The 115,343-nt window shown below is 70.8% G+C and carries 81 protein-coding genes, 3 tRNA genes, 1 pseudogene and 1 riboswitch (2 of these 86 only partly in view); of the genes and pseudogenes, 62 read left to right on the top strand and 23 right to left on the bottom strand.

The window, feature by feature from the left end; genetic code table 11:
• The 17 genes from hrcA to BJ969_RS05200 all read left to right on the top strand — a co-directional run.
• Positions 1-896, top strand: the 3' portion of a protein-coding gene (gene hrcA, locus BJ969_RS05120) for a heat-inducible transcriptional repressor HrcA (protein WP_184477711.1). Its footprint begins 130 nt before the window's first position; 896 of the gene's 1,026 nt are visible here — the last part of the coding sequence; the start codon falls outside the window, past its left edge; its stop codon occupies positions 894-896.
• A gap of 63 nt (positions 897-959) precedes the next feature.
• Entirely contained in the window at positions 960-2,138 is a 1,179-nt protein-coding gene (gene dnaJ, locus BJ969_RS05125) for a molecular chaperone DnaJ (RefSeq protein ID WP_184477712.1), read from the top strand.
• A gap of 432 nt (positions 2,139-2,570) precedes the next feature.
• Positions 2,571-2,942, top strand: coding sequence for a histidine triad nucleotide-binding protein (locus BJ969_RS05130; RefSeq protein WP_184477713.1), 372 nt, complete (start codon positions 2,571-2,573; stop codon positions 2,940-2,942).
• 257 nt (positions 2,943-3,199) lie between these two features.
• Positions 3,200-4,246 (top strand): PhoH family protein, encoded by a 1,047-nt coding sequence (locus tag BJ969_RS05135; protein ID WP_184484826.1) that lies wholly within the window; start codon positions 3,200-3,202, stop codon positions 4,244-4,246.
• Positions 4,243-4,800, top strand: a complete 558-nt coding sequence (ybeY, locus tag BJ969_RS05140) for an rRNA maturation RNase YbeY (RefSeq protein WP_184477714.1) — start codon at positions 4,243-4,245, stop codon at positions 4,798-4,800. The genes BJ969_RS05135 and ybeY overlap by 4 nt, the downstream gene beginning before the upstream one ends.
• 105 nt (positions 4,801-4,905) lie before the next feature.
• Complete coding sequence (locus BJ969_RS05145; RefSeq protein WP_184477715.1) at positions 4,906-6,231, top strand: hemolysin family protein; 1,326 nt, start codon at positions 4,906-4,908, stop codon at positions 6,229-6,231.
• Positions 6,224-6,589 carry a cytidine deaminase gene (locus BJ969_RS05150; protein WP_184477716.1) on the top strand — a complete coding sequence of 122 codons (366 nt, stop codon included), beginning with the start codon at positions 6,224-6,226 and terminating at the stop codon, positions 6,587-6,589. Before BJ969_RS05145 ends, BJ969_RS05150 begins: the two co-directional genes overlap by 8 nt.
• A gap of 47 nt (positions 6,590-6,636) precedes the next feature.
• Positions 6,637-7,560 (top strand): GTPase Era, encoded by a 924-nt coding sequence (era, locus tag BJ969_RS05155; RefSeq protein WP_184477717.1) that lies wholly within the window; start codon positions 6,637-6,639, stop codon positions 7,558-7,560.
• Positions 7,561-7,689: 129 nt separating this feature from the next.
• Positions 7,690-8,154, top strand: coding sequence for a CD225/dispanin family protein (locus BJ969_RS30475; protein ID WP_184477718.1), 465 nt, complete (start codon positions 7,690-7,692; stop codon positions 8,152-8,154).
• A 67-nt stretch (positions 8,155-8,221) separates the two neighbouring features.
• Positions 8,222-8,698 carry a CD225/dispanin family protein gene (locus BJ969_RS30755; RefSeq protein WP_343071237.1) on the top strand — a complete coding sequence of 159 codons (477 nt, stop codon included), beginning with the start codon at positions 8,222-8,224 and terminating at the stop codon, positions 8,696-8,698.
• Positions 8,695-9,114: a DUF2752 domain-containing protein gene (locus BJ969_RS05170; RefSeq protein ID WP_184477719.1), complete on the top strand. Its 420-nt coding sequence runs from the start codon at positions 8,695-8,697 to the stop codon at positions 9,112-9,114. Before BJ969_RS30755 ends, BJ969_RS05170 begins: the two co-directional genes overlap by 4 nt.
• A gap of 103 nt (positions 9,115-9,217) precedes the next feature.
• Positions 9,218-10,039 (top strand): DNA repair protein RecO, encoded by an 822-nt coding sequence (recO, locus tag BJ969_RS05175; protein WP_184477720.1) that lies wholly within the window; start codon positions 9,218-9,220, stop codon positions 10,037-10,039.
• 2 nt (positions 10,040-10,041) lie between these two features.
• Positions 10,042-10,641 (top strand): GNAT family N-acetyltransferase, encoded by a 600-nt coding sequence (locus BJ969_RS05180; RefSeq protein WP_343071687.1) that lies wholly within the window; start codon positions 10,042-10,044, stop codon positions 10,639-10,641.
• A 54-nt stretch (positions 10,642-10,695) separates the two neighbouring features.
• Positions 10,696-11,541: an isoprenyl transferase gene (locus BJ969_RS05185; protein ID WP_184477721.1), complete on the top strand. Its 846-nt coding sequence runs from the start codon at positions 10,696-10,698 to the stop codon at positions 11,539-11,541.
• Positions 11,541-11,975, top strand: coding sequence for a hypothetical protein (locus tag BJ969_RS05190; RefSeq protein ID WP_184477722.1), 435 nt, complete (start codon positions 11,541-11,543; stop codon positions 11,973-11,975). The genes BJ969_RS05185 and BJ969_RS05190 overlap by 1 nt, the downstream gene beginning before the upstream one ends.
• Positions 11,976-12,269: 294 nt before the next feature.
• Positions 12,270-13,295, top strand: coding sequence for a permease (locus BJ969_RS05195; protein WP_184477723.1), 1,026 nt, complete (start codon positions 12,270-12,272; stop codon positions 13,293-13,295).
• Positions 13,295-14,074, top strand: coding sequence for a TIGR03943 family putative permease subunit (locus BJ969_RS05200; RefSeq protein ID WP_184477724.1), 780 nt, complete (start codon positions 13,295-13,297; stop codon positions 14,072-14,074). Before BJ969_RS05195 ends, BJ969_RS05200 begins: the two co-directional genes overlap by 1 nt.
• Positions 14,075-14,140: 66 nt before the next feature.
• Here the strand turns inward: BJ969_RS05200 and BJ969_RS05205 are convergent, their stop codons facing one another.
• Both BJ969_RS05205 and BJ969_RS05210 read right to left on the bottom strand, forming a co-directional pair.
• Positions 14,141-14,563 carry a Fur family transcriptional regulator gene (locus tag BJ969_RS05205; RefSeq protein ID WP_184477725.1) on the bottom strand — a complete coding sequence of 141 codons (423 nt, stop codon included), beginning with the start codon at positions 14,561-14,563 and terminating at the stop codon, positions 14,141-14,143.
• On the bottom strand, positions 14,560-15,069 hold the full coding sequence (locus BJ969_RS05210) for an ArsR/SmtB family transcription factor (RefSeq protein WP_246456685.1): 510 nt from the start codon (positions 15,067-15,069) through the stop codon (positions 14,560-14,562). Before BJ969_RS05210 ends, BJ969_RS05205 begins: the two co-directional genes overlap by 4 nt.
• Before the next feature lie 545 nt (positions 15,070-15,614).
• Between BJ969_RS05210 and BJ969_RS05215 the strand changes: the two genes are divergently transcribed.
• The 6 genes from BJ969_RS05215 (at position 15,615) to BJ969_RS05240 (ending at position 21,489) form a co-directional block, all read left to right on the top strand.
• Positions 15,615-17,000, top strand: a complete 1,386-nt coding sequence (locus BJ969_RS05215; RefSeq protein ID WP_184477726.1) for a glycine--tRNA ligase — start codon at positions 15,615-15,617, stop codon at positions 16,998-17,000.
• 248 nt (positions 17,001-17,248) lie between these two features.
• Positions 17,249-17,905 (top strand): YdcF family protein, encoded by a 657-nt coding sequence (locus BJ969_RS05220; RefSeq protein WP_184477727.1) that lies wholly within the window; start codon positions 17,249-17,251, stop codon positions 17,903-17,905.
• Between the two features lie 91 nt (positions 17,906-17,996).
• Complete coding sequence (locus tag BJ969_RS05225; protein WP_184484834.1) at positions 17,997-19,268, top strand: deoxyguanosinetriphosphate triphosphohydrolase; 1,272 nt, start codon at positions 17,997-17,999, stop codon at positions 19,266-19,268.
• 150 nt (positions 19,269-19,418) lie between these two features.
• A complete protein-coding gene (locus BJ969_RS05230) occupies positions 19,419-19,604 on the top strand; it encodes a hypothetical protein (protein WP_184477728.1) in 186 nt (61 codons plus the stop codon).
• A gap of 137 nt (positions 19,605-19,741) precedes the next feature.
• Positions 19,742-20,839, top strand: coding sequence for a serpin family protein (locus BJ969_RS05235; protein WP_184477729.1), 1,098 nt, complete (start codon positions 19,742-19,744; stop codon positions 20,837-20,839).
• Between the two features lie 83 nt (positions 20,840-20,922).
• On the top strand, positions 20,923-21,489 hold the full coding sequence (locus tag BJ969_RS05240) for a carboxymuconolactone decarboxylase family protein (RefSeq protein WP_184477730.1): 567 nt from the start codon (positions 20,923-20,925) through the stop codon (positions 21,487-21,489).
• 244 nt (positions 21,490-21,733) lie between these two features.
• Here BJ969_RS05240 and sigJ read toward each other — a convergent pair whose 3' ends face one another.
• Positions 21,734-22,636, bottom strand: a complete 903-nt coding sequence (sigJ, locus tag BJ969_RS05245) for an RNA polymerase sigma factor SigJ (protein ID WP_184477731.1) — start codon at positions 22,634-22,636, stop codon at positions 21,734-21,736.
• 65 nt (positions 22,637-22,701) lie between these two features.
• Here sigJ and dnaG point away from each other — a divergent pair, with 65 nt between their 5' ends.
• From dnaG to BJ969_RS05270, 5 genes are all read left to right on the top strand, one after another.
• A complete protein-coding gene (gene dnaG, locus BJ969_RS05250; RefSeq protein WP_184477732.1) occupies positions 22,702-24,597 on the top strand; it encodes a DNA primase in 1,896 nt (631 codons plus the stop codon).
• Positions 24,597-25,121, top strand: a complete 525-nt coding sequence (locus BJ969_RS05255; RefSeq protein WP_184477733.1) for a hypothetical protein — start codon at positions 24,597-24,599, stop codon at positions 25,119-25,121. Before dnaG ends, BJ969_RS05255 begins: the two co-directional genes overlap by 1 nt.
• A 40-nt stretch (positions 25,122-25,161) precedes the next feature.
• Positions 25,162-25,914, top strand: a complete 753-nt coding sequence (locus BJ969_RS05260) for a trans-aconitate 2-methyltransferase (RefSeq protein WP_184477734.1) — start codon at positions 25,162-25,164, stop codon at positions 25,912-25,914.
• 116 nt (positions 25,915-26,030) lie between these two features.
• Positions 26,031-26,103, top strand: a tRNA-Asn gene (locus BJ969_RS05265).
• A gap of 163 nt (positions 26,104-26,266) precedes the next feature.
• Complete coding sequence (locus BJ969_RS05270) at positions 26,267-26,905, top strand: HD domain-containing protein (protein ID WP_184477735.1); 639 nt, start codon at positions 26,267-26,269, stop codon at positions 26,903-26,905.
• Between the two features lie 82 nt (positions 26,906-26,987).
• On the opposite strand, the gene argG is transcribed toward BJ969_RS05270, so the two are convergent.
• On the bottom strand, positions 26,988-28,409 hold the full coding sequence (argG, locus tag BJ969_RS05275; RefSeq protein WP_184477736.1) for an argininosuccinate synthase: 1,422 nt from the start codon (positions 28,407-28,409) through the stop codon (positions 26,988-26,990).
• A 261-nt stretch (positions 28,410-28,670) separates the two neighbouring features.
• Between argG and BJ969_RS05280 the strand changes: the two genes are divergently transcribed.
• Entirely contained in the window at positions 28,671-30,953 is a 2,283-nt protein-coding gene (locus BJ969_RS05280) for a S9 family peptidase (protein WP_184477737.1), read from the top strand.
• 52 nt (positions 30,954-31,005) lie between these two features.
• Here BJ969_RS05280 and BJ969_RS05285 read toward each other — a convergent pair whose 3' ends face one another.
• Together BJ969_RS05285 and BJ969_RS05290 are read right to left on the bottom strand one after the other, a co-directional pair.
• Positions 31,006-31,611, bottom strand: a complete 606-nt coding sequence (locus BJ969_RS05285; protein ID WP_184477738.1) for a TetR/AcrR family transcriptional regulator — start codon at positions 31,609-31,611, stop codon at positions 31,006-31,008.
• Between the two features lie 25 nt (positions 31,612-31,636).
• Positions 31,637-32,653 carry an extracellular catalytic domain type 1 short-chain-length polyhydroxyalkanoate depolymerase gene (locus tag BJ969_RS05290; protein WP_184477739.1) on the bottom strand — a complete coding sequence of 339 codons (1,017 nt, stop codon included), beginning with the start codon at positions 32,651-32,653 and terminating at the stop codon, positions 31,637-31,639.
• Positions 32,654-33,363: 710 nt separating this feature from the next.
• Here BJ969_RS05290 and BJ969_RS05295 point away from each other — a divergent pair.
• Both BJ969_RS05295 and BJ969_RS05300 read left to right on the top strand, forming a co-directional pair.
• Positions 33,364-33,567 (top strand): hypothetical protein, encoded by a 204-nt coding sequence (locus tag BJ969_RS05295; protein ID WP_184477740.1) that lies wholly within the window; start codon positions 33,364-33,366, stop codon positions 33,565-33,567.
• A 189-nt stretch (positions 33,568-33,756) separates the two neighbouring features.
• A tRNA-Ile gene (locus BJ969_RS05300) sits at positions 33,757-33,833 on the top strand.
• A 394-nt stretch (positions 33,834-34,227) separates the two neighbouring features.
• Here the strand turns inward: BJ969_RS05300 and BJ969_RS05305 are convergent.
• Positions 34,228-34,554, bottom strand: coding sequence for an FKBP-type peptidyl-prolyl cis-trans isomerase (locus tag BJ969_RS05305; RefSeq protein WP_343071238.1), 327 nt, complete (start codon positions 34,552-34,554; stop codon positions 34,228-34,230).
• A 238-nt stretch (positions 34,555-34,792) separates the two neighbouring features.
• On the opposite strand from BJ969_RS05305, the gene BJ969_RS05310 reads away from it, so the two are divergent.
• A complete protein-coding gene (locus tag BJ969_RS05310) occupies positions 34,793-35,425 on the top strand; it encodes a pyridoxamine 5'-phosphate oxidase family protein (protein ID WP_184477741.1) in 633 nt (210 codons plus the stop codon).
• Positions 35,426-35,488: 63 nt separating this feature from the next.
• Here BJ969_RS05310 and BJ969_RS05315 read toward each other — a convergent pair.
• The 5 genes and pseudogenes from BJ969_RS05315 to BJ969_RS05335 form a co-directional block, all read right to left on the bottom strand.
• Positions 35,489-35,956 (bottom strand): annotated as a pseudogene (locus tag BJ969_RS05315) (VOC family protein).
• Between the two features lie 109 nt (positions 35,957-36,065).
• On the bottom strand, positions 36,066-36,926 hold the full coding sequence (locus BJ969_RS05320; protein ID WP_184477742.1) for a DUF3592 domain-containing protein: 861 nt from the start codon (positions 36,924-36,926) through the stop codon (positions 36,066-36,068).
• A gap of 108 nt (positions 36,927-37,034) precedes the next feature.
• Positions 37,035-37,259 carry a YbdD/YjiX family protein gene (locus tag BJ969_RS05325; protein ID WP_343071239.1) on the bottom strand — a complete coding sequence of 75 codons (225 nt, stop codon included), beginning with the start codon at positions 37,257-37,259 and terminating at the stop codon, positions 37,035-37,037.
• Entirely contained in the window at positions 37,256-39,394 is a 2,139-nt protein-coding gene (locus BJ969_RS05330) for a carbon starvation CstA family protein (protein ID WP_343071688.1), read from the bottom strand. The genes BJ969_RS05325 and BJ969_RS05330 overlap by 4 nt, the downstream gene beginning before the upstream one ends.
• A 245-nt stretch (positions 39,395-39,639) precedes the next feature.
• A complete protein-coding gene (locus tag BJ969_RS05335; protein ID WP_184477744.1) occupies positions 39,640-40,461 on the bottom strand; it encodes an LLM class F420-dependent oxidoreductase in 822 nt (273 codons plus the stop codon).
• Between the two features lie 507 nt (positions 40,462-40,968).
• Between BJ969_RS05335 and BJ969_RS05340 the strand changes: the two genes are divergently transcribed.
• Positions 40,969-41,493, top strand: a complete 525-nt coding sequence (locus BJ969_RS05340; protein ID WP_343071240.1) for a SigE family RNA polymerase sigma factor — start codon at positions 40,969-40,971, stop codon at positions 41,491-41,493.
• Complete coding sequence (locus BJ969_RS05345; RefSeq protein ID WP_184477745.1) at positions 41,490-42,524, top strand: hypothetical protein; 1,035 nt, start codon at positions 41,490-41,492, stop codon at positions 42,522-42,524. Before BJ969_RS05340 ends, BJ969_RS05345 begins: the two co-directional genes overlap by 4 nt.
• Before the next feature lie 57 nt (positions 42,525-42,581).
• Here BJ969_RS05345 and BJ969_RS05350 read toward each other — a convergent pair whose 3' ends face one another.
• A complete protein-coding gene (locus BJ969_RS05350) occupies positions 42,582-43,847 on the bottom strand; it encodes a hypothetical protein (RefSeq protein WP_184477746.1) in 1,266 nt (421 codons plus the stop codon).
• 406 nt (positions 43,848-44,253) lie between these two features.
• Here BJ969_RS05350 and BJ969_RS05355 point away from each other — a divergent pair, with 406 nt between their 5' ends.
• Both BJ969_RS05355 and BJ969_RS05360 read left to right on the top strand, forming a co-directional pair.
• Positions 44,254-44,757, top strand: a complete 504-nt coding sequence (locus BJ969_RS05355; RefSeq protein WP_184477747.1) for a DUF3145 family protein — start codon at positions 44,254-44,256, stop codon at positions 44,755-44,757.
• Positions 44,758-45,103: 346 nt separating this feature from the next.
• On the top strand, positions 45,104-45,688 hold the full coding sequence (locus tag BJ969_RS05360) for a hypothetical protein (protein ID WP_184477748.1): 585 nt from the start codon (positions 45,104-45,106) through the stop codon (positions 45,686-45,688).
• A 298-nt stretch (positions 45,689-45,986) separates the two neighbouring features.
• Here the strand turns inward: BJ969_RS05360 and BJ969_RS05365 are convergent, their stop codons facing one another.
• The 5 genes from BJ969_RS05365 to BJ969_RS05385 form a co-directional block, all read right to left on the bottom strand.
• Positions 45,987-47,234, bottom strand: a complete 1,248-nt coding sequence (locus BJ969_RS05365) for a beta-ketoacyl-[acyl-carrier-protein] synthase family protein (RefSeq protein WP_184477749.1) — start codon at positions 47,232-47,234, stop codon at positions 45,987-45,989.
• Positions 47,231-47,470: an acyl carrier protein gene (locus tag BJ969_RS05370; protein WP_184477750.1), complete on the bottom strand. Its 240-nt coding sequence runs from the start codon at positions 47,468-47,470 to the stop codon at positions 47,231-47,233. The genes BJ969_RS05365 and BJ969_RS05370 overlap by 4 nt, the downstream gene beginning before the upstream one ends.
• 70 nt (positions 47,471-47,540) lie before the next feature.
• Positions 47,541-48,521, bottom strand: coding sequence for a beta-ketoacyl-ACP synthase 3 (locus BJ969_RS05375; RefSeq protein WP_184477751.1), 981 nt, complete (start codon positions 48,519-48,521; stop codon positions 47,541-47,543).
• The gene (locus BJ969_RS05380) at positions 48,518-49,495 is read right to left on the bottom strand and encodes an ACP S-malonyltransferase (RefSeq protein ID WP_221315711.1); all 978 of its coding nucleotides are present in this window, start codon (positions 49,493-49,495) and stop codon (positions 48,518-48,520) included. Before BJ969_RS05380 ends, BJ969_RS05375 begins: the two co-directional genes overlap by 4 nt.
• Positions 49,496-49,682: 187 nt before the next feature.
• A complete protein-coding gene (locus BJ969_RS05385) occupies positions 49,683-50,885 on the bottom strand; it encodes a PucR family transcriptional regulator (protein ID WP_184477753.1) in 1,203 nt (400 codons plus the stop codon).
• Positions 50,886-51,180: 295 nt separating this feature from the next.
• On the opposite strand from BJ969_RS05385, the gene BJ969_RS05390 reads away from it, so the two are divergent.
• Complete coding sequence (locus BJ969_RS05390) at positions 51,181-52,110, top strand: peptidoglycan recognition protein family protein (protein ID WP_184477754.1); 930 nt, start codon at positions 51,181-51,183, stop codon at positions 52,108-52,110.
• Positions 52,111-52,146: 36 nt separating this feature from the next.
• On the opposite strand, the gene BJ969_RS05395 is transcribed toward BJ969_RS05390, so the two are convergent.
• Entirely contained in the window at positions 52,147-52,383 is a 237-nt protein-coding gene (locus BJ969_RS05395; protein ID WP_184477755.1) for a DUF3263 domain-containing protein, read from the bottom strand.
• Between the two features lie 192 nt (positions 52,384-52,575).
• Positions 52,576-52,719, top strand: a riboswitch (FMN riboswitch).
• A 96-nt stretch (positions 52,720-52,815) separates the two neighbouring features.
• Here BJ969_RS05395 and BJ969_RS05400 point away from each other — a divergent pair.
• A complete protein-coding gene (locus BJ969_RS05400) occupies positions 52,816-53,454 on the top strand; it encodes a nicotinamide mononucleotide transporter (protein WP_184477756.1) in 639 nt (212 codons plus the stop codon).
• A 58-nt stretch (positions 53,455-53,512) separates the two neighbouring features.
• On the opposite strand, the gene aceE is transcribed toward BJ969_RS05400, so the two are convergent.
• Complete coding sequence (gene aceE / locus BJ969_RS05405; RefSeq protein ID WP_246456686.1) at positions 53,513-56,281, bottom strand: pyruvate dehydrogenase (acetyl-transferring), homodimeric type; 2,769 nt, start codon at positions 56,279-56,281, stop codon at positions 53,513-53,515.
• Between the two features lie 292 nt (positions 56,282-56,573).
• Here aceE and BJ969_RS05410 point away from each other — a divergent pair, with 292 nt between their 5' ends.
• The 10 genes from BJ969_RS05410 (at position 56,574) to BJ969_RS05455 (ending at position 66,916) form a co-directional block, all read left to right on the top strand.
• Positions 56,574-57,008, top strand: coding sequence for a DUF3052 domain-containing protein (locus BJ969_RS05410; RefSeq protein ID WP_184477758.1), 435 nt, complete (start codon positions 56,574-56,576; stop codon positions 57,006-57,008).
• Positions 57,009-57,147: 139 nt separating this feature from the next.
• Complete coding sequence (locus tag BJ969_RS05415) at positions 57,148-57,612, top strand: peroxiredoxin (protein WP_184477759.1); 465 nt, start codon at positions 57,148-57,150, stop codon at positions 57,610-57,612.
• Positions 57,613-57,682: 70 nt separating this feature from the next.
• Positions 57,683-57,754: transfer RNA gene (locus tag BJ969_RS05420), tRNA-Val, on the top strand.
• Positions 57,755-58,625: 871 nt separating this feature from the next.
• A complete protein-coding gene (locus BJ969_RS05425) occupies positions 58,626-59,393 on the top strand; it encodes an SDR family NAD(P)-dependent oxidoreductase (RefSeq protein ID WP_184477760.1) in 768 nt (255 codons plus the stop codon).
• A 756-nt stretch (positions 59,394-60,149) separates the two neighbouring features.
• The gene (locus BJ969_RS05430) at positions 60,150-62,036 is read left to right on the top strand and encodes an FAD-dependent oxidoreductase (RefSeq protein WP_221315713.1); all 1,887 of its coding nucleotides are present in this window, start codon (positions 60,150-60,152) and stop codon (positions 62,034-62,036) included.
• 237 nt (positions 62,037-62,273) lie between these two features.
• On the top strand, positions 62,274-63,260 hold the full coding sequence (locus BJ969_RS05435) for a DMT family transporter (protein ID WP_184477761.1): 987 nt from the start codon (positions 62,274-62,276) through the stop codon (positions 63,258-63,260).
• A 137-nt stretch (positions 63,261-63,397) separates the two neighbouring features.
• Entirely contained in the window at positions 63,398-64,213 is an 816-nt protein-coding gene (locus BJ969_RS05440; RefSeq protein ID WP_221315714.1) for a class II glutamine amidotransferase domain-containing protein, read from the top strand.
• A 185-nt stretch (positions 64,214-64,398) separates the two neighbouring features.
• The gene (locus BJ969_RS05445; RefSeq protein WP_184477763.1) at positions 64,399-65,022 is read left to right on the top strand and encodes a GNAT family N-acetyltransferase; all 624 of its coding nucleotides are present in this window, start codon (positions 64,399-64,401) and stop codon (positions 65,020-65,022) included.
• A 545-nt stretch (positions 65,023-65,567) separates the two neighbouring features.
• Positions 65,568-65,918 (top strand): hypothetical protein, encoded by a 351-nt coding sequence (locus BJ969_RS05450; RefSeq protein WP_184477764.1) that lies wholly within the window; start codon positions 65,568-65,570, stop codon positions 65,916-65,918.
• A 314-nt stretch (positions 65,919-66,232) separates the two neighbouring features.
• The gene (locus tag BJ969_RS05455) at positions 66,233-66,916 is read left to right on the top strand and encodes a LuxR C-terminal-related transcriptional regulator (protein WP_184477765.1); all 684 of its coding nucleotides are present in this window, start codon (positions 66,233-66,235) and stop codon (positions 66,914-66,916) included.
• A gap of 123 nt (positions 66,917-67,039) precedes the next feature.
• On the opposite strand, the gene BJ969_RS05460 is transcribed toward BJ969_RS05455, so the two are convergent.
• Positions 67,040-69,739, bottom strand: a complete 2,700-nt coding sequence (locus BJ969_RS05460) for an AAA family ATPase (protein WP_184477766.1) — start codon at positions 69,737-69,739, stop codon at positions 67,040-67,042.
• Between the two features lie 224 nt (positions 69,740-69,963).
• Here BJ969_RS05460 and BJ969_RS05465 point away from each other — a divergent pair, with 224 nt between their 5' ends.
• Complete coding sequence (locus BJ969_RS05465; protein WP_184477767.1) at positions 69,964-71,319, top strand: helix-turn-helix transcriptional regulator; 1,356 nt, start codon at positions 69,964-69,966, stop codon at positions 71,317-71,319.
• Positions 71,320-71,443: 124 nt separating this feature from the next.
• Here the strand turns inward: BJ969_RS05465 and BJ969_RS05470 are convergent, their stop codons facing one another.
• Entirely contained in the window at positions 71,444-72,193 is a 750-nt protein-coding gene (locus BJ969_RS05470) for a response regulator transcription factor (protein ID WP_184477768.1), read from the bottom strand.
• A 1,036-nt stretch (positions 72,194-73,229) separates the two neighbouring features.
• On the opposite strand from BJ969_RS05470, the gene BJ969_RS05475 reads away from it, so the two are divergent.
• Positions 73,230-73,970 carry a hypothetical protein gene (locus tag BJ969_RS05475; protein ID WP_184477769.1) on the top strand — a complete coding sequence of 247 codons (741 nt, stop codon included), beginning with the start codon at positions 73,230-73,232 and terminating at the stop codon, positions 73,968-73,970.
• Positions 73,971-73,983: 13 nt separating this feature from the next.
• Here the strand turns inward: BJ969_RS05475 and BJ969_RS05480 are convergent, their stop codons facing one another.
• Positions 73,984-74,391 (bottom strand): CAP domain-containing protein, encoded by a 408-nt coding sequence (locus tag BJ969_RS05480; protein ID WP_184477770.1) that lies wholly within the window; start codon positions 74,389-74,391, stop codon positions 73,984-73,986.
• A 254-nt stretch (positions 74,392-74,645) separates the two neighbouring features.
• Here BJ969_RS05480 and BJ969_RS05485 point away from each other — a divergent pair, with 254 nt between their 5' ends.
• The 12 genes from BJ969_RS05485 to BJ969_RS05540 all read left to right on the top strand — a co-directional run.
• Positions 74,646-74,969: a WXG100 family type VII secretion target gene (locus BJ969_RS05485; RefSeq protein ID WP_184477771.1), complete on the top strand. Its 324-nt coding sequence runs from the start codon at positions 74,646-74,648 to the stop codon at positions 74,967-74,969.
• Between the two features lie 61 nt (positions 74,970-75,030).
• Positions 75,031-75,330 carry a WXG100 family type VII secretion target gene (locus BJ969_RS05490; RefSeq protein WP_184477772.1) on the top strand — a complete coding sequence of 100 codons (300 nt, stop codon included), beginning with the start codon at positions 75,031-75,033 and terminating at the stop codon, positions 75,328-75,330.
• A 115-nt stretch (positions 75,331-75,445) separates the two neighbouring features.
• Positions 75,446-76,240: a hypothetical protein gene (locus BJ969_RS05495; RefSeq protein WP_184477773.1), complete on the top strand. Its 795-nt coding sequence runs from the start codon at positions 75,446-75,448 to the stop codon at positions 76,238-76,240.
• A 134-nt stretch (positions 76,241-76,374) separates the two neighbouring features.
• Positions 76,375-79,398 carry a hypothetical protein gene (locus tag BJ969_RS05500; protein WP_184477774.1) on the top strand — a complete coding sequence of 1,008 codons (3,024 nt, stop codon included), beginning with the start codon at positions 76,375-76,377 and terminating at the stop codon, positions 79,396-79,398.
• 40 nt (positions 79,399-79,438) lie between these two features.
• A complete protein-coding gene (gene eccCa, locus BJ969_RS05505; RefSeq protein WP_184477775.1) occupies positions 79,439-83,449 on the top strand; it encodes a type VII secretion protein EccCa in 4,011 nt (1,336 codons plus the stop codon).
• Entirely contained in the window at positions 83,446-84,843 is a 1,398-nt protein-coding gene (gene eccD, locus BJ969_RS05510; protein ID WP_184477776.1) for a type VII secretion integral membrane protein EccD, read from the top strand. The genes eccCa and eccD overlap by 4 nt, the downstream gene beginning before the upstream one ends.
• Before the next feature lie 4 nt (positions 84,844-84,847).
• Positions 84,848-86,197, top strand: a complete 1,350-nt coding sequence (eccB, locus tag BJ969_RS05515; RefSeq protein WP_184477777.1) for a type VII secretion protein EccB — start codon at positions 84,848-84,850, stop codon at positions 86,195-86,197.
• Between the two features lie 7 nt (positions 86,198-86,204).
• Positions 86,205-89,027 (top strand): hypothetical protein, encoded by a 2,823-nt coding sequence (locus BJ969_RS05520; protein ID WP_184477778.1) that lies wholly within the window; start codon positions 86,205-86,207, stop codon positions 89,025-89,027.
• Between the two features lie 82 nt (positions 89,028-89,109).
• Positions 89,110-92,424, top strand: coding sequence for a right-handed parallel beta-helix repeat-containing protein (locus BJ969_RS05525; RefSeq protein WP_184477779.1), 3,315 nt, complete (start codon positions 89,110-89,112; stop codon positions 92,422-92,424).
• A 113-nt stretch (positions 92,425-92,537) separates the two neighbouring features.
• On the top strand, positions 92,538-92,975 hold the full coding sequence (locus BJ969_RS05530) for a YbaB/EbfC family nucleoid-associated protein (RefSeq protein WP_184477780.1): 438 nt from the start codon (positions 92,538-92,540) through the stop codon (positions 92,973-92,975).
• The gene (locus BJ969_RS05535; RefSeq protein ID WP_184477781.1) at positions 92,972-93,667 is read left to right on the top strand and encodes a hypothetical protein; all 696 of its coding nucleotides are present in this window, start codon (positions 92,972-92,974) and stop codon (positions 93,665-93,667) included. The genes BJ969_RS05530 and BJ969_RS05535 overlap by 4 nt, the downstream gene beginning before the upstream one ends.
• Before the next feature lie 194 nt (positions 93,668-93,861).
• A protein-coding gene (locus BJ969_RS05540) for a scabin-related ADP-ribosyltransferase (RefSeq protein ID WP_184477782.1) crosses the window boundary here: on the top strand, positions 93,862-115,343 show its 5' portion. 2,965 nt of this gene lie beyond the right edge of the window; the window shows 21,482 of its 24,447 coding nt (coding positions 1-21,482); its start codon is at positions 93,862-93,864; its stop codon lies beyond the right edge, outside the window.

The raw sequence follows: 115,343 nt of genomic DNA on the forward strand, positions 1-115,343 counted from the left end.
TGCGCAACGACATGGCCGCGCTCGAAGAGGAAGGGTTCATCGTCCAGCCGCACACCAGTGCCGGACGGGTGCCCACCGACGCGGGCTACCGGCTGTTCGTGGATCGGCTGCACGAGATCAAACCGCTCACCGCCGCCGAACGCCGAGCCATCGACGCCTTCCTGGAAGGCGCTCTGGACCTCGACGACGTGATGCGCCGCAGCGTGCGGCTGCTGGCGCAGCTGACCCAGCAGGTCGCGGTGGTGCAGTACCCGACGCTGACGCGGTCGACGGTGCGCCACGTCGAGGTGGTCACGATCACCCCGGCGCGGCTGATGCTGGTGCTCATCACCGACACCGGCCGGGTGGACCAGCGGATGGTCGACCTCGGCGACGTGATCACCGACGATGACGTGGCCCGGCTGCGCAACGTGCTGAACTCGGCGATGACCGAGAAGCGGCTCGCGGACGCCTCGGCGGCCGTGGCGGAACTGCCGGACCAGGCGCCGCCGGAGTTGCGCGACGCCATGACCCGCGTCGCGAGCGTGCTCATCGAATCCCTCGTGGAACATCCCGAGGAACGCATGGTGCTCGGCGGCACGCCCAACCTCACCCGCAACGTCACCGACTTCCCCAACTCGCTGCGCCAAGTGCTCGAAGCGCTCGAAGAGCAGGTCGTGGTGCTGAAGCTGCTCGCGGCGGCTCGCGATTCGCGGACCGTCACCGTGCGCATCGGGATGGAGAACGAGGCCGAGGAGATGCAGACGACGTCGGTGGTGTCCACCGGCTACGGCACGCATGGGATGGTGCTGGGTGGCATGGGTGTCGTCGGCCCCACCCGGATGGACTATCCGGGAACGATGGCGGCGGTCCGCGCCGTTGCCGCTTATGTGGGTGAGATCCTGGCAGGCCGTTGACGCCTAGCCGGACGACTACTCGTCCACGTGAACTCGCAGACCTAGCAGAGGAAGATCGCACAGGTGGCCAGGGACTATTACGGGACCCTCGGGGTGGCCAAGGACGCTACGCCGGAGCAGATCAAGCGCGCTTACCGCAAGCTCGCCAGGGAATTGCACCCCGACGTGAACCAGGAGGCCAACGCCCAGGAGCGGTTCCGTGAGGTGACGACCGCCTACGAGGTGCTGTCCGATCCGAAGAAGCGCCAGGTCGTGGATCTCGGCGGTGACCCGCTGTCCCAGGGCGGCGGCGACGGTGGCATGGGCGGTGGTGACCCGTTCGCCGGTTTCGGCGGCCTCGGCGACATCATGGACGCCTTCTTCGGCGGCTCCGGTGGCGGCGGAGGTGGCGGGCGCGGCCCGCGCAGCCGCGTGCAGCCGGGCTCCGACGCGCTGCTGCGGCTGGAGCTGACGCTGGAGGAGTGCGCCAGCGGCGTCAACCGGGACATCACCGTGGACACCGCGGTGCTCTGCGACTCCTGCGACGGCGGTGGCTCGCGCGCGGGCAGCGCCCCGTCGACCTGCGACACCTGCGGGGGTCGCGGCGAGGTGCAGTCGGTGCAGCGCTCCTTCCTGGGCCAGGTCATGACTTCGCGCCCGTGCCCGGTGTGCCGCGGCTTCGGCGAGGTCATCACCGACCCGTGCCAGCAGTGCAGCGGCGACGGCCGGGTGCGCGAGCGCCGGACGATCACCGTCAAGATCCCCGCGGGGGTCGGCGACGGCATGCGGGTGCGGCTGGCCGGTGAGGGCGAGGTCGGACCGGGCGGTGGCCCGGCGGGCGACCTGTTCGTCGAGGTCGAGGAGCAGCCGCACGACCGGTTCATCCGGGACGGCGCGGACCTGCACTGCAACGTCGCGGTGCCGATGACGGCCGCCGCGCTGGGCACGGTGCTGACGCTGGAGACCCTCGACGACACCGAGGAGCTCACCGTGGAGCCGGGCACCCAGCCGGGCACCGAGCACGTGCTCACCGGTCGCGGTCTGCCGAAGCTGCGCTCCAACGGGCGGGTCAGCGGGCACGGCGATCTGCACGTGCACCTCGACGTGCAGGTGCCGACGCGGCTCGACGAGGAGCAGATCGAGCTGCTGCGCCAGCTGGCGACGCTGCGCGGCGAGGAGCAGCCGGAGCCGACGGTGACCGCGAACGGGAACGGCCAGCGGCAGGGGCTCTTCTCCCGGTTCAAGTCCTTCGGGCAGCGCTGAGTCCCGATCGTGATCTCGCCGCCGGCCCTGGTCCGCTCTCGCCTCGACGAGGCACCTGACCAGGCCCGGCGGCGACCGCCGTTCGGGTACTTTCGGCGACAATCGCTTCACTGGATTGGAGTAATGGCCACGCGTTCGTGCGTTTTCTAGCGCGCGGGGATGACGCGGGGTTACGGTGGCTCGGATGCCTGAGGATCACGGGATTCACCGCCTCAGGTAGCTCGCACAGCGAGCCCAACCGGGCGCTCGCCGGACACTCCCCCCTCGGTCCGGCGAGGCCGCGCCGTAGCCGGGCCACCCCCAGCCCCACTACGGCGCGGCACCCGGCTCGGGGGAATTCCTCCAGGCACGGCGCCGATCACGCGCGTCGCGCGAAGACCCGTCCGGCGGGCGGAAGTCCGGGACGCGGGGTGCGCGGATAGCCTTCCCGGCATGACCGACAGCGACCTGGATTCCCTGTTCCTGCGCATCATCGCCGGGGAGATCCCCGCGGACGTCGTGCACGACGGCGAGCGGGTGCTCGCGATCCGCGACATCAACCCGCAGGCGCCGACCCACGTGCTGGTCGTGCCGAAGACGCGCTACCGCAACGCGGCCGAGCTCGCCGCCGCCGACCCCGGCCTGCTCGCCGAGCTCGTCAGCGTCGCCGGCGACATCGCCGAGCGCGAAGGCATCGCCGAGTCCGGGTACCGGCTGCTGTTCAACACCAACGCCGACGCCGGCCAGACCATCTTCCACGTGCACCTGCACCTGCTCGGCGGCGAACCGCTCGGCGGGCTCACCGGCGGCCCGCTGAAGGGCTGACCGGTCGAGGAGGGCGGGAACGGCGACGCGTCCGCGTTGCCGGTTGCTCTACCATCGAGAGCAGGAAGAAACGACCGACTTCGCGCGCCGAGCGCAGAAAGCAGGCCCGAACACACGTGGCCGGAATCGCAGCGGGTGGATCCGCCCAGTCCGGACAACAGCAGTCCAGGGACGTTGAGAACCAGCAGGGCAGCGCAGCGCCGGACGGGACCGCGCGCAACGGCACGGCGCCGGAGCAGGACCTCTCCGCCCAGCGCCTGTCCGCGCAGCAGAACCGGCCGCAGGACCGGCCCGTCCAATCGAAGGTCACCGTTCCGGACAGCGCCGTGCTCGCGCTCGTGGGCACCCGCGACGCGAACCTCCGCGAGGTCGAAGACCTCCTCGTCGCCGACGTGCACGTGCGCGGCAACGAGGTCACGTTGACCGGTGACCCCGGCGACGTCGCCTTCGGGGAACGGGTGTTCGCCGAGCTCATCGCGATGGTGGACAAGGGCGGCCAGCCCGGACCGGACGCGGTGCGGCGCGTGGTGGACATGCTCTCCGCCGACGACGGCGAATCGCCCGCCGACGTGCTCAGCCTGGACATCCTGTCCCGGCGCGGTCGCATCATCCGCCCGAAGACGCTGAACCAGAAGCACTACGTCGACGCGATCGACCAGAACACCGTGGTGTTCGGCATCGGTCCGGCGGGGACCGGCAAGACCTACCTGGCGATGGCGAAAGCCGTGCAGGCCTTGCAGTCCAAGCAGGTCAACCGGATCATCCTCACCCGGCCCGCCGTCGAAGCGGGGGAGCGGCTCGGGTACCTGCCGGGCACGCTCTACGAGAAGATCGACCCGTACCTGCGGCCGCTGTACGACGCGCTGCACGACATGATCGACCCCGAGTCGGTGCCGCGCCTCACGCAGGCGGGCACGATCGAGGTGGCGCCGCTGGCCTACATGCGCGGACGCACCCTCAACGACGCGTTCATCATCCTCGACGAGGCGCAGAACACCACGCCGGAGCAGATGAAGATGTTCCTGACCCGGCTCGGGTTCGGGTCCCGCGTCGTGGTCACCGGCGACGTCACCCAGGTCGACCTGCCCGGCGGGCAGCGCAGCGGCCTGAAGGTCGTGCGCGAGATCCTCGACGGGGTCGACGACGTGCACTTCGCCGTGCTCGACAGCGGGGACGTGGTACGTCACCGGCTGGTCACCGACATTGTCAACGCCTACGACCGCTGGCAGGCCGAGCAGGACGCGGACTCCGAGCAGTTCACGCGCCGCTCCGGTCGCGGCGGTCAGTTCCGGGAACACGCATGAGCATTGAGATCGCCAACGAATCCGGGGTCGAGGTCGACGAGGGCACCATCGTCGCCGTGGCCCGCTACGCGCTGGACCGGATGAGCGTGAGCCAGCTCGCCGAGCTGTCCATCGTCCTGGTCGAGCTGAACGTGATGTCCGACCTGCACGAGCGCTGGATGGACCTGCCCGGTCCGACCGACGTGATGGCCTTCCCGATGGACGAGTACGACTCGTCGCGCCGCCCGGACGCCGCCGGGTCCGGCCCGGCGCTGCTCGGCGACATCGTGCTGTGCCCGGCGTTCGCGAAGGACCAGGCGCGCAAGGCCGGTCACGAGCTGATCGACGAGCTGCACCTGCTCACCGTGCACGGCGTGCTGCACCTGCTCGGCTACGACCACGCCGAGCCGGAGGAGGAGCGCGAGATGTTCGGGCTGCAGAACCGGATCCTCGCCGACTACCGGACGGCTCGGGACGAGGCGGAGCGCGCCGCCGCGCAGCGAGACGCGGACAACCGGGTGCTGGGGGCCGTGGGACTGGACCAGGGCGCCGAGCCCGACGTCCCGCGCGACTGACGGTGGTGGCCGCACGAGTGGTGCCGCCGGTGAGCGGAACAGGACGACGACGGGCGGGCCGGCCGGGGGCGGGCTTCGCGGGGTGAAAAGGCGGAGATCGTGTTCATGAGTTCGGCCGCACTGGTCGTGTGGGCTGTGCTGTTGGTCCTGGGGGCCGGGGTGTTCGCGGCGGCCGATTCGGCCGTGGGCACCGCTTCGAGGGCGCGGGTCGAGGAGCTGGTGCGGGAGAACCGCGGCGGCGCCAGGCAGCTGGCGCTCGTGCTCGACGACCGGCCGCGGCACGTCAACCTGCTCATCCTGCTGCGCCTGGCGTGCGAGCTGGGGGCCACGGTGCTGGTCGCCGTGGTCGTGCAGCGCGGGGTCGAGTCGGACGCGCTGGCGGCGCTGTTCGCGATCCTGATCATGCTCGTCGTGTCGTACGTGCTGGTCGGAGTGGGGCCGCGGACCATCGGCAGGCAGCACCCGTACGGGGTGGGCCTGCTGGTCGCGGCACCGGTGCGGGTGCTGGCGAGGGTGCTCAACCCGCTCACCCGGCTGCTGATCCTCATCGGCAACGGGCTCACCCCCGGCCGCGGGTTCCGGGAGGGGCCGTTCTCGTCGGAGGTGGAGCTGCGGGAACTCGTCGACCTGGCCGGTGAGCGCGGCGTGGTCGCCGCCGGTGAGCGCGAGATGATCCACTCGGTGTTCGAGTTCGGCGACACCATCGCCCGCGAGGTCATGGTGCCCCGGACCGAGATCATCTGGATCGAGCAGACCAAGTCCGCCCGCCAGGCCCTGGCGCTGTGCCTGCGGTCCGGTTTCTCCCGCGTGCCGGTGATCGGGGAGAGCGTCGACGACATCGTCGGCGTGGTGACGCTGCGCGAACTGACCCAGGCCCTCGCCGAGCAGGGCGACCTGAACCAGGCGGGGCCGGACCTCGGCGAGCTGATGCGTCCGGCGAGCTTCGTGCCCGATACGAAGCGGCTCGACGAGCTGCTCAAGGAGATGCAGCTGTCCCGCAGCCACCTGGCCATCGCCGTCGACGAGTACGGCGGCACCGCCGGTCTGCTCACCATCGAAGACGTCATCGAGGAGATCGTCGGCGAGATCACCGACGAGTCCGACCTCGAAGAGCACCGGCCGATCGAGCACCTCGACGACGGCACGGTCCGGGTGTCGTCCCGGCTTCCGGTGGAGGACCTGGGCGCGCTCTACGACGTGGAGCTGGACGGCTCCGAGGTGGAGACCGTCGGCGGGCTGCTCGCCCAGCGCCTCGGCCGGGTCCCGCTGCCCGGTGCCGAAGCCGAGATCGAAGGCCTGCGGCTGCGCGCCGAAGGCGGCAAGGACCACCGCGGCCGGATCCGCATCAACGCGCTGCTCGTGCGCCGCGCGAACGGCGAATCCGCATCGCACCGCGGTGCCGACCAGGAAGGAAGCAGCACCCGTGGCTGAGCAAGTGCAGGAATCCGCGGCCCCGCAGGAACTGGACCCGGAGGACGCCAAGATCGTGACGCTGGCCCGGTCGGCCCGCGCGCGCATCGGCGCCGCCGAAGGAGCCGCCGTGCGCGACACCGACGGCCGGACCTACGCGGGCTGCACGGTGGAACTGGCCTCGCTGCGGCTGACCGCGCTGCAGGTGGCGGTGGCCACCGCGGTCGCCAGCGGTGCCGAAGGGCTGGAGGCCGCCGCGGTGGTCACCGACGCGCCGGAGGTCTCCGCCGACTCCGCCGCCGCCGTGCGCGATCTCGCCCCGTCCGCTCCGGTGCTGCGCGCCGACGCGAGCGGTGCGGTCGCCGGAGTGCTGCGCTGAGCAGGGCCGGTTCGTCCGCGGGCGTGCCCGGCGGTGACAATGGGCGGGTGAGCAGCACTTCAGACGCAGGTTCCGCCGATGAGCACCGTTCCGGGTTCGCCTGCTTCGTCGGCCGCCCCAACGCGGGCAAATCCACGCTGACCAACAGCCTCGTCGGCTCGAAGGTGGCGATCACCTCCAGCAAGCCGCAGACCACCCGGCACGCGATCCGGGGCATCGTGCACCGGCCCGACGCGCAGCTGATCATCGTGGACACGCCGGGACTGCACCGGCCGCGCACGCTGCTCGGGCAGCGGCTCAACGACCTGGTCTACGAGACCTGGTCCGAAGTGGACGTCGTCGGTTTCTGCGTGCCCGCGGACCAGAAGGTCGGCCCCGGCGACAAGTTCATCGCCGAGCAGCTCGCCAAGGTCGCCCGCCGCACCCCGGTGCTCGGCGTGATCACCAAGACCGACCTGGCCACCAAGCAGCAGGTCGCCGAGCAGCTGCTCGCGCTGCAGCAGCTGATGGAATTCGCTGACCTGGTACCGGTTTCCGCGGTCGACTCCTACCAGATGGACACCCTGGGCGACCTGCTCGTGGGGCACCTGCCGGAGGGCCCGCAGCTGTACCCGGACGGCGAGCTCACCGATGAGCCGGAGGAGACGCTGATCGCGGAGATGATCCGCGAAGCCGCCCTGGAAGGCGTCCGCGACGAACTCCCGCACTCGCTCGCGGTGAGCATCGAGGAGATGAACCAGCGCGAAGGCCGCGACGACCTGGTCGACGTGCACGCGATCGTCTACGTGGAACGGCAGAGCCAGAAGTCGATCGTGATCGGCCGCAAGGGCGAGCGGTTGCGCGAGGTCGGTTCGCAGGCGCGCCAGCACATCCAGCGGCTGCTGGGCAGCAAGATCTACCTGGACCTGCACGTCAAGGTGGCCAAGGACTGGCAGCGCGACCCGCGACAACTGCGCAAGCTGGGGTTCTGATCACAAGTTCGCCGCGGATTTTCCGGAAACGCCCTCGGCGAACGTTCCACTCGATTACTTTCCTGCTCAGGTCGACGCGCCAGCCGCGCGACCGACATGACTTTCTGGGAATCGATCTAAGGAACCACCGTGACGAATCCGTACGGCGGCCCGCCCTCGGGGCCGAACCCGCAGCAGCCCCACGGCCAGCAGCCCTATGGTCAGCAGCCCTACGGACAGCCGGGCGGGCAGTACCCGCAGTCCGGTCCGCAGCCGGCTCAGCCCTACGGGCAGGCGCCGTACGGTCAGCAGCAGCCCTACGGGCAGCCCGGTTATGGCGCGGGCGGCCCGCCGAACAACAACATCGGCTGGGGCATCGGCTCCATCTTCCTGTGCTGGCCGTTCGCGATCCCGTCGCTGATCAAGGCCACCTCGGTCCAGCAGCTGTGGCAGTCGGGGCAGGCCCAGCAGGCGCAGGAAGCCGCCGACGAGGCGAAGAAGTGGGGCAAGATCGGCATCATCGCCGGTGCCAGCCTGTGGGCCGCGCTGATCCTGTTCTACATCATCATTTTCGTCGTGATCATCGGTGCCGGGGCCAGCTCGTCCAGCTACTGAGGTCGTACGGCCTGCCGTCCTCGGACGGCAGGCCGTTGTTCCTGCTCCACCCCGTGAAAGGACCGCTGTGACCAACCCCGACCCCGGAGCCTCGGGCCCGATCGGTGATCCCGGGCAGACCGGGCAGCCCGGGGCCGATCCTTACGGTTCCTACCCGTCGCAATCCGATCCGGCGCAGGCGGCCCAGTTCCAACCGGTGCCGTACCAGCCGGCGGTCTACGGCCAGCCGAATCCCGCTTCGCTGCAAGCGCAGGCCGGGCTGGCACCCGGCGTGCCGATCAACAACAACCTCGGCTGGGCGATCGGCGCGATCATCGCCTGCTGGCCGTTCGGCATCCCCGCGCTGATCAAAGCGCTGAACGTGAACACCCAGTGGATGCAGGGCCGCCCCGACCTCGCGCAGCAGAGCGCGGACGAGGCGAAGAAGTGGGGCAAGATCGGCGTGTTCGTCGCGGCCGGATTCCTCGGCCTCTACGTCCTGTCCTTCATCGGGTACTTCATCTTCCTGTTCGCCGTCCTGGGCGTGGGACTCGCCGGATCATGATCAGCGCGCGGGGGCGGGCGATGGTGCTGCCCGCCGCCACCGTGCTCATCGGTGGCGCGGGCCTCGCAGCCGTGTGGTTCGCCGATCCGACCTCGGACGCGGGGTTCCCGCTGCCGCCGTGCCCGGTCAAGTGGCTGTTCGGACTCGACTGCCCCGGCTGCGGCTGCGCCCGCATGATCTACAGCCTGCTGCACGCCGACCTGCTGCCCGCGTTGCAGTACAACGCGCTCGCGCTGCTGTTCATCCCGTTCTTCGCGTGGTCCTGGACCGGCTGGGCCCTCGGCAGGTGGCGGGGCCGCGAAGTCAGGACCTGGGAGAACTGGCGGTGGTCGCCGTTGGCGGCCCTCGTCCTGCTCGGGATCTGGTCCGTCGTGCGCAACCTCCCGTTCGCGCCGTTCACGTCGCTGTACGTCTGACGCACCGAGCCCGGCCGCGGTCGGACGTCGGTGAACACCCTGCGTTCGCAGGAAGCGACTCACCCGGAGCAGTCGGGTAGCCCGGTAGTGGGACGATGGCGGGGTGAGCCTCTACCGGGATACCGGCGTCGTGCTTCGGGTGCACAAGCTGGGTGAGGCCGATCGGATCATCACCCTGCTCACCCGCCGCTACGGGAAGGTGCGCGCCGTCGCCAAGGGCGTGCGCCGCACCACCTCGCGCTTCGGTGCCCGCGTCGAACCGTTCTGCCACGTCGACGTGCAGCTGCACACCGGGCGCACCCTCGACGTGATCACCCAGGTGCAGACACTGGACGCGTTCGGCGTGCACATCGTCGACGACTACCAGCGCTACACCGCGGGCTGCGCCGTGCTGGAGACCGTCGACCGCCTCGCCGCCGAAGAAGGCGAACCCGTGCTCCGGCTGTACCTGCTGGTCACCGGCGCGCTGCGGGCGCTGTCCGGCCGGGAGCGGGATCCGTCGCTGGTGCTCGACGCGTTCCTGCTGCGGGCGATGTACTACGCGGGCTGGGCGCCCGCGCTCAGCGAGTGCGCCCGCTGCGGCAGCGCCGGGCCGCACGCCGCGTTCAACGTGCAGGGCGGCGGCACGATGTGCGTCGACTGCAGGCCCACCGGCTCCGCCCGCCCCGCGGTGCAGACGCTGCCGCTGCTGGAAGCGCTGCTGCACGGCGACTGGGACGGCGCCGAGCAGAGCACCGAGGCGGTGCGCCGCGAGGGCAGCGGACTCGTCGCCGCGCACCTGCAGTGGCACATGGAGCGGCAGCTGCGCTCGTTGCCGCTGGTGGAACGCCAGGAGCACCGCCCGGCCGTGCCCGAGATCATCCGGGAGCGCGCGGCGGTCGTCGACACCGCGACCGCGGAGTCGGCGGACGGAGCCACCGGTTGATCGTGCGCAGCTGGCGTCCGCGCGACGCCGAGGCGGTGCACCGGATCTGCGTGGCCACCGGCGACGGCGGTGAACCCGTGCACCACATCCTGCGCGACCCGGACCTGGTCGCCTACGTCTTCGCCGACCCGTACCTGTTGCTGCACCCCGAACTGGCCTTCGTCGTCGAAGGCCGCGGCGCGGTGCTCGGGTACGTCGTCGCGGCGCTGCACACCGAGGAGTTCTACGCCCGCTGGCAGCTGGAATGGGCGCCGCGCTTCGCCGCCAGCCACCCGTCGGCGCGCGTCGTCGACGGCCGCAACGGCGACAGCCAGCTGCGGGCGTTCCTGCACCGCCCGCGGCTCATGCTGCCCGCGAACCTCGACCGCTACCCCTCGCACCTGCACATCAACCTGGTCGCGAGCGCCCGCGGGCAGGGGATGGGAAAGCGGTTGCTGCACGCGGTGTTCCAGCAGCTCGCCAACGCGGGCTCACCGGGCGTGCAGCTCGGCGTGAATCCGGGGAACACCAGGGCACAGGCGCTCTACCAGCGAACCGGGATGGTCCGGCTGCCGTCGGACACCCGGCTCGAAGTCCGCTACGGGACACCACTGAACGGGTGACATGCGGGTCCGGGAGAATGGACGACCGGCCGCGAACGAAGGAGAAGGCACACCATGCTGCGACGCCGTGGACGCGGGAGCGACGACCCGAGCGTGAAGGCGCCCGCGCCGCACGCCGAGGGAGCCACGCCGCCGGATCTGCCGGCCGAACTGGTCCCGAAGCACGTGGCCATCGTGATGGACGGCAACGGGCGCTGGGCCAACGAGCGCGGCCTGCCCAGGGTCGAAGGCCACAAGCGCGGTGAGCAGGTGGTGCTCGAACTCGCCAGGGGCGCCATCGAGATCGGCGTGAAGTGGCTGTCGCTGTACGCCTTCTCCACCGAGAACTGGAAGCGCAGCCCGGACGAGGTGAAATTCCTCATGGGCTTCAACCGGGACGTCATCGCGCGGCGCGTCGACGAGCTCGACGAGCTCGGCGTGCGCGTGCGCTGGGCGGGCCGCAAACCGCGGCTGTGGCGCAGCGTGGTGAACACGTTGCAGGCGGCCGAGGAGCGCACCAGTCGCAACGAAGTCATGAACCTGACCATGTGCGTGAACTATGGTGGCCGGGCCGAGGTGGGAGACGCCGCGCGGGAAATCGCCCGGCTCGCCGCCGCAGGCAAGATCAATCCAGAGAAGGTGGACGAGCGGACCGTGGCCCGGCATCTCTACCAATCGGAGATGCCCGACGTCGACCTGTTCATCCGGCCGTCCGGGGAGCAACGCACCTCCAACTTCCTGCTCTGGCAGTCCGCATACGCCGAGTTGGTGTTCCAAGACACCCTGTTCCCCGACGTGGATCGTCGTCACCTGTGGCGCGCGTGCGAGCAGTACGCACGCCGGGATCGGCGCTTCGGCGGCGCCGTCGATCGTGCCGCGCAGGACGAGAGCACCACCGAAACCGCCCAGGAGGGCATCTGATGACCCAGGAGGCCGCAACGACCGCGGAGCTTTTGACCGCGGCGAAAGAGGCGCTGGAGACCTATCACGAGGTGAACGTCGACGACGATGGCGCGTTGACCTTGCGGCACGGTGACGTGCCGTGCGCGGTGCAGGCGATGCAGCTCGCCGAAGGGCTCACCGTGCTCAGCTTGACCTGCGTCGTGGCGTGGGACCTGCCGTTGGACGACAAGCTCGCGCAGTCCACCGCGGAGCGGGCCGGGCAGGGCCTGTTCGGCACGCTCGGCGTGGTGCGCACCGAACGCGGCATGGACGTGACCTTGCGCTACGCGTTCCCGGCCGAGGGCATGGAGCCGCAGCCGCTGGGCACGTTGCTGATGCTGGTGGTGTCCACCGCATCGCAGCTGCGCGGGGAACTGCTGGCCGAAGTGGAAGAGGACACTCCGGTCGACTGATCGACAGGGGCGACGGGCCTTCTCCGGATTCCGGGGGAGGCTTTTTGCCTTCTCAGGGCAGGTTTCTTCGACGGTCTCCCGTCCTGGCGGACACGCGTCGGCGTGTCGGATCAGCGGGGTTCGAGATCGCCGGATACGGGCGGGGTGCGGGAACTCCGGGTGAACGCGTCGCCGACGTGATCACGGGACGTGCCGAGCCGCTGGGCGGAACGGGCGACCGGTCCTCGGACGGATGGTGCGCGGCGGTTCGGAGACCGGGGTAGCTGCGAACGATTGTCAGTTGCTGCTGGCACGATGAGGCCCGTGACCACGACCTTGCGCCGCTCCGGCCGTGATCCGGTGCGGCGCCGCCGGGTCACCTCGATGGAAGTGCTGTGCGCGCTGCTACTGGCGGCGCTGCTGTTCCAAGCGCCGATCAGCGCCCTGCTGGACGCGCCGGGCCTGCGCACCGGGTCGACGGTGTTCGTCGCGGTGTGCGTGCAGGCGCTGCCGTTCCTGGTCCTCGGCGTGCTGATCAGCGGTGCCATCGCGGCGTTCGTGCCCCCGAGCGCGCTGCGGCGGTTGCTGCCCGGCCGCCCCGGAGCCGCGGTGCCCGTCGCCGGTCTCGCCGGAGTGGCGTTGCCGGGGTGCGAGTGCGCCTCGGTACCGGTGGCCCGCCGCTTGATGCAGCAGGGCGTGGCGCCCGCTGCGGCGCTGGCGTTCCTGCTGGCCGCGCCCGCCGTCAACCCGATCGTGCTGGTCTCGACCGCGGTGGCGTTCCCCGGTGACCCGCTGATGGTGCTCGCCCGGTTCCTCGGCTCGTTGCTGACCGCCTGCGCCATGGGCTGGTTGTGGCTGCGCGTCGGCAAGGCCGACTGGATCGCGGAGCGCGCGCTGCGGCGCGTCGAGCAGCGCTCCGCGCCGGGCGCGGGCCGCTGGGCGCTGTTCACCGAGACCGCCCGGCACGACCTGGTCGAAGCCGGCGGGTTCCTCGTCCTGGGCGGGCTCACCTCGGCGGTGTTCAACGTCCTGGTGCCCGCGGAGTGGATGAGCTCGCTCGGCGGTCAGCTGGTGCTCGGGGTGCTGGTGATGGCGGTGCTCGCGGTGGTGCTCGCGCTGTGCAGCGAAGCGGACGCGTTCGTGGCGGCCTCCATGGCCGGGCTGCCGCTGATCCCGAAGCTGGTGTTCCTGGTGGTCGGGCCCGCCGTGGACCTCAAGCTCATCGCCTTGCAGGCGGGCACCTTCGGGCGCTCGTTCGCGCTCCGGTTCGCACCGCTGACGTTCATCGTCGCCATCGCCTGCTCGGTGCTGGTCGGCCTGTTGCTGCTGGGAGGCGCGTGATGCGGAGAGAAACGCAGAACCTGCTGCTGGTGCTGCTCGGCGGCGCCCTGCTCAAGATCGCGTTCACCGGGACCTACCTGCGCTACGTCAAACCTGCGCTGTTCCCGTGGCTGGTGGGCGCGGGATCGGTGATGGTGCTGCTGGCCGCCGTCGCCATCGTGCGCGACATCCGGGTGGCGCGGGAGCAGGCGCGCGCGGAGGACCCGTTCGCGCCACCTCCGTCGACCGGGCACGCCGAGCACGAGCACGGGCACGAGCACCGCACCCGGAGTCCGTGGATGCTGCTGCTGCCGGTGTTCGCGATCTTCCTGATCGCCCCGCCCGCGCTCGGCGCCGATTCGATCGGCCGCGGCGGCCAGCAGGCCGCCGCCCCGGAACGGCCGGGCGACGACGCGCTGTTCGACGCGCTGCCACCGGGACCCGCTCCGCTGCTGACGGTCTCCGAGTTCATCACCCGCGTGGTCTGGGACGGCAGCGGTTCGCTGGACCGGCGAGCGATCCGGTTGCGAGGTTTCGTGGTGCACCCCGAGGACGATCCGGCGCGCACCCAGCTGGCCCGGATGCGGATCAGCTGCTGCGCGGCGGACGCCGCACCGGTGCTGATCGACCTCGCGGGCCCCGCCGCCGGAGCGTTGACGGCGACACCGCCGGACACCTGGATCGAGGTGACCGGGACGTTGCGCGCGGGCACCGCGACCCCGGCTAACGGCCAGGTGCCGACCTTCGACATCACCGCGGTGCACGGCATCCCGGCACCTGATGATCCCTACGAGTATTAATCGACGATCATGCTCGCCGCGGGCGCTCGCGGGAACGCGCGCACCGGCGGCCGGGTCAGGCGGCGCTCACTCGGCGGCGGCGCACTCCGGGCAGACGCCGATGATCTCCACCGTGTGCCCGACGTTGGAGAAGCCGTGCTCGCTGGCGATCCGCTCCGCCCACTGCTCGACCGGCGGATCGGCCACCTCCACGGTCCGTCCGCAGTGCCGGCACACCAGGTGGTGGTGGTGCTCGGTGGAGCAGCGCCGGTAGATGGCCTCGCCGGATTCGGTGCGCAGCACGTCGATCTCGCCCGCGTCGGCCAGCGTCTGCAGGGTGCGGTAGACGGTGGTCAGGCCGATGCCCTCGCCGCGGCGGCGCAGCTGCTCGTGCAGGTCCTGCGCCGATCGGAAGTCGTCGACCTCGCTGAGCAGGCGGGACACCGCCGCCCGTTGCTTGGTCGCCCGCAGCCCTGGCACGCCGGCCGCGGAACGCTCACCGGTGGTCACGCTGTCTCCGTTTCCTCTGCAGTGTCCTGGGCCGAACGCGCGCCGCGTCCGCGCGGGCGCGTGCCCGACAGTTCCTCCGCGTGCGTGGCGGCATCGACGACGATGTGCGCGAGGTGCTCGTCGACGAGCCGGTACATCACTTCCCGCCCGTGCCGCTGCCCGTACACGACCCCAGCCGACTTCAGCACCCGCAGGTGCTGGCTGATCAACGGCTGGGTGACGCCGAGCGCGTCGACCAGCTCGTGCACGCACCGCTCGGCCGTGCGCAGCTGCAGCACGATCGCGATGCGCACCGGCGCGGCCAGCGCGCGCAGCAGTTCACCGGCCTCGACCAAGGTCTGCTGATCGTGCACGGGCACCAGTCGCGGCGCCCCCCGCTCCGGGGAGTGCACGTGTTCTTCGGCTCGGTCCGGGTGACCGTTGCCCGCCTCGGCCACCGGCGACGCGGCCTCGGCCGGGTCGGTACCGGCCGGTTCGCCGAGCGGGTCGGGGCTGACGGCGGGCATGGTGTCCTTTCCGGCGGGCCTGGAGACGTCGGGAGCCGCCTTCGAGTGAGGCGGTGGCGCTCCACCGTCCATCCTACGGGTCGGGCGAAACGCGCAAGCACCTCGCGGGGGCCGCCCGATCCATCGCGGAACCGATCATGGCAGCGCACATTCCCGCACCGCACGGCGGGCACCACCGGCCGGCCGGTGGGACACCGCCCGCGGCGCGGCGGAGATCGCCTGCGAGATGGGTGGGGCCACCGATGCGGCAGACCTCATCGGTACGCTGGGAAACCCCAGGACGGAACGCGTGCGATGGCATAGCCTGCGCAGCATCGGAGATCGTCGAACCGCCGGACTCCGAGCCTGGACGGCCTTCCGCTCGGGGACCGCCGAGGCGGCGAAGGCCACCGGGAGCACCCGCCCGACACAACCCGGCACCGGGAACCGACGAGCGCAGTCGGGCCCCGACCGCAGACAACCCCCGTCGAGCACCCGACCACCGCGGTCGAGCCTCGGCCCGAAGCAGATCGTCGAGTCCCTCGACCTGAGATTCCGGAGTGACCGTGCCCGCCGATCAGATCGACACGATCGTCAACCTTTGCAAGCGCCGTGGCTTCGTCTTCCCGTCCGGGGAGATCTACGGCGGTACGAAGTCGGCGTGGGACTACGGGCCGCTGGGCGTCGAGCTCAAGGACAACATCAAGCGCCAGTGGTGGAAGTCGATGGTGCAGGGCCGCGACGACGTCGTCGGCCTCGACTCCTCGGTGATCCTGCCGCGCGACGTGTGGGTCGCCTCCGGCCACGTCGGCGCCTTCCACGACCCGCTGGTCGAGTGCATCTCCTGCCACCACCGGTTCCGCGGTGACCACTTGGTCGAGGAGTTCGCCGAGCGCACCGGCAAGGAGGTCGCCGAGGGCGACCTGTCGCAGATCCCCTGCCCGAACTGCGGGAACCGCGGCCAGTTCACCGAGCCGCGCGAATTCAACATGATGCTCAAGACGTTCCTCGGCCCGGTCGAGAGCGAAGAGGGCATGCACTACCTGCGCCCCGAGACCGCGCAGGGCATCTTCGTGAACTTCGCGAACGTCATGACCACCGCGCGCAAGAAGCCGCCGTTCGGCATCGGCCAGATCGGCAAGTCCTTCCGCAACGAGATCACGCCCGGCAACTTCGTGTTCCGCACCCGTGAGTTCGAGCAGATGGAGATGGAGTTCTTCGTCGAGCCGGGCGAGGACGAGCAGTGGCACCAGTACTGGATCGACGCCCGCACCGAGTGGTACACGAGCCTCGGCATCGACCGGGACAACCTGCGGCTCTACGAGCACCCCAAGGACAAGCTCTCGCACTACTCGAAGCGCACCGTCGACATCGAGTACCGGTTCCGCTTCGCGGGCAGCGAGTGGGGTGAGCTGGAGGGCGTCGCCAACCGCACGGACTTCGACCTCACCACGCACTCCAACCACTCGGGCGTGGACCTGTCGTACTTCGACCAGGCCAGCAACTCCCGCTACCGCCCGTACGTGATCGAACCCGCCGCGGGCGTGGGCCGGCCGATGATGGCGTTCCTGGTGGACGCCTACCACGAGGACGAGGCCCCGAACGCCAAGGGCGGCGTCGACAAGCGCACCGTGCTGAAGCTGGACCGCCGGTTGTCACCGGTGAAGGCCGCGGTGCTGCCGCTGTCGCGCAACTCCGAGCTGTCGCCGAAGGCGCGGGACCTGGCGGCGCAGCTGCGCCGGAACTGGAACATCGAGTTCGACGACGCGGGCGCCATCGGCCGCCGCTACCGCAGGCACGACGAGATCGGCACCCCGTTCTGCGTGACGGTCGACTTCGATTCGCTCTCCGACCACGCGGTCACCGTGCGCGAACGCGACACGATGTCCCAGGAGCGGGTGGCGATGGACAAGTTGGAGGAGTACCTCGCCGTCCGGCTCATCGGCTGCTGACGGATTCGACGAGCACTTGCGGACGGGCCGCGCGGTGAGTCGCTCAGCGCAACCTCGGTGGCTTCCTCGCCGCGGGATCGATTTCCCGGGCAGCTCGCTACCCGGCGGAATCGCCGTCCTCGCGAGGAAGCCGCCGAGAGCCCGCCGGTGGCCGGCCCGCTGCGGTGGTCGCCGTGCACCGGATTCGCCGCTGACCAGGTCGAAGATCATTCCGCAAGAACTCCTCACTCTTTTGGAACGCGTGCCCCATGTCTGAAGTCGGTTCCGCCCACCGCGGCTCTCGGAGCGGCCGGGTGCTGCGCCGCACCGCGCTCGGTGCGGTCCTGATGGTGCTGCTGCTGGTGGGCGGCACCGGATTCCGCGTGTGGCAGGTGGCGCGCACCGACGACCGCCGCCCGGTGGACATGATCGTGGTGCTGGGCGCGGCCCAGTACCACGGCAAGCCGACCCCGGTGCTGCGCGCGCGGCTGGAACAGGCCCTGGAGCTCTACGAGCAGGGCCTCGCCGAGCACGTGGTGACCGTCGGCGGCAGCCAGGAGGGCGACGAGTACACCGAAGCCGAAGCGGGCAAGTTGTGGCTGGCCAAGAAGGGCGTGCCCGACTCGAAGATCAGCATCGAGCCAACCGGCAGCGACACCCTCGGCAGCTTGCGGGCCGTGGGCGCGATGGCGAAGGAGAACCACTGGAACTCCGCGCTGATCGTCAGCGACCCGTGGCACTCGCTGCGGGCGCGGACGATGGCGGGCGACTTCGGCCTCGACGCGTGGGCCTCGCCGACCCGGTCGGGGCCGATGGTGCAGACGCGGTCGACCCAGCTGCACTACATCATCCGGGAGACCGGTGGGCTGCTGTTCTACCGGTTGACCCACGCCCCGGCGGAGGTCGTCGGCGACGGCTTGGGCTGAGCATTCCCCTCCGGTGCGCGTTCAACGCGTGTTGGCGGGCGTTTCAGCTGGCGGGGCGTGCCGAGGCCGTAGGCTGGGCGCGGTGAACGCCTTGCCGCCCGGGTACGGAGAGCATGACCTCGCCCGGTTGTCCGCCGAACCGCCGAAGGCCGCCGCGCTGCCGGGAGCGCACCAGGAGGCCCGCACCCCGTTCGCGCGGGACCGGGCTCGGGTGCTGCATTCCGCGGCGCTGCGCCGCCTGGCGGGCAAGACCCAGGTAATGGGTCCCGAAGAGGGCGACGTCCCGCGCACCCGGCTGACGCATTCGCTAGAGGTGGCGCAGATCGGCCGCGGGATCGCCGTGACGCTGGGCGCGGACGCCGACCTCGTGGACACCGCCGGACTGGCCCACGACATCGGGCATCCGCCGTTCGGCCACAACGGTGAGCAGGCGCTCAACGAGCTCGCCGATTCCTGCGGCGGCTTCGAGGGCAACGCGCAGACCCTGCGGATCTTGACGCGCCTGGAGCCGAAGCTGCCGGACGAACCGGGTGCCGGCAGCGGCCTGAACCTGACCCGCGCCTGCCTGGACGCGGCGACGAAGTACCCGTGGCCGCGCCGCCCCGGCGAGGTGAAGTTCGGCGCCTACCCGGACGACCTCGCGGTGTTCACCTGGATGCGCCAGGGCGCGGTGGGCGATCGCCGCTGCTTGGAGGCGCAGATCATGGACTGGGCCGACGACGTGGCGTACTCGGTGCACGACGTGGAGGACGGGGTGCACTCGGGCCGCATCTCGTTGCGGGAGCTCTCCCGGCCGGGGGAGCGCTCGGAGATCGTGCGGTTGGCGGCGAAGCACTTCTGGGCCGACGGCGATGCCGGTGAGCTGGACGTCGCGGCGGGCGAGCTGGCGGTGCTGCCCGCGGTCGCGGCGGTGGCCGACTACGACGGCGCGCTCGGCGCGCAGGTGGCGTTGAAGCGGTTGACCAGCGAACTCGTCGGCCGGTTCACCTCGGCGGCGGTGTCGGGCACCGCCGAGGCGCACGGGCCGGGCCCGTTGACCAGGTACGCGGCGGACGTCGTGGTGCCGCGCCGGGTGGCGGCGGAGGTCGCGGTGCTCAAGGCGGTGGCGGTGCACTTCGTGCTCAGCGATCCGCGTCGGCTGCGGATGCAGGAGCGGCAGCGGGAGCTGCTGGCGGAACTGGTCGAGGTGCTGGTGCGGCGGGCGCCGGAGGCGCTGGACCCCGCGTTCCGGCCGGACTGGTCGGCGGCGGCGGACGACGCGCGGCGGTTGCGGGTCGTGCTGGACCAGGTCGCGTCCCTCACGGATGCGCAGGCGGTGTCCTGGCATGCACGCCATGTACGCAGCGGAGCCAAGTCGGTGTGAAATACGTCTGATCGGGGGGTGTTGAGCCCGGGTCGTCCGGCATAGTGTTCACCCAGCGTGTCGGCCGTTCGGGACCCCCGACCTGAACGGCCGACTGCTGTGCGTGCGGCGCGATCCCCGACCCGTCCCCGTGCCGCAAGGAGATCCTCGATGCCGAACCGGCACTACATCCAGAAGCTCGTCGCCGACGGCGAGCCGTACGTCAACACCGACAACCTCGCCGACTGGGTGACCGACCTGCGCTGGCGCGACCCCGAAGCCCGGCGCGCGGCCGAGTACATCGCCCAGGAACTGCGGCTGATGGGCTTGTCCGACATCGAGGAGTCCCTGCGCTGATCGTCGCGGCGCACGGCTCGCGGGCTGTGCTGATCGGATTCCGAACGTTCGGGCGGCCCCGCCGGGGCGGTCCGGGTGGCAGACTCGGTCGCAGTCCTGAGTGAGCAGCCGACGCGCTGAACGGAGTCCACGCGGCCGTGACCGAGCATCTCGATTTCAGCCTGGCCCTGCACCACCGGCTCGCCCCGGAGGCGAACCGCCCGTTCACCTGGTCGCCGTACTCGGTGGCCGGCGCACTCGGGCTGGCCGCCGCGGCGGCGGGCGGCGACACCAGCGGTGAACTGCTGTCCGCGCTGCGCGCCGACAGCCCTGACGCGGTGCGCGGCTCGTTGTCCCCGGCGGCGGAGCTCTCCGGCACCGGCTCGGCCGAGCCGCCGGAGCTGGCGGTCGCGAACACGCTGTGGGCGCACGACGAACTCCCGGTGCACGACGCGTTCCTGCGGTCGCTGAAGGAGTGGCCGGGCAGCGCCGTGCGCACCGCGCCGTTCCGCAGCGCTCCGGACGACGCCCGCCGGTTGATCAACTCCGATGTCGCGGAGACGACGCGCGACCTGATCCCCGAGCTGCTGGAACCCGGCACGGTCGACGCCGACACGGTGGCGGCCCTGGTCAACGCCCTCTACCTCAAGGTGTCCTGGCGCGAGGCCTTCGACGCCCACAAGACGGCGGACCAGCCGTTCCGCGCCCCGGCGGGGGAGCGGTCGGTGCCGACGATGACCGCGACCCGCCGCTTCGGTTACGCGGCGACCGGTGGCTGGCAGGCGGTGACCTTGCCTGCGGCCGGCGGAGTGGAAGCCGTGGTCCTGCTGCCCGACGAGGACCTCGCCACCGCGGAACCGGCGCTGGGCGCCGCCGAACTCGGCACCCTGCTCGCCTCGGTGCGCGACGAGCGGGTGGAGCTGTTCCTGCCGCGCTTCGACGTCGACTCGGACGCCGAGCTCAACGCCCCGCTCGGCCACCTCGGAGTGCACAAGCTGTTCACGCCCGGTGCCGACTTCAGCCCGCTCACCGACGCGCCGCTGAAGATCTCCACGATCGTGCACCAGGCGGTGCTGCGGGTCGACGAGTCCGGCTTGGAGGGCGCGGCGGCTACGGCGGCGATGATGCGGCTCACCGCGATCGTGCGCGAACCCGACCCGATCCGGGTGCGGATCGACCGGCCGTTCCTGTTCCTGGTGCGGCACCGGGAGTCCGGCGCGGTGTACTTCCTGGCTCGCGTCGTCGACCCGTCCTGACCCGCGTTGTCACGTTCCCGGGCGCCGTCTCGTCCCGGTGGTGAGTCCCCGCACCCGGCGGGGAACGGCACCTGGGAGTGACCATGCCGCGCATCGACCCCGTTCCGGCGCACCGAGCGGGCCCGCTGACCAAGTTCCTCTACCGGTACCTCCGGCGTCGTTTCGGCGCGGTGCCGGAGCCGATGGCGGTGACCGCGCAGCACCCGAAGCTGCTGCTGGCCGCCGGTGTCGGGGAGCTGGCGGTGGAGCGCGCCGTCCGCGTCCTGCCCGCGAGCGTCCGCGAGCTCGCCGTGTTCCGGACGGCGACCCGGATCGGCTGCTCGTGGTGCGTGGACTTCGGCACCATGCTGCAGCGCGACGAAGGACTCGACGTCGAACGGCTCAAGGAGATCGACGACTACCGGACGTCGCCGCGGTTCACCGAACTGGACCGGCTGGTGATCGACTACACCGACGCGATGACCGACCTGCCGATGACGGTGACCGACGAGCAGGTCGCGGAGCTGGACCGCAGGCTGGGCCACCAGGGCGCGGTCGAGCTGACCTACATGATCGCGCTGGAGAACCAGCGCACCCGGTTCAACCACGCCCTCGGCATCACCGCCCAGGGCTTCACCTCGGGAGAAGCCTGCCGAGTCCCGATGCCCTGACCCACCGGACTCCGCTCCGTCACCACCCCGCCGAGCGTCAGCCCCGCCCCCTTGCAATTTCGCGAGGAATTGAATTCGGCGCCCCGCAGGAAAGTGCGTTCGGGAGAGAGGGTTCGCAGCTCACCGGGGTTCCGCGAGTGTTCGTTCGTGAGCGGAGGGGAATTGATCTCGCGAGAAATTTCGGGAGGGGTTTCCCGGGTGGCCACGGGCGGGGGTCGCTTGTGCGGGTGGCGGGGCGGTCCGGTCAGAGGGCGAGGCGGGTCAGCTTGTCCGGGTTGACCAGGTCGTGCAGCTCCGCGATGCGGTCGTCGTCGACGGTGAACACGAGCACGCGCTGCGGCGAGGTGCGGCCGGTGGCATCGGTGGGATCGCCCGGCACGAACATCCCGAGGTCACCGTTGACCAGCACCGGACGCACCCCTTCCAGCGCGGCCGTGCCGTACTTGGTGACCAGGCCGAGCATGAACCGGGCGATCTTGCCGCCGCCGCGGATCGGGCGCCGCGCCGTGGACGCCTTGCCGCCGCTGTCGCCGAAGAACGCGGCCTCCGGGTGCAGCAGCCGGGTCAGCTCGGTCAGGTCGCCCGCGTGAACGGCGGTCAAGAACCGCTCCACCACCTCCTGCTGGCGCGGCAGCGGAGCGCGGGGCGGTGCGTCCGCGGCCAGCGCCCTGCGAGCTCGGGACGCGTGCTGGCGCGCGGTGGCGGCGGGGCAGCCGAGCAGCTCGGCGATCTCGGCGAACGGCACCTGGAAACCGTCGTGCAGCACGAACGCGAACCGCTGCTCAGCGGGCAGCTCGTGCAGCATCCGCAGCGCGGCCATCCGCAGGTCGTCGCGTCCGACCACGGCCTCCAGCGGATCCCGAGCGTCGAGCGGCGTCACCACGGGTTCCGGCAGCCACGGCCCCACGTACCGCTCCCGCCGGTGCGCCGCCGACCGCGTCCTGTCCAGGCAGATCCGACCGACCACGGTGCTCAGCCAGGCCCCGAGATCGCGGATCTCCGCCGACTCGCGGGCCAGCCGCAGCCACGCCTCCTGCACGGCGTCCTCGGCGTCGGCGAACCGGCCGGTGAGCCGGTAGGCGAGCGCGGTCAGCCGCGGGCGGTGCGCGTCGAACTCGGCGGCTCGCGCCGGACCGGCATTGGTCATGCGCCGATTGTGCTCCCCGCGGGGACACCCGTCGGTGTGTTGTGCGCGACGCCTAGACTGGCGGTGTGGCTGGGAGGATCCGAGATAGCGACGTCGCCGAGGTACGTGATCGCATCCGGATCGACGAGATCGTCGGCGAGTACGTGGCGCTGCGCAACGCCGGCGGGGGCGCGATGAAGGGGCTGTGCCCCTTCCACGACGAGAAGACGCCGTCGTTCAACGTGCGCCCGAGCCACGGCACCTTCCACTGCTTCGGCTGCGGTGAGGGCGGTGACGTCATCGCGTTCCTCATGAAGTCCGAGCACCTCGGTTTCGTCGAATCCGTGGAGCGGCTGGCCGACCGCGCGGGCGTCCAGCTGCACTACGAGGGCGGGGTGCCGAGTGAGAAGCGCGATCGGGGGACCCGCGCGCGGATGGTGGAGGCGCACCGCGTCGCCGCCGAGTTCTACGCCGAGCACCTGCGTTCGCCGGAGGCGTTGCAGGGCCGCGAGTACCTCGCGGAGCGGGGCTTCGACGAGGCCGCCGCGACCCGGTTCGGTTGCGGATTCGCCCCGTCCGGGTGGGACAAGCTGACCAAGCACCTGCTGGGCAAGGGCTTCGAGCTCGACGAGCTCTACAAGTGCGGCCTGTCGAAGGAAGGTCGCCGCGGCCCGCTGGACCGGTTCCACCGCAGGCTGCTGTGGCCGTTGAAGGACCTGGCGGGCGACGTCGTCGGCTTCGGCGCGCGCCGGATCTTCGACGACGACCCGATCGAGGCGAAGTACGTCAACACCTCGGCGACGCCGATCTTCAACAAGTCGCAGGTGCTGTTCGGCATCGACCTGGCCAAGCGGGACATCGCGAAGCGGCATCAGGCGGTGGTCGTCGAGGGCTACACCGACGTCATGGCGATGCACTTGGCCGGTGTCCCGACGGCCATCGCGTCGTGCGGGACGGCGTTCGGCGACGACCACATCTCGGTGCTGCGGCGGCTGATGATGGACGACAACGCGTTCCGCGGCGAGGTCATCTTCACCTTCGACGGCGACGCCGCCGGGCAGAAGGCGGCGTTGAAGGCCTTCGACGGCGAGCAGCAGTTCGCGACGCAGACCTACGTGGCGATCACGCCGGACGGCATGGACCCGTGCGAGCTGCGCCAGGCCAGCGGGGACACCGCGGTGCGGGACCTGGTGGCGCGGCGGAAACCGCTGTTCGAGTTCGCCATCCGCAGCCTGCTCACCGAGTACGACCTGGATTCGGTGGACGGCCGGGTGGACGCGCTCCAGCGCACGGTGCCGCTGGTCGCGCAGATCAAGGATTTGGAACGTCGCGACGGCTACGCGGTGCAGCTGGCCGGTTGGGTCGGCTGGAACGACGAGAACCAGGTGGTGCGCCGAGTCCGCGAGTCGGCGGGCGCCCCGGTGAAGCAGCAGCCGCGACGTCGCCAGCAGCGCAATCCGGATCAGGATTCGCTGGGCGTGGACGTGGAGTTGCCGAAGCGGCCACGCCGGGACGACCCCCGCTGGTGCCAGCGGGAGACGTTGAAGCTCGCGCTGCAGGTGCCCGCGCTGGCGGGCCCCGTCTACGACTCGCTGCCGGACGAGGCGTTCACCGAGCCGTCCTACTCGCGGCTGCACCAGGCGATCGTCGCGGCGGGCGGCACGATGTCCGGCCTGTCCGGTGCCGGTCTGGTGGACGCGGTGGGGCGGGAATGCCCGGACGAGGTGACGCGGCGCCTGCTCACGCTGCTGGCAGTGGAGGCCCTGGACACGAAGTCCGAGGAGGATCCGCGCTACGTGGCCGGGGTGATCGCCCGCTTGCAGGAGATCATGGTCGGCCGCGAGATCGCGGACATCAAGTCGCGGGTGCAGCGGATGTCCCCGACGGAGCAGCCGGAGGAGTACAACTCGCTGTTCGGGGACATGCTGGCGTTGGAGCAGTACCGCCATTCGCTGCTGCACCAGGCCTCGGGAGCGTTGTGATGGCGTGGTTGCGCGGTTTCGTCGCCCGCTTGTCCGGCACGGCGGAGCTGCCCGCGGACTTCGCGGGTGAGCTCACCGGCGACGAGCGGGTGCTGGCGGTGGCGCGCTCGGCCGAGGGCCCGCTGGTCGCCACGCACCTGGGCTTGTGGTTGCCGTCGGGGCGCCGCCTCGGCTGGCACCTGGTGAGCAAGGCGACCTGGAACGACGGCGCGCTGACCTTGATCGAGTCCGCGGAGTCCGGTCCGGCGGGCGAGGCGGTCCTGCTGCGGGACCTGCCGCCGCAGCGCGTCGCGCTCACCGAGCCTGGCAGGTTGCCGGAGGTCGTGCACGAGCGCGTGACCGGCTCCATCCGCAGCACGCAGCACCGGGAGTTCCCGGCGGGCGGCGCGCGGTTCGTGCAGCGCAAGGTGCCGGGCCGCAACGGCCTGGTGCTGCAGGTCCGCGCCGACCCGGGCACGGACGAGGACGCGCTCGCGCCGGTGGCCGCCGAGGTGGCGCAGCGGCTGCGCGGCGCGGCGCGATGACGGCTGGACAACCCAACAGTACGGTCGTACTGTTTTTCGGGTGTGGGATCCGCAGAAGTACCTGTCGTTCAGCGAGCACCGCGACCGCCCCGCGCACGACCTGATGGCCCGCGTCCCGGCGCGCCGAGCCCGCCGGATCGTCGACCTCGGCTGCGGCGCCGGCAACCTCACGCGGCTGCTCGTCGACCGCTGGCCGGGAGCCGAGGTCGAGGCCACCGACTCCTCGCCGGAGATGGTCGAGGCCGCGCGGGCCAACGGGATCGACGCGCACCGGCAGGACGTCCGCGACTGGGAGCCGCGGCCCGATTCCGACGTCGTGCTGTGCAACGCGGTGCTGCAATGGGTTCCCGAGCACGTCGACCTGCTGCGCTCCTGGCTCCCGGCGCTGCCCGCGGGCGCCGCGTTCGCCTTCCAGGTGCCCGGCAACTTCGATTCCCCGTCGCACCGCGAGATCCGCGACCTGCTCGGCGAGCAGGGGTGGGAGGTGCCGGGGCTGCTGGGCGCCGACGCCGTGCGCTCACCCGCGGAGTACGCCGAGGTCGTCGCCGACCTGGGCCTGTCGGTCGACGCGTGGGAGACGACCTACGTGCACCGGCTCAACGGCCCGGACCCGGTCCTGGAGTGGATCAGCGGCACCGCGCTGCGGCCGGTGCGGGCCGCGCTGGACGCCGAGCAGTGGACGGCGTTCCGCGCCGAACTCGGCGCCCGGCTGCGCGCGGCGTACCCGGCTCGGCCGGACGGCACGACGTGGCTGCCCTTCCGGCGGATCTTCGTCATCGCCCACCGCCGCTGAGCATGGCGCCGTGACCTGCGGTGTTCGTGGGTCCAGGGGGGGTGTGAGAAGGGCTTGGCGGATGGGTTAAAGTAGTACACGTCAGCGAGCAAGGGGCTGGCGAGCACAACCGACATTCCTCCATAGCTCAATTGGCAGAGCATTCGGCTGTTAACCGGAGGGTTACTGGTTCGAGTCCAGTTGGAGGAGCACTTCACGAAACCCCAGGTCAATGACCTGGGGTTTCGTGCGTTCAAGGGTGCTTTCGCGGAGGTCGGCGCAGCCCCGGCGAGCGCGCGACCGCCGTGGCGACGCGGCGGCCCGCGCGCGACCCTGGTCCCGGTCAGCAGAACCGAGACGAGGGGCGGCACCGATGAGTTCGACCATCGCGGGCGTGGAGATCCCGGACAGCGCGCTGGCCCGGGAAGCCACCGAGCTGGTGCGCGACGTCGCCTCGCCGCTGCTGTACGACCACTCCCGGCGGGTGTTCCTGTGGGGTGCGCTGCGCGGACGCGACGAGGGCGTGCGGTTCGACGCGGAACTGCTCTACGTCGGGGCGATGTTCCACGACCTCGGCTTGACCCGGCGGTACCGCCGCGCCGACCAGCGATTCGAGCTCGACGGGGCCGACGAGGCCCGCGCTTTCCTGCGCGGGCACGGCATCGACGAGCCGCGGGCCGAGCGGGTGTGGACGGCGATCGCGCTGCACACCACTCCTGAGATCCCGCTGCACATGGCCGCCGAGATCGCCCTGGTCACGCGGGGAGTGGAGCTGGACGTGCTGGGCATCGGTCACGACGCGGTCACCGCCGAGCAGCGCGCCGCCGTGGTCGAGGCGCATCCGCGCCCGGACTTCAAGAACGGCATCCTCGCCGCGTTCACCGCGGGCGTCGAGCACCGCCCGGCGACGACGTTCGGCAACGTCAAGGCGGACGTGCTGGCGCACTGCGTCCCCGGATTCGTGCGCGGCGACTTCGTCGAGGTCATCAAGAACTCGCCGTGGCCGGAATGAGCCCCGGCCGAACTCCGCCACGACGCACGCGGGGCCGGCGCGACGCTGCGGTCGCACCGGCCCCGGTGTGTTCGGCGGCGGGTCAGTCCGTGCCCACCTCGATGGCGGCGTGGTCGAGCGCCTCGGACTCGACGCCGTCCTCGCCGGTGCGCGCCGCGATCGCGGAGGCTCCGCCCGGAGCCAGCTCGCCGACGAGTTCGCCCCACGCGGTGAGCGAACCGTGGCCGCCGCCCTCGTAGAGCTCCAGCATGCTGCGGGAGTCGGCGATGTCCAGGTTGCGCATGGACAGCTGGCCGATGCGGTCGTTCGGGACGAACGCCTGGTCCTTGCTGCGCTCCATGGACAGCTTGTCCGGGTGGTAGCTCAGGCGCGGGCCGTCGGTGTTGAGGACCGTGTAGTCCCAGCCGCGGCGCAGCCGCACCGTGACGCTGCCGGTGATCGGGTAGCCGATCCAGCGCTGCAGGGACTCCCGCAGCATCAGGGCCTGCGGGTCGAACCAGCGGCCCTCGTAGAGCAACCGGCCGAGGCGGCGGCCCTCGGAGTGGTACATCGCCACGGTGTCCTCGTTGTGGACCGCGTTGAGCAGCCGCTCGTAGGTGATGTGCAGCAGCGCCATGCCCGGCGCCTCGTACACGCCGCGGCTCTTCGCCTCGATGATCCGGTTCTCGATCTGGTCCGACATGCCGAGGCCGTGCCTGCCGCCGATGGTGTTGGCGGCGTGGACGAGGTCGACGTCGGAGTCGAAGGACTTCCCGTTGATCCGCACCGGGCGGCCGTGCTCGAACTCGACGGTGACGTCCTCGGCCGGGATGTCGACGGCGGAGTCCCAGAAGGGCACGCCCATGATCGGGTCGACGATCTCGAGCGGGGTGTCGAGGTATTCGAGCTTCTTGGCCTCGTGGGTGGCGCCCCAGATGTTGGCGTCGGTGGAGTACGCCTTCTCCGCGGAGTCGCGGTAGGGCAGTTCCCGCTCGACCAGCCAGGCGGACATCTCGTCGCGCCCGCCGAGCTCGTTGACGAAGTCCTCGTCCAACCAGGGCTTGTAGATGCGCAGGTCCGGGTTGGCCAGCAGGCCGTACCGGTAGAAGCGCTCGATGTCGTTGCCCTTGTAGGTGGAGCCGTCGCCCCAGATGGACACGTCGTCCTCGCGCATGGCGCGCACCAGCAGCGTGCCCACCACCGCGCGACCGAGCGGCGTGGTGTTGAAGTACGCCTGCCCGCCGGAGCGGATGTGGAAGGCGCCGCAGGCCAGGGCGGCGAGGCCTTCCTCGACCAGCGCGGCGCGGCAGTCGATCAGCCGCGCGCGCTCGGCACCGTAGACGCGCCCGCGTTCGGGCACGTCGGACAGGTCCGGCTCGTCGTACTGGCCGATGTCGGCTGTGTAGGTGTACGGCAGGGCGCCGCGTTCGCGCATCCAGGCCACCGCGACCGAGGTGTCCAGCCCGCCGGAGAAGGCGATGCCGACCCGCTCACCCACTGGAAGATTATTCAGGACCTTCGACATGTATTCATGGTAACAAGCCCCGCCGGGCTTCTCGAGAAGTGTCCTCGTATCTGGTGCAAGGTGCGTGCGGTCCGGCGCCGGAGCCGCCGGTTTCGTCGGAGATCATCACGTATAAATATGCAAATCCGAGGTGATGGCTGCATACGAACGGAGCAGTCCCGAGTCCGGCACGGGCGTTCCGGCTGGTCGGGGCGGGAGTGACCTGGATCATCCGCCCGGAGGCTTGAGCCTGCCGCGACGGCCGGGTGTTCGCTCGGAGCCATGACCCCGAACCACGGAACCGAGCCGGCGATCCGGCTGACGAACGCGGACTACGCCCGCGCGGAGATCATGCAAGACCCGTACCGGGCGCGGCGCGTGCCCGGCGGCTCGGTGCGGCCGCGGTGGCTGTCCGGCGGACGCCGCTTCTGGTACCGGGCGGGCGCCCGCCACGTCGTGGTGGACCCGGCCGAAGGCACCCGCCGCGACGCGTTCGACCACGACCGGCTGGCCGCGGCGCTGTCGGTGGCGGCGGGCCGCGCGGTCGCCGCGGACGACCTGCCGATCACCTCGGTCGACCTCGACGTCCCGGAGCACGAGGACTGGACGGTGCGGTTCTCGGCGTTCGAGTCCCGCTGGGAGTGGTCCGACGGCGCAGGCACCTGCACCCGCGTCGAGGACGCCGAGCCGCTGCCCGGCGAGGTCGTGTCGCCGGACAAGGCGTGGATCGCCTTCCGCCGCGACGGCGACATCGTGGTCCGCTCCCGCGACGGCGAGCAGGAGTTCGCGCTCACCGACGACGCCGAGCCGCACTTCGACTACGGCGGACTTCCCGAAGCGCTGGGCATGCGCGCGCTGATGCGCAACCTCGGCCTGCCGGCGCCGCTGGCGGTGTCCTGGTCGCCGGACTCGACCCGCCTCCTGGTGCACCGGCTCGACCAGCGCGACCTGCCCGAGCAGGTGCTCGTGGAGTCCGCGCCCCGCGACGGCGGCAGGCCCGTGGAACACCGGTCCCGCTACCCGATGCCCGGCGACGCGGCGCAGGCGACGATGCAGTGGGCCGTGCTGGACGTCGCCACGCGCGGTGTCGTGCGACAGCAGGACGAGCCGTACGTGATCGTGCATCCGGCGAGCATCGCCTACCAGTGGTGGTCGGGGGAGAAGGGCGACGCGGTGCACTTCCTGCGTCACTCCCGCGACGCCCGCACCTTGGAGCTGCGCCGCCTCGACCCGGCCGCCGGCGCGGTGACCACGCTGATCAGCGAGAGCGGTGAGACGCGGGTCGACCCGACCCCGCAGCTCGGGGAACCGGCGATGGTGCACGTGCTGGATTCCGGCGAGATCCTCTGGTGGTCGCAGCGCGACGGCTGGGGGCACCTCTACCTGCACTCCGCCGACGGCGAGCGCGTCGCGCAGGTGACCTCCGGGCAGTGGCCGGTGCGCAAGGTCCTGTGGGTGGACCAGGACGCGCGGCAGGTGTGGTTCCTGGCCGCCGGGCTCGTCGACCACGATCCCTACGTCCGCCAGATCTGCCGGATCGCTTTCGACGGCACCGGTTTCACCCGCCTCACCGACGACGACCTCGATCACGACGCGGTGAGCCCGGCGGAGGGCGGTTACCTCGTCGACCGGGCCTCCACCGTGAGTTCCCCGCCCCGCTCGGCGGTGCTGGGCGGGGACGGGCAGGTCCTGGTCGAGCTCGAAGCACCGGACGCGGGAGGGCTCGAAGCCCTCGGCTGGCGCCCGCCGGAGCGGTTCCGCACGACCGCCGCCGACGGGAAGACCTCCATCCACGGACTGCTGTGGCGCCCGCACGGCTTCGACCCCGGCCGCCGCTACCCGGTGATCGACTGCATCTACCCCGGCCCGCAGGTCCACCGGGCCGGACCCGCGTTCGACAGCGCCGTACCGGGCGAAGCGGAAGCGCTGGCAGCACTGGGATTCGCGGTCGTCGCCGTCGACGGGCGGGGCACCGCGGGCCGCGGCAAGGCGTTCCACGACCACTCCTACGGCGCACTCGACGACGCCGGTTCGCTCGTCGACCACATCGCCGCGATCCGCGAACTCGGCCACCGGCACCCGTGGCTCGACACCGAGCGGGTCGGCATCACCGGACACTCCGGCGGCGGGTTCGCCACCGCGCGCGCCATGCTCGCCCACCCCGAGTTCTACTCGGTCGGAGTCGCCCTGGCCGGGAACCACGACATGGGCGTCTACGTCCCCATGTGGCCCGAGCAGTACCACGGCGAGATCGACGACGAGAGCAAGCGCGCGTTGTCGAACCCGGCGCTGGCCGCGAACCTGCAGGGCAAGCTGCTGCTGATCCACGGCGAGCTCGACGACAACGTGCTCCCCGCGCACACCCTGCGTCTGGTGGACGCGCTCATCGAGGCCGACAAGGACGTCGACGTGCTGCTGATCCCCGGCGACGAGCACGCGCTGCTGCGCCGCAAGCACTACGTCACGCGCCGCACGTGGGACTACTTCGTGCGCCACCTGCACGGCACCGAACCGCCCGCCCACCGCCTCGCCCCGCACCCGCTTCCGCTCGGCGAAGGTTCCTGACCCGAGGTCGGTGCGCCGCCCGACCGGACGGGCGGCGCACCGACCCGGTGGTTCACGGCAGGGCCAGGCCGGCCGTGATGAAGTCGCGGTAGTGCGCCACGACGCGCGCCCTCGGCACCTCGGGGTGGGCGAGCCACCAGCGGCCGAGCTGTTCGCCGACGCCGCTGATCGCGTAGGCGAAGGCGGTGGCGCGCTCCTCGTCGAAGGACGCGAAGTGGCCGACCATCTCGGCGATCCGGGTGATGGTTCCCAGCCGCATGGCGGCGATTCCCGCGGCCAGTTCCGCGGAGAGCGCGGTGCTGGGGGTGAACAGGATCTTCCAGCGCTGGGGGTCGTGTTCGAGGATCTCGAAGAAGATGTCCCCGGCCCGCCCGATGACCGCTCCGGCACCCGCCCCCGACTCGATCATGATCTCAGGTTCGCGGATCCGGCTCTCCAGCTCGGAGCGAGCTCGTCGCACGCAGCCGAGGAACACCTCGTCCTTGGTCGCGTAGTGCGAGTACACCATCGGCCGGGTCACCCCGGCGCTGCGAGCGATGTCCTCCATCGAAGTGCCCTCGATCCCGCGTTCCGCGAACAGCCCCTCGGCGATGTCGAGCAGCTGGGCGGCACGCGCTTCGCGGGACAGGCGGGTTCGACGCGGCGCGGGGCCGGTCATGCGCGGACCTCCGCTGGGGACGACGTCATCGTGCTCCTCCTCGCATCGGGTGGGCGGCGGCGAATTCCCAGATGACGCGCGCCATGTCCGGCCCGGCCCGGTCGGTGAACAGACCGCTGGCCGCGGGCCCGGACCAGGCGTGCGCCATGCCCGAGACCAGGTAGTGCTCGATCAACGGGGCTCCGGACGCGGTGTAGGTCGAGTGGACGTACGGGTGGCGCCCCGGTGGATTCTGCCGCTGCACCGCATCCGGTACGGCGTCGACGTCCCCGTCGAGCCGGCCGTCGTCGACGAGGTCGTTGACCGCGGCCCAATGCTCGACCAACCGCGTGGCCACGAACGGCGGGACTGCCTCATCGCGGTCGCCTTGGAACACGAGCAGCGGGACCCGGCGGGCGCGCGGCCCCATCTGGGCGTGGGCTTGCCCGGCCGTGTAGGTGGGCGGTACCCGGCCGGGATCTTCCGCGTCGACCTGGTCCAGGGCGTATTCGCCTCCGGCCACCGACGTGGCGGTGGCGAACACGTCGGGATAGGTGGCGCCCAGGATCACCGCCGTGCCCGCGCCCGACGACGCCCCCGCCACGTGCACCCGAGCGGGATCGGCGTTGAACTCCGAGACGACGCGCCGGGCGACCCCGGCGAGCAGTTCGGGCTCGCCGCGGCCTCGGTGCTGGTGCCGGGAGTCGTTGGAGTTCCAGCAGTTCAGCTTGTCCGCGAACGGGGTCTGCGTCGGGTAGACGACGATGAATCCCGCTTCGTCGGAGAGCCGGTCGAACCGCGTCGTGCCCTTCATCGAGTTCCACCCGAAGCCGGTCATCCCGCACCCGTGCAGCGCCATCACGACCGGTGGACGGAGGTCGTCGCGGTAGTTCGCCGGTAAGTGGACCTGGTAGAGCACGCGGCCTTGGTCGCTGGAGTACGTCCCCAACCGGTCGCGGTCACCGGAGGAACCGGGCAGCCCGAACTGGAACCCCAGCGACAGGAGCACGACGAGCGCGAGCGCCACACCGCTCGACACCAGGAACTTGCGAGATCTGAGCAAGGGAGGAACTCCGGTTCAGGAGGGCGTTTCCGGTGGTATACGGCTTGTCCAGTAGAACTATACACACTGTCAAGTTGTGAGTGATCGTTCCGCGTTGCCGGACGAGAGATAGCGGCGCCCGAAAAATCCGCTCTAGTGCGAAATTTCCTGTTGTGTCAGGAGAAGTGGAGGCCCGCGCGACCGTCCGCGGCGTCCCGGAGGGCGGTGGTGGCCGAAGCGGGGCTTCGGCGGGCGGCTGGTATGCTGATCGCAGAGTCTGAAGCCGGTTGAACCAGGCAGAATCAGGGTTCGCGAAGGCACGAAGAGGTGTCGACATCCCTGGATCGGCCTTCGTCGAACGGCGCTCAGATCAGTCGGCTAACCAAGGGTTGACGAACCGCGAAGGGGTGCCAATTCGGCACCTTTTTTGATGTTCATGGAACCAGTTCCACTCTTTCGGGCGATTCAGTCTCGGGTTGATCAGGGTCGGGTAACGATTCTGATGAGCTCGCCGATCTGATTCGTGCAGCTCGACGACACCCCGCTTCCCCCTGAGGTTTTCCCGCAGGTCACAGCGGGCATGGATGATCAGGATCGGCCCGTGGTCCCAGCCGCGTGGCATGAACCAAATCGATTCATGATGCATGAGAACCAACGAAACTCCCACTGCTCTCCGTCCTCGGAGCAGTGGTGCACAAACGGGGACGACAAGAAGGACGGGGGAAGTCGGGATGTCCGCTCCAGGAATCGGCAAGGAAAACCACTTCGCACTGCCCGATCTGGCCACGGTGGCGCAGCTGCCGAAGCCGATCAGGGCTCTGGTCTATTTGGTCATGCTGTCGCTGCTGACGGTGGCGGGGATCAGCGCCCTGCTGGCCACCATCGTGATCATCGGTCAGCTGACCGGTGCCTTCAGCATCACGGCGTTCATGTGACGCTGCGACGAGAACGGGCCGGCACCCACGGGTGCCGGCCCTTTTTGCTGCCACGAACGGATTCCCCGCCACCGCCCCGCATCACGGCCCAGGTCTAGCGGTTTCGCCCGGTCGAGCGGGCAACCCAACGAGCTTCTCGCCGCCCAGCCTCGCTACGATCACCCAGAGGAGCGTTTCATCACGCCATCGGGGGCAGTAGCTCAGTTGGTCAGAGCAGCGGACTCATAATCCGTCAGCCGTGGGTTCAAGTCCCACCTGCCCCACCATCTGACCTGCGGCGAAGATCGCAGCAAGATCGAATTTCGTGGGATTCGGTTCGGGTTCGGGTTCGTGCGGTGCCGGATGCTGACGAGGCCGAATCGGGAAGCACTGCAGGACACTCCGCGTGAGCGTTTATTCCGCAGTGGCGTTGGCTTCCGGCAAGCGGACGTACTCGCGCGATGCGGTGAGGGGGCAGGCGAGGCCGACCGGAAGCGGGCCGAGCGCCTGCTGAACAAGTTGCTGTCGCAGGCCTATGGGAGGCATTCGTCGGCGATGTTGTCCTGCACCCTTGGCGAGTGGCTGCGGACGAACGAGATCGAGCAGTGCACCCGCGAAACGTACGAGGGTTCCGGTTCCCGCCCGGGTGTCGGCCGGGGCGGGGCCCCGGCCGACTTCGGGTCACTTGACCTCGAGGAGTTCCACGTCGAAGTGCAGGGTGGCGTTCGGCGGGATGATCGGCGGGACGCCGCGCTCGCCGTAGGCCATGGAGGGCGGGATCACCAGGGTGCGGGTGCCGCCGACGCGCATGCCGGTGACGCCGCGGTCCCAGCCCTCGATGACCTGGCCGGAACCCAGGGTGAAGTTCAGGCCTTCGCCCCGGTCGTGGGACGAGTCGAACTTCGAGCCGTCGCTGAGCGTGCCCGTGTAGTGCAGGGTCACGTCGTTGCCCGGCTGGGCCTCGGTGCCGTCGCCGACCTTGGTGTCCTCGACCTGAAGATCGCTCACATCATCCTCCTCGGTTTGCGGACCGCTCAGTCTGCCTTGCAGGGAACGCCGGTGAGGGGGCGGGTCCGCGGTCTCGCGAGGGGAAAAGCGGGGCCGAGTTGTTCGAGTCGGAAATGGCCGGCTGCTTTTCGCACTTCTGGATCGGTGGTGTGGGGTGGTTCATTCTGCTCCCGCGTTGTGCCGGCCCCGGCCGCGTGGTCATCGTGAACGGGGCTTTCGTTTTCCGGGGAGATGGGCGATGAGCAGGTACGCGCGGCTGGCGTTCACCGACGCGGTGCGGAACATGCAGGTGGAGCAGGGGAGCCGGCCGGTGCACCGGAAGGAGCTGGGTGCGGCGGTAGGGCTCGAAGCCGATCCGCTGGGGGATCGGGAGCGCGATTTCATCGCGGCGCGCGACGGTTGTTATCTCGCTTCCGTCGGGGAGACCGGGTGGCCTTACGTGCAATTCCGCGGTGGTCCCGCCGGATTCGTGCACGTCCTGGATTCCGGCACTCTCGGATACGCCGATGTGCGGGGGAACCGCCAGTACATCACCGATGGGAACGTGCGCGGTGACGATCGGGTGGCGCTGTTCTTCATGGACTACGCGACGCGCACCCGGCTGAAGCTGTTCGGGCACGCCGAGGTGCGCGACGTCGCCGAGGAACCGGAGCTCGCGGCTCGGTTGGACGAACCACGTACCGAGGGCCGGGTCGAGCGGCTCGTGCTGATCCGAATCGAGGGCTACGACTGGAACTGCCCGAAGCACATCCCGCACCGCTATTCGGAGGCCGACCTGGCCGCGGTGCACGTTCGCCTGAATCGCGCCGAGAACGAGAACGCCGCTCTCCGCGCCCGCCTCGCCGCCCTCGGTGAGTCCCTGCCGGAGTGAGTGAACGGACCGTTCGTCCGATCTCGTTGGACGAACGGTCCGTTCACTCCGAAGCCACGTCGGCTACGCGTAGGCGCGGCGGAGGGCGGCGAGGTCGAGCTTGTGCATGGTGAGCATTTCCCGCATGACGCGGTTGGAACGCTCGGGGTCGGGGTCGCGCAGCATGTCGGTGAGCTCGGTGGGGACGATCTGCCAGGACAGGCCGTAGCGGTCCTTGACCCAGCCGCACGGTCCCTGTTCGCCGCCCGCGACGAGCCGCTCGGTCATCCGGTCCACTTCTTCCTGCGAGTTGCAGTCCACGTGCAGCGAGATCGCTTCGGTGAACGAGAACTCGGGGCCGCCGTTGAGGCCGAGGAACTGCTGACCGGCCAGTTCGAACGTCACCAGCAGCACCGTGCCGGGGGCACCGGGGCCCGCTTCGCCGTAGTGCTAAATCTCGGTGATCCGCGAATTCGCGAAGATCGACGTGTAGAACCGCGCCGCCTCTTCCGCCTGGCCGTCGAACCACAGGCACGTGGTGATCTTCTGCATGACGTCCTCCCCGCTCGCACCGCGCCGAACGCGCCGCACCTGACAGGAAGACCGTGCTCGCCCGCAGGACTCATCGCAGGCCGAGGGCGAGGCCGCAGCTGTCCGAACGTCAGAGATACGTGGGGATCATCGTGAGGAGGAACAGCAAGAGCAGCACGGCGGGCACGTTCGCCCGAAGCACGGGTGCCCACGACGCGTTCTCAGCCTGCTGCGGCCGATCACGGTGGTAGACGACGGGAATTCGGGCGCCGGCGCGCTTGGGAACGCGCCGACTCGCGAACTGGATTCGTCGTCCGTCGTGATCTTCGAAGTCGACGAGCCAGGCCGCCGACTGCGAAGCGTCGGTCCTGCGGACCACCACGCCCTCCGTGTGGATCCCGGTCCGGTGCAGTAGCGCGAAGCTGGTGATCCGCAGAACCGGAAGGGTCAGCGCGAGAAGCAGGATGCCCGCGCAGACGGCGGTGGTGAACATGGACGTGGACGCCGAGCTCGAGTCGGCGGGAGCTTGCGGGGCGGGAGCCTGCGGGGCGGGGGGAGCCAGCGGGGCGGGATCCGAAAGCAGGGTGACCGCGAACGCGACGGCCCCGAAGCAAAGAAGTGCGCCTAGCATGAACGCGAAGGGCGCGATCTTCCACGGTGTGCCTTCGGTCGCCGCCAACCTCGAAGTCCCAGGATCCTCCGGCAGGTAGAGCACGTCCGCTTGGTCCCCGACAGGGGTGAAGGTGTCGTGGGAATCGGTCGGCGTCAAGGTGAACTGGCCGCCCTGCTGATCGCTGTAGCCGTACAGCGGCTGATCGATCGTGTGTCCTCGCTCATGACCGATTACGGTCGCCGTCGTCCGAACGCCGTGGTCCCGCAATCGTCGGGTGACTCGCACTTCGCGCCCGCCGTGCCACAGGACGGCGATGCCTACGGCGAGCAGGAACACGCAGACGATCAACCCGGGTACGTGATCCTCAGTGATCGTCACGAAGCACCCCGCAGATCGTGTCGACGCGTACGTCGCGATCTCACCAGAGGATTCGCCGCGGCCGCCAGGAACCGTGCCCGAACGGCCGCAGGGCGCTGCCCGCCCGGCTCAGCAGCAGCGGGAGCCGGGGTGGGTGTCGCCGCGGTCGACGTGGCGCCGCCAGAACTCGCGCTCGCCCAGCGGCGTGCTGCTCGCGTGGTGGTGGCGGTGGTGCTCCAGGTACCGCTCGTAGGCGGTTTCGCCGACGATGCCGCGGGCGATCTGCCAGGCCTCGCGGGCGGAGCGTCCCAGCCGGGACAGCACCGCCCGCGAGGAAGGCGTCCGGGAACTCACGTGCCCGCGCCCACTTCCTGGCGGTCCTCCGGTTCGCGGCGTTCCCGCTGGATGCGCCGCTCTTCAGCGGTGGGGATGAGACCGGCCGGTGCCCACAGCTGCGACTCGGTGTGCGGCGTTTCGGTGTCCTTCAGCGGCTGAGTGCTGCGCAGCGCCTGAATCCACACCCGGATCGCGTCGACCAGCACGATGAGGATCAGCACCGCGAACAGCACGCTGAGCACGCCGCACACGGTGGAGTTCGTGACCACCTGGCGCATCTCCTCGACGGAGCCCGCCGAGCCCTTGCTGGTCTGCCCGGCGTCGATCGCCGCCTGGTACGCGGCGCGCTGGGAGAAGAAGCCCAGCTTCGGGTCGGCGGAGAACACCTTCTGCCAGCTCGCCGTCAGCGTCACGACCGCGTCCCAGGCCAGCGGGACGATCGTCACCCAGGCGTACTTCGCGCGCCCGGACTTGATCAGGACCGTGGTGGCCACCGCCAGCGCCACCGCCGCGAGCAGCTGGTTGGCGATGCCGAACAGCGGGAACAGCTGGTTGATGCCGCCCAGCGGGTCGTTCACGCCGGTCCACAGGAAGTAGCCCCAGCCGCCGACGATGGCGGCGCTGGAGATCCAGATGCCGGGCTTCCAGGTCACGTCGCCGAAGCGCTTCCACACGTTGCCGACGGTGTCCTGGAGCATGAACCGCCCGACGCGGGTCCCGGCGTCGACGGTGGTGAGGATGAACAGCGCCTCGAACATGACCGCGAAGTGGTACCAGAACGCCCGCATCGCGTCCCCGCCGAGGACCTGCGAGAACACCTCCGAGAGCCCGAGCGCGAGCGTCGGGGCGCCGCCGCTGCGGCCCACCAGCGTCTCCTCGTCCACGGCGGCGGCCGCGGCGGCGAGCTGTTCGGGGGTGATCTGGAAGCCCACTCCGGCGACGGCTTGCGACGCGGACTGCAACGTGTCGCCGAGCGCTGCACTGGGCATGTTCATCGCGTAGTACATGCCGGGGTCGATGATGCAGGCCGCGGCCAGCGCCATGATCGCCACGAACGACTCGGTGAGCATCCCGCCGTAGCCGATGACGCGGACCTGCGACTCCTTCTCGATCAGCTTCGGCGTGGTCCCCGAGGACACCAGCGCGTGGAAGCCGGAGAGCGCACCGCAGGCGATCTGGATGAACACGAACGGGAACAGCGTGCCCGCGAAGACCGGGCCCTGGCCGTTCCAGGCGAACTCGGTGATCGCCTCGGTCTTCATCACCGGCATCGCGATCAGGATCGACACCGCCAGCATCACGATGACGCCGACCTTCATGAACGTGCTCAGGTAGTCCCGCGGCGCCAGCAGCATCCACACCGGCAGCACCGAGGCGATGAAGCCGTACACCACCAGCGCGAGCACGACCTGGTTGCCGGAGAGCGTGAACGTCTCGGCCAGTGCGGAATCGGCGACCCAGCTGCCGCCGATGATGCTCAGCAGCAGCAGGACGATGCCGATGATCGAGGTCTCGATGATCCGGCCGGGCCGCAGGTAGCGCAGGTAGATGCCCATGAACAGGGCGATGGGGATGGTCATCCCGATGGAGAAGGTGCCCCACGGCGAGTCCTTCAGCGCGCCGACCACGACCAGCGCCAGCACCGCCAGCAGGATGATCATGATCGCGAGCACGGCGATCAGCGCCGCGATGCCGCCGACCGGGCCGATCTCCTCGCGGGCCATCTGGCCGAGGCTGCGGCCGTCGCGGCGGGTGGAGAAGAACAGCACCACCATGTCCTGCACGGCGCCGGCGAACACGACGCCGACGATGATCCAGATCGTGCCGGGCAGGTACCCCATCTGCGCGGCCAGCACCGGGCCGACGAGCGGGCCCGCGCCCGCGATGGCGGCGAAGTGGTGCCCGAACAGGACTCTGCGGTCCGTGGGCTGGAAGTCGGTGGCGTTGTTCAGCCGCTCCGCCGGTGTCGCGCGGGTGTCGTCCACCCGCAGCACCCGGTAGGCGATGAACCGCGCGTAGAACCGGTATCCGATCGCGTAGGAGGCGAGCGCGGCGAACACCAGCCAGGCGGCGGAGATCTCCTCGCCGCGGCCGAGCGCGATGACTCCCCAGGAGATGGCGCCGATCACGGCCACCAGCACCCACACGACGATCTGCTTCGGACTCCACTTGCGTTGCGGCGACGCCTCGTCCGTCGGCGCCGTCGTCGTCGTGTTCCCCACCGTCCCCGGTCTCCGTTCCGCGATCAAAGCAGTTGTGCATGCAACTTGCCGTTGTGATCGCACCGATCTGCAAAGCAGTCGCAAGGATCTGCCTGCGATGTCCCCCATGTCCAGTGCAAGACCGGGAAGTAACCAGGATGTAAGGGGCCGTCGCCGCACCGGCGGCCCCTCACGGCTCAGCTGTGCTCGGTCACCACACCGGCCAGCAGGTCGAGCCGCTCCAGCGACTCGTCCCGCGGCTTGGTCGGCAGGTAGAACAAGATCCGATCCACCCCGGCCTCCGCGTACTCCTCGACCACCGAGTCCTTCGGCGCCGCGTACAGCGACACCGGGACCCGCCAGCCCGCGTGCTCGCGCACCTTCGCGATCAGGTCGCCGAGGTTCTCGGTGCCCGCGCGGGGCAGCCAGCCCCCGCCGTACTCGGCGACCCGGTCGAAGGAGCGCTTGCTCTCGCCGCCGATGTAGATCGGCGGATGCGGTTGCTGCACCGGCTTCGGCCACGAGTAGATCGGGTCGAAGTCCACGTGCTCGCCGTGGAACTCGGCGAGCTCCTTCGTCCAGATCTCCCGCATGGCCCGGATCCGCTCGTCCATCAGCGCGCCGCGCCTGCCCGGATCGGTGCCGTGGTTGCGCATCTCGTCGCGGCTCCACCCCGCGCCGATGCCGAAGATCGCCCTGCCTCGGGAGACGAGGTCGAGGCTGGCGACCTCCTTCGCGGTGGTGATCGGATCGCGCTGGATCATGAGCGCGATCCCGGTGCCCAGCAACAGGTTCTCGGTCACCGCGGCCGCCGCGGTGAGGCTCACGAACGGGTCGAGCGTGCGGTAGTAGATCCGCGGCAGGTCACCGCCGCCGGGATACGGGGTGTCGCGGCTCGCGGGAACGTGGGTGTGCTCGGCGAGGAAGAGCGAGTCGAAACCGCGGTCCTCCAGCGCGCGCCCGAGTTCCGCTGGGCCGATGCCCTCATCGGTGTTGAACGTCGAGATGCCGAACTTCATGGCCGGTTGAGGCGGCCGGGAGGCCGCCTATCCTCCCATCGCGTGCCGGGTGTGGAACCGTGCTGTCCCGCTGCCGAACGGTAGTCGAACGAAGACCCGGCGGCATCGGCTGCCAAACGGGCGAGTGAGGGTGCCGATGATCGGCTGACCAGCGACGACGTCAAACGGGTGATCTTGTGGTGTGGTGATTCTTACCCGCTGTCGAGGCCCGGGGGAGCGGCCCGCGGGACCGTTGCGGTCCTTTGTGGAGCAACGCGCCGCCGGGACGGCGAGCGAGCCCGTGCGCGGGCGAATCGGCCACCCGGACGAGGCACCCGCGCGCTCGGGGCCGCCGCGGTCGGCGGCCGATCCGGACGATCACTCCGCGACCGCACTCGTGGCGGACGGTAAGCTGCGCCTCTCCGCCGGTCGGAGCTTCGATCGGGAAATCTGGTCCGCGTCGGCTGCCAACCGCGAAGGGGGTCTCGGGCGTCATGCAGAGATGTGACGGTTTCGATCGCATTGCCCGTGACCGCCTGGCCGGGCGACGGGCTGGCGGCCATGGATGAACTGACGACCAAACTCACCGAGCTCTACCAGGACAACTACCGGCAACTGCTGCGGATCGCGGTGCTGCTCGTCGATGACCGGGCTTCGGCCGAGGACATCGTGCAGGACGCGTACGTGCGGGTCTTCGACTCCAGGACGCGGCTGCGCGACCCGGACAAGGCGCTGGCGTTCCTGCGGCAGGCGGTGCTCAACCGGGCTCGGTCGGTGCTGCGCCGCCGCATGGTCGCCAAGCGCTACCAACCCCGGATCGCCACCGAGGACTCGCGCCCGGACGACACCGGACGCGGCCTGGACCGCGCAGTGCTCGCGGACGCCCTCACCCACCTGCCGCGCAGGCAGCGGGAAGCGGTGGTGCTGCGGTACTACGCCGACTTCAGCGAGGCGCGGACCGCGCAGCTGATGGGCGTGAGTCAGGGTGCGGTCAAGTCGTACTGCTCGCGGGGAGTGGCTCGGCTTTCGGATTTGCTGCGGGAGCGGGTGTGAGGGATCCAGACGACACGCAGGCCGTCGACGAGCTGCGCAGCGGGCTGCGCGCGCTGGTGGACGACGTCGAGCCGCGCGGCGACACGCTGCCGCGGCTGCTCGCGGCCCGCCAGCGCCGATCGCGGCGACCGTCCCGGCGCCCGCTGATCGCCGCGGGAGGGGTGGCGGTGGCCGCCTCCGCGGTGTTCCTGGTCGCGCTGGCGGTGGTGCCCGGCACCAGTCCGCGCCAGGCGGAGCCGGTCAGCATCGCGCCGAACAGCTACGTCGCGGCGCCGGAACCGGGCACGCTCGCCTCGTTCGACGTGCTCACCGGCAAGCAGCACGAGGTGCTCGCCGACGTCGGAGGACCGGTGCAGGGCGGCCTCGCCGCCGACGGCGACCGCGTCTACGCGACCGTCCCGGCCGCGGGCGGCAGCGACATAGTCGTGCTCGGGCCCGATCGGATCATCAGGCCGGTCGCGCACCGCACCGGCACGGACACCGCGCTGGCGGCCGGCGGTGGGCGGCTCGCCTACGCGGAGGGCGACGACGTGGTGGTCGACGGAACCGGCGGGCCGCAGCGGATCGGGTTGCCCGCGGGCGAGCAGGCGCTCGACCTGGCGGTGGACCGCGAGGGACGGCTCGCGGTGCTCACGTCCCGGTCCGAGATCCACGTGGTGGCTCCCGGCGCCACCGAACTGGGCGCTCCGATGCCGACGCCTCCCGCCGGGGCGTGCGCCCCGCAGGCGGTGGCCTGGTCCGACAGCGACGTCGCGGTGCTCACCCCGGCCGAATGCGGCAACCCGCCCGCCGAGCGGATGCGGATCAGCACGCTCGACCGGGACAGCGGCGCCGCGGTCGGTGGCGGCGTCCCGTTCGACACCGGCGGCGCGCTCGCCGCGGAGCAGGTGCAGCTGTCCGTGGACCGGGTCGGGCGGTACCTGGTGTCGGTCGCGGACGGCAGGCAGTGGCTGGTGGACGGTGCGGACGTGCGCCCGGTGGCACCGGCGTGCGCCGACGCCGGGTGCGTTCCCGCGACCTTCTGGGGCTGATCACGTGCGACCGGTGGAATCCGCGCTCGGCGGGTTCCACCGGTGCCGCGCGGCGGCCTACTCGGGCGCGCGCAACCGCAATCCGCGTTCGGCGAGCACGCGCAGCGAGACGTCGTCCGGATCGGACTTCCCGGAGGCCCAGGCCGCCTGCACGATCCGCACCTGGGAGCCGGTCTGCTGCACCGCCTGCGCCGCGCCGTCGAACTCGGCGGGCGGACCGGGTTCGGCGGCCGGGTCGGAGAGACCGCCGGAACCCGGAGTGTTCAGCAGTTCCCGCAGGTTCCGCGCCGGTGTCGCGTCACCGAGGTCCACCACCGCGAGGGACGTGGTGGCCGCCCGGCCCGCGGCTTCGCTGTCGAAGACCTGCCTGGACAGCGACTCGCACGGATGCCGCTGGAACCAGGCCCGCACGTCGCCGAACGAGGCTTCGGCGCAGTCGCCGCCGAGGTCGGCCGCGGTGCGCTCGAACGAGACCCCGTCCACCTGCTGCGCGGTCATGTCCCGGGTCGAGCCCGAAGCACCCGCCCACACCGAGGACAGCACCGCCCCGGCGAGCACGGCGGCGGCCGCGCCGAGCGCGGTCAGCACCGTGCGCCGCGACAGGCCGCCCAGCCGAGCGCGCAGCCCGGCCGGTGCCGCGGCCGGAACCGGCGCCGGTTCCTCGTCGCGCACCTTCGGGATCAGCAGCGTGTTCGCCGACGCGAGGTCGGGGGTCACCGAATCGGGGAAGCCCTCCGCGGTCAGCTCCGCGACGGAGAGCCGGCCCGCGCGTTCGTCGAGGATGCGCAGCACCTTCCGCGCCGGCTCGACGCCGCAGGCGCGTTCGTAGGTGGCGAGTTCGCGGACGGCGGCGAGCATGCTCGTCGTGGACGGGTACAGCACCCGCACGCCGCGGTGCAGGTCGTTCGTCGGCTGGGTGATCCGGACGACGTAGGGGCCGAGCGCGACGATGGCGGCGACGGGCATCGGCTCCGCGTCGCGGGACTGCAACGCGCGGGCCAGCGCGGCGGCCGATTCCAGCGCTTCCAGCGCCGGGTTCATCGCGGCGGTCTGGCGCAGCAGCGGCCAGCCGTCGACCGTCCACGGGGTCTGCACCGGCGCCTCCACGGCGAGCGCGGACTCCGGGAGATCGGTGCCGACGACGACCACGATGCCGCGCGGCAGCACCAGGACCGCGTCCAGCGTGCGCGGCGCGCCCGGCGGTTCGGCGCCGAAGACGGCGACCCCGCCGAAGACACCGCTGCCGGGACCCCACGCCGCGATGGCCGCCCGGATGTCCGCGCCGATCTTGGTCGGCTCCTTGCCGAGCCGCACCACCCGCATGGTCGTCTCCGTTCCCGCGATCGAGCTCCACTCGCCCGGTCGGTCTACGGCCGCCGGGTCCGGCAGGCATTGTCGCCTACTGCGCGTGCTCCCCCATTCGAGTGGTATCCGACACTCGTCCGCACCTGCGGGACTGGGCCGTCCGGGGCACCGGTTCGTCCGCTCGGGCGGCCCTGGAACTGCGAGGACCTCGCTCCGGCAGGAACGGGGGAGTCCCGCGAACGGTATCGGAACGACGTGCCCCGGTCGGGCAGTTCATCAACTTCATGTGGCGGGCGTGGTCAACGCCCGTGCAGAATGACGCCGCACACCACCGATCCACCGCGACGCGGGTGATCGGCGGCCGGGCCACCGCCGGACGAGGTCGTAGGGGAAGACGTCCCTCGTCGAACAGCGGAGGTCAGCAGTGAGCACCCGTGGCAGCACCAGTGGCGTGGTCTACGTCCACTCGTCGCCGTCTGCGGTCTGTCCGCACATCGAGTGGGCCGTCGCCGGCGCACTCGGCATGCGGACCGAACTCCGCTGGACGGCGCAACCCGCGGCGCCTGGGCAGTTGCGCGCCGAACTCACCTGGACCGGGGAACCTGGAACGGGGTCCCGCTTGGTCACCGCGTTGCGCGCGTGGCCGATGCTCCGGTTCGAGATCACCGAGGACCCCAGTCCGGGCATCGACGGGCAGCGGTTCTGCCACGTCCCCGGACTCGGCCTGTGGAACGCACGCACCAGCGCCAACGGCGACATCGTGGTGAGCGAAGACCAGCTGCGCACCCTCGCCGCCAACAGCCGGGGCTCCGAATCGTTCACCCACCGCGTCGACCAGCTGCTCGGCGCGGCGTGGGACCAGGAACTGGAACTCTTCCGCCACGCCGGAGACGGAGCCCCAGTCAGCTGGCTCCACCGAGTCGGCTAACCCCACCAAACCAAGCAAAACCCATGCCCCGGGCAGCGAAGCCAAGCCTGCCTCGCGGCCAAAGGCCGTGCCTTTGCGGCGAAGCCGTGCTTTGGGCTGCGAAGCAAGCCTGCTTTGCGGCCGTAGGCCGTGCCTGTATGTGCGGAGCACATAGCCCACGTCGAGAAGTCGACCACCCGCGGGTTCTCAGTCGGTCTCTCGCGAGGACAGCTTTTTCCCTCGTGGCGGAGCCACTCGGGAAAAAGATCCCGCAGCGAGAGACCGACTGAGGTTCCGCCACCCGGACACCAAGGCAGAACGAGCCCGGAGAACCTCGAACAAGCCCCGCTGTGGGAAGCTGATCGGTGTGCAGTCGACTTCTCCGGTAGGCCGTTCGCGCAACTCCTGGCTGAAATGGGGCGTGCCGATCGCCGTCATCGTGCTGCTCGCGGCGGGTGCCGGGGGGATCGTGGCGCAGCGCTACTACTCGGAGCCGTCGGGGACGACCGGTGTGATGGGCGAGGCGCAGGATCAGGGCGGTCAGTACGCGAACATCGAGTTGAGCCCGGACGCCGAAGCTCACCCGGACAGCGCCGACATCCGCTGGACGCTGCAGATGCACTTCAACGCGATCAACATGCGCCGGTACGAGACCTGGAAGGCCACCGTCGTCGCGGAGAAGCAGCGCCAGCTCCCCGAGGACAAGTGGCAGCAGGAGTACGCGACGACGCGGGACGCGGCGGTCAGGGTGCACCGCGTCGAGCCGGGGCCGAAGGATTCGCTGCGCATCCTGATGACCTTCGTGAGCACCCAGGATCCGCACGACGCCCCGCCGGGGCTGGAATCGCCGTGCCTGCGCTGGTCGGTGGTGTATCCGATGGTGGTCGACGCCGGTGGTTTCCGGCTCGACACGAACAGCCTGCCCGGTAGCGCTCTCGCCGTCCGCTGCTGATCTCCGCGGTCCGGGTGACGGCACGATGATCCGCCCGCGGCGCGTTCCGGTGATGGCCGGGTCACTGCTCGGATGCCGCTGCGACAGCTGAACTTCCCGCCGATCGGGTGATCATCTCCGCGGACGGGTGGCGCGCGCGGCGCCGAGTCGATCGGGCGCGCTGCGCTGGGGAGAGGTCGCCGGGAGCGGTCCCGAGGACAGCCCCGAAGCGAGGTGCGCTCGGGGCTGTCGATCAGGTCCTGGCACGCGCCGCCTGAGGTCCCGGCCCCCCGCTCGGGGTTGGCCGCGAACGGACTCGTCAGGCCTTGGCGAACGCGAGCGCCACGTTGTGCCCGCCGAAACCGAAGGAGTTGTTCACCGCGGCCGACAGCTCGACTTGCCGCGGCTTGTCCGTCACCACGTCCAGTTCGACCTTCGGGTCGAGCTCGTCGAGGTTGCGGGTGGGCGGGATCTGCCCGTGGTAGATCGACAGCAGCGTCACGATGCTCTCGACCGCGCCCGCGCCGCCGACGAGGTGCCCGAGCGCGCTCTTCGGCGCGGTCAGCGCGACTCCGTCGCCGAACGTCTTGCGGATGGCCGCCGCCTCGCCCACGTCGCCCACCACGGTGGACGTGGCGTGCGCGTTGACGTGCTCGACATCCGAAGTGGACAGATCCGCGGTGCGCACGGCCTGGGTCATGGCGTTGACCTGGCCGACGCCGTCCGGGTGGCTCCCGGTGATGTGGTACGCGTCCGAGGTGATGCCCACCCCGGCGAGCCGACCGTAGATCCGCGCTCCGCGGGCCTTGGCGTGCTCGGCGCTCTCCAGGATCACCACGCCCGCGCCTTCGCCGAGCACGAACCCGTCCCGGCCCGTGTCGAACGGGCGTGAGGCCAGCTCCGGCTCGTCGTTGCGCGTGCTCAACGTCCGGGCCTGGCAGAACCCGGCGACGGTGATCTGGTGGATGCAGGACTCCGCACCACCGGCGACCACCACGTCGGCCTGACCGGACCGGATCATGTCCCAGCCCCGCGCCAACCCCTCGGCGCCGGAAGCGCAGGCGGAGGCGGGGGAGTGCACACCGGCGCGAGCGCGCAGGTCGATGCCGACGTGCGCGGCGGGACCGTTGGGCATGAGCATCGGCACGGTCAGCGGCGAGATCTTGCGCAGCCCGTGCTCCTCCAGGAGGTCGTCCTGGTTGAGCAGCGTGACCGGCCCGCCGATGCCGGTGCCGAGCGCGACGCCCAGCCGATCCGGATCCACCGACTCGTGCTCGTCGGTGGGCATGTCGTAACCGGCGTCGTTCCACGCCTGGCGAGCCGCGATGATCGCGATCGCCTGGCAACGGTCCAGCCGCCGCAGCTGCACCCGAGGCAGCACCTCGGAGGGCTCCACGACCAGCGGTGCGCCGATCTTGGCGGGCAGGTCGTACTTGTCGACCCACTCCTCCGTGAGCCTGCGAACGCCGCTGCGCCCGGCCAGCAGACCGTCCCAGGTGGACGCGACGTCACCACCGAGTGGTGTCGTCGCGCCCATCCCGGTGATGACGACGTCGGTCGCCGTCATGCGTTCTTGGTGATGTAGTCCACCGCATCACCCACGGTCTTGAGGTTCGCCAGCTCGTCGTCGGGGATCTTCACGCCGAACTTGTCCTCCGCCTGCACGGCGATCTCGACCATCGACAGCGAGTCGATGTCGAGGTCGTCGACGAACGACTTCTCGACCTGGACGTCCTCGGCGTCAACGCCGGCGACCTCTTCGACGATGCTGGCGAGACCCTGCGCGATTTCCTCGTTCGCCACGGTGGTTCCTTTCCTCTGTTGCGGTCTCACCGCGGGCGCGGCCCGCGGTGGTATCGGTGAGCGCGAACGCTCAGGGGCAGATCACGACCTGGCCGGCGTAGGACAGTCCAGCCCCGAAGCCGACCAGCAGCAGCACGTCCCCGCTGGAGAGCTCGCCCGCCGACCGCATGTGGTCGATGGCGAGCGGGATCGAAGCGGCGGAGGTGTTGCCGGAGTAGACGATGTCACGAGCGATCACCAGGTCATCGCGGGCACCCTGGCTCTGCAGCTTCTTGGCGATGCCCTCGACGATGCGCAGGTTGGCCTGGTGCGCGACCAGCGCATCCACATCGGACAGTTCCAGGCCCGCGAGCTCCACGGCGCGCTTGGCGACGGGGGCGATCTGCGTCGTCGCCCAGCGGAAGACCGCCTGGCCCTCCTGGTAGATGTACTTGCCGTCGCGCAGGTAGATGGTGTCGACGAGGTCGCCCGCGCTGCCCAGCGCGGCCGGGCCGATGCCGGGCTCGTCGGACGGTCCCACGACCGCCGCACCCGCACCGTCGGCGAAGATGATGCAGTTCGCCCGGTCCTGCCAGTCGATGGTCTCCTGGAACCGCTCGGCGCCGATCACCAGCACCCGGCGGGAGGACCCGGCCAGCACCATGTCGGAAGCCATGCTGAGCGCGTAGCAGAACCCGGCGCACGCGGCGTTGAGGTCGAAGGCGCCCGCGGCCTTGACGCCGATCTGGTCGGCGACCTGCGCGGCGGCGTTCGGAATCCCGCCCGGCATCGTGCAGGTGGCGATGATCACCTGGTCCACGTCGGCCGGGGTCAGGCCCGCGTCGGCGATCGCCTTCGAACCGGCTTCGACGGCCATCGCGACCACGGTCTGGTCCTCGTCGCCGAGACGGCGGTGCACGATGCCGACGCGCTGCTGGATCCACTCGTCGTTGGTGTCGACGATCTTGGCCAGATCGTCGTTGGTGACGATCCGGTTGCCCTGGGTGCTACCGAAACCGAGCAGCTTGGTCGCTGCCGGACCGGTGGACTGGCGCAGGGTCGGTGTGCTCACGCGTCGCTCCCAGAGGTGTTCGCGTCTTGGGCGGACTCGTCGGAGTCCGCGGCCAGCAGGTCGGCGACCTTGTCGAGGTCTTCGGGCTTCTTCAGCGCCACGGTCTTGGTGCCCTTGAGCTCGCGGCGCACCAGGCCGGTCAACGCGCCGGCCGGGGGGAACTCCACCACGGCCCGCACTCCCCGCTCCGCGAGGGTGGCCATGCAGTGGTCCCAGCGCACCGGCCGGGTGATCTGCGCGACGAGGCGGCGCACGAACTCGTCGCCCGCCTCGACGACGGAACCGTCCGAATTGGACAGCAGCGGGAACGCGGGGTCGTCGACGGCGACCTTGTCGGCCTGCGTGCCGAACGCGTCCTGCGCGGGTGCCATGAAGCGCGTGTGGAAGGCCCCGGCGACGGCCAGCGGCCGCACCTTAGTCCCGGTCAGCGGTTCTTCGGCCAGCGCCTCCAACGCGGGCTTGCGGCCCGCGGCGACGATCTGACCGGCGCCGTTGCAGTTCGCCGGGTCCAGGCCGAGCGACTCCAGGTGGCTCACGACGGTCTCCGGGTCGCCGCCCATCACCGCCGACATCGACGTCGGCTCCAAGGCGCACGCGGCGGCCATCTCCCGGCCGCGCACCGCTGCCAGCGCGACGGCGTCGTCCGGGGAGAGCACGCCCGCGATCGCGGCTGCGGCCAGCTCGCCCACCGAATGTCCCGCGACCGGGGTCTCGGCGGGGATCTCGAAGCGGGACCGCAGCTGCTCGGCCGCCAGCAGCGACAGCGCCACCACCAGCGGCTGCGTGATGGCGGTGTCCTTGATCTCGTCGGCCTCGGCGGTGGTTCCCAGCCGCACCAAGTCCAGGCCCGCGTGCTCGGACCAGGCCTCCACGCGCTCGCGGGCGCCGTCGAGTTCGAGCCAGGGCGTGAGCATGCCAGGGGCCTGGGAGCCCTGGCCGGGGGCGAGGAGCGCGATCACCCTGCTACTACACATCCCCGACCCTGATCGGCGTGATGTCGACACGGACGAGATCCGAGGCCCAATCTTGTGGAGTGTCTACAACAGCATCCCTGATTCGGGCATCACGGAGCGTGAATCGTTGTTGCCCGTGTCGGTTCGATCACGTCAGGACACCGCGGCGCCGAACCGCTGCGGGGCGGTGACCAGCGGCGGCGCGCGCTCACCACAGGCCCCGAGCCCGCGCCAGCCTGCCCATCGACAGCGCCACCCGCAGCACCAGCGCGTCGCGCGCGTTCGACGGCGTGCGCCCGGTGAGCTCGGCGACCCTGCGCAGCCGGTAGCGCACCGTGTTCGGGTGCACGTAGAGCTGCCGGGCGCAATTCTCCAGGACCCCGCCCAGCTCCAGGTAGGTGTCCACGGTCTCCAGCAGCGCGCCGCCCGCGTCCACCAGCGGCAGCACGATGCCTTCCACGAGCTGGCGCTCCGCTTCCGGATCTCCGGCCAGGGCCCGCTCCGGCAGCAGGTCTTCGGCGAGCACCGGACGCGGCGCCGTCGGCCACGCCACCACCGCGCGCAGCCCGGACATCGCGTCCGAAGCGGACCGGTGCGCCTCGGAGAGGCTGGACGCGGTGGGGCCGACCACCACCGGCCCGTCGTCGAAGGCCTCCGTCAGCTTGGTCGCCGCCTCGTGCGCGGCCCGGTCGTTGGACGGCCCGCCGAACACCACCACCAGCCTGGTGCCCTGCACGCCCAGCAGCACCGGGCGTCCGGCGCGGGCCGCCCTGCTGCGCACCTGGTAGATGATCTTCGGCGGATCGTCCGAGGGAGCGGTGCCGACCAGCACCGTCGCCTCCGAGCCCGGTTCCCAGCCGAGCGCCGCGGCCCTGGACAGCAGCGACTCCTCCGGGTCGCCGCGCACGATGCCGTCCACGACGAGCGCCTCCAGCCGCGCGTCCCACGCCCCGCGCGCCTCCGCCGCCGCCGCGTACGAAGTGGCCGCCGCGAACGCGATCTCCCGCGTGTAGCGCAGGATCAGCTCGGTGAGCGCGGTGCGCTCCTCGGCCCGTTCGGCCAGTTCCGGCAGCTGGTGCTCGAACACGTCGATCGCGGCGCGCACCAGGTCCAGCGTCTGGCGCAGGCTCACCCAGCGCGACAGGTCCTTCGGCGCCGCGCGGAACGCCTCCGCGGTCAGCCGGATGGCTTCGGTCGGGTCCTGCAGCCAGGCCACGAAGTTCGAGACGCCGGTCTGGGTCACCAGCAGCACGCTCGCGCGCTGGTCGGCGGGCAGTCGGCGGAACCACGGCAGCCGGTGCTCCATCGCGTTGATGCTCGCGGTGGCCAGGTCCCCGGATGCCCGTTCCAGTGCGCGCAAGGTGACCGCGGAAATGCGTTCGCCTTGTTCACCTGCGCCTTCGGAATTCATACCGCCAGAATCGCACGGGCCCTCCGAGCGCGGAGCCGGGCACCGCGCGCGCCGTGCGTCCGGCGTGGAGCGAGCCCGGTCACCGCGCCGGCCGGGTCCGATGTGGAGGGTTCGCCGGAGGTCGTCGCCAGGGGTGTCCGACACGCCCGCGCGCCACCGTTCGCCGGGCCGATGACCACCGGTCGACCGCAATTCATCCGATCAGGCGTGGTCGGGGCGGTTGATCGCAGGACACGATGGCAGCAGGCAAGCGACGCGAACGCGGCTCGGACGGGCCGCCAGGGGAGTGATCGGCATGGCTCTGCCGCTGGTGTGGCTCGGTGACGTGTTGCGAGCGGCGGGGCTGACCGTCGTCGAGGCACCGGGGTGGCAGGAGCGCACCGCGAGCTCCGGCGCGCAGCCGGAGCCGGTCGGGGTGCTCCAGCACCACACCGCCACCGTCGCCTCCTACGAGGACCCCGCGCCGAGCCTGCAGCTGGTGATCGACGGCCGGTCCGATCTGGCCGGACCGCTGTGCCACGGGCTGATCGGGTTCGACGGGGTGGTGCACTTGATCTCCGCCGGGCGCGCCAACCACGCTGGGAAGGCGCAGGCCTCCGGACCGGTGCCGGCGGGCGACGGCAACGTGCTCTACGTCGGGTTCGAGTGGGACTACCAGGGCGTCGAGCAGGGTCCGAGCCCCGAGCAGTACACCGCCGCGCTCGTCGCGACCAGGGCGGTGCTCGACCACCTGGGCGCGCCGCACGAGGCCTCGCGCGGGCACAAGGAGACGAGCGTGACCGGCAAGATCGACCCGGGTCACGTCGACCTGGACCGCTTCCGGGCCGAACTCGCCACGAACGAACAGGAGAACGCCGACATGACGCCCGAACAGGACGCGATCCTGCGCCGCATCGAGAACGAACTGCTCGGCCCGCGCGGACCCGAAGGGCAGATCGCCGGGTGGAACACCGCGCTCGGTCCGCGCACACCGGTGGCGATGCTGGTGGACCTGGTCAACGGCCTGCTCGCCACGCAGACCCCCGCACCGATGCAGGCGCCCGCGGTGCCGCAGCAGCAGACCGCGCCCGGCGAAGCCCCGGCGCAGCCAGCCGATCCCGAGTCGATCAAGGCCGCGTTCTCCGCACTGCCACCGGAGCAGGCCGCCCCGCTGCTCGCCGAACTGGTCCGCATCCAGCAGGACCGCCAACTCACGCCGGAGCAGCAGGCCCGCACCACTACCTGAGGAGTCGCAGCGGACGGGCGGAACGGCGGCGGGAGCTCAGCGGCGAGGTGCGGCGGCTCTGCGGTCCGATCGTTCCGCTCGTCTGCGTAACAGGCGGTTGACCAGCACGGGCTGTTGGGCCAAGGCCTCCGGTTCGTCCAATAACCGGTTGAGGCGCTGGTAGTACCGCGTGGGCGAGATCCCGAAGCGCTCCTGGATGACGCGGTCCTTGCTGCCCGGATAGCGCCAGAACTCGCTCTCGAACGCCAAGATGGCGTGATCGACGTCGTTCACCCGGGCACCCCCTTCGCGTCGCGCGCTCGTCGCCCTGCCGTCTGATCGATTCCACCGGAGATCGCCGAGTCTACCCCGGGTCGCACCCCTGTTCGATCACCTGATCGAAGATTCGGGAGCTGTGATTCGAACCACGACGAGTCCGCGGAACAAGCACGGCGACCGACGATGTTGACAGCAGTACGAAACGTCGTGCGCTCCGGGGCTCGGTGAGATTCCGAACCGGCGGTGACAGTCCGCGAACCGGTGCCTCCCGGCCGAACCCGGCCAGGAGCTCCGGCCGATCCGGTGGAACTCCGGAACCGACGGTGACAGTCCGGATGGGAGGCGGCGCACGGGCACTCGACCGCGACCGGTCGCCATGCGTGGCACCGGTGGCCGCCGCGTTCCCGCTCAGCCCCGGTGCCAGGACCGGCTGGGAGGAGTGGGGTTGTGCGCGCTGTCGCGGAATGGGTGCTCGGCAACGGAATCACCGTGCTGGGCCAGCAGATCTCCTGGGCGGAACTGGTCGGGCAGCTGTGCGCGCTGGCGGTCGTCTTCCTGGCGCAGCGGCGCACCCTGGCCACCTGGCCGGTGCAGGTGACCGCGACGGTCCTGCTGTTCACCGTCTACGCCTCCGCCGAACTCGGCGGCCTCGCGGTCCGGCAGATCGTGATCCTGCTGATCTCCGTCTACGGCTGGTGGGCCTGGAGCCACCGCAGCGACCCGGTCTACGGCGTCGCGGTCCGCAAGGGCACCGTCCGGGAGCGCTTGGTGCTGCTGGGAGTGCTGGCAGTGGCCACGACCGGATTCGCCTCGCTGCTCACCGCGATGGACGCGTCCTGGGCGCCGTGGCCGGACGCCTGGATCTTCGTCGGCACGGCCGTCGCGTTCTGGGCGCAGGGCCGCGGGCTCGTCGAGTTCTGGTTGGTGTGGCTGGCGGTGGACGCCGTCGGCGTGCCGCTGCAACTGGCGTCCGGGCTCTACTTCAGCGCCGCGATCTACGTGGTGTTCGCCGCGCTGGTGATCCACGGCTGGTGGAGCTGGAACCGCACCGCCCGAGCTCGCACGCTCGCTCCCGCGACGACCTGACAAGCCCGCCGCCGGCCGGCGGAGCCGATGCGGCTCGGCCACCCGGCGGCGGGGGTGCTCAGGCGTCGCCCGGGTCCGAGGTCTGCGGCCCCGCGGCGCGCACGTCGTCCAAGCGGTACCGGCGGGTCGCCTCGGTGACGCGCGACCCGTCGATCACGCCGCGCCGGGCCAGCGCCGAGAGCGTGGCGACCACCGCGGACTCCGCGTCCACCAGGAACACCCGGCGCGCCGCCGGCCGGGTGTCGGAGAACCCGAAGCCGTCCGCGCCCAGGCTCACCATGTCGCCCGGCACCCAGGAGCGGATCAGGTCCGGCACCGCGCGCATCCAGTCGCTGACCGCGACCACCGGACCTTCGGCGTCCGCCAGCGCGCGGGTCACGTACGGCACCCGCGGCTGCTCCTCCGGGTGCAGCAGGTTGTGGCGGTCCACCGCTTCTGCTTCGCGCCGCAGCTCCGTCCAGGACGTCGCCGACCACACGTCGGCGCGCACGTCCCACTCGTCGGCGAGGATCTGCTGCGCCCGCAACGCCTCGGGCATCGCGACGCCCGAGGTGAGGATCTGCGCGGGGACGGAACCGGCCGAACCGCGGCGGAACAGGTATAGGCCCTTCAACAGGCCGTCCACGTCCACCCCGTCCGGCTCGGCGGGCTGCTGGTACGGCTCGTTGTAGATCGTCAAGTAGTAGTAGACGTTCTCGGCGTCCTCGCCGTACATCCGCCGCAGGCCGTCCTTGACGATGTGCGCGATCTCGAACGCCCACGCCGGGTCGTAGGCCACCACCGCCGGGTTCGTCGCGGCCAGCAGCAGCGAATGCCCGTCGGCGTGCTGCAGCCCTTCGCCGGTGAGCGTGGTGCGCCCGGCGGTGGCCCCGAGCAGGAATCCGCGCGCCATCTGGTCCCCGGCGGCCCACAGGCTGTCACCGGTGCGCTGGAACCCGAACATCGAGTAGAAGATGTAGATCGGGATCATCGGTTCGCCGTGCGTGGCGTAGGACGTCCCCGCGGCCGTGAACGACGCGCTCGACCCGGCTTCGTTGATGCCTTCGTGCAGGATCTGGCCCTGCTCGCTCTCCCGGTACGCGAGCATCAGCCGGTAGTCGACCGGCGTGTACGACTGCCCCATCGGATTGTAGATCTTCTGCGACGGGAACATCGAGTCCATCCCGAAGGTGCGGGCCTCGTCCGGGATGATCGGCACGATGCGCGGCCCCACCTCGGGGTCCTTGGCGAGGTCCTTGAGCAGCCGGACGAACGCCATCGTGGTGGCGACCTCCTGCTTGCCGGAGCCGCGCCGGATCACGTCGTAGACCTGGTCGCCCGGCAGCACCAGCGGCTTCGCCTTCACGCGCCGCTCCGGCAGGTAGCCGCCGAGCCGCCGGCGGTGCTCCCGCAGGTACTGGATCTCGGGGGCGTCCTCGCCGGGGTGGTAGTACGGCGGCAGGTACGGGTCCGCTTCGAGCTGCTCGTCGCTGATCGGGATCCGCAGGCTGTCCCGGAACAACTTCAGGTCGTCCAGGGTCATCTTCTTCATCTGGTGCGTGGCGTTGCGGCCCTCGAAGTGCGGCCCGAGGCCGTAGCCCTTGATCGTCTTGGCGAGGATGACCGTCGGCTGCCCGTGGTGCTCGGTCGCGGCCTTGTACGCCGCGTAGACCTTGCGGTAGTCGTGGCCGCCGCGGCGCAGCGCCCACACCTGCTCGTCGGTCAGGTCCTTGACCATGTCCTTGGTGCGCGGGTCGCGGCCGAAGAAGTGCTCGCGGACGAAGGCGCCGTCGTTGGCCTTGTAGGTCTGGTAGTCGCCGTCGGGCGTGGTGTTCATGAGGTTGACCAGCGCGCCGTCCCGGTCGGCGTGCAGCAGCGAATCCCACTCGCGGCCCCAGACGACCTTGATGACGTTCCAGCCCGCGCCCCGGAAGAACGACTCCAGCTCCTGCACGATCTTGCCGTTACCGCGCACCGGCCCGTCGAGCTGCTGCAAGTTGCAGTTGACCACGAAGGTCAGATTGTCCAGCCCTTCGTTCGCCGCAACGTGCAGCAGGCCGCGCGATTCGGGCTCGTTCATCTCGCCGTCGCCGAGGAACGCCCACACCCGCTGCTGGCTGGTGTCCTTGATGCCGCGGTCGTGCAAGTAGCGGTCGAACCGCGCCTGGAAGATCGCGTTCATCGGCCCGAGCCCCATCGACACCGTCGGGAACTCCCAGAAGTCCGGCATCAGCCGAGGGTGCGGGTAGGACGGCAGCCCGCCGCCGGGGCCGGCGTGCGAGTGCTCCTGGCGGAATCCGTCGAGCTGATCGGTGGTCAACCTGCCTTCGAGGAAGGCGCGAGCGTAGATGCCGGGGGAGGCGTGGCCCTGGATGTAGAGGTGGTCCCCGCCGCCGGGGTGGTCCTTGCCGCGGAAGAACCAGTTGAACCCGACCTCGTAGAGACTCGCCGAGGAGGCGAACGACGAGATGTGCCCGCCGACGCCGATCCCGGGCCGTTGCGCACGATGCACCATCATCGCGGCGTTCCACCGCATCCAGGCGCGGTAGCGGCGTTCGGTCTCCTCGTCGCCGGGGAACCACGGTTCCTGCTCGGTGGCGATGGTGTTGACGTAGTCCGTGCTGGTCAGCGACGGCACGCCGACGCCGCCTTCCCTGGCGCGCTGGAGCAGCCGGAGCATCAGGTAGCGGGCGCGCTGCTGGCCCGCTTCACCGAGCATCGTGTCGAACGACTGCAACCACTCTTCGGTCTCCTCCGGATCGATGTCCGGGAGATGCGAGGCGAGACCGTCTCGGATGACCCGCACCCGTTGCGGGGTGCCGCCGACGTCATTGTTCTGCGCGGGCAAAGGAACTCCTCGACTGCTTGCGGTGCTTGTCGCGGGCTTGGGTGACGCCCGACACGTGCCATCGTCCCCCATCTTCGTGGCCGCTGCGTACACCGCGGTGATTACTTGCCGGTACCGTTCTAGCCTGACCTGGATGTGGGCGCCTACAGTCGAGTTCCACGCCGGATACCGGCGTGTCGTGCGCCCAGCAGTTGCGCCGGAAGCGGTTCGCAGTGTTCGCTATCGGCCAGATCTGCCCAACCTGGGTGTGGCGTTCGCGCCGCACCGCCTGCATTGGAGGAGTGAGAACGCCGTGGTCGCCGCGGGAGACGCCGGCAAGAGCGAAGTCGACGTCGCCGACAGGCTCGACATCGAGCCGGAGATGGTCGTTCAGGAGATCGGTTGGGACGAGGACGTCGATGACGCCGTTCGTGCCGCGATCGAGGAGCGTTGCGGGAGCGAACTGCTCGACGAGGATGCCGACGAGGTCGTCGACGTCGTACTGCTGTGGTGGCGGGACGACGACGGTGACCTGACGGACACGCTCCTCGACGTGATGACGCCTCTTGCCGATGAGGGGGTGATCTGGGTGTTGACGCCGAAGACCGGTCGTGACGGTTACGTGGAGCCCAGTGACATCGCCGAGGCAGCGTCCACGTCCAACCTGGCCCAGACCTCGAACGCGAGTCTGGGGGAAGCCTGGATGGGTACCAGGCTCGCTTACCGCAAGGCCAAGTCCAAGCGCTGACGAGCTCGGCCTCGAGTCGAGCGGATCGCCGATCCCACGTCCCGGGCACCGGTGGCGACCCCGCCACCGGTGCCCGGGTGCGTGTGATCGGTGTAGGTTCGGCGTCGTACGTGCACAGGCCGAACAGAAGGGTGCGCGCATGACGCTCGAGGTCGGCGCCGACGCTCCGGACTTCACGCTGCCGGACTTCAACAAGGAGCAGGTCTCCTTGTCCAGCTTCAAGGGCAGCAAGAACGTGCTGCTCGTCTTCTACCCGTTCGCGTTCAGCGGGGTCTGCCAGGGCGAGCTGTGCCAGGTCCGCGACGACCTGGCCGATTTCCAGAACGACCAGGTCCAGGTGCTGGGCGTGTCGGTGGACACCCCGTTCGCGCTGAAGGCCTGGGCGGAGCAGCAGGGCTACACCTTCCCGCTGCTGTCGGACTTCTGGCCGCACGGCGAGGTCGCCAAGGCCTACGGCGTGTTCCACGAGCAGGCCGGCATGGCGTTGCGCGGCACGTTCCTCATCGACACCGCGGGCAAGGTGCGGTTCGCCGAGGTCAACCAGCCCGGCGAGGCACGCGACCAGAACGTGTGGAAGAAGGCGCTGGCCGAACTGGCCGCGTGAGTACCGGTGGTGGCCGGACCGGTACAGTGATCCGGCCGGTTGCGGTTGATCTTCGGACGGCCACCACTCGGGGCGCATAGCTCAGCGGAAGAGCACTTGCCTTACAAGCAAGGGGTCGCTGGTTCGAACCCAGCTGCGCCCACTTTCGGTCGTCTGATCAGTGGTGATGCACCACCTTGTAAGAGATTGCCGGCCCAGGCTCGTACGCGAGATCGGCAGGTGCTGGCGTCGGCTGGTTCAGCGTGTCCGCCGCCCCCGGTCCTCCCCAGCCCTCCTGCCGCCGAGGGATTCCTGCCGTGCTTGGCTTGGTGCTGCGGCAAGCATTTACCGCATCTTTTTCGGCGGGTCGTCTCGATCTCGTGAGTCGCTCGGAGACGCGGCAGGTTTTTTGGGCTCTGGCATTAGCTCTGGTAGTCGCTGGTCGATCGCGGGATGGTGTTTATGCCCAGTCGGTATTATTCGATCAGCTTTCGGATTGCTCGTGCGTCGAAGCGGTCAGGAAAATGGTGTCGGTGGTGTCTCGCGGGGTCGGCTCGACCAGACCTCTTGCAGAGCCAGCCGCTCCGGGCCGACTGTTTCGGTCCTGTCCGGCCCGTCGGGCGCACCGGCGGCAACGGCGCGATCTGAACGACAACTCGCCAGAAACGATCCACGGCGCGGACGTCGACGGCGATCACCCTAGCTCCAGTCTGCCAACACGTTAGCGGCCCGTAGTGGCGATTTCTGTCAGCAAGTGCACGTTCGCCCTGATTTTGAATAGGGCGAGAAATCTTCTTGGCTGGGCGAAATCGAAGCGATGACGGCCGTTGGGGTATTTTGCGCAAGCGGCGAGCTCGCTTGGCGTCGGGGCGGTGAAGATCGTCGACGGAGGATGGTCGCCCGTAGATTTCGCATAGTGTCTGCCTATGTGGAGCATAGGCAAAAGGTACTTTGCGTCTGTTTTTGCGGGCATCTACTCTTCGCTATCGCAGCGCCGAATACGTTTCGGTGGCTAGACGAGAGAAGCGGAAGTCATGACTCTTAACAACTCGAACAGGTTGCAAGGAAAGGTCGCACTTGTGACCGGTGCCGCCAAGGGGATCGGGGCCGGCATCGCGAAGGAGTTCGCCGCTGCCGGGGCCTCGGTCGTGGTCAACTACGCCTCCGATGCCGAGGGGGCGCAGAAAGTGGTGAGCCACATCCGCGACAGCGGGGGGACGGCGGTCGCGGTTCAGGGTGACGTTTCCGCTCGCGAGGATGTCGAACGCGTCTTCGGCGAAGTCGTGCACACCTACGGTCGGCTGGACGTCGTGGTCAACAACGCCGCGGTGTACTTCGCGGAGCCGGTCGAAGACGCGTCGCAGGAGCACATCTCGCACCAGCTATCGGTCAACGTGCTCGGGCCCATCCTCACGGTGCAGGAGGCGCTCAAGCATTTCGGGCCCGATGGCGGCTCGATCATCAATATCGGGTCGCTCGACAGCGCTCGCGCGGTTCCCGGGATGTCGGTCTACGCCGCGACCAAGGGGGCTGTCGACGCATTCACCAGGGTGCTGGCGGCCGAGCTGGGACCCCGTGGGGTCAGGGTCAACACCCTTGCCCCAGGAGGTGTGGAGACCGAGGGGATCCATGCCGCGGGCTTCATGGGAAGCGATGCCGAAAAAGAGATGATCGAGCGCACTCCGCTAGGGCGGATGGGGCAGCCGCAAGACCTGGCGAGGGTCGCGGTGTTCTTCGCCTCCGACGACGCGGCGTGGGTCACCGGTGAGCGCCTCACCGCGTCGGGCGGCCTTCGGAGCTAGATCCTCCCGGCTGTGAAGATCGACGATCGAAGCTTCCTTCGGCGGCGTTGACCTTGTTCTCACGGGTGACCACCGCGTCGCAGCCGTCGTCCGCTGGACGTCCGGAGCGAGTGACGGTCGTCCGGTCGACGCGGGGAACTCGCGGCGGCGGGCGCGCGTGGCAGTGCACGGCTCGGTGGCTTCTTCGACACCTCGTGAGCAATGCTCGGCTTCGCTGCTGCTCGACCGTCGACGGCAGTTCGGGTTCTGCCTGTGTTTCCGTCGACAGCGGACACGGCTGACCGGTATTCGGAATCGTCGGCGTGTGTCCCGGAGATCGTGGGTCGAGAAAGGCGAACCCGATCGCCTCGGTGAGCAATGTAGTCGGTTTCGTGCCCGTGAATGATCCTCGTGAATATGGTGCAGGGGTCGTAGATATCGGTCACCGGCGGTGTTGTCGTTTGGTGCGAATCTGGAGCCTGTCCCGTCGCGGTGCGCTCAGGAGGGGGCCTCCGGCAGCGCCCGTCGACAGGGGGCTGTGGTGGCAGAACGCCGCGTCGAAGGAGGACGAACGTGACCCTTTTGGGCAAGGCGCTGGAACTCATGTGCAAGGTCGCCTCGCGGAGGTGCGCTACTCGATGGTACGTGCTTACAGTTCGGTAATGTGAGTTGTTTTCGTGAGATCCTCGTCGTTGCCGCCTCGGATGTCACTTTCCTGTCCTGATTCATTTGTCGGAGGTTAGTGCGATTCGTATGCGTGCGTTGATTCTTTGCGACGTGCCGGTGGAATACGGCCGTTCGCTGATCGGTGGGGATGTTCGGCACCGCCCCGAGCTGGCGCTGACGGGGGCGGAAACCGGGGACGTCGTGGCTGCGGCGGCTTTGGGCTCGGCGATCGCCGAGCTCCGGCCGCACGTGGTCGTCACCGCCGCGACGCTGCCGTCCGCCGTTCTCGCGCGGTGGCGCGCGGTGATGGGGACCGAAGCGGCGGTGTGCGTGCGCGTCGCGGACGCTGCGGATGAGGTGAGCACCGCCGGAGCGGACGCGGCGGGAAGGATCGCGGTGCGCGTCGTCGACGCCGGAGCGGACGCCGCGTTCCGCGCGCTGGCCGTCGCCGAGCGGTACCTGCTGACCCGGCGCACCGCGGCCCCATCGGTCGAGGACAGCTGGTCGGGGTTGGCGGCAAGCGTTCCGTACCGGCGGCCGGGTGGCGGGGCCGATGAGAGCGTCCTGCTGATCGGCGCCGGAGTGGTCAACCTGGTGACCGCGTCGCTCCTGGTCCGGCACGGGTACCGGGTCACGGTGCTGGAACGGTCGCCGGATCCGCGCAGGAACGCCGAGTGGTCGGCATACGGCTGCAGCCGTGGCGGCCACAACGCCCGCATGTTCACCCTGACCGAGGCCGACGACTACCACGACAAGGTTCCCGTCCCGCCGGATCAGGCGAACACGCTGTTCGATCGCCCGCCGTCCGAGCTGGGGTGGAACGTCCTCGTCGGCACCGGGCCCGCCGAGCAGGCGTGGATCCAGGAGTTCCGGCGAGTTCCGCCGTGGTTGGCGCGGGCCTACAACACCGACATCTTCGACCTCAACCGTCGCAGCGGGAAGTTGTGGGCCGAGTGGATGGCCGCCGATCCGGCGTCCTTCGACGACGTGCACCTGCGGCACGACGTCCTGCGGCTCTACCAGGACGCCGACCACTTCGCCGCCGGGGTCGGCAGGCAACGCGACGCGGGAGCGCTCCTGGACAGCTACGCCCCGGAGCGGGTACGAGCGGAGTTCCCCGCGCTGGCAGAGGCCGCGCCGGACGCCTACGCGGGCGGCGTGCTGGTGCGCGGGTTCACGCTGAACGTGCACGATTTCATCGCCCGGTTGCTCGACGAGTTGGAAGACGCCGGAGCGCGGCTGTCGTTCGACGAGGAGGCGGAGACCGCGCTGCGTGACCGGGCCGACCGGGTGGCCGGCGTGCTCACCGACCGCGGGAACTTCCACCGCGCCCACCACTACGTCGTCTCCCCGGGCGTGCACGGCGCGAACATGCTGGCCAACACCGAATCCGCCGGGCAGATCCACGGCGTCCTCGGCTGCTGGCTGGCCGTACCGAATCAGCGGCCGTTGCTGGAGCATTCGCTCAAAATCGCTCGTCGCGGGCACGTCGCCGAGGACGCCAACGTCACCGTCGCCCGCGACGAGCGCGGCGGTGAGGTGCTGGTGTTCGGCTCCGGTTACGGATACACCGGCGCGGACCCGGCCAACATCGACCGGGCCGAGCTGGCGGCGATGCACGCCGCGACCGCCGACACGGCACGACGGCTGTTCCCCCGCGCCTACGCCGCCGCCGGGATCACCCCTGGTGATCCGGACGCGCGGTTCTGCGTGCGCCCGTGGACCGCGTCGAACCTGGGCTTGTTCGAAACGCTGCCCGCCGCGAACGGGGCGTTCGTCGTCGCGGGCGGGCACAACACCGGCGGGTTCGCGCAGGCCCCGGTCGTCGCCGAGGCCGTGCTGGACGCCCTGGCCGGACGTCCGCACCCGATGCACGCGCTATACCACCCGCGACGAGCCCGCGACGTCCTCGGTGGCCCGCCGGCCGCGGCGCCCGTTCCGGCCGAGACCCTCCCGCCGAGGACGGTTCCGGCAGAGCAGGCGCACCAGGTCACCTGATGTTCCGCGGCGAGCAGGGATGACGAGCCTTCGGACACTCGATCACCCGCTCCTGCGCGAGCTGGGCTCTTGGTCGGCTGCGGCACGGCGTGCTGCGCAGCCGCAGCGGATCTCCGGCAGACAGCCGGTGTCGCTGCCGACGACTCCTCCCGAGCTGCACGGGCGCCGCGCCTACCGCGGAAGCCGGACCGAACCCGTTGATATGACAGGAAAATCCCCACTCCGGAGAAAGAGATCATGACCTCGTTGCGCCAGTACGCCGCTGTCCACACCGGACGGTCGACCGATACCGGGAAGCCGCGTGCGTTCTGGTGGGGCTGCGGGCTGGCGCTGCTGGCGGTGATGATCTGGGCCGGGAACTTCGTCGCCGCCCGAGGGTTGGGCGATGAGGTCTCCCCGGTGGCGCTGTCGTTCTGGCGCTGGACGATCGCCACCGCGGTGCTGGTTCCCTTCGTCGCCCGCGCACCGGTGGCCCAGTGGCGGCTGTGCCGCGCCCATGTCGGCTACCTGTGCCTGACCGGATTCCTCGGGGTCGCCGCGTTCAACACCCTGGTCTACATCGCGGGCCGCACCACTTCTGCGACCAACCTGGCGCTGCTGGCGGTGGCCGCGCCGGTGTTCATCGTGCTGCTCGCGCGCGTGCTGGACCGCACGCCGATCACCGGTCCGCAGCTGGCCGGCACGGTCATCGCGTTGGGCGGGGTGGGAGCGCTGATCACCGGAGGGACGCTGATCGGCCTGCGGTGGCACTCCGGCGACCTGTGGATGCTGCTGGGCACGTTGACCTTCGCCTGCTACTCGCTACTGGTGCGCCGCAAGCCGCCTGAGCTGGGGAATTCGGTGTTCCTGGCGAGCATCTTCGGCGTCGGCACGCTGTTCCTGCTGCCGCTGTACCTCGGGGACTTGCTGCTGCTGGGCGGCCGGATGCCCCTGGACGGCCGGGTGCTGTGGTCGCTGCTGTACGTCGGGGTGCTGTCCTCGGCGGTCGCCTTCGCGGCGTGGAACCGGTCGATCGAGATCATCGGCGCCTCGCGCGCAGGCTTCCTCTACTACCTCACACCGGTCGCCACCGCGCTCGCGGCGTGGCTGGTGCTGGGAGAGCGAGCCGGGTGGGTGCAGGGCGCGGCGATGCTGCTGATCGTGTGCGGCGTCTTCGTCAGCAACCACGCCCCGACGACCGGCCGTACGACGAGCAGGGGCCCGGAGACGGGCCCCGGGAAGTAGGAGCGAACGTGTGCGGACTGTTCGGAATCGCCGGGACCGGCCCTGGAGGGGGCGATGCGGGGGCGATCCCCGCGTTGACGTGGGCGCTGGGGTCTGCGTCCCGAGAACGCGGCGTCCACGGCTCCGGTGTGGCGTGCTTGTTCACCGCGATTGACGGCGGCCCCGGGCTCCGCGAGTGGGAACCGGCCACCGCGACCACCGTTGCCGACCTGCGCACGTCGCGGCTGCGGATCGTGAAGACGCCGGGAGCGTTCGACACGATGCCCTCGGCCGGTAGCGCCGACGAGAACGACGGCCCGCCGGCGGACCTGGCCGCCGACTTGAACCGCGCGGCGATCGTGCTCGGCCACACCCGGTTCCGCACCCAGGGGGCGACCGCCGCGCTGGAGCACACCAGCCCGCTGCTGGTCGATTCCGTCGTCGGCACCCACAACGGCGACGTCGACGTGGACACCCTGCCCGCCCCGCCGCCGCGCACGCGGCCGAAGTTCGACACCGAACTCCTGCTCGCCGCGCTGTCCGATGCGGGCGGCGATCGCGCGGCGATCTGCGACCTGCTCACCGGCATGGTCGGCCGTACCGCGCTCGTCTGGGCCGACCTTCGCGATCCGATGCACCTCCACCTCGCCCGCGCCGCGCTGAGCCCGCTGGCCGTGGCCCGTGACCAGTTCGGCCGGTTGCACTGGGCGTCCAATCCGGGGTGGTTGCGCACCCACCTGCCCGCGGTCGGATTGCGCCCCACGGGGTTGCGGATGCTGCGGGAAGGGACGGTCGAGACCTACGACCTGCGCGGTGGCGTCCCGGAATCGGTCTGGCGGGCCGATTTCGTTCCCACCACCCGGGAAAGCGACCTGCGCAAACGCCACTCCGTCGCGTTGCTGGGCTACACCGACCGGGACCGCGCCGCCGACGACGCGTTGTTGCGGCGTCGCGTGCTGTCCTCGTCCGCGTGAGCAGATCGCGACACCCTGATGTTGCACGCGCGTGGGGATTCCGCGCTCTGGCGCGGAGTGCTGTGCCGTCCGCTGAAATGACCGACTGAAGACATGTCGCCCGTCGCGCGTCCCAGAGCGGGACGTCGCGTCGGCGCAACGTTGCGAAGACCATCGAATCTTCCCGGCCGGAAAGGCTGCTCGCCGTGAGTGATCAGACCGCATCGCTTCCCGAGAACCCGTGCTTGGTGACCGAGCGGCTCGTTCTGCGTCCGTGGGAGCCCGCCGACTTCGACGCGGTACGAGCATGGCACGCCGACCCCGTGGTCATGCGGCACCTCGGTGGAGTCCTCGATTCCGCCCGCAGCGACGCGACGGTGCGCCGCTGGACGGCGGAGCTGGAGTCGAAGGGATTCGGCATGCTCGCGGTCTGCCCGGCCGACGGTGCGCGGCCCATCGGCACCGTGGGGCTCGGCCTGCCTGCTTTCGACAGCCACTTCACCCCGTGCGTCGAGATCGGCTGGCGCCTTGATCGGGGCGCCTGGGGGCGCGGCTACGCGACGGAGGCCGCGCGCGCGGTCCTGCGGGACGGGTTCGACCGGCTCGGGCTGGCGGAGATCGTCGCCTTCACCGCCAGGCAGAACACCGGGAGCGAACGGGTGATGAACCGCCTGGGCATGCGGTACGACCCCAGCGGGGACTTCGTGCGCCGATTCCGCCCCGACGGGCCGGAAGTCCCGTCCGTGCTCTGGCGTGTCCGCGCCGGCGATCTGGGTGAGGACGGTGCACTGCAAGAAAACGGCGACCCGCGAAAAGGGGGAGGCGTGTGATCGGCTTCCACCTGCGGGGTGGCTCTCGTGAATCCGGGCAGCCCTGAATCGGGCAACGGCGTCGGGTGTCGACCATCGGACGTTGCGCAGCCGGGTGCGGGTGCTGATCACGCTGAGATCAGCCCTGTTGCTGTACTCCCCGCTGGTGAACTGAGGAGTCGCGGGAAGTGCCTGAGCGGGTGGCGGAGCTGGAGCCGCTGTTCCTGTTGACCAATGGTTCGCAGGTGTCGTGAAAGCCCGGTCACCGGACTTGCGGAGCGGCGACCGCTGTCGCGGCGCCACACTCCGAGCCAGGCGGAAACGTCCTGGCGCTGCCCTGCGGGCGGTCTCGTGCGGGATTCCCCCGAAGTGCGGGCGTGGAAAATGGAAAATTTTTGTTTCCGGAATTATTAAACGATCTCAGCTCGCCGGTGTCGTGATATGGGAATGCGCGATCGGGCAGGGATAATTCTCGTACGTGATCGCTTCGAGGTGCTGGTGAGTTGAACTCTGTTTCGTCTGATTGACTCCGCTCGGCAACTGAAATTCGGCAGAGGGGAAAACTCATGAAGCAGGTCACGCAGCGCCGGCTGGGGCGTGGAACGGCGTTGACGGCGGCAGTGGGTGCCGCGCTCGCCATGGCGACGGCGGGCACCGCGCAGGCGGCCACTCCCGGGGTCTTCACGCTGTGCTCGAAGGGTTCTTACGCGTCCTACGCGGTGTTCCCGGAACGTGGTGGCATGGCCACGACCCTCGTTCCCAGCGGCGCCTGCGAGAAGTTCGAATTCGGTGGCAAGAAGCCGGAGCGGGTGGAGATCCACCAGGGTCGTGGCGCGCTCATCGGCCCGGTCACCTACGACGGCCGGGCGGGCTTGAACATCGCGACCGTCAACGGGCCGAGCTTCCACCCGTTCTGATCCTCGCCGGCCGAGGACCGGGCTGTGCCGTTGCCATGAACCACGTGGCAACGGCGCAGTCATGTCGCCGGAGATTTTCGGCACACCGATGCGGGGAAATCGAGCCGTGCGGAAAGGCGCCCTTGCGCCAAGTGGCGCGATCCGGTTTCAAGTGGGGGGAATCCCCGTTCGCCGGGAACGCGGTCCGGACGGCAGCCCGAGTTGCGGACACTCGTGGTGGTCGCGCGTTGCCGCGGATTTTCCGCCGTGGAGGAGTGGTTCGAAGGCGCTGCGCAACCGAACTGCTCGCTTTCCAGTTTCGGAGGATGATCGGGATGACTTCCCAAGCCGAATCAGCAGAATCGTCGCCGGCCCTGCACGAGGAGCACGAGTCACCGAAGCGCGTGCGGGTGGCGGCCTGGGCGGCTGATCCCATCACGCTGAACGGTTTGACGCAGGCGTTGATGGGCCGTCTCGACGTGTTCGTCGCGACGGGCGAACTCCCCGCCGACGTGGACGTCCTGGTGGTCGCAGCCGACCGGGTCAGCATGGACGTCATGGTCAACATGCGCCGGGCCGCCGCTCAGTGCTCGGCACCGATGGTGCTGGTGACCAACGAGCTCGACCGGACCCAGCTGCTGGCCGCGGTCGAATGCCGCGTGGTCGCGGTGCTGCACCGCAGCGCGGCCACCGAGGAACGGTTGGTCAGCACGATCGACGTCGTGGCCGGAGGTGGTGGTCTGCTGCCGCCGAACCTGCTCGGTGATCTGCTGCGCCAAGTGCAGAACCTGCACGAAGAGGTGCTGGCTCCGCGCGGTCTGAACTCCTCCGGGCTGACCAGTCGCGAGGTCGACGTCATCCGGTTGCTCACCGAAGGGTGTGACACCGAGGAGATCGCGACCCGGATGTGCTATTCGGAACGCACCGTGAAGAACGTCATCTACGCCATGACGAGCCGCTTCAACCTGCGCAACCGTCCGCAGCTGGTCGCGTACGCGATGCGTTCCGGAATCATCTAGCACCGGCGCGAGGAGCGGATCGGCAGGCGGTGGCGCCGAAATCCCCTCGCAGCACGCCGAAACCGGTGCCGCGCGGGGATGATCGGTGCCCTTCGTCCGTCCTGGTCTCAGCCCGCGACGTCCTCACGCGGACGCCGGCGCGGCGCCGCGCAACATCGCCGTCGCCAGCTCGGCGCGCGACTGGTACCCGGCGCGCTGGAAGAACCGGGTCAGCCGCCCCTCCACGCTCTTCGCGCTGGTCCCGAGAACGACGCCGATCTGCTGGTTGGTCAATCCGTCCGTGATGAGGGTCGCGAGCAACCGTTCGTTCTCGGCGAGGGTGGCGCTCCGGCCCGCGACGGCGATGTTGCGCGCGCGCATCAGCAGCCGCAGCCGCGCCCGCGGAATCAGCGCGTCGAGCTCGCCGAACGTCCGGTACGCCTCCCGCAGCAGCCGCGGGTCCCCGAGCCCGCTCTCGGCCACGACCAGGGCGGTGCGGGCCAACTCGACCTTTCGGCGGCGGGAGCGGGAGAGCTCGACCGCTTCGCGCGCGGCAACCGGATCGCGCTCCACCAGCACTCGCGCGAGCAGGTGATTGCGCCGCGCGGCGGGGGTTCCCAGGCGTTCGGCGATCCGCTTGAGCCGCGCCGCGCACTTCCGGCCGGCCGCCGCGTTCCCGTGCCGCGACTCCCATACCGCCAGTCGCAGCCACAGTTCGTCGGTGCCGACGACGATCCCGTCCGCGCCCGCGCGAGCGAGCCCCTGCTCGATGAGCGTGCGCGAGAGGTCGTGGACGCCGAGCGTGCTTTCCAGGTCCGCGGCGGGCGCGGCCAGCAGGTGCGGCAGCAGCAGGTGCTGCGAGCGGGCTTCGTCGAGCACGGTGCGCGCGCTGTTCAGCTGGCCGCGGGCGGTCAGGATCGTCACCGCTTCCCGGTACATCGGTGTGCGCCCGGGAGCTCGGCCGTGGACCGTGGCCGCGGCCATCGTGGACCGGGCGGTGTCGAGCGCTTCGTCCCACTGCTCGTGCGCACCGGGGTCGCCGAGTTCTGCCGCGCCGCGCAGGTGGAGGGCGTTCGTCACCAACTGCTTCACCGGCCCGGCGGCGCTGCTCGCGTCGTCCTCGGTCTGCTCCTGGCCGGACGCCGCCCCCAGCATCGACGCCGCTACTCGACCGATGGCCTGGCCGAATGCCGCCGTGGCCCGGCTTTCCGATCGCCACTGCTCGGATTCGGCGGCGAGCTGCTCGTGCGCTTCCTGCCAGCGATCGAGCAGGCAGAGCGCGGCGGCCCGGGTCACGATCCGGGACGCCGCACCGCCGGGGATCGATCGCCAGCCCTCCCGGACGAAGTCCTGCAACGCGGTCGCGTCACCGTGCTCGGCCAACCCGGCCACGTAGACGAGTTGCAGTTGCTGTTCGGCGATGGGTGAGAGCGCGTGGGGGAGCGTGCGCAGCGCGAGGGCGGCCGATTCGAAGGCGGAGCCGAACCGCTGCTGCACCGCGCACGACACGGCGTGCCGGTGCAGCGCCACGGCTCGGCGGGCGGGGTCGGTGGTCAACTTGGTCGCCGCCAGCAGCCATCGCACCTCGTGATCCTCGTGCGCATCCGAGGCGCTGCGCTCCAGCAACTGCGCGGCGGCGCGCTCGGGATCCACCAACCTGCCCGCGTCCACCAGCCGTTCGGGCAGGTAACCGGGGTCAGCGCAGGGCGCGCCGTTCCAGAGGGCGCGCACGGCGAGCAGCCCGATCCTGCGCCGTTCGAAGGGCCCCGCGCAGGAAGCGAGCACGGTGGCGAGCATCGGTACGCGGAAGCGCCAGGAATTCGGCTGCGGGCCGCGCAGCAGCACGTCCGCTTCGGCCAGCGCGCGCAGGATTTCGCGGACTTCGTCCTCGCCGCGGTTGACGCAGTCCGCGATCAACGATGGCGCGGCCTCGCCCAGCGGGTGCAGCACTGCCAGCGATTTCAGCACGGCCCTGGCCGGTGATTTCGGTTCGCACAGGTCGGTGAACAGCGGATGGGTGTTGGACAGGTGAGGAGCCCGGTCCCGCACCAGGTGCACTCGGCGGTCGACCACCCGCAGGCAGTCGGAGGCCAGGTATCCCTCGACGGCGGCCTCGATGACGGCGGGGAGTCCTCGGCAGGAGTTCCGCAGCGCGGCGGCCATGCCGGGCGCGGGCACCGCGTTGAGCAGCTCCGCGAGGACCTGCTCCACTTCGGCTTCGCCCAGCGGGCGGAGCCGTTCCTCGTGCACCAGCCCGTTGCCCGCCAGTCGGTCGAGGCCCGCCCGGTCGGCTGCGCCGCTGCGAGCGGCGCAGACCAGGGTGATGCGGGTGCCTGCCAGCGCGTTCAGGAAAGCGGTGATGGCGCCGGCGGATTCCGGGTTGATCCGGTGCGCGTCGTCGAGGAAGACCACGAGCCGGTCGGGCTGCCCGGCCAGGGCCGCCAGCAGCCGCCGGAACGAGGCCGTGGCGAAGTCGCCGCGAGCGGGCGGCGCGCCGAGCTCGTCGGCGAGCCGGGCGGCGAGGTGCGCCGCATCGCATTCCCTGCGCGGTATCGGAACGTTCACCGTGGTGGTGCGCTCGTCGGTGAGCCGCAGCCGCGCTTGCGCGAGAGCCGTGCTGCGGCCGATCCCGGCGGGGCCGGTGACCACGATGAGCGGGACGTCGGGGCGGTGCAGGCAGACGTCGACGATGCGATCGACTACTTCGCCGCGGACGACCGAACGGGCACTCGGCCCGCGTTCTCGAGCAGTGTTGCCCCGCTGGGGCGTGCGCTGGAGGGCCGCGTCGGGGAGTGTCAGGTGGTCCGGGGCTGCGGGCTGGTGCGTGGGTCGATGAGTGAACACGGTCCCAGTATTGCCAGCGGTCCCGAGACCTTCCGCATTCACGTGATGACAAAACTCTTAATCATTTCTTGCGCGAATGTGGGCCGGGTGGAACATATTACACCGTTCTGAAATATGTCATTCCGGATTCTTGATCTCCTGCTGTTCCGCTGATCCCGGCGCTAGCGTGCGGTCGTCGAGCCAGGGCGTCGAAGGCGGCGCAGCGATGCAGGAGGACGACGATCATGACGCGGGAGAAGACGGCCATCACGGGCCGGGACGAGGTCTTGGCGGAACTGTGGACCGCGCTGTCGTCCGGAACGAAGCACGGTCGGCTGCTGGTCGTGCGCGGTGCGCAGGGCATCGGCAGGACCCGGTTGCTGGAGGCCGCCGCTCGGCGCTGGCTGTCCAGGGGGCTGCGGGTGACCCAGGTGCGTGCGAGACGTGAGCGCTACGGGATCGGCGCCGTGGTCGACGCGCTCCGGGAGGACTTCGACCGGTCCGGCGGGCCCGCCCTGATCGAATGCATCAGCGCGCTGGCACGGCTCCGCGAGGGCGAGCCGACGGATCAGGGCGCGCGGTTCGTCACCGTGGTGGACGAGTTCAACCGGGTGTTCGGGCAGGTCGGTGGCACCGGGCGGACCGCGGTGCTCGTCGACGACGTCCTGGAGATCGCGGACCCCGTCCCGCTGCTGCTCGCGGCCCGCCGTCCGGGTTGCCTGGTCGTCGCGTCCTTGCGCACCGGTGCCGAGCCCTCCCCGGTCGCTCGCGAACTGCTGGAGCTGGCCGACGAGGTGCTGGATCTGGATCCGCTGCGCAACGCGGATATCGCGACGATCACGGGCGGCGACCTCGACGAGAGCGTGCACGAGGCGCTGCGCGCTGCGCTGGGTCCGCTCTACGGCAATCCGGGCGCCGTCTTGGCGACCGTGCGGGAACTGCGGGACCGCGGGCGGATCGTCGACCACCGCTTGACCCCCGCGGACGCGGAGATCGAACTTCCCGCCGACCACGAGCTGGTGCTGCGCGTCCGCCGGCTCGGCGCGCTCCCCCCGCGACTGCTCGCCGCGGTGGCCGCTCTCGGAGCGCTCGACCTCGACGACGTGCCGCTGGTCGCCCACGCCCTGGGGGACGACTTGGCGGAGTGCGAGCGGGCGGTGGACGAACTCGTCGAGGAGGGGCTGCTCGTGGGGGAGGAGGAGCGGCAGCTGCGCTGCGGCTGCCCGGCCCTCGCGGCGGCCTTCGTGCGCCAGCAGCGGGACGTGGTGCGGTGCCTGGCCGTCCCGCGACCGTCGGGCGCGAAGGTGCCCGTGCGGTCGAGGGCGGCGGTGGGCTCCTCCGGTTCGCGGTCGCAACCGGCCGCGCGGGCGCAGTCGTGGTCCGCGGCCGACGGCCGGCTGCTCGGCCTGATCAGTTCGGGGCTCACCAATCGACAGATCGGTTCGAAGCTGGGGCTGAGCGAGAAGACGGTGGAGAACCAGTTGACCAGGTTGTTCGCCAAGACCGGGTGCCGGTCCCGCGTGGAGCTGGTGACGGTGGCGAACGCGCCGCGGCTCGCGGTCGGCGGGGCCGTCGGCACCCGGATCGCTCCGTCGGCCTGATCGGATGCGTTGCGGAACTCCCCGGCGCGAGATACTCGTGCGTTCGCGGAACGCGCTGGGTCCGTGCGAGCGACCGAGCTGCCCAGCGGCGGCCGGACCTGGCTCGATCCACTGCGCGCCGTCCTCAGCCGAGCTCGTCCCGGCCACCGGGGGGATCGAAGCGGTAGCCCACGCCCCACACGGTCACCAGCACCTCCGGGCGCGACGGGTCGAGCTCGACCTTCTCCCGCAGTCGTCTCATGTGGACGGTCACGGTGGAGTCGTCGCCGTAGTCGCGATCCCACACCTTGCGCATCAGCTCGTCGCGGCGGAACACCCGGCCGGGGTTGTCCATGAGGAACGTCAGCAGCGCGAACTCCCGGTTGGTCAGCACCAGTCGCCGCCGACCTCTGCTGGCGACCCGCGCGTAGTGGTCCACCACCAGGTCGCCCGCGCGCCGGATGCCGGGAGACGGTGCGGGAGGTCTGGCCCGCACCCTGTGGAGCACCGACTGGACCCGCATCACCAGCTCTCGCGGGTCGAGCGGTTTCGTCAGGTAGTCGTCCGCGCCGGCCTCCAGCCCGCGCAGCCGGTCCTGCTCGGCGTCCGGCGAGGTCAGCATGATCACCGGTACCCGGCTCCGGGTGCGCAGCTCCAGGCAGAACTCCGAGCCGTCGAGGCCGGGCAACGTCATGTCGAGCACGACGAGGACGGGACGCAGCTCGTGCGCCAGCTCCAAGCCGAGCAGGCCATCGGACACGACCACCGCGGTGTAGTCCGCTCGGCGCAGGTGATCGGTGATCGCCTGGGACGTCGCGGGATCGTCCTCGAGAACCAGGATGCGTGGTCCTCGTGCGCGCGAGCGGTCCTGCTGAGCACGATTCGGCGGTGTCATCTCCTGAACCTGTTTCTCACTCTCGAGCTCATTTCCGTCCACCTTGTTCCGAGGCGACCGGGCGGTGGTCACCGCCGGGCGCGGGTACGGCGAATCGGCCGTGCGCGACGGCGGTCGCGCGGCAGGCGATTGGTCGGCCTGGCCATTGTTCGCCACATTCCCCGGGGGATCGGTAGTGCCCGGATAAAGTCACGCTGCGCCTGGATCGGTGGTGGAAATTGTACGTCCCGCCGAGGACGCGGGGAGCGGCCCAGGTCGTTGCGGAATCCATTCCGCCTGTCCGTCGTCCACCAGCGCGAAGCTGAACGAGGTGGCGGGAGTGAACCGCTGATGAACAGCGGTTTTGTCGCTCATCGTCGTCATCGGTCGGGCTATGGATTCCAGGAGGGCGCCGATTCGCGGCTGCTCGCTGATGTCGCGGAAACATGGTTTCGCTGGTTCGGTGATGCCCTTCCGGGTAATTCCGTTGCCTGGAGGTGTCATCCGCTCCCCGTCGGCCCCGCCGCGGTGGTGACTTCGGTTAGTTTTGGGGTAAATGAATTGATCGGTAGTGGATACTCGGCTCGCCGCAGGCGGTCCGGTGCGTCGTGCGATCGGGAGAAATGAAAGATGAAGAACGGTTTCCTGTCGTATTCGGACCACTTCGCCGGCGGCAGTGGCTGGAAAGTCCCTGCGCTGGGCAAGGAGTACGGACCGGGTGAGGAAGTGCCCGCACCCGTGAAAGCGCGCCGGAGCGGTCCCGGCACGAGCGCGGAGACGCTCCTGCTCGGCGGTCGTACCGAACGGGCGTGGTTGCGCGGCACGGCGGTCGGGCCTTGCTCGCGGTGCGCTGAGCACGGTCCGGGGCAGCCGCGCGCGGTGGCGCTGGCCGAAGCGCCGACCAGGTGCTGTCCCGGTTGTCCGGGATGCCGGTGACGTCGATGCCGAAGCGGTTCCGGGGTGCGCCGAGCGCACTCGCCCTCGGTCGGCCCGCAGACGGCTCCGGCGCAGCGGCTCCGCGGCCGCAACGGCGAAGCGAGATCTGATGTGCCCTGTCGTGAGCGCCGATGAAGCAGCGCATCGCGCCCTCAGCGGGGGAGGTTCGGCCACGGGACGCGTCGAAGAGCTGCTGACCGTCATGTCGGAGCAAGCGGCCGCGGTGGCGCTGCTGCGGGAGAAATGGGCCGAGTCGGTCCGAGCGGTGCCACCGGCGCCCGACGACGGCGGGTCTGACGGGGCGAGCTCGTGGTCGCTCACCGACCCGCGGCGCCGGCTGTGGTTCAGGGCCGAAGGCGTGCGCGAGATGAGGTTCTCGAACTACGCCCTGTGGGTGGGGTGGTGGGTAGATACCGCGCAGCTCGCGCTGCGATCCGCCGTGGGTGAGCCGGACCCCGAACTGCGGGAGGCGACCGCGGACGGCTCGTCCGAGGCCGCGCAGGGGCCGGAGCGCGGGAAATCCGATCCGCCGCGGCTGGTTCAGCGCGCCCGGCTCCGCCGCTGGGGCGAGAATTGGATCAACGATTCGCTGCCCTGGTTGCTCCCGCGCGATGATCTGGACAGGTTGCTCGCGCTCACCGGCGATACGAGCTCCGCGCGGGCCGTGCGGCTCGCCCACCGATCCGTGCTGGACGCTCGGCACGCCGGGGATCTCGCGCTGGAGCAGGAGGAGTCGGGTTCGGCCGCGACGTGCGAGGTGAACCGGAACTGGAACCTCTACGGCCGGCGGCATCCCCTGGTGTGCGAATACGCGCGCGCGATCGCCGACCACTTGGCGAAGTGGACCTCGGCGCGACCGTGAGCCCGCCCGTGGTTCAGTAGCCGAAGTTCTGCGTCCACCACGGAGTTCCGCGGCCGATGTGCAGTCCGACGCCGATCGCCCGGAACTCGCCGTTGAGGATGTTCTCCCGGTGCGGGATGCTCTGCATCCAGGCGCGCACCACGCTGGCCGGGGTTTCCTGCCCGACCGCGATGTTCTCCCCGGCCGGGTCCTCGAAACCTTCGGCCAGCATCCGTTCGAACGGCGACGGGCCGCGAAACCCTTGGTGTGCGAAGAAATCCCGCTGCGCCATGTCGGCGCTGTGCCGTCGGGCCGATCGGCGCAGCCGCTCGTCGCCCTCCAGCCGGGTCAGTCCGCGCTTGGTGCGCTCGGCGTTGACCAGTGACACGACCTTGTCCTCGGTTCGGGACCGCACCGCGTCCCGACCGGCTCCGAGCGCCATGCGTCGTCCACCTTCCTCGGTCCGCGGGTTCCGAACTCGACGGTTGCCATCGGTCTCCCTTATATCGCGAAGTCCGCCGCCGAATGCGGTGCGAGCGGGGATGTGCCCGAGCAGGCAATCGTGCCCGCGTTCGGGTAGGGGGCGCGCACGTCGGCTTCCATATTCGAATTCGACGACGAGTATTGCGGGTGCCCGCGCACGCGCGCCGGTCCTCCGGTGCGGTACGCGGCGAGCACAGCGAGAGGAGCTTTCGAATGGCACAGCAGGTGCAGACCTCGACTCCGGGCATGCAGTCCGCGGGGCAGAAGTTCAGCGACACCGCCAGCGATTTCACCAGGGACATGCAGTCCGTCAACACCATGATGGCGACCCTGCAGACGAGTTGGCACGGCGACGCCTCCCGGAACTTCAACCAGGCGATGGACAACTGGGAGAAGTCGTTCAGCATCGTGATCAACAAGCTGATCGGCATGATGGAGGTCATGGGGATCAACTCCAAGGACTACGTGGCGGCGGAGGACGACGCGACCAGCCAGGCCGGTTCCTTCGGCTCCGCTCTCCCGCTGCCGGGAGTCTGAGCGGTTCCGTCCTTTCCGCATTGTTCGAGTCCGCTCGCCAGCGGATTGATGAGGAGTGTAAATGTCTGATTATCGGTTCAACTTCGGTGTCGCGGACGCGACCCTCTACGACATGGACGCGGTCAACAACAAGGTTCGATCGGCGCTCACCGAAATGGAGCGGGCCGTCGAGTCCAGCCTTTCGGAATGGACCGGTGACGCGCAGGCCGCCTACTGGGAAGCCAAGGCGGCGTGGAACCAGCAGGCCAACATGATGCCGCAGTACCTGCAAGCGGGTCGCCAGACCCTGCTCAACATCTCCGACAACTACGGCACGACCGAGCAGCGCGCTCGGCAGATCTGGGACCAGACCCGGGGTTGAGGGATTGCGCGATCACGTTGCGGCTCGGCCGCCGGGGAGGTGACCCCGGCTTTCCCGGCGGCCAGCGCCGTGGCCATCGGGGCCGCATCCGGAGAACGAGCTTGGAGAGGTTGTCATGGGAGACAAGCAGGGAATCGACTACTGGCGGGACAGCGACGCGTGGGAGGACACCGACTACGCCGACTGGAAGAAGATCGACGCGTTCGTCGACGAGGGGTATCTGACCGAGGACGAGCGTGAGCTCCTCCAGGCGCGCGGCAGCGCCGCCGCGCTCGGTCACAGCAGCAGTCCGGGCGAGACCGATGACCCGTGGGAGAAGTACCTCGACCTGAAGGAGGAGTACAAGGACGACCCGCGGTTCGGCGAGAACGGCAAAGCCGAGGACCTCGCGAAGCCGGACGGCTACGGGGAGGGGCCGAAGGAAGATACCGACTACGTCGACAAGCTCGACTGGGGACTGGACGACGACAAGACGCCGCCGGAGGTGGAAGACCCGCCGAAGGTCCCTAAGTACGACAACGAGGGCAAGGAAGGCGACGAGGTCGTCGTGAGCACCGAGGCGCTCAAGACCTTCGCGCAGAACATGTTGAAGTTGAAAGCCATGATCACCCCGGCGAAGGACTACGTCAACGACGTGGAAATCCTGCCGGGAGCTTTCGGCAACGCGTACCGGCTTCGCGACCGGGTCATGGGATCCGACGGGGAGAACGGTTCCGCGGGGCTCAAGACCGCCATCTACGACTTCCTGCACAACACGGAAAAGGGCTTCGACTTCCTGGAGGAAGACCTGGCGCGCGTGTTGAAGGAGTACGCCGAAGCCGAAGATCTGAACAAGGTCGCCGGCAGCGATTTCGACGCCATCATGGCGAAGGCGTACTCCTACATCGGTGAAACGGAGTCCGGCGAGTAGTACGAGTCGGACGCGGCGTAGTGGTGCGGGGTGCGGGAAGGGGCGGCCCGCGCACCCCGGGGGCGACTAATTCGAGATCTTCCGGAACCGGGTGATCTCACCTCATCGGCGGTTCAGGGGCGGTAGGAGCAGGCGTGGGTTCGCACCAGGAAAATTACGACGAGAACAGCAGCAACACCACTGCGGATGATGACGACAAGCATTCCGTATTCGCCGATTCCGCCGGTACCGCTGAAGGGGACGACAACTTCAACGACTGGGACTGGAAGCGGATCAAGGCCGCGCTGACCGGTGGCGCCGCCGTGATCGGGGACCAGGACGACCGGCTGCGCGGCCTGGTCGACCCGGTGACCTTGCAACAGGCCGCCAACAACTTCGACTTCGCCCGCAAGACCATGGAGTCCGTCGCCGAGAACCTCCGCGACCAGGCCCGTGCCACGGCGGGTCCCGACGGCATCTGGAAAGGGCCTGCCGCGCGGGCGTTCCTGGCGAAGATGCAGACGTTCGCCAACAACATCGACGCGCACGCCAGGCTGCTCAGCGACGGTGCGCTGGAGAGCGAGGCGGGCGGGTCGATCGCCGACACGCTGCGGATGAACGGGAACTACCTCGCTTGGGGCGGGCAGACCGTCGACTACTACGACCGCTACTACGCCGACGTGGCATTGCAGCGCGGGGTCGCTCCGAAGATGGAAGACAACAAGGTCATGGTGAGCAAGGACGAGGAAGTCGTCAAAGCCATGACCGACTCCATGCGCCAGGTCATCGTGCAGGTCTCCTCCAACTACGAGTGGCGCAAGGACGACGTCGTCACTCCGGACGCGGTCAAGGGCGAGGCAGCACCACCACCCCCGTCGCCCAAGCCGCCGCCGAAGGAGCCACCGCCGCCGAAGAACCCGCCGCCGCCCAAGGAACCGCCGCCGCCCAAGTCGCCGCCGAAGGAGCCGCCGCCCAACGAGCCGCCGCCGCCCAAGGAACCGCCGCCAGTGGAGCCGCCACCCGCTGGTGGTCCGGAAGGCGATCCGCCGCCGGTGGGTGGTCCGGAGGGAGATCCGCCGCCGGTCGGCGATCCACCGCCGGTGGGTGGTCCGCCGCCGGTCGGTGGTCCGGGAGGCACGCCGCCGCCGGCGGGCGGCCCTGAGCAGCAGCAGGTGAACAGCCAAACCCCGCCGCCGGTGGGTGCGCCGCCGCCAGTGGGTGGTCCGCCGCCGGTGGGTGGTCCGGGAGGGACGCCTCCGCCGGGAGGCACCCCGCCACCGGGAGGCACCCCGCCACCGGGAAGGACGCCGCCACCGGTCGGCACCCCGCCGCCGGTAGGTGGGCCGCCGCCGGTCGGCACACCGCCGCCGGTGGGCAATCCCCCTGGGAACCGCCACAACCCGAGAAATCCTGGAGGAAATCAGGGCAACGTTCCGCCGCCGGTCGGCGGGCCACCAGTGGGCGATGGGCCTCCGGCCGGGAATCCCCCGCCGGTGGGCAGTCCGCCTCCTGTCGGGAGCCCGCCGCCGGTGGGAAGTCCGCCGCCGGTGGGTAGTCCCCCTCCAGTGGGAAGTCCGCCTCCGGTGGGGAGCCCGCCTTCGGCGGGCGGCCCGCCGCCAGTGGGGAGTCCGCCGCCGGTCGGCGGCCCACCTCCGGTGGGGCAGCCGCCGGGCGGTACGCCGGAGGGTTGGTCGCCGGGTGAGGGTCAGCAGTCGTCGTCCGGGCAGGACGAGCGCGGTGGGATGCCGATGATGCCGCCGATGATGCCGCCGGGCGCCGGTGGTGGCGGTGGTGGCAATGGCGGTGGTGAGCGTTCGGATGCGTCCGGTCTGCTCGACGCCGGGAATGAGCCGTGGTCGGGTTCCGGTTCGCCGGTGGGCGATCCGGAAGCTCCGTTCGGCGCCCCGCCGGTCGACGCTCCTTCGGCGGGTCGGCCGCCGGGTAGTACGCCGGAGGGTTGGTCGCCGGGTGAGGGTCAGCAGTCGTCGTCCGGGCAGGACGAGCGCGGTGGGATGCCGATGATGCCGCCGATGATGCCGCCGGGCGCCGGTGGTGGCGGTGGTGGCAATGGCGGTGGTGAGCGTTCGGATGCGTCCGGTCTGCTCGACGCCGGGAATGAGCCGTGGTCGGGTTCCGGTTCGCCGGTGGGCGATCCGGAGGCCCCGTTCGGCGCCCCGCCGATCGAGGCTTCTCCCGTCGGAGAGGCCGCGCCGGTCGACGTGCCGGGCGCGGACGAGCAGCAGGAGCCCGAGCAGCAGGTGGCCGGTGGGATGCCGATGATGCCGCCGATGGTGCCGCCGGGCGCCGCCGGTGGCGGCGGCGAGCGTTCCGACGCGTCCGGTCTGCTCGACGCCGGGAGCGAGCCGTGGGAGGCCGCAGGTCCGCCCGCGGGCGATCCGGAAGCTCCGGCCGTGCCGGTGCCGCCGGGCGAGGTGCCGTCCGCGCCGCAGCAGCGGGCCGATCCGCCCGCACCGGTGGGCGAAGCCGGGAAGGTGGCCGGCGGCGTGCCGGTCGTTCCCCTCGTGGTGCCGCCGCTGGGCGCTCTCGGCCCGAACCGGGAGCGCCGGCGCGGTACCCACGAGCCGGAGGGCTCCGGGCCCGCCGGCACCACGAGCGCTGACGGGAACGGTGCGTCGGCCGAGCCGGTCGATCCCGCCGTCCGCGAGGACGAACCGGCCGCCGAGCCGGAGTGGCCGCAGGACCACGTCCCGGTGGTGCGCCAGGAGGACGGGGCCAAGGACACCGGGGCCTGGGACAGCCCCGGCGTCCTGCCCTGGCTGATCCCGTTCCCGGTGTCCGGCGATGCCGATCGGGAGCGCGACCGGCCCGCCGCGGACCACTCGCTGCGGGACACCACCCCGTGGGAACCCGAGCGGGCCGCCGGCGATGCGGGCTACGCCGCGTGGCGGCGCGCGAGCTTGGGCGGAGACCGGCGGGTCCCGGCGGAGGAGGAGAGCCCCCTGCGCTGCGGCGGGCCGGACTTCACCCCGGAGGAGCTCGCGGCCATGCGGGCCGAGGAAAGAGCGGAAGCCGAACGGCAGGCGGAGGAGAAGGCCAAGGCGGAAGCCGAGGCGGAGGCGGAGAACGAGAAGGAGCGTTCCAGTTCGGACCTCCTCGTGAGGGATAACTCCGCCTGGGGCGGCGGTTCCGCAAAACCGCCGCCGGGCGCGCTGGGATGAGGTCGATGTCCCCAGCGGTCGACACGAACGAGGCAAACCCATGAGCACCATCACGGTGAAGCGCCCACCGCGCGCCACGGGGCCGGAGATGCCCGAGGGCACGGTGGAGCTGCAGGAGCCTCCGGTCATGGAGGAACCGGCCGCGATGGACTTCCGATCGGTGGCCATGATCGTGCCGATGGGCATCGGCTCGATGGCGATGATCATGATGGTCTCGTCCCGGAGCAGCTCGCCGATGATGTACATCATGGGCGGCGGCATGGCGCTGGCGATGCTGGTCATGGTGCTGACCCAGCTCGGCCGCAACGGGGCCGAGCGCAAGCGCAAGATGGCGTCCGAGCGCCGCGACTTCCTGCGCTACATCGCGCAGCTGCGGGAGAAGGCCAGGGAGTCGGCGGACCAGCAGCGCCGGGCCGTGGTGTGGAGCAACCCGGCGCCGTCCTGGTTGTGGTCGATCGCCGCCGGTCCCCGGTTGTGGGAGCGGCGGGCCAACCAGGACGACTTCGGGCGCGCCCGGATCGGATTGGGCGCGCAGGCCGCGGCGGTGGAGTACACGGCGCCGTCGACCAAGCCGATCGAGGACCTGGAACCGCTGGCGGCGGTCTCGCTGCGGCGGTTCCAGGAGGCCTACGGCACCGTCTCGGGAATTCCGATGTCGGTGGGGCTGCGCAGCTTCACCAGCGTGGAGTTCGCAGGTGCGCAAGAAGGCGTGGTCGGCTTGGTGCGGTCCCTGCTGGGCCAGCTGGTCACCTTCCACTCGCCGGACGAGCTGCGGGTGGCGGTGCTGACGAGCGAGACCTGCCAACCCGAGTGGGACTGGGTCAAGTGGCTGCCGCACAACGCCCACCCCACCGCGCACGACGCAGCGGGCCCGCTGCGGTTGTTCGCCTGCGACCACGACGAGCTGATGGACGTGCTCGGCGCGGACATCACCGACCGGCCCGACCACGACCCGAGCAGCCGCCCGGGCGTGGTCGAGCCGTTCGTGGTGGTGGTCGCGCACCTGACCGAGATCCCCGAGTCCTCGCGGCTGCTCGACACCGGGCTGCGCAACGTCGTGCTGCTGGACCTGTCCGGGCGGCTGCCCGGCGGGCCCAAGGTGCTGCGGCTGACCGCGGAGGACGACGAGGTGAGCTTCCCGGTGGGTGAGGAGACCGGCACGGCCCTGCGCGACGGGCTGAGCCTGGTGCAGGCCGAGGCGCTGGCCAGGTCGATGGCGCCCAAACGCACCAGCGGCTCCGTGGACGTCGTCGACCAGCCGTTGGAGAGCGACTTCGAGCTGACCACGCTGCTGGGCATCCGCGACCCGCGCACGTTCGACGTGCCCGCGCAGTGGCGGCCCCGCGCCGCGCAGCGCTCGCGGTTGCAGGTGCCGATCGGAGTCACCACCGAGGGCGAAGTCGTCGAGCTGGACCTGAAGGAGCCCGCCCAGGGAGGGATGGGCCCGCACGGCATGCTGATCGGCGCCACCGGCTCCGGCAAGAGCGAGCTGCTGCGCACCTTGGTGGCGGGCCTCGCGGCGACGCACTCGTCGGAGATCCTCAACCTGGTGCTGGTCGACTTCAAGGGCGGCGCGACGTTCCTGGGCATGGACGAGCTGCCGCACACCTCGGCGGTGATCACCAACCTCGCCGACGAACTGCCGCTGGTCGACCGGATGCAGGACGCGCTCAACGGTGAGCTGGTGCGCCGCCAGGAGTTGTTGCGCGCCAGCGGATATTCCTCGTCGTTCGAGTACGAGAAGGCGAGGGCCGGGGGCGCCCGCCTGGTGCCGTTCCCGGACCTGCTGCTGGTGGTCGACGAGTTCAGCGAGCTGCTGGCGAGCAAGGCCGAGTTCATGGACCTGTTCGTCTCCATCGGGCGGCTCGGCCGCAGCCTCGGGGTGCACCTGCTGCTGGCTTCGCAGCGGCTCGACGAGGGCCGCATCCACCGGGTGGAAGGCCACCTGTCCTATCGGATCGCGCTGCGCACGTTCTCCTCGATGGAGTCACGGGCCGTGATCGGCCAGGCCAAGGCGTACGAGCTGCCGTCCGACCCGGGCAACGGCTACTTGAAGATCGATACGACCACGCTGGTGCGGTTCAAGGGCGCCTACGTCTCCGGGCCCTGCCCGGAGCGCGACGGCGCGGCCCCTGCCACCTCCGAAGAGCGGGCGTTCTCCGAGGTCGTCTCCTTCCGCACGCAGCCCTACCCGAGCCTGCACCAGATCCGGCAGCACGAGGAGCAGGGCACCCCGGAGCCGGAGGCGGAACCCGAGGACGAGTCCGGTGAGGACGCCCCGTCGCTGATCGAAGTCCTCATCGGACGGTTGAAGGGCTCGGGCCCGCCCGCCCGCCAGATCTGGCTGCCGCCGCTGTCGGCGGCGCCGAGCCTGGACGGCCTGCTGCCCAGCGTGGTGCCGGACCCGGTCCGCGGCATGACCGTCGAGCCCACCGGCGGCCGGACCCCGCTGCGGGTTCCGGTGGCCGTCGTCGACCGGCCATACGAGCAGTCGCGGGACCTGATGACCGCGGACCTGTCCGGCTCGGACGGTCACGTCGGCATCGCCGGTGCACCGCAGAGCGGCAAGTCCACGCTGCTGCGGACCCTGGTGCTGGGGCTCGCGCTGCACAACACGCCGCGGGACGTGCAGTTCTACTGCATGGACTTCGGTGGCGGCGGCATCATGTCGCTGTCCGGGCTGCCGCACGTGGGCTCGGTCGCGACCCGGATGGAACGCGACCGGGTGGTGCGCACCATCGCCGAGCTGACCCAGCTGCTGGAGCGCCGGGAGTCCCTGTTCGCCGAGCACGGGTTCGAGTCGATCGCGGCCTACCTGCGGGCTCGGGAGCGCGGCGAGGTCGACGATCCGCACGGGCACGTGTTCCTCGTGGTGGACGGCTGGTTCACCGTCAAGCAGGACTTCCAGGAACTGGAGGCGAAGATCGGCGAGCTCGCCTCCCGCGGCTTGTCGTTCGGCATCCACCTGGTGCTGGCCGCGACCCGCTGGTCGGAGATCCGCACCTGGCTCCGGGACCTGCTGGGCAGCAAGCTCGAACTGCGCCTCGGCGATTCGATGGAGTCGGAGTTCGGTTCGCGCAAGGCCGCGACCGTGCCGAACCAGGCCGGTCGCGGGATCACCTCGGACGGCTACCACTTCCTCACCGCGCTGCCCCGGCTGGACGGACGGTCCGATGTGGACGACCTCTCCGAGGCGACCAAGACGGTCACCGAGGAGGTGCGGGCGTTCTGGCCAGGCGAGCCCGCCCCGCCGGTGCGGATGCTGCCGACGAAGCTGCCCGCGCGGCAACTGCCCGCCCCGCAACCGGAGTTCCGGATGTGCATCGGCCACGACGAGCAGCGGTTGCAGCCGGTGTGGCACGACTTCCACGCGCAGCCGCACCTGATGGTCTTCGGCGACGGCGCGACGGGCAAGACCAACCTGCTGCGCCTGGCGCTGCGCTCCATCCGGCGGCGCTACGGGCCTGACCAGGCCAAGATCGTGCTCGGCGATGCTCGGCGCGACCTCGACAACGAGGTGCCCGCCGAGTACAACGTCGGCTTCGGGGTCAACTCCGAGGCGCTGCACGGGCTCGCCGAGCAGACCGCCGCCTCGATGGTCAAGCGGGTGCCGGGCCAGGAGATCTCCTCGGAGCGCATGCGCAAGCGGGACTGGTGGGAGGGTCCGGAGCTGTTCCTGGTCGTCGACGACTACGAACTGCTCACCCGCGGCGGGATGGGGTCGGCGCTGGACCCGCTGCTGTCGATGATCCCGCAGGGTGTCCACATAGGACTCCACCTGGTGGTCGCCAGGAGCACTTCCGGTGCCATGCGAGCGATGATGGACCCGGTGCTGCGCCGGCTCTGGGAGCTCGGCACCCCTTCGCTGCTGCTCTCCTACCCCAAGGAGGAGGGCACCTTCATCGGTGAGGCGAAACCGCGCAAGCTGCCTCCCGGCCGCGCCCAGCTGGTCACCCGGCGCGGCATCCAACTCATCCAGACCGGTCTGGTCGACGACGAATTCGCCACGGCCGCCCAGCAGACGAGCACGATCAGGAAGGAGAACCGATGACCAGCGCCAGGGCCGCGGAGCTGTGCAGGGTCACGGTGTTCGGCCCGGACGGGAAGGCCGATCTGGCGGTACCGGTGTCGACCTCGGTGGCCGACCTGCTGCCGGTGCTGCTCAGCCACACCCGGCGGCAGCCCGCGGAGGACGAGCCGGGCTCCTGGGTGCTGCAGCGGCTCGGCGAGCCGCCGCTGGACCCGGACGGCACCCCGGAGACGCTGGACTGGCTGGAAGGCGAGCGGCTGCACCTGCGCCCCGCCGCCGACCCGCTTCCGCAGCTGGACTTCGACGATCTCGCCGACGGGATCGCCACCAGCGTCGAGCAGCACCCGGACCGCTGGCGGCCGGAGTTCGGCCCGCGCCTGTTCCAGGTGCTCTCGGGCGTGCTCATCGGGCTGCTCGCGATGGTCCTGCTCGGCGACGGTCCGACCGGGCTGCACGCCGGCTTCGCCGGGGGCCTGGCCCTGATCTTCACCGGTGCGGCGCTCCCGCTGGCCAAGAACCTCAAGGACGTCGCGCTGGCGCGGCTCATCGGCCTCGCCGGGTGCGGCTACGCGGGGATCGCCGGGCTGATCGCCGCCGACGGCGTTCCCGACGGCGTGGCACCGACTCCGCCGGGACTCCTGGTGGGCACCGGGTGCGCCGCGTTCGCGGCCGCCGTCCTGCTGGTGCTGCACCGGTTCGCGGGCCGGGCCGTCCCGTTCGGCCCGTTCCTGGCGGTGCTGCTGCTGGCCGCGGTGGTCCACGGTGGGGTGTGGCTGGGACTGGGCTTCGGCCTGCGCCCGGGGCAAACGGCGGGTGCGCTCGCCGCCGTGGTGTTCGGGGTCGTGCTGTTCGCCCCCAAGGTGACCATCCGGGCGGCGTTCCTGCGCGGGCCGCAACTCCCGCGCAACGCCGCCGACCTCCAGCAGGACATCGACCCCGCCGGGGCGGACGACGTGAGCTCCCGCACCGGCAACGCCGACCGGTACCTCAGCGCCGCGCTGGTCTGCGCCGCGGCCGTCCTCATCGCGGCGTTCCCCTTGATCATGACCGAGGCCGGATGGGTGGCCTGGGCGCTGGTGAGCGTGCTCTCCTGCTCGGTGCTGCTGCGGTCGCGCGCCCTGTTCAGCGCCTGGCAGCGGGTGTCGCTGGTGGCGGCCGGGACCACCGGGCTCTCCCTGGTTGCGCTGGCCTTCGCGCGGGAGTTCTCCCCGGGATGGCGCGCGGTCCTCGTGCTCGGCCTGCTCCTGGTGCTGCTGGCGCTGGTGCTGGGCGCGCTGCGCCCGCTGCACCGCCGGATGCTGCCGATCTGGGGGCACCTGGCGAACATCTTCGACACCTGCACGGCCATCGCGGTGCTCCCGCTGCTGTTCCAGCTGCTGGAGCTCTACGCGTGGGCGCGCGGATTGGCCGGGTGAGCAGGTGCAGACCCAACGAGACCACGTCCACGCCTACCAGTTCCTGATGGGCAGGATGAGCTCGGCACTGGTGCTCGCCGACCCGGCCAGCGCCGAAGTACCGGCGAAACGGGCCAAGACCGGGTTGATCGCCGGTGTGGTGCTCGCGCTGCTGATCGGCGTCGGGTTCGGCGTCTACGGGCTGTTCGTCCCCGGCGGCAGCAAGAAGTGGCAGGCCCAGGGCGCGATCGTGGTGGAGAAGGAGACCGGGACCAGGTTCGTCAACGCGGGCGGGGTGCTGCACCCGACGCTGAACTTCGCCTCGGCGAAGTTGTTGCAGGGCGCGGGATCCGAGGTGAAGACGATCTCGCAGGCCTCCCTCGCCGGCGCCCCGCGCGGTGGCCCGATCGGCATTCCGGACGCGCCGCAGACGCTCCCCCCGGTCGAGGACCTGGCCGGTTCGCACTGGCTGGTCTGCCTGCCGGGAGCGAGCACCGGAGCCGCCCCCGGGCGGTTCAACCTCGACTTCGATCCGACGTCCACCGCCCGGCAGCCGTCCGCCGACCAATACCTGCCGGTGCGCTCGGTCGACGGCACCGACTACCTGCTGTGGCAAGGCCGCAAGCACCGGATCGCCGATCCGTCGGTCCAGGTCGCGCTGGGCATGGCCAACGCGCGTCCGTCCACGGCTCCGCCGTGGTGGCTCGACGCGGTGCCGGACGGGCCGGTGCTGGCGCCGGCCCGGATCGACGGCGCCGGGTCCGCCGGGTCGCCCGTCGGCGGCACCCCGCGCCAAGTGGGGCAGCTGTTCGAGCAGCACGCCGCCAACGGCGGGGTCCAGCGGTTCGTGCTCCGCGCGGACGGACTGGCACCGCTGAGCGAGACCGAGTTCGCGCTGCTGGCGGCCCAGCCAGGAAACCCGGCGCCGGAGCGGATCGGTGCCGCCGCGGTGGCCGGTGCGCCCCGCTCGGCGGACCGGTCGTTGTTCGACCGGATTCCCGACCTCAGCGGCGCAGGCTGGCAGTCCGGCGCGGACTCGCTCTGCCTGCGCCAGAACCCGGCCGGGGACCAGGTCCGCAGCCAGGTGGTGCTCGCCGCGCCGCGGCAGGCCGCATCGCCCGGTGGCGCGGTGAACGTGCGGCCGGGAACCGGGCTGGTGGCCGGTGCGCTGCCGATCCCCGCCGGGCAGCGGGTGCCGGACCGCTACCTGATCACCGACCAGGGCACCAAGCACCTGGTGCCGGACGACGAGTCGATGCAGGCCCTCGGTTTCGGCAGCGCGCCGGTGCGCCCGATCTCGAACGAACTGCTCGCCGCCCTCCCGGACGGACCGGTGCTCAGCCGGGCCGCGATGGGCGTGAGCGAGAAGGGATGAACAGCTGATGCCCGCACTGCCTCCGCTGACCAGGCGCCGTCGCGATGAACCGGACATGCCGCTGACCAAGCACACCGTGGGCAACGCGCTCGTGGTGTGCGCGCAGCGGCGGATGACCACCGAAGCCCAGGAGATGGCCCTGGCGGTGGCTCCGGACACCGAACACGAGATGGTGGTCGTCGACCTGCCCAGCGACCTGCCCATCTCGACTTGGGACTCCGTCGCCGCGCTGCTGCCCAAGCGGCGCCGCGGGGTCCGGCTGGTCGTGGGCGGCCGGTCCCGGGAGGCCACCGCGCTGGCCGGGCAGTGGCTCTCGGAACGCCTCGGGCGCACCGTGGTGGCCCCGGACGGAGTGATCTTCCGGGGGACCGGCGGGACGCTGTTCGTGCATGCCGGGAAGGGCAGCGGCTGGGTCCGGTTCCGGCCGGGGAAGGCGCCGGAGTGGGAGGCCAAGCGGTTCCCGCGGCCGCTCTGGGACTCCAGCTTGGTCGAGGCTTGGCCCACCAGCGCGGTCGGCGTCGCCGAGCCGGTGCCCGGCGGGGTGTGGATCCACCCCACGGTCCGCGACGCCGCCTTCAGCGGGCACTGGGAGCGGCTGGCGAGCGGGATGCCGTGCCAGCAGGAGGTGCTCACCGTGGTGCTGGGCTGTCCTGGTGCGCCCGCGCTCTCGCTCGACGACGTGGTGCGGTTCTGGCGGCGGCTGGACACCTCGGTGCGCGCCCGGGTCCGCTTCGTGCAGTACGGCCCGGTGCACCTGCCCGAAGGCGACACGCTGGGCCAGGCGCTCGCGGACCTGCTGCAGACCCGGGTCGCCTGCTACGCCGGGATGCCGGTGGGTTCCCCGCACGCGCCGGACATCTACACGATGTGCGCGGACGGGAACCTGGGCTGGCACGCCTTCGCGCGCGAGATCGGTTACGTGCCCCGAGGGCACGCGGCGCACGGGGAGACCCCGGCGCTGCTGAGCCACCGCGCCCCGTTCGAGGGCTTGGAGGTGCTCTCCCCGGCGGTGTACTGGTACACCCCGGACGCGGTCGTGGAGGTCGTGCAGTCGGGCCTGTGGGTGCGTCCGCCGCAGGACGCGCAGAACGCGGCCGCAGTGCGCGCCGCACCGGTCGACCCCGAGGTCAACGTCCTGGCCTTCGACGCGACGGACGAGCGGGTGGCGGCCCGGATGCGGCTGCTGGCCGAGGACGTGCTGGCCCGGTTGGACCCGGCCACCCGCGTGCGCTGCCGGCTGGTGGCGGCCTCGGAGCTGGGGCGCGGTGCCGAGCGCGTCGCCGGAGCCGCCCGCGGTGAGCTGGGCGCCGGGCCGGGGCAGGCGTCCGCGCGGACCGCCCTGGCGGAGGCCGCGACGGACTTCGTCACCCCGATCTCCGGCTCTCAGCCACCGCCGGTGGCCGCCCCGCCGCCGGCCGGGCTCCCGCCGATCTCGGTGCCCGCGCCGGATTTCGTTGCGGCGTCGGCCATGACGAGCCGTTCCGGTGGCGGACCCGGACCGGCTCCGGGCGGCGGGCACGTGCCCGGACCCGTCCCGGAGCGCGGTGCCCCTGCGAAGGGCGCCGTCCCGGAGCCCGGCTTCCCGGCTCCTGCTGCTGCCCCGACCCCCGATCCCGCTCCCGTTGCTGGCCTGATCCCCGATCTCGCTCCTGCGGCCGTCCCGATCCCCGACCCCGCTCTTGCTGCCGCCCCGGCCCCCGATCCCGGTCCCGCTGCCACCCCGATCCCCGATCTCGCTCCTGCTGCCGCCCCGCCCCCTGCTCCCGAGCCCGCCCCGGTCCCCGGTGCCGCTGCGGTTTCCGGTGTGCCGGCCGCCGCCCCCGGCGCACCGGTCCGCCCGGCGTCCTCCGATGCCGACCAGGTCTCGGTGATGCCGCTCCGGTTGGAGAGCTCCCCGGCTCCCGAGATCGGCCCGCCACCGGAGGTGCCGGGCGCCCCCGAGCCCGCCGCCACGACCGAGGCCCCGGAACCGGAAGCGGCCCCGGAACCCCCGTCCCCCGACACCGATCGGTCGGCCCCGCCCGCGAAACCCCGCCCGCAACCCGTGCCGGAAGCCGCCGCTTCGGCGCTGCTGCCCGCCCAGGGCATCACCGAGGAGCGCACGTGGTTGCGTCGGACGCTCAGCCGCGAGTTCGACGCCATGGCCCACTCGGTCTCCAGGATCCTCTCGGAACACCCCGGTTTCCAAGGAGATCCCCGCTCGTCGGCCGACGTGCTCACCGACACCGTGGCCGTGCGCCTCTACCTGACCGAGCGGGGCGAGGCGATCGACCGTTCGCTGCGGACCGCCGCGAACGGGCCGCACGTCCCCTTCGCCCGCTGCGTCGTCTCGGGGTTGAGCAAGCTGCCCTCGCACCGCGGTGCCACCGTGTTCAGCGCCTCGCCGACGCCGGAGCAGTGGGAGCTCTACCGGCAGCGCCGCCTCGTCACCGAGTGGGGCTTCACCCACGCGCTGACCGAGCCCAGCGCGGACCAGGAGGGCGAGATCGACGTGCTGGTGTGGTCGATGACCGCCCGGCGCACGAAGCTGCTCGAACTCGACGACGCCGACCGCGCGGACGACCGCGTGGTGTTCGTACCGGGCACCAGCTTCAAGGTCCTGGAAGCGACCGAGTCCACTGCGGACGAACCGAGGAGGCGCATCCTACTGCGCGAGCTCGCGAGCTCCGAAGTGGACGAACAGGGCCGGGTGGCCGAACGCGCCTCGCTGGACGAGCTGGCGACCACCTCGCTGCGGCGGTGCGTGGAGCGCTGGGGGAACGCCCGTCCCAGCGGCGCGGTCGGCGAGTCGGCGCGCGGCCGGTTCGGCGCCCTGCCCGGGCTGGTGTAGCGGTGCCGGGTCGCGGCGCCGCCGTACGGGCGGAGCGCCGCGGAGCGGATTCGAGGACGGGTCGTCAGAGAGGGGAAGGTCGATGAACCGCGAACTTCTGGTGGTGGGAGCAGATCGACCGGGCGGGTTCCCCTCGATCGGCGCCGCGCTCGCGGCCGCCCACGACGGAGCCACCATCAGCATCCGGCCCGGCCGGTACGAGGAGAACCTGGTCGTCGACCGGATGGTCAACCTGACCGCCGAGGACGGCGAGGGCACCGTCGAGGTGCACGCCGCCGAGAACAGCGCGCTGGTCATCGACACCGAGGGCGCTCAGCTGCGCGGACTGGTGCTGGTCTGCGACGACGGCCGCTACCCCGCGGTCGACGTGCGGCGCGGCGAGGTCGCGCTGGACGGCTGCCGCATCGCCGGCTCGTCGTGGTCGGCCCTGCTGACCAGGGGCAGCGGCTCCGTCGCCGCGCGCGGTTGCCGGATGACGAGCACCGGCGGCGCGGGCATCGTGATCACGTCCTCGGCCGCCAGCACGGTGGAGGACAGCGAGGTCTCCGATGTGGCCTCCTCGGCCGTGGTGGTCGGGGAGGACGGTTCGCTGACGCTGCGCCGGTTCGTCGTGCGACGCCCGGGCGGCAACGGGATCTGCGTCAACGGGCGGGGCCGGTGCCTGCTCGAAGGCGGCGCGATCACCGAGGCCGCCAAGCCCGCGCTCGTCGTCGAGCAGCAGGGCACCCTCAAAGCCACCGAGCTGGACGTGCGCGACGGGGTCAACGTCGACCTCTACGTGACCGGCGGCGCGTCCGTCGAGATCGCGGACTCCCGGTTCTCCGGCGCCGCGGGCCAGGCCGCGTACCTCACCGAGCAGGCGAACCCGTTGCTGCGCGGGTGCACGTTCTCCGCCGCCCGGTGCGGGGTGCAGGTGACCGGGCGGGCCGCGCCCCGGCTGGTCGAGTGCGTCGTCGAGGACTGCCGGGTGGGCATCGTCGTGGACGGCGAAGCCCGGCCCCGGTTCGACAAGACCACGGTGCGCGGGACGACGGACGCGATCGCGCAGCTGTCCTCCTCGGCGGGCTCGCACTTCTCCGCGTTCCGCGCGACCGCCGACTCGGGTTCCGGGATGCTGCTGGCGGGCACCGGTGAAGTCGTGGTCGACAACGCGTCGATCGAGACCGCCACCTCCGCTGCGGTGGAGCTCGCCGAGTCCGCGCGGGCCGCGCTCACCGACACCCGCATCACCGCGGGCACCGAAGCGGCGCTCGTGCTCACAGGTGGCCGTGCGGAGCTCGTTTCGGCGCTGCTGCGCGGTGGTGGGCTGCGGGTCGGGGGCGCCGAGGTGTCGATGAACGACACCGAGATCGTCGAGGCGCTCGCCGACGGCGTGCTGATCACCACCGGTGGTTCGGTGCGGGCGGGCAGCTGCCGCATCCGCTCGGCGGGCGGGCACGGCGTGCACGTGACGGCCGGGGGCGGCGCGCGGCTCGACGAGTGCGAGGTGCTCGGCAGCGCCGGCGACGGCGCGCACCTGGACACCGCGGAGCCGGTCGCCCTGCACCGGTGCGCGATCAAGGGCAGCGGCGGAGTCGCGATCCGGTGCCCGCAGGACGACGCCCGGATCACCGTGCGGGACCTGGTGACGGACGCCGCGACCGGCGCACCGCAGCCTCCCCGCGGTTCCCGGCGGGAAGTCGACCGCTCCGCGCCCGAACCCGAGGAGTCCGAAGTGGACAACTCGCTGCTCGGGGCCAGCGGCGCCGAGCTGAACGGCCCGCTGTCCGAACTCGACTCGCTGATCGGCCTCCAAGGCGTCAAGCAGGAGGTCCGAGGCCTGATCAACCTGATCCGGATGTCGCAGGTCCGCCAGGAGAAGGGCCTGCCGATGCCGCCGATCAGCAGGCACCTGGTCTTCGCGGGCCCGCCCGGCACCGGTAAGACCACCGTGGCCCGGCTCTACGGCGCGGTCCTCGCCGAACTGGGCATCCTGTCGAAGGGGCACATGATCGAGGCCGCCCGAGCCGACCTGGTCGGCCAGTACATCGGCTCGACCGCGATCAAGACCACCGAGCTGGTGAACCAGGCCATCGGCGGGGTGCTGTTCATCGACGAGGCCTACACCCTCAACGCGCAGAGCGGCGGCGTCGGCCCGGACTTCGGCCAGGAGGCCATCGACGCGCTGATGAAGATGATGGAGGACCACCGCGACGAGCTGGTGGTCATCGTCGCGGGCTACTCGGAGCTGATGCAGGGATTCCTGGAGTCCAACCCCGGTGTCGCCTCCCGCTTCACCCGGACCATCGAGTTCCCGAACTACAGCGTCGAAGAGCTGGTGACCATCGCCGGCAACCTGTGCCGCAAGCACTACTACGAGCTCACCGACGACGCGATCGACGAGCTGACCAACTACTTCACCCGCGTGCCGAAGGGGGAGACCTTCGGCAACGGTCGCGTGGCGCGCAAGCTCTTCGAGGAGATGATCAGCCTCCAGGCTTCGCGGCTCGCCCAGCGCCCACCGGCCAGGGACTCCGACCTGAGCAGGCTGACCGCCGAGGACATCGCTCCGCAGACCGCGATGCTGGAGCAGCTCCCGTCGCAGCAGCCGACCACGCCGGACGCCGCCGACGACCCGCGCTCGGCCCTGCGCGCCACCCATGCCTGGCGGCGGCTCTCCGAGCTCAGCGGGATGGACGACACCCGGCAGGCGGTCGGGGCGGCGCTGCTGTCGCTGTGCGAGCGCAAGAACGGCCGCCGGGCGGTCGGCCGGCACGGCAACGCGGTGCTCGTCGGGCGGCGCGGCAGCGGTCGCTCCGAGCTCGCCCGGCTCTACGCCCAGGGGCTCTCCGAACTGGGATTGGTCGGAATCGGCCAGCTGGTGCGGGTTTCGCTGGCCGGAGAACTCGGTCCGCACTGGCCAGGCCAGGCCGAAAGCCTGGTGCGCAAGGCGCTCCAGGACGCCCGCGGCGGAGTGCTGGTGGTCGACGCCGACGCGGCAGGCGAGTCCCAGCCGGAGGAAGCCGAAGCGCTCCAGGCGGCGCTGCGCGAGCACACCGCGGAATCGGTGGTGGTGCTCACCGGCACCCGCGCGAGCCTGGAGGTCGTGCTGGCACGGGCGCCCAAGCTGGCGGAGAACTTCGGGCAGCGATGGGAGATCGGCGCGTACTCCACCGCGGAGCTCGCGGAGATCGCCGTCCGGTACCTGCGCGAGCGCGGCCACGAGGTCCCGGACGAGGTGTGCGAGGCGGTGCACGCGCGCCTCGCGGAGTCGGGCGGTTCGACGGTGCACGACGCCCACCGGTTCTCCCGGTACCTGGCCCGGGCGGCGGCTTCGCGCACGTTGGCGCTCGCCGACCTGGCCGGGCTGGGGGAGCGGGTCGAGCCGACGCGCTCCGGGCTGGCTTCAGTGGGCTGAGGCGGTAATCGGGGCAGACCGGATGCCCGCTGGTCCTCGATCCCGCTCGCGTCGTCGAGTGGTGGGCATCGCGTCGGGTTGAGTGGGAAGCAAGTCTCATCCAGGAGGTTTCCGTGTCCGATGTGGATCGTCGCAGCATCGAGATGTTGCGCGAGGAGTACGAACGCGTCAGCGCCGGCCTCGGCGACATGCAGCGGCGGATCACCGAGCTCTCGGCGACCGCGGTCTCGCCCCGGCGGGAGGTGTCGGTGACGGTGGGGAACCAGGGTGTGATCAAGGATCTGCACTTCCCCACCGCCGCCTATCGCAAGCTCCCCAAGAACGAGCTGGCCGAGCTGATCACGAAGACGATCGAAGCGGCCCGGGAGAAGGCCACCGAGCAGATGGCCGAGCTGATCGCCCCGATGATGCCCGGTGGCCTCAACGCCAAAGCCGTGCTCAGCGGGGACGTCAGCGCTGAAGCCCTGGCCGCCGCTGAGCCCCAGCTGCCGCCGGTGGTCGCCGAGACGCAGCGCAGCCGGGCCGCGCGGATCGAGGAGATGCGCGGATGAGCGGCTCGTTCTGGGTGGATCCCGAGCGGCTGGGCCGCAGCGGGCAGGGCTACTACGACGAGCAGACGCTGCTGAACGACCTGCATTCCGGCGCAGGCGACATCATGCTCCGGTACTCCGAGAGCTTCGGCAACGACAAGGAAGGCCAGGACTTCCGGCAGACCTTCAACGACGGGATGGCGGCCTACACCGGAGGCATCGAGGGGCTCAGCGGGCTCATGGAGCACATCGGCACGGGGTTGCACCACAACGGCCGGATGTACGGGGACTCGCGGGACAGCGCCGACGAGCTGACCTTCAACCTGCAGAGCGAGACCGACGTCGGCGAGCCCTCGCGGCCGGAGCAGCCCGCATCGCAGGAGGAGAAGGAGCCTGTGCCGTGGTCGCCGACCGAGGCGTTCGCCTTCGAGCGCGAGGGCGACTCGCCGCGATCGGATGGTTCCGGTGAGCCGGGTGATTCCCAGGCCGTCCTCGCGAACGCCGAAGAACCGCAGTTCGTCCGCAGCGAGAAGCCGGACGTGCCTGGTGAGGCGAAGTTCGAGGAGGGGCGGGATTCGGTAGACCCGGGTGTGCCTGGTGAAGCCAGGTTCGAGGAGGGGCGGGATTCGGTAGACCCGGGTGTGCCGGGTGGAGCCGAGTTCGAAGAAGCGCGGGAGTCGGTGGATCCCGTTGCGCCCCGCGGAGTTCGGTGACCTCGTGCCGGGGCCGGACGGTCACCCCACCTGTCCCGCCGTGGGCCGAGTGGCGCGCCGATCGGCGCGGGGACACCCGCTGATCGGCGGTTCGTGATGGTTATCCCCGGTTCGGCCGCGCGTCCGGTCGTCACCGCCCGCACCCGCTGGAAGGTGGGCCGGTAGTCGTCGTCTGTTCGGAAGGAAGCTGAGCCGTGAGCCTGGACGTCTTCGCGTGGATCACGACCGGCATCGACCCGCTCGACGTGAACTCGTCGCACATGTACGCGCTCTCGAGCGAGCTCCGCTCGCACGCGCAGAACTACCAGCAGCAGGCGAACGGCATCAACCAGCTCTCGGCGGGCGCGCTGGACAGCGTCGAGGGCGACACCGCCGAAGCGATCCGCAACTACAGCTCGAACCTGACCGGCCAGGTCCCGAACCAGGTCCGCGCGGTCTACAACGCCGCCGACGGCGTCGACATGTTCGGCGTGAACGGCGAGGAGATCTGGTACGAGTTCTACACCACGGCCGCGTTCATCGTGGCCGACATCGCCATGATCATGGCCTCGCCGTGGGGGCCCTTCCTGCTGCCCTCTCGCCTGATGGCCGGGCGCATGACGTTGAAGGCGATCGTCGACCAGGGCAAGGAGATGGCGGGGTCGCTCAACGGCTGGCTGCGCATGGCCTGGCAAGGCATCGAGGAGGGCAACGAGGAGCTCATCCAGAGCGGCCTCCCGCAGGTCATCACGATCGCGCAGGGCAAGAAGAACAAGATCGACGGCGAGGCGCTCTACGTCTCCTGGCTGGCGGGATTCTCGGCGGGCGCCATCATCAGCGGCCTCTACAAGGGCGCCAGCTACAACCAGTTCACCAAGGACCTCTCCCACACCTGGTACGGCGGGTCCCACCTGGAGTTCCTGGGCGAGCTCCCCGTCGAGATGGTCGTCGCGTCCTTGATGGGCGGTGCCGGAGATCCGCTGGGGACCTACATCTCAAGCACCAGCATCGGCTCGATCACCAAGATCTTGCAGAACTGGGCGACCGAGAAGCGGCGCGAGCTCGGATTCGACCGGCACGGCAACCGCATCCCGGACTCGCCGGACCTCGACACCGCGGTGAACCTGCCCGACAAGCCGCTGCCCGAGGAACGGGGCGGTGGCGACCGGTCGTCCGCGGAGAAGCCATCGCCCGGGCCGGTCGAGCCGCCCCCGGTCAAATCCGAGAACCCCTCGACCCAACCGCCTCCGGAGAAGTCCGCCGGGCCGCCCCCGGCGTACACCCCGGTCCCGCAGCAGTCACCGGGGAAGCCGGACACGCCGCAGGGCCTGTCGCCGGAGAAGATGAAGTCGCCGCCGCCCGCGTATTCCCCGTCCCCGGAGAAGGGGCAGGGGAAGTCGGAGCTCCCGACCCGAGGGCAGTCGCCGAAGGGCGGTCAGGAGCCGCCCCCGGCGTACACGCCGAAACCCGGGCAGGCGCCCGTTGCGGGGCAGGTGGCTCCTCCGGCCTACACCCCGGCTCCGCAGCAGTCGCCCGGCCAGGTGGAGCCGCCTGCGGCGCACGCCCAGCAGGGCGGGCAGGAAGCGGTGGGCGGGCAGGAGCCGCCTCCGGCGTACACCCCGAGTCCCGAACAGGTCCCCGTGGCGGGCCAGGAACCGCCGGCGCCCGCGCCGTCCGGTGGGCAGGAAGCGGTGGGCGGACACGAGCCGCCTTCGGCCTACACCCCGAGTCCCGAGCAGATCCCTTCGGCGGGGCAGGAGCCACCTGCGGCGCACGCTCCGCAGGGCGGGCAGGAACAGGTCGGTGGGCAGCAGTCCCCGGTCGATTCCACGCAGCACCAGTCGGACAAGGGCGCTCCGGTCGGTGGAGAGGGCATCGGCGAGCACCGCTCGCCCGTCGAGCAGCAGGAGAACGGTCCGGGCCGGAGCGGCGAAACGCAGCAGGACTCCACGGCACCGCCGCCCGGCGCGCCCGGCCGCACGCCGGGCGAACAGCAGGTTCCGCAGCAGGACGGTGGCGCGACGCCGCCCCGCAGCGATGCGGATCCGTCGCGGCAGCCGGGCGCGGAACCTCTGCCGATCGGTTCGCAGCAGCCGCTTTCCGTTTCGCAGCAGCAGGTTTCCGACACCGCGCCGCGGCTGGGCACCGGCCTGGACGGCGGGTTGCCCGGGTTCACCACCTCCGTGCCGCAGTCTCCGGGGGACGTGCCCGGCGACCAGCCCCTCTCGCCGCAGGACCGGCCCGCGCAGGAGAACGGCCCGGAATCGGGAGCCCGGCCGAACTCGACGGACCCGGACGCGGCCCGGCAGGAGCCGGTCCGACCGGCTCCGGACCGGCTCTCGGTGGACCAGCCGGTTCGCGATCCGGAGCAGGACGCTGCGCGGCGGATCGAGTCCGATCAACACGGTGACCGGCCCGCTGCGCCACGCCCCGTGGCGGAGCAGCAGGACCAGCAGGATTCCGGCCGGCAGAGCACGACCGGCCCCGTGGCCGCCACCACGGGAAGTCGGGGCGAGACGACCACGAGCACTCCGGCGGCCCCGCGAGACCCGGCGGCAGGCGCGGTGCGAGGTGGCACCAACGCCCCCAACCCGGGCATCCGGCGTCCTGACCAGGTCTCGGACGCCACCGAGGACGACGTCGCGAGCGCGAGTCCTCAGCTGTCCCTCGAACGGGAGGCGCCGCAGGAGCACGCTGATCCGCTGTCGACCGCGTCCCTCCCGAACGTCTCACCGACCGATCCCGGGCAGGCCGAGCAGCGCTACCAGGTCCGGCCGCAGCACCAGGACGACACCGCGCAGCCGCCGCGCGAGGACTCGGCCCGGACCCCCGCGCCGGTGAGCGCCGAGGCCTCGAACCGGGACGCGCGCCGCGACGAGAACTCCCCGCCGCAGCACCGGATCGAGCCGCGGACCGGAGCGACGAACCCCGCTCAGCTCGTGGGCGCGCGGTCGTCGTCCGGCACCGCGGTGCCCGGCACGTCGGCGGCGATCCCCGGCGTGGTGTCGGCGGAGACGTTCGCGAACGACCCGGCCGGGGAGTTCGCCTTCAAGGAGAAGCACTTCAAGAACTTCCTCCTGGTGAACAAGCAGAACTACCGCCACGACCAGGACGGCCTGCTGGGGTACCGGAACAACTGCGTCGCGACGGCGATCCAGTCGCTCAACGCCGACCTCCGCCCCGCTCGGGCGGCGGAGTTCGTGGCCGGGCCCAGCGGCATGGTGGACCGATCGCGGGTGCCGGAGTCCGGTCTGCCGCCGATGGAGCTGCAGGAGAACGGGGTCGTCGATGTGCGGGATTACGCGGCGTCCCTGAAGCGCGCCTTCCACGTGCACCACGGCGACGGCGTGGAGGCGGACTACCCCGTCGGAATGATCAGCCTGGGCTACGAGGGCACGCACGGGCACTCGTTCTCGGCGCACCAGCGCGGCGATGACCTGGTGCTGTTCGACGGGCAGGATTGGAGCCTCGCGTCGAATTCGGCCGCCGAGGTGTGGTTCTCGCCGTTGACGTCGACCGACGAGCTGAACCCGGTCTACTCGCCGCTGGACACCGGCGACGAGGTCGATCAGCGGTCCGTCCCGGAGGCCACCGCGATGACCGGGCAGGCAGCGCCGGTGCCCGATCGGCCGGATTCGGCCGCGTTGGTCGAGGACCTGAATCGCGATGGCGTCGTCATCGCGGTGGCCGATGGCCGGAGCTTCGGTCATCAGGCCGCGGCTACCACGTTGGCGAAGTCGTTGCGAGGGCTCGGCGTGCGCGGCGAGATCACGGTCGTGGGCGATGCCGAGCCGATCGCGAAGCTCCGCAGGCTCATCGGGGATGACGACGGCCTGCGGACGGTCGAGCTGGGTTCGCCCGAGTGGCACGGAGCCGGTGATCGCGTCGTGCTGAGCGCCGCGGACGACGCCATCGGACCGGAGAACGTCGAGGAGGCCGCGAACTTCCTGGACCGCTTCGGCGCGAACGAAGCGATCGTGCTCAAGCCCTACCTCTGGGAGACGGGCACTCGCGTGCACCTGTCGCGGCCCGATCCGAACGCGGAACCCGCGATCGTCGACCTCGACCAGCGGATCGACCCGAACGCCCTGTACCGGTTCGAGGTACCGCGCATCGACGATCCCGCGGAGCTCAAGCGCTTCATCGGCGATCACATGCGGGGTGACGACCGGATCGCGGGTGTGCACGCGGTGGTAGACGCGGTGACCGGGCCCGCGCGGGTGGATCTCATGCCGATCTACGGCATGCGCAACGTGGAGCCGTTCGTGCGTCCTGGCGTGTCCGCGCACCTGGCGGAGGGGATTCACGCGTCGAACCCGGGCCGACCTTCGATCATGCTGGAGATCTCCGATTCGCAGGTCGAGTACGTGCCCAGGCACGAGGCCCCGTGGCTGAGCTACGCCGACGTGACCGACGGCGACCTGAGCGAGGTGATCGCCGGGCTAGGGCCGGACGACGTGCTCGTCCTGCGCACCGGCGGCCTGCCGCAGCACGTGTTCTGGCAGCTGTTCCAGCTCGGCGATCTGCCGGCGGCGATCGAGGGCGCGAACGCCACGAACCTCGCGGCTCTCGTCGGCCGGCCGTACCTGTCGCTGCACGACGGGAGCACCCCTTACCCCCGGCACGATCAGGAGACGGCCGACAGGTTGAGCTCGGTCACCCGCGGCTTGACCGGGGGAACGGACTGGACCGCCGCCGCCACCGGGCAGGCCGACGCGCGCAGCGCCTCGGACTTCCTCGACGAGGACAACGACCTGCTCTGGGCGATGAACGCGGACACGGCTTTGGAGTCGCTGGGGACGCTCCGCGAGTACGTCGAGCAGAACTCGGACGACGCGGACATGACCGTCGGCGACCTCGGCCACATGCTCGGACTCCTGCACGGGCGCGGAGCAGAGGTCACCGAGGCGCTCGGTGGCGGGCGCGAGGCCGGGATGGTCGGCCGGATGGTGGACACCCCGGTGGCGACGCGGTGGATGTTCCGGAACGCGGAGCTCCCGATGCCGTTGACCGCGGACGGCCTGGACCGGGTCATGGGAGCGGTGCGTGACGAACGAGCGCGGGTCGGTGAACGGCTGCGGAGCTTGGCGCCGAACGCGCCCAGGCCGGAGAACGTCCAACCCATCGCCGATGCGGTGCGTGAGTTCAGAAACCCTGATTCCCCTCTGGGGCGTTACGTCGAGCAGGCCCACCGCAGCGCGCATGATCCCGCTAACGACCAGGTCTTGCAGGCACTGCACTACCGCGCCGGCGCAACCGTGGCGCCGGAGGGGGCCAGCCGCTCGGTCCGATCGGATGCGGTGGTGGCCGCGCGCACGGCCGACGTGCACCTCGGGCAGGCGCGGCGCGATGTCGAACTGCGGGAATTCATGCAGGACGCCGTCATGGGAAGGTTCACGGGCCACCGTGGGGACGGCGGACACGTCACCACTAGGGGAGCCAGGCTTAACGCCCTCCGTGATCATGTTCGGCAGTTCTACGGCCACGCCCGCGGTCTCCTCTCCGAGGAGGGGGAACGCGGCCCGGTGACGTTGTACCGGGCGATCCGGCTGGGGGCGGCCGAGCGCGCCGCGGGCACCTTCACCGACCGGTTGCCTTCGTCGACGTCGTTCGATCCGGACATGGTGCGGGAGTGGACGCGGAACCGGGGTGGGCGCTCGCAGTACGCGATCTTCGAGATCAGGACCCAGCCCTCGCACGCGCTGATCGCGATGTCGTATCCGCCGGAGCTCCGAGGGCGGCCCGATAACGCCCAGGAGATCAATGCTGATCAGTCGGAGGTGTTGCTGGCACCGAGTGAGTACATCGAGGTGGGACGGCGGGTCGAGAACGGCTTCACGATCATCTCGGTCGAGGCCCAGGAGTTGGCTGTTGAGGATGCCGACCAGCTGATCCAGGAGCAGGCGCCCGGGATGGGCATCCCGGAGGCGTTCCAGGCGTTCACTCGCTTCTTCGAGCAGGAATCGATGCGCAGCGCCTACTCCTTCGACCTCGCTGATGCGTCGGCCACCGTGATCGACCGCCCGGACGGACGGTCGCGCTCCTTCGTGTTCACCCGGCCGGGCTTGCAGGCGACGCACACGTTCACCGTGGAGCTCGACGCTTCCGATCGGCGGGTGACGGTGTGGATGACGCCCAGCGATCGCCGCGCGGTCAAGTTCACCTACGACGCGGGCAACATCGACCTGATCGCCGCTTACCTCCGTGATGGGACGCTGCACGACACCGAGCAGTTCGAGAACCTCTTCTTGCCCACCGAGTGGTTGCAGCACCCCGCCGAGATGCCTCCGGCGGAGCCGTCGAACCATGGGACGGAACCGTCCGGCGCTCGGTACGGCGGTGCCGCGCCGACGGCTTCGCCGCAGGTGCTCGCGGAATCGGCGCAGGCCGAGGCGGTGCGCACGAGGGACGTGCTCGACCAGGCGCGGGACGACCTCGCTCGGACTCCGCCGAACACCACCGGGCGGCCGCGGGTCATCTCCCTGGAGACCTTCGCCGACGATCCGGTTCGCCGGGAGCGGTTCGTGCGCCGGTACTTCGCGCCGCAGCTGCGGGTGAACAAGGCCAACTACGAGCGGAACGTCCCCGGGCACCGGACCAACTGCGCCGCCGCCGCGATCAACACGTCCAACTCGAGGAACTTCCCGGAGCGCGCGAGCAGGGGGGAGTTCCGCGCCAGGCCGAGCGGCGTCGTGCAGCGGGGTATGGTCGAGGTGATCTCCGGCCTGGGTCCCGCGCGGCCCCGGTCCTACGCGTCCGTCGAGGGGCACGTCGACCGGCTGCCGCACGACTCCCACGGCCCGCTCTTCCAGCAGCAGCAGGACATCGGGCACTGGCTGACGGTGCTCAACCTGCACGGCTGGGTCGTGTACTTCGACGGGCAGACCGGCGATCTGGGGGCCAGGACTCCTGCGCAGGCGTTGTACTTCTACGAGGCGCCGACCGATCGCGTGATGGCGCCTAGCAACCTGCCGGTGCGGCAGGGCGCGCGTGGGCCTGGTGCGGGTGGCTCCTCCGACGGGCGCAACCCGCGCCGCAGCCGGGGCGCCTCGGCCGCGACGGGACGTCCCGGTACCCGTATTCCCACTTCGCTGTCGCGGTCCGATTCGACCTACATCGCACCGCAGCGCGATCCGGACGCGGCGCGGGCGACCGGGCATCGGCAGTTGCTGGATCCGGTGAGCGAGTCGGTCGAGGAGCCGGCGGCACCGCGGCCGGTGGACGACCTGGGGCAGCGGATCGACGATCCGGTTCCCCCGTACGAGAGGGAAGAGCCGCCGCCGGGGTACGAGCCCGAAGGCCCGCCTCCCGCCTACGACGACGTCGTGCCCTCGAACTCCTCGGGCGGCGAGCAGCGGGACCGGTCCGGGCACGGCGACGGCTCCACCGATTCGCGGCAGCCCACCGGCCGGGGCGGCGCGGCCGGTCCGGAGCGGGGCCGCCGGCACCTGATCGACCAGCAGCGCGTCGTCGAAGTCTTCCGGCCGCGCCCGAATGACCGCGAGGGGTTCGCGGGCGAGCAGGGGAACGGCTACCAGGCGCTGGAGTCGGCCGTCCAGCACGGCCGAGGTGGTGTGGAGTCCGCGGCGGCGCTGACCGAGTCGGGTCAGCAGGACGGCCGACTGCCGGACGTGGTGTCGGCGACGACCTTCGCCGACGATCCCGTGGGCGGCGCGGACTTCCTGCGGGAGAGCGTCCCGGGCTTCGGCCTGGCGAACCGGCAGAACTACCTCGACGGGGTTCCCGGCAGCGACACGAACTGCCAGCTCGCCGCGGTCCAGGGCGTGAACGCGGATCACCACCCGGAGCGGGCGGCCGAGTTCACGGCGCAGCCGAGCGGCCCGATGTTCCGGCAGGAGGTGGAGGCTCAGACCGGGCTGCGGTTCTCGCAGCAGCCGGACGGGTATTCCAGCGGTGCCGAGTACATCAAGGGACGGCCCGAAGGCTCGCAGGCGATCGTCTACCGGGACCAGGGCGACGGGGACGGCCACTTCTTCCGGGTCAAGAACATCGATGGCCGAGCGGTCTTCCTGGACGACCAGATCGGCTGGTTCGCGGATCTCGACACGAACCCGCTGGAGGTGTGGCTGGCCCCGGTGACGTCGAAGGACGAGTTGCACCTGGCTCCGACACCGCTGGAAATCGCGGGCGAACCCATGCCCGCCGGCCCCACCGGCCGTGGCGCGGGGCTGTTCAGCCGTCGCAAGTCGCGCCCCGGATTCCAGGGCGAGGACTCCCGCGGGCGTTCGCTCGAATTCCGGCGCAAGGACGTCGACCGGGGGACGTTGCGCACCGACGACGGGCGACCGAACGGAATCCTGCTGGAGGCCGACCCGGACCGGGCGGCGCGGGTCCAGGAGTGGGCGCGCACCGCGGACCGCATCCGCGTGATGCGGACGGTCCCCGGGCAGCCGACTCGCGCCACGACGGCCGTCGCGGGTAGCGAGACGGAGCCGCCCTTCGACGAGCCGGCCATCTTGGCGCTCGGCAACGGCGACGGGATGTTCAAGCTCCCCGTCAAGAGCGGAGGTCGCACCAGGACGGTGTGGGCGAGCGGCTCCACCGTCGCGGAGTACCTGGTTCGCAGCGACAGGTTCCTCGACCTGCTCTCCGATTCGCAGCGCTCGGGCCACAAGCCCGAGCTGTTGCTGCTGACCGATCCGCTGCACAACGACGTGCTCCTCGCGGACTTGACCAGGCGGTTGGCGCAACTCGGGTACGACGTCGACGTGTTCGTCGGCAACCACCGGTCCTCGCTGCTGCCCGGTGGCCGGATCGCGGTGGCGGACAACCGCGGCCTGGTGCGGTTCCGGGTGCGCAGGCGCCGGGAGACCGCGACCGTCGGCACCTTCTTCCCCCGGACGGTCCGGAAGACCCGGTACGTGGTCGAGCGGACCGCGCTCGCCTCGACCCGGTACTCCAAGGCCGAACTCGCGGAGATCGAGCGCGGCGGGTCCGCCCGCGCCGACGGACGGCCCTCCGCGCAACCCGATCGTCGCGATGACGAGGGTGTCGAGAACGATCACGACGAGATCGGGTCGGACTTCGACGTGGACTCGGACCCGGACGACGTCTCCGACTCCGAGTTCGCCCCGGGATCCGATTCCGAGTCCGAATCCGAGGCGGAGGACGAGCCGGGCGGACGCAGGCCGGGACCGCGCACGGAGGGAAGTTCGGCTCCGCGACCGCAAGGCCGCCCCGAACCGGAGCCGCAGGCGAAGCCGAAGCCGCCATCGCCGAAGCCGGCGGCCCGGCCGGAGCCGCCGAAGGCCCAGTCCCGGCCCGAGCCGGAGGTCGGGTCGGGTTCGCGCTCGTCCGACTGGGTTTACCGCGAGCTGGGGGTGCGGCCCGGTGCGCCGGTGCACCACTTGGAGCGCGCGCTCGCGGGTTACAGGTACGCGGGGTCGTTGACCCCTGAGCGCGTTCGGGAGATCGAGAGCGCGCTGGCGGAGTTGTCGCAGTCCGGTGCGCAATCCCAGCCGCAGTCGGCGTCGAAGCCCGAGCCCGAGCCGGAACCGAAGCCCGGGCCCGGCCCGAATCGACCGGCCGAGCCCGAGCCGAGAACTCAGGCGAAGCCGGAGCCGAGGTCGAAGCCGGGTTCGCTGGAGTGGGTCTGCGAGGTCTTGGACATGCCGCCGGGCACCCCGGTTCATCGTCTGGAGCGCGCTTTCGGTCGCCTCAGGGAGAACCCGGGTGAGGTCGGTCTCCAGCGCATCCAGGAGGTCGAGGATGCGCTGACCGCCCTGAAATCCGGCGCGCAGCCGTCCGCCGGAACGCAGCGACCGCCGCGCCCGACGTCCCAGCCCCAACCGAATCCGAAGGCGGAAGCGAAGGCCAAGAAGGAAGCCGAGGCGAGGGCGGAAGCGAAGGCCAGGGAAGACGCGCAGGCGAGGGCGGAAGCGAAGGCCAGGAAGGAAGCCGAGGCGAGGGCGGAAGCGCAGGCGAAGGCGGAAGCCAAGGCCAGGGAAGACGCGCAGGCGAGGGCGGAAGCGAAGGCCAGGAAGGAAGCCGAGGCGAGGGCGGAAGCGCAGGCGAAGGCGGACGCGAAGGCCAGGGAAGACGCGAAGGCCAGGGAAGACGCGAAGGCGAAGGCGGAAGCCAAGGCCAAGGAAGACGCGCAGGCGAGGGCGGAAGCGCAGGCGAAGGCGGAAGCCAAGGCCAAGGAAGACGCGCAGGCGAAGGCGGACGCCAAGGCCAAGCCCGAAACCCAGGCCGACCTCGAGTCGGTCGAGGATCACTACGCCGTGCTGGGCGCCGCTCGCGGTGACGACATCGCGGACATCAAGAAGAAGTGGCGCAAGCTGCTGCTCGCGAACCATCCGGACAAGAACCTCAACAACGAGGAAACCGCAAAGAAGAACACGGCCCGGATCAACACTGCCTGGGACGTTTTGTCGAACGACACGGAGCGTCAGAAGTACGACGACGACCTCGAGAAGAAGGAGCAACACGCCAGGTACGCCGAGACCATGTACGGCGACCCCATGGCCGGGCCGTGGACCCGGAGGCCCGAGCGCCGGCACACCGGGCCGACCGCGGAGCCAGAGCCGGAGAGTCGTCGAGAGCGTCCGCGCCGCAGGTACACCGAGCACGATGAGTTCTCCGGTGGCCGGACCGGGCGTCCGAGCAGCGGTCCGCGCGTCTCGCCGGAAGAGATGGGCCTCGCGCGGGGCCGGTCCCTGTTCAGCTCGGGAGGGCGAACTTTCTGGGACACCGTGATGTTCCGGCTGGACAGCGTGTGGCAGCGGCCGATCTACAGCCAGGCCCGGTTCGACCCGCGCGGCCGGGTCAAGATCGGTGTCAGCTTCGTGTGGGCTCCCAGTCGGATGGCGGACTTCTACACCAGCGTCGGCATGCCGCGGATGGACCAGGTGATGCGCACGGCCGAGGTGGAGGATCTGGGCGAGGCGCTGCGCCACCGCCGCCGTGCCGGGCTCGTGCGGCCGCCGTGGGGGGACCGGTACCCGATCGTCAGCGACCTGCTGACAGCGGACGGGGCGCGCTTCCAGCTCCCCGCCGGAGCGGTGTACGTGCAGGGCAAAGCGCTGGACAAGCCGATGGAGGTCCGTGCGGACGGTGCCGCCATCGCCCTCGTCAACCTGCACTCCGCGCATTTCCAGGAGGCCTACGAGCTGAACCGGCGGGGGTCGCTGTTCGCCATGGCGTGCGGTCTGACCCAGGACCAGCATTCGCTCCGGTTCATGCGCGAGTTCCGCCGGGCCGGGTACGGGAATCCGGCGCACTTCCCCAGGGACCTCCTGGGGCTGCACATCACTCCCGACGAGAAGCACCTCGTGCTCGGCGTTTCGGGGAACGCGGGCATTCGGAGCTATCCGGGGGCTACCACCTCGACGACGAGGATTCCGACCTTCGTGTCGGACGAGTACCGCTACAGCCCGGACGAGCTGCACCGGATCAGGCTCGAGTCGCGGATGGACTTCCCGGAAGATCTGCCACCGCGGCCGCCGACCGAGCACCGAGGACCGGACGAGCATCCGGGAGGGTCCGATCAGCGGACCGCAGAGCCGGAATCCGCGGGGTCGGACGAGCGGGTCCGCTCGCGAGCGCGGGCCGCGCTGCTCGACTTCGACCCGCTGAGCGCGTCCCGTGGCGTCCCCTCGAAGGCGCTGGACGACGAGGGCGGCCACCGGCCGGAGACCCCGCTGGACCTGGACGGGGGCGAGGCGCACGAGCTGACGACGTACTCGACGCCGCCCGCCGACGTCGCCGGGGCGGAGTCGACGCGATCGGACGGCGGCGATCACGGCATCGCCGGGCGCGGCGCGGGACGAGGCGGTCTGGAGACGATCGTCGAAGAGCCCGCCGACGCCGCCGAGCAGGAGCACACTGAGCCGGCCCCGTCCGAGCAGGACTCGATGGTGGACCGGGCACTGCGGGAGCGGCCCTGGGTCGACGGCGACATCGACGGTTCGCGCATCCGGGCGATGGTCAAGGACCTGGTGCGCGACCCGAAGTCGGACGGCACCGAGCTGGACAAGCGGGTCGACATCGCGTTCTCGGACCAGAACCTCAAGGACGGATTCCGCTCCGGCCTGGAAGGTCTGCACATCGTCGACCTGGGTGACAAGCCCGGCCGGGGCCCGCGCGTCGTGCTGGACGTGAACGAGCTGTCCGAGCCGGGAAGCCGGCTGCCGGGAACCGACGACGTGCGGACCTCCGGTGGTCGGGAGCGGGTGCTGCACCAGGTCTCCAGCAGCCGGGCCAAGGCGCGCGCCGAATCCGTCGCGGTCCGGGTGCCGACGCCGTTCGTGGCGGTGTCGGGGAAGCTCGCCGGGTCCGCTCACCAGCGCGAGTCCGGCATGAGTTCCGCCGCGAAGCGCGGGACGTCGACCGAGATCACCGAACCGCACCTGCCGGTCGTCGCCGCCCGGCACCAGGCCCGCTACCGGATCTCCGCCACCTCCACGGGACGCCGTCCGCAGCGGTACTTCAGCGAGGCGGTGGCCGACCTGCGGCTGAAGTGGCCCCAGCGATCGCAGCTGAACCCCGAGGGCGGTCTCCGGACCGGGAACCCGGAAGCGATCGAGCACGTCGACTTCTCCGGCGTCGGCGGCATCTACCGCGCGGTGCGGGACAAGCTCGGCGGCGACTTCTCCCCGAACGACCCGGCGGAGCTCGATCTCCGCACCGTGCTCGCCGAACTCGGCGGCGAGGGCAGGTCGCTGCTCAGCGGCGAGGTGCTGCGCAAGACCTTCGACTTCGCCGGTGGCGGCAAGCCGGTCGACGTCCTCATCGGCGTCACCGATGTCCGGCCGCTGCGGGCCGCGACCTCCGAGGCGGGGCTCACCCGTGCGGAGCGGACCGGCGGGGAGATCTCCTCCGGCGAAGCGATCACCTTCCGGCACGGCGGCGGTGGTGGTGTCGCGGGCGGGGACGTCACCGGCCTCACCGGCTTGCTGTTCGGTCCGCAGAGCGAGGACATCCGGAACAAGATCCACAACGGTTCGGCGGTCGCGAGCCACGAGCACGAGACCACGGAGAACTACGAGGGCCCGCTCGACGAGGTGCTGTCGAACCTGACGTACGTGGTCGACGTGCTGCCGCACGACGCCCGCGCCACTTCGGGTGAGCCCGCCTTGGTCGCCGGGACCGCCACCAGCAGGCTCAAGCCGCACAACGCCGAACAGCACGGGTGGACCAACAGCGTCGCCACCGCGCCGACCGAGCCCGCCGCCCGGGAGGTCGACGCCGAACAGGCCCGCAACGCCCCGGATCGGGTGGACGCGATCCACCGCCTGCCGAAGGCCACGGTCGACGCGCTCGTCGGCCCCGCGCTGTCCGAACTCGCCGTCCAGGGGCACGTGGCCCCGCGCGAGCTGCCGCGCGCCGCGCAGCGGATGCGGCGCTTCGTCCAGGACCACGCGCGGGAGATCACCCGCGGGGACGGCGTGCGGTTCCCCCTCAGCGCGGTGTACAAGGGCGCGCCGGACGTGTTCTTCCACGGGGAGATGGACCTCGACCGGGCGGAACTCGCCGCCGACGAGCCGGGCACGAGCATCGGCGGCAAGCTCGTGTCCGCCTACCAGCGCATCACGGGGCAGGACAAGGACCGGACCCGCGCCCACGGGATCGGCGGGATGGGCTACGCCGACAACTTCTGGCCCGGCCTCACCGGATTGACCCTGGACCACACCAACATCGCCGGGGACACCGTCACGCGCAAGGTCGCTCACGAGCAGTCGTTCACCGGGAAGGGCCGGGTCCGGCGGTACGAGTACCGGGCCGAGTTCACCACGCGCCTCGGCGGCACCTGGTCGGACCCCGGGGCGGCACTGCCCGGTGTCATCGGTGCGGTCCACGTGGAGGCTTCGGACTCGCCGGGCACCGCGCTCGGCGAGCCCACCGGTGAAGCCGAGCCGGAACAGGTGTGGCAGGACGGTGCCGCGCAGCACGATGGGCGCGACGGTGACCTGCCCGCCGGTTTCGAGCTGGATTCGCTGGCCCCGGTGCCCGGACTGCGGCGGACCACGGCGACCATGCTGGGCGGAGTTCCCTTCCACCGGTGGCGGGACATGCTGAAGCGGCCGTTCATCGGGCGCGCGCCGGTCAAGTTCGACGAGCACCGCGGTCACTGGTCGCGCCACAACGCGGGCCGGTCCAACGACCCGGGTGAGGACGTGTTGAACGAGCGCAACGCCGGTTTGGGCGGGCTGGAGGTGTTCAGCTCACCGGAAGAACGGATGGCCGGTTTCGCCGGGGCGGTGCTGCTCGGGGACCGCCGCGAACTCAAGACCCACAACCGCGGCGGAGTCCTCGGCAGCCGGGAGCTGCACGGGGACATCTCCCTGCGGACGCGGTTGAGCAATCCGACGCCGATCCGGGTCGACGAGCGGCACTGGTTCGCGGACAAGAGCAGCTCGGAGACCGACCGCGCCGTCAGCGCGCAGAAGTCCCTCATCGGCAGGCTTCGGGCCGGGGCGGTCACCGTGATCCCGGTGAACAAGGGGTCGGGCTTGGGCGCCGGGGTGGGGGGCGAGCTCGCGTACACCCGCGGCTCCGGCACGTCCGACTCCCGCACCGCCAAGAGCACCGACGCGACCGGGCACTACGAGCGCGGGTACCTGATCCGCTACGACGGTGAGCACACCGCGCACACCTCGGTGCGGCGGCGCTGGGAAAGCCTGCTGCGCAGGCTGCACGACGGAACCCCGGTGCACGCGACGAAGTCGCTGCGGCAATCCGGCTACGCGAAGGTGTGGGTCCCGGCCAGTGCGATCGACCAGGTCGGCCGGCTCTCCGAAGCGGACGTCGCGAACCTGCGGCCGGAGGACGCCGAGCGGTACCGCCGGGCCCACGGACCGGACGCTCCGGTGGACGGGGAACCGGCGGCGCCGCGTTCGGACGGGGACGCGCGGCAGGACGAGTCCCGGGGCGCCGAGCCGGTCGAGCCCCCCGCCGTTCGACCGCCGGACGACGTCGGGCGCGGCAAGGGCGTCATCGCCGCGCACCGCTTGAAGGCGGGCGGCGAACTGGCCGAGGGGATCGCCGAGCAGCTGGCCCGCCGGTCGCGCGCCAACGGAGAGTCGACCAGCGTGCGGTGGCAGGCCTTGGCGGCCGTGCGGCACGCACTGCACGGGGCGCGGGCGTCGAGCGACCCGCCCGCGGCGCAGCGGCTGTTCGACTCGCTCAACGAACGCATGATGCGGGACTCGGTGTGGCCGGTGCTCGGCTCGCGCAAGGGCGACCCGGTGCTGCGGGAGATCGTCAACGGGGGATGGCCGCTGCTGGTGGTCACCGACCAGGCATTCGGCAGGGTCGAGCAGCTCGTGGTGGTGCGCGGCACCCCGCGCGGAGGGCGCTTCCACCAGACGATCGGGCGGCCCTCGGATCCCGGCGAGCCCGGACGTTCCTCGGAGCACGAGCTCGTCCACCGGTCGCGCCAGTACGACACGCGAGGGTTCTTCGGCAGGTTCACCGCCATGTTCGTCGGCTATCCGGCGGCGACCGGGGCTCCCGCGGCCCTGATCGCGCCGGGCGGCTCGATCACCTACAACACGGTGAGCCAGCCGGAGCACATGCGCGAGCACACCACCGGGGCGTTCGCCGGGCTGGAGGGCGCGAGCCACCAGTTCGTCCACGACCTGGACGTCGAGATCGACGTCTACCCGTACGCCTCACCGGGCGCCTACCGCAAGCTCCTGCCGGACTGGGTCTCCACGCTGAGCTCCCCGGTGCTCAGCGAACCGTGGTCGGGCGGCTTCACCGTGCCGGACGCGATCCGCTCGACGGTGCCGGTCGAGGAGACCGTCCCGCTCGGTTCCCCGGAACCGGAACCGCTCGCGCAGCAGGTCTTGTCGCTGCGGCACGACCAACGGCAACGCGGGGTGCCGCTCGGATTCTCGCCGAACGCCGTCGTGCACGTCGGTCGTTTCGAGGCGCCGGGGCTTCGCGAGGGCTTGAAGAGCCTCTTCCTCGGCGGCGGCGAGCAGCACCGTCCCCGGCTCCGCCCCGGTGACGCGCACTCCCTGCTGACCGAGGCGCACGTCGACAAGCTGCGCAACGACCTGCCGCGAGCGATGTCCGCGAGCGGCTACCAGGCCGAGTTGACCAGCGGCCCCCTCTCCGGAGTGGTGATCAAAGCGGGACTGACGCAGCGCAAGCTGCACCAAGTGCTGGACGGTTCGCTGAAGCCGAACGAAGTCGAGAAGCGGCTCGTGAAATGGGCGGCGGACCAAGGCCTCGACTGGGGCCCCGCTTTCCTGCTCCAGTTCCGTGATCCGCAGATCCACAACTCGGCCTACCGGCCCGTCCACCAACTCGCCGAGTTCGAGAAGCCGCTGGGCCGGCGGAACCGGAAGCAGTCCACCGAGCTGTCCGCGAAGATCGAGGCCGCGGCCACCGAGCACCGGACGATGTACCTGGTCACGGCGGTTCCCCGGTGGAGGATCGAACCGAGCTACCGGGGCGAGGGCACCCCGCGGGAGTGGGCGGACCCGATCAGCACCGGCCGGGACGAGCCGATCCCGCTCCTGGTCGACCGCCAAGGGCTGCTCGACCTCGGTTTCGAGGTCCCGGCCCCCGGCGAGGAGATCGGGGCCGAGGGCACCAGCCCAACGCGGGAGCAGGTCGTGGCGCTGCCGGACGAGACGAGCGACCAGGCCACCGGTGAAGAGCCCCCTCCGGAGTCCACTGCGGACTTGTCAGCGCGGCCGAGCGAGCTTGCCGGAGCCGGGGACGGTGCACACGGCGGATCGCCGCGGCGCGACCGCGAGATCGACGTGCGCGTCGACGAAGGACGCACGCTTCCGCTCGGCATGGACAACCGGGATCTCGACGACATCGAGGACTCGGTGCACGAGAACCGCTGGATGGTTCCCGACGGCGCGGAGGTGGTGCGGCTCGCGCAGGCGCGCGACCCCGAATCACCGCACTACCGGGCGGGCTGGGATCAGCTCACCCCGGCGCAGTCCTGGGCTTTGATGGCCGCTGAGCTCCGCGGCGCGCAGTTCCACCAGCGTGACCGAAACAGGGCCATTGCTCGTATCCGCAGGCTCAACGAGCAGAGTGGTGCGAACTACCCCGACAGCAAGGCGGAACGCGCCGAGATCGCGGCGGCGGCGCACGAGAAGCTCAAGTCCTGGCCCATCGCCAGGAACCTGTTCCCGCACGCGCTCGTGCCGGACGGCAACGGCGGGCAGGCTCCGCTGCTGCGGTTGCTCGCCGAAGGACAGCCGATCCAGAACGCGTGGGAGCGAGGTGTTCTGCGCGACGCCGACGCGAGTCATCGCACCAAGGTCGAGTGGTGGTTCGGATATTCCTCCGCTTTTCAGCAGGGCGACGGCACGACGGTCGTGGACCCGTCGGAGATGCCGCGCTACGCCGCTGTGATCCCGCCGAGCCGGACCGAGGGCACGGCCGTTCAGTGGGGCACGGTCGTGCTGCACTGGAACGACGAGATCCGGGCTCGCACCACGTTCACGCCCGGGGACACCGGTCTCGCGCTCAGCGATGATTCGGATGCGAACGCGGTCAAGTACACCGACAACGAACACCTGTACACGTTGCTCGCCTACGGCGACGAGGAGTTGTTCCGGCACCTCGTGGCCGAGGCCACCGATTTCCGCTACGACCCCGAGCTGGCCGGGGCGCCCGGAACGAGCACGCACGATTACCTGGAAGCCCAGATCCACGGCCCACTGGACTTGTCCGCCGTGGAGAAGGTGGTGATCAACTGGGGACGCATCAGTGCTCATGACGGCTTCCAACCCAGCCTGACTCGTGCCGAAGCCGAAGAGCTGGCCGCGGACCTGCGTTCCGCGCGCCCGGAGCTGACCGTCGAACTGGGCAAGGAGCTCGGTGAGCCGGGCGAAGCCGACGCGGCCGAGCAGGACCGGGTGCGGCGGTTGTACGGCCTGGCGCCCGACCGGAACCTGGACGAGCACGAGCTGGCGGCGGCACGGGAGCTCGATCGGCTGGCCGGTGGCGGTCCGTTCGCACGGCACGCCGAGCGCCAGGACCTGATTCGGTCGCTCATCGGAGAGGACGGCTCCCGCCCGGACGACGAGGCGGCGACGCGGATGCTCTCGGAGCTCTTCGACAACACCGTCCGGCGGGGTGTCGATGCTTCGCCCGACGCGGAGCCCGGTGTGGATGTGCAGGCGTCCCCGATGGGTCCGGAGTGGCGATCTGCCCGGGTGCACGCGGTGTCGGCTGATGGGGTGGCGCCGCTGTTCGAGGTGCGTCGTTTCACCTCGGGTGACGAGGAGGTCTTGGCCGCGACGGTGCGGCTGAGCCTGCGGCCCGGTGCGGGCGTCAGCGCTGAGCAGGTCGACAGGTTGCACCGGTCGTTGCTGGCGGCTGCCGAGCGGCGGGTGAACGCGGCGGGACGGGAGTTCTCGTCGGGTGCGTTCGCCGGTGCGCGTTTCGCGCTGGACGTGCAGCGCGATGACCGGCCGGGAGGCGCGGCGCACACCGGATTCACCGTCGTCGACGGTCCCGCCTCGGACGGCCAGTGGTCGTTGGACAGCAGCGGCGACAAGTTGCTCGACGGTGTCCTCCGGCAGCTCGGGGCACCCCACGTCCAGGACGGCGCGGACGTGCTCGGTCCGGAGCGGCTTGCGGGGATCGCGTCGTCGGTGGAGGGGTCGTGGCCGATGCATCCGGACCCGCGACTGCGGGAGGAGCACCCGGCGCACAGTGCGGGCTTCGACGTCGCGGAGTACGACGTCGCCCGCGAGCAGGCCGCGGTGACCACTGTGGACGTCGACCTGACGCTGCCGTTGCCGGTGGAGGACCGCGGTGGGCCGCGCGCGTACTTCGACGTGCGCCGTTTCGAGGTCGGCGGTCAGCAGGTCGTGGAAGGCACGCTGCGACTGGACCTGGTTCCGGCGGAGGGCGTCACCGCTGAGCACGTCGATGCGGTGTGGCGGTCGACGGTGTTCGGGGTGAACTACCTGGTCAACAGTCAGGGGCTGTTGTTCCCGGCGGGTGGTGAGCTGGCCGGTGAGCGCCTGTTGGTGCGGGCCGAGCGTTCCGATGCCGACTCGGCGCATCGCAGAATGGACATCACCGAACCGGGGTCGCGGGCGGACGACGGCCGCTTGCCGGTCGGCAAGTCCCCGTTGATCTACGGCCACGAGCTGCTGCACCGCTTCGGTTTCGCCGACGAGCACGCGGGCGAGCGGCGACTGCCCGCGGACCTGCTCCAGCACATCCGCAACCACAAGCAACTGGTGGCCCGGCACATGGCCGACTGGGGCGGTGTCACGCGGCGCGCGCACAACACCGGAACCAACGTGATGGGCGGGATCGACGCCCAGGACCTGACGGTGGCGCCGCACGTCCCGTCGCGGCACCTGAGCCGGCTCGACCGGGTGATCTCGGGTGCGCTGGCGTCCCCGACGCCCTACCGGGGCTCCGACCACGCGGCCACCGGTCAGCACGAGCCCGAGCCGAGCTCGGACGACGACGACCCCGTCACCCGGTTCAAGGAGCACCGCCTCCAGCAGCTGCTCGCCGAGATCAACGACTACCTCGCCGTCCGCGAACCGGACAGCACCCGCGTCTGGCACGGCGCGGACGGCCGGGATCGCCGGGGGAGCGAGCAGGAATGGCAGGAACACCTCGACCGCGGCGCGGACCTGTTCGAGAGGTGGCATGCCGAGAACGCCGCCGGGCGACGGCCCCGGCGTGAGCCCTACGTGCTGGAGAACCGCGTCGAAACCCTGAAGAGGGAACTCGAACTGGGACGACGCGGCCCTCGGGCCGTTCCGAAGATCAGCCATGGGCCGGAGCAACCCGGCCGGCCCACGACGAGGAGTCTCAAGCGGCTGATCGATGACGTGGAGGACCACGCGGTGCGGGCCAAGTCGAGGCTCGACCTGATGGGGGACACGCTCGGCGACCTCGGTGCCGATACCGAGCACCGGGGAACGCATCGGCGCATCCAACGCGCATTCCGGCGCCTGTTCACCGAGCTGCACGGTTGGCGTGCGGAGGCGGTCCCCGGGCAGCCGGTCGACCGCGATCGCTACGAGTCGCTGGCGCAGCTCTACCACGGGCTGGTGAACCTGGAGGACGCCTACGGTTCCGAGTTCGAGCAGGTGAACTCTCCGCTGGAGAAGTTGCTCGCGAAGATGGCCGGCATCACGACGACGGACCTCGACTTCGGTGGCCTGCTGGGCGAGTACGACCGGCTCGGGCGCCGGGTGTCGGCGATCCGGCCGGTCAACGCGCTCGACGCGGCGGTGCGGCCGGCGGACCCGTCCGAGCTGCCGTTGCTCGAGCTGTCCGCGGCGCCGGGCGGGCTCCTGTGGCGCACGGACGACGAGATGCTCTACCGGGAGGACGACCGGGACTACGAGGCCGTCTTCAGGTCCGGCTTGGTGCCGTGGGAGGACTCGGCGCTGCCGGCCTCGCTGGACACGCACCAGACGACGATCGGCCTGCGCACGTCCTTCGTCTCGTTCAGCCGGAGCAAAGCCTTCTCGGCGGAGTGGGGCGACCACCGGTGGAACGACGACTACGACGTGAACCGGCGCGAGAGCGACCGCATCCAGGTGTTCGAGATCGACGCTCCCGGCGGGATCGACCTGGTGGCGTCGTTGAACCGGTACGCCATGCCCATGCAGCAGGAGGTCGTCTTCCCCGGCGGCGTCCGGCCGGAGTACATCCGCGGTGTCGAGCTGCGCCACGACGACGGTCGGATCGAGTACGTCCACAACCCCGCCTACCGGGCGCGTTCCGCTTCCGCGTCGGTGTCCTCGTCGGCCCCGGTGGTATCGCGGGGGCAGGCGACCGGCTCCGCTCTGGGACGGCCCGGGGTGTCCTACCCCGGCCCGAGCCGGCCCGGGCTGCTCTCCGGCCCGGAGCCGGGAAGTGATCGTCCGCTTCCACCGGTGGTGCATCGTGGCGAGTTCGAGGTGGAGGACGTCGACGGCGAGCCGCACGTGCGGCTGTACACCGTGGTGTCGGCTCCGCAGTTGCCGCAGCTGGACGTCCTGAGCGGGCAGCCGAGCGCGGCGTCGGTGGGCGACGTGCAGCAGGACCCGGTGACCGGCCGGATCCAGGTGCTGTCCTCGCAGGTGGGGCGGCCGTTGTCGGTGATCGCGGGGCGCCCGCTCTCGGCGGTGCAGCTGCTGTCGGCTGCCGAGGACGTGCTGGCGGAGGTGCTGCCGTGGCGTTCGGCGAACCCGCCGGTGATCCGGTCCTACCTGGCGCCGCTGGAGTTCGTGCGGGAGCTGAGCCGGGATGCCGAGGTGCGGGAGGAGTTCCCGCACCAGCACGACGGACGCACGGTGAACGTGTGGCCCAAGGCGGGGCCGAACCTGTTCACCGTCGCGCCGGAGTCGTTGCCCGATTTCACGGGTGCGCTGCGGCCGGGTTCGATGGTCACCTACACCTCGGGCCTGGGCAAGGATGGGCTGCTGCGCGGCGACTGGGCGGGTGCGGTCGAACACGTGGACGGCCTGCGGGACCGGCTCGGCGTGCCGCGCACGGACCGCGAGCTCAACTCGAACTGGCGGGCCTGGCCGACGCTGGACGAACTGGAGGCCGGTTCCGTCTGGCAGTCGCGCCGGATCGCGCGGGGCCTGCGGCAGCACCACTCCACCTGGCTGGAACTGGTGTCGCCGTCGCGACGGGACGCGGCGGCCGCACTGCGCGCGGGCGACCCGATCGTGCCGCTCGGCCAGCGGACCGAGGAGTTGCGGGACTTCCTCGACGAGCACGAGTTCGG

This window comes from Saccharopolyspora gloriosae (assembly GCF_014203325.1).
GTDB lineage: Bacteria > Actinomycetota > Actinomycetes > Mycobacteriales > Pseudonocardiaceae > Saccharopolyspora_C > Saccharopolyspora_C gloriosae.

Excerpts from the sequence above, each read along its gene's own strand:
- BJ969_RS05130 (WP_184477713.1), top strand. The coding sequence starts at position 2,571 with ATGACCGACAGCGACCTGGATTCCCTGTTCCTGCGCATCATCGCCGGG.
- BJ969_RS05485 (WP_184477771.1), top strand. The coding sequence starts at position 74,646 with ATGGCACAGCAGGTGCAGACCTCGACTCCGGGCATGCAGTCCGCGGGG.
- BJ969_RS05145 (WP_184477715.1), top strand. The coding sequence starts at position 4,906 with ATGAGTTCGGCCGCACTGGTCGTGTGGGCTGTGCTGTTGGTCCTGGGG.
- BJ969_RS05390 (WP_184477754.1), top strand. The coding sequence starts at position 51,181 with ATGGCTCTGCCGCTGGTGTGGCTCGGTGACGTGTTGCGAGCGGCGGGG.
- BJ969_RS05270 (WP_184477735.1), top strand. The coding sequence starts at position 26,267 with ATGAGTTCGACCATCGCGGGCGTGGAGATCCCGGACAGCGCGCTGGCC.
- BJ969_RS05230 (WP_184477728.1), top strand. The coding sequence starts at position 19,419 with ATGCCGAACCGGCACTACATCCAGAAGCTCGTCGCCGACGGCGAGCCG.
- BJ969_RS05190 (WP_184477722.1), top strand. The coding sequence starts at position 11,541 with ATGACCCAGGAGGCCGCAACGACCGCGGAGCTTTTGACCGCGGCGAAA.
- BJ969_RS05450 (WP_184477764.1), top strand. The coding sequence starts at position 65,568 with ATGAAGCAGGTCACGCAGCGCCGGCTGGGGCGTGGAACGGCGTTGACG.
- BJ969_RS05465 (WP_184477767.1), top strand. The coding sequence starts at position 69,964 with ATGACGCGGGAGAAGACGGCCATCACGGGCCGGGACGAGGTCTTGGCG.
- BJ969_RS05490 (WP_184477772.1), top strand. The coding sequence starts at position 75,031 with ATGTCTGATTATCGGTTCAACTTCGGTGTCGCGGACGCGACCCTCTAC.
- BJ969_RS05170 (WP_184477719.1), top strand. The coding sequence starts at position 8,695 with ATGATCAGCGCGCGGGGGCGGGCGATGGTGCTGCCCGCCGCCACCGTG.
- BJ969_RS05285 (WP_184477738.1), bottom strand. The coding sequence starts at position 31,611 with ATGACCGGCCCCGCGCCGCGTCGAACCCGCCTGTCCCGCGAAGCGCGT.
- argG (WP_184477736.1), bottom strand. The coding sequence starts at position 28,409 with ATGTCGAAGGTCCTGAATAATCTTCCAGTGGGTGAGCGGGTCGGCATC.
- BJ969_RS05480 (WP_184477770.1), bottom strand. The coding sequence starts at position 74,391 with ATGGCGCTCGGAGCCGGTCGGGACGCGGTGCGGTCCCGAACCGAGGAC.
- BJ969_RS05425 (WP_184477760.1), top strand. The coding sequence starts at position 58,626 with ATGACTCTTAACAACTCGAACAGGTTGCAAGGAAAGGTCGCACTTGTG.
- BJ969_RS05185 (WP_184477721.1), top strand. The coding sequence starts at position 10,696 with ATGCTGCGACGCCGTGGACGCGGGAGCGACGACCCGAGCGTGAAGGCG.
- BJ969_RS05385 (WP_184477753.1), bottom strand. The coding sequence starts at position 50,885 with ATGAATTCCGAAGGCGCAGGTGAACAAGGCGAACGCATTTCCGCGGTC.
- BJ969_RS05195 (WP_184477723.1), top strand. The coding sequence starts at position 12,270 with ATGAGGCCCGTGACCACGACCTTGCGCCGCTCCGGCCGTGATCCGGTG.
- eccD (WP_184477776.1), top strand. The coding sequence starts at position 83,446 with ATGACCAGCGCCAGGGCCGCGGAGCTGTGCAGGGTCACGGTGTTCGGC.
- BJ969_RS05255 (WP_184477733.1), top strand. The coding sequence starts at position 24,597 with ATGGCGTGGTTGCGCGGTTTCGTCGCCCGCTTGTCCGGCACGGCGGAG.
- sigJ (WP_184477731.1), bottom strand. The coding sequence starts at position 22,636 with ATGACCAATGCCGGTCCGGCGCGAGCCGCCGAGTTCGACGCGCACCGC.
- BJ969_RS05280 (WP_184477737.1), top strand. The coding sequence starts at position 28,671 with ATGACCCCGAACCACGGAACCGAGCCGGCGATCCGGCTGACGAACGCG.
- BJ969_RS05310 (WP_184477741.1), top strand. The coding sequence starts at position 34,793 with ATGAGCAGGTACGCGCGGCTGGCGTTCACCGACGCGGTGCGGAACATG.
- BJ969_RS05220 (WP_184477727.1), top strand. The coding sequence starts at position 17,249 with ATGTCTGAAGTCGGTTCCGCCCACCGCGGCTCTCGGAGCGGCCGGGTG.
- BJ969_RS05535 (WP_184477781.1), top strand. The coding sequence starts at position 92,972 with ATGAGCGGCTCGTTCTGGGTGGATCCCGAGCGGCTGGGCCGCAGCGGG.
- eccCa (WP_184477775.1), top strand. The coding sequence starts at position 79,439 with ATGAGCACCATCACGGTGAAGCGCCCACCGCGCGCCACGGGGCCGGAG.
- BJ969_RS05365 (WP_184477749.1), bottom strand. The coding sequence starts at position 47,234 with ATGACGGCGACCGACGTCGTCATCACCGGGATGGGCGCGACGACACCA.
- BJ969_RS05525 (WP_184477779.1), top strand. The coding sequence starts at position 89,110 with ATGAACCGCGAACTTCTGGTGGTGGGAGCAGATCGACCGGGCGGGTTC.
- BJ969_RS05295 (WP_184477740.1), top strand. The coding sequence starts at position 33,364 with ATGTCCGCTCCAGGAATCGGCAAGGAAAACCACTTCGCACTGCCCGAT.
- BJ969_RS05210 (WP_246456685.1), bottom strand. The coding sequence starts at position 15,069 with ATGCCCGCCGTCAGCCCCGACCCGCTCGGCGAACCGGCCGGTACCGAC.
- BJ969_RS05240 (WP_184477730.1), top strand. The coding sequence starts at position 20,923 with ATGCCGCGCATCGACCCCGTTCCGGCGCACCGAGCGGGCCCGCTGACC.
- BJ969_RS05380 (WP_221315711.1), bottom strand. The coding sequence starts at position 49,495 with ATGTGTAGTAGCAGGGTGATCGCGCTCCTCGCCCCCGGCCAGGGCTCC.
- ybeY (WP_184477714.1), top strand. The coding sequence starts at position 4,243 with ATGAGCATTGAGATCGCCAACGAATCCGGGGTCGAGGTCGACGAGGGC.
- BJ969_RS05435 (WP_184477761.1), top strand. The coding sequence starts at position 62,274 with ATGACCTCGTTGCGCCAGTACGCCGCTGTCCACACCGGACGGTCGACC.
- BJ969_RS05470 (WP_184477768.1), bottom strand. The coding sequence starts at position 72,193 with ATGACACCGCCGAATCGTGCTCAGCAGGACCGCTCGCGCGCACGAGGA.
- BJ969_RS05415 (WP_184477759.1), top strand. The coding sequence starts at position 57,148 with ATGACGCTCGAGGTCGGCGCCGACGCTCCGGACTTCACGCTGCCGGAC.
- BJ969_RS05520 (WP_184477778.1), top strand. The coding sequence starts at position 86,205 with ATGCCCGCACTGCCTCCGCTGACCAGGCGCCGTCGCGATGAACCGGAC.
- BJ969_RS05335 (WP_184477744.1), bottom strand. The coding sequence starts at position 40,461 with ATGAAGTTCGGCATCTCGACGTTCAACACCGATGAGGGCATCGGCCCA.
- BJ969_RS05200 (WP_184477724.1), top strand. The coding sequence starts at position 13,295 with ATGCGGAGAGAAACGCAGAACCTGCTGCTGGTGCTGCTCGGCGGCGCC.
- BJ969_RS05495 (WP_184477773.1), top strand. The coding sequence starts at position 75,446 with ATGGGAGACAAGCAGGGAATCGACTACTGGCGGGACAGCGACGCGTGG.
- BJ969_RS05455 (WP_184477765.1), top strand. The coding sequence starts at position 66,233 with ATGACTTCCCAAGCCGAATCAGCAGAATCGTCGCCGGCCCTGCACGAG.
- BJ969_RS05350 (WP_184477746.1), bottom strand. The coding sequence starts at position 43,847 with ATGCGGGTGGTGCGGCTCGGCAAGGAGCCGACCAAGATCGGCGCGGAC.